85 protein-coding genes and 1 pseudogene (1 of these 86 running past the window's edge) are annotated in these 115,343 nt (G+C 61.2%); 52 read left to right on the forward strand and 34 right to left on the reverse strand.

What is annotated here, in order from left to right; translation table 11 throughout:
* A partial coding sequence (locus tag B9N88_RS23365) for a ribonucleotide-diphosphate reductase subunit beta (RefSeq protein WP_143491256.1) occupies positions 1-751 on the forward strand: 751 nt, incomplete at its 5' end.
* A 45-nt stretch (positions 752-796) separates the two neighbouring features.
* Here the strand turns inward: B9N88_RS23365 and B9N88_RS23370 are convergent.
* Positions 797-1,096 carry a putative quinol monooxygenase gene (locus B9N88_RS23370; protein ID WP_027606364.1) on the reverse strand — a complete coding sequence of 100 codons (300 nt, stop codon included), beginning with the start codon at positions 1,094-1,096 and terminating at the stop codon, positions 797-799.
* Between the two features lie 194 nt (positions 1,097-1,290).
* Between B9N88_RS23370 and B9N88_RS23375 the strand changes: the two genes are divergently transcribed.
* Positions 1,291-1,779, forward strand: a complete 489-nt coding sequence (locus B9N88_RS23375; protein ID WP_027606365.1) for a DUF1289 domain-containing protein — start codon at positions 1,291-1,293, stop codon at positions 1,777-1,779.
* A gap of 24 nt (positions 1,780-1,803) precedes the next feature.
* Here the strand turns inward: B9N88_RS23375 and mdeB are convergent, their stop codons facing one another.
* Positions 1,804-4,482, reverse strand: a complete 2,679-nt coding sequence (gene mdeB, locus B9N88_RS23380; protein WP_027606366.1) for an alpha-ketoglutarate dehydrogenase — start codon at positions 4,480-4,482, stop codon at positions 1,804-1,806.
* A 191-nt stretch (positions 4,483-4,673) separates the two neighbouring features.
* Here mdeB and B9N88_RS23385 point away from each other — a divergent pair, with 191 nt between their 5' ends.
* The 3 genes from B9N88_RS23385 (at position 4,674) to B9N88_RS23395 (ending at position 7,362) form a co-directional block, all read left to right on the forward strand.
* The gene (locus B9N88_RS23385) at positions 4,674-5,600 is read left to right on the forward strand and encodes a class I SAM-dependent methyltransferase (protein ID WP_027606367.1); all 927 of its coding nucleotides are present in this window, start codon (positions 4,674-4,676) and stop codon (positions 5,598-5,600) included.
* Between the two features lie 148 nt (positions 5,601-5,748).
* Positions 5,749-6,465 carry a phosphatidylcholine synthase gene (pcsA, locus tag B9N88_RS23390; RefSeq protein ID WP_027606368.1) on the forward strand — a complete coding sequence of 239 codons (717 nt, stop codon included), beginning with the start codon at positions 5,749-5,751 and terminating at the stop codon, positions 6,463-6,465.
* A gap of 117 nt (positions 6,466-6,582) precedes the next feature.
* The gene (locus B9N88_RS23395) at positions 6,583-7,362 is read left to right on the forward strand and encodes a TSUP family transporter (protein ID WP_027606369.1); all 780 of its coding nucleotides are present in this window, start codon (positions 6,583-6,585) and stop codon (positions 7,360-7,362) included.
* Here the strand turns inward: B9N88_RS23395 and nudC are convergent.
* Together nudC and B9N88_RS23405 are read right to left on the reverse strand one after the other, a co-directional pair.
* Positions 7,330-8,163: an NAD(+) diphosphatase gene (gene nudC / locus B9N88_RS23400; protein WP_027606370.1), complete on the reverse strand. Its 834-nt coding sequence runs from the start codon at positions 8,161-8,163 to the stop codon at positions 7,330-7,332. The two genes, B9N88_RS23395 and nudC, sit on opposite strands and share 33 nt — an antisense overlap.
* Positions 8,164-8,168: 5 nt before the next feature.
* Positions 8,169-8,981 carry a crotonase/enoyl-CoA hydratase family protein gene (locus B9N88_RS23405; protein WP_027606371.1) on the reverse strand — a complete coding sequence of 271 codons (813 nt, stop codon included), beginning with the start codon at positions 8,979-8,981 and terminating at the stop codon, positions 8,169-8,171.
* A 185-nt stretch (positions 8,982-9,166) separates the two neighbouring features.
* On the opposite strand from B9N88_RS23405, the gene B9N88_RS23410 reads away from it, so the two are divergent.
* From B9N88_RS23410 to B9N88_RS23420, 3 genes are all read left to right on the forward strand, one after another.
* The gene (locus B9N88_RS23410) at positions 9,167-9,721 is read left to right on the forward strand and encodes a UPF0149 family protein (protein ID WP_027606372.1); all 555 of its coding nucleotides are present in this window, start codon (positions 9,167-9,169) and stop codon (positions 9,719-9,721) included.
* A 90-nt stretch (positions 9,722-9,811) separates the two neighbouring features.
* On the forward strand, positions 9,812-11,068 hold the full coding sequence (locus B9N88_RS23415) for a 3-phosphoshikimate 1-carboxyvinyltransferase (RefSeq protein WP_027606373.1): 1,257 nt from the start codon (positions 9,812-9,814) through the stop codon (positions 11,066-11,068).
* A gap of 32 nt (positions 11,069-11,100) precedes the next feature.
* Positions 11,101-11,490, forward strand: coding sequence for a hypothetical protein (locus tag B9N88_RS23420; protein WP_027606374.1), 390 nt, complete (start codon positions 11,101-11,103; stop codon positions 11,488-11,490).
* 1 nt (position 11,491) lies between these two features.
* Here the strand turns inward: B9N88_RS23420 and B9N88_RS23425 are convergent, their stop codons facing one another.
* Complete coding sequence (locus B9N88_RS23425) at positions 11,492-12,091, reverse strand: NAD(P)H-dependent oxidoreductase (RefSeq protein ID WP_027606375.1); 600 nt, start codon at positions 12,089-12,091, stop codon at positions 11,492-11,494.
* A gap of 72 nt (positions 12,092-12,163) precedes the next feature.
* Between B9N88_RS23425 and B9N88_RS23430 the strand changes: the two genes are divergently transcribed.
* Complete coding sequence (locus B9N88_RS23430; protein WP_027606376.1) at positions 12,164-12,757, forward strand: TetR/AcrR family transcriptional regulator; 594 nt, start codon at positions 12,164-12,166, stop codon at positions 12,755-12,757.
* A 241-nt stretch (positions 12,758-12,998) separates the two neighbouring features.
* Here the strand turns inward: B9N88_RS23430 and B9N88_RS23435 are convergent, their stop codons facing one another.
* Together B9N88_RS23435 and B9N88_RS23440 are read right to left on the reverse strand one after the other, a co-directional pair.
* Positions 12,999-13,664: a GNAT family N-acetyltransferase gene (locus tag B9N88_RS23435; protein WP_027606377.1), complete on the reverse strand. Its 666-nt coding sequence runs from the start codon at positions 13,662-13,664 to the stop codon at positions 12,999-13,001.
* A 56-nt stretch (positions 13,665-13,720) separates the two neighbouring features.
* Entirely contained in the window at positions 13,721-14,605 is an 885-nt protein-coding gene (locus tag B9N88_RS23440) for a LysR family transcriptional regulator (protein WP_027606378.1), read from the reverse strand.
* Positions 14,606-14,718: 113 nt separating this feature from the next.
* On the opposite strand from B9N88_RS23440, the gene B9N88_RS23445 reads away from it, so the two are divergent.
* The 3 genes from B9N88_RS23445 to B9N88_RS23455 all read left to right on the forward strand — a co-directional run bounded on the left by B9N88_RS23445 (position 14,719) and on the right by B9N88_RS23455 (position 19,218).
* Positions 14,719-15,927 (forward strand): MFS transporter, encoded by a 1,209-nt coding sequence (locus B9N88_RS23445; RefSeq protein ID WP_027606379.1) that lies wholly within the window; start codon positions 14,719-14,721, stop codon positions 15,925-15,927.
* An 81-nt stretch (positions 15,928-16,008) separates the two neighbouring features.
* Positions 16,009-16,860 carry a CAP domain-containing protein gene (locus tag B9N88_RS23450; protein WP_027606380.1) on the forward strand — a complete coding sequence of 284 codons (852 nt, stop codon included), beginning with the start codon at positions 16,009-16,011 and terminating at the stop codon, positions 16,858-16,860.
* A 171-nt stretch (positions 16,861-17,031) separates the two neighbouring features.
* Positions 17,032-19,218 (forward strand): hybrid sensor histidine kinase/response regulator, encoded by a 2,187-nt coding sequence (locus B9N88_RS23455; protein WP_027606381.1) that lies wholly within the window; start codon positions 17,032-17,034, stop codon positions 19,216-19,218.
* An 8-nt stretch (positions 19,219-19,226) separates the two neighbouring features.
* On the opposite strand, the gene B9N88_RS23460 is transcribed toward B9N88_RS23455, so the two are convergent.
* The 4 genes from B9N88_RS23460 to B9N88_RS23475 all read right to left on the reverse strand — a co-directional run bounded on the left by B9N88_RS23460 (position 19,227) and on the right by B9N88_RS23475 (position 28,111).
* On the reverse strand, positions 19,227-20,393 hold the full coding sequence (locus B9N88_RS23460; RefSeq protein ID WP_027606382.1) for a GGDEF domain-containing protein: 1,167 nt from the start codon (positions 20,391-20,393) through the stop codon (positions 19,227-19,229).
* A 51-nt stretch (positions 20,394-20,444) separates the two neighbouring features.
* Complete coding sequence (gene glgB / locus B9N88_RS23465) at positions 20,445-22,682, reverse strand: 1,4-alpha-glucan branching protein GlgB (protein WP_027606383.1); 2,238 nt, start codon at positions 22,680-22,682, stop codon at positions 20,445-20,447.
* Positions 22,679-26,026 (reverse strand): maltose alpha-D-glucosyltransferase, encoded by a 3,348-nt coding sequence (gene treS, locus B9N88_RS23470; protein WP_027606384.1) that lies wholly within the window; start codon positions 26,024-26,026, stop codon positions 22,679-22,681. Before treS ends, glgB begins: the two co-directional genes overlap by 4 nt.
* Before the next feature lie 96 nt (positions 26,027-26,122).
* Entirely contained in the window at positions 26,123-28,111 is a 1,989-nt protein-coding gene (locus B9N88_RS23475) for an alpha-1,4-glucan--maltose-1-phosphate maltosyltransferase (protein ID WP_027606385.1), read from the reverse strand.
* Between the two features lie 204 nt (positions 28,112-28,315).
* Between B9N88_RS23475 and B9N88_RS32690 the strand changes: the two genes are divergently transcribed.
* Together B9N88_RS32690 and B9N88_RS32430 are read left to right on the forward strand one after the other, a co-directional pair.
* Positions 28,316-28,474 carry a hypothetical protein gene (locus B9N88_RS32690; RefSeq protein ID WP_166655319.1) on the forward strand — a complete coding sequence of 53 codons (159 nt, stop codon included), beginning with the start codon at positions 28,316-28,318 and terminating at the stop codon, positions 28,472-28,474.
* A gap of 209 nt (positions 28,475-28,683) precedes the next feature.
* Positions 28,684-29,376, forward strand: coding sequence for a hypothetical protein (locus tag B9N88_RS32430; protein WP_133822140.1), 693 nt, complete (start codon positions 28,684-28,686; stop codon positions 29,374-29,376).
* On the opposite strand, the gene B9N88_RS23485 is transcribed toward B9N88_RS32430, so the two are convergent.
* Positions 29,377-29,874, reverse strand: coding sequence for an MgtC/SapB family protein (locus tag B9N88_RS23485; protein ID WP_027606387.1), 498 nt, complete (start codon positions 29,872-29,874; stop codon positions 29,377-29,379).
* 118 nt (positions 29,875-29,992) lie between these two features.
* On the opposite strand from B9N88_RS23485, the gene B9N88_RS23490 reads away from it, so the two are divergent.
* The 3 genes from B9N88_RS23490 to mapR all read left to right on the forward strand — a co-directional run bounded on the left by B9N88_RS23490 (position 29,993) and on the right by mapR (position 33,311).
* On the forward strand, positions 29,993-30,232 hold the full coding sequence (locus B9N88_RS23490) for a DUF3203 family protein (RefSeq protein WP_027606388.1): 240 nt from the start codon (positions 29,993-29,995) through the stop codon (positions 30,230-30,232).
* A gap of 183 nt (positions 30,233-30,415) precedes the next feature.
* Positions 30,416-31,825 carry a cytochrome c oxidase accessory protein CcoG gene (ccoG, locus tag B9N88_RS23495; RefSeq protein ID WP_027606389.1) on the forward strand — a complete coding sequence of 470 codons (1,410 nt, stop codon included), beginning with the start codon at positions 30,416-30,418 and terminating at the stop codon, positions 31,823-31,825.
* Positions 31,826-31,901: 76 nt separating this feature from the next.
* Complete coding sequence (gene mapR, locus B9N88_RS23500) at positions 31,902-33,311, forward strand: GntR family transcriptional regulator MpaR (RefSeq protein ID WP_027606390.1); 1,410 nt, start codon at positions 31,902-31,904, stop codon at positions 33,309-33,311.
* 121 nt (positions 33,312-33,432) lie between these two features.
* Here the strand turns inward: mapR and B9N88_RS23505 are convergent, their stop codons facing one another.
* The 7 genes from B9N88_RS23505 to tpx all read right to left on the reverse strand — a co-directional run bounded on the left by B9N88_RS23505 (position 33,433) and on the right by tpx (position 46,211).
* Positions 33,433-34,179 (reverse strand): SDR family oxidoreductase, encoded by a 747-nt coding sequence (locus B9N88_RS23505; protein WP_027606391.1) that lies wholly within the window; start codon positions 34,177-34,179, stop codon positions 33,433-33,435.
* Between the two features lie 54 nt (positions 34,180-34,233).
* A complete protein-coding gene (locus tag B9N88_RS23510; protein ID WP_027606392.1) occupies positions 34,234-36,330 on the reverse strand; it encodes a putative bifunctional diguanylate cyclase/phosphodiesterase in 2,097 nt (698 codons plus the stop codon).
* 181 nt (positions 36,331-36,511) lie between these two features.
* Entirely contained in the window at positions 36,512-37,981 is a 1,470-nt protein-coding gene (locus tag B9N88_RS23515) for an efflux transporter outer membrane subunit (protein ID WP_027606393.1), read from the reverse strand.
* A complete protein-coding gene (locus tag B9N88_RS23520) occupies positions 37,978-41,085 on the reverse strand; it encodes an efflux RND transporter permease subunit (RefSeq protein ID WP_027606394.1) in 3,108 nt (1,035 codons plus the stop codon). The genes B9N88_RS23515 and B9N88_RS23520 overlap by 4 nt, the downstream gene beginning before the upstream one ends.
* Positions 41,082-44,183 carry an MdtB/MuxB family multidrug efflux RND transporter permease subunit gene (locus B9N88_RS23525; protein ID WP_027606395.1) on the reverse strand — a complete coding sequence of 1,034 codons (3,102 nt, stop codon included), beginning with the start codon at positions 44,181-44,183 and terminating at the stop codon, positions 41,082-41,084. Before B9N88_RS23525 ends, B9N88_RS23520 begins: the two co-directional genes overlap by 4 nt.
* On the reverse strand, positions 44,180-45,478 hold the full coding sequence (locus B9N88_RS23530; RefSeq protein ID WP_027606396.1) for an MdtA/MuxA family multidrug efflux RND transporter periplasmic adaptor subunit: 1,299 nt from the start codon (positions 45,476-45,478) through the stop codon (positions 44,180-44,182). The genes B9N88_RS23525 and B9N88_RS23530 overlap by 4 nt, the downstream gene beginning before the upstream one ends.
* Before the next feature lie 232 nt (positions 45,479-45,710).
* Complete coding sequence (gene tpx, locus B9N88_RS23535) at positions 45,711-46,211, reverse strand: thiol peroxidase (RefSeq protein ID WP_027606397.1); 501 nt, start codon at positions 46,209-46,211, stop codon at positions 45,711-45,713.
* A 159-nt stretch (positions 46,212-46,370) separates the two neighbouring features.
* Between tpx and B9N88_RS23540 the strand changes: the two genes are divergently transcribed.
* The 13 genes from B9N88_RS23540 (at position 46,371) to B9N88_RS23600 (ending at position 71,342) form a co-directional block, all read left to right on the forward strand.
* On the forward strand, positions 46,371-47,660 hold the full coding sequence (locus tag B9N88_RS23540) for a glycosyltransferase (protein WP_027606398.1): 1,290 nt from the start codon (positions 46,371-46,373) through the stop codon (positions 47,658-47,660).
* Between the two features lie 72 nt (positions 47,661-47,732).
* Complete coding sequence (locus B9N88_RS23545) at positions 47,733-48,638, forward strand: AraC family transcriptional regulator (protein ID WP_027606399.1); 906 nt, start codon at positions 47,733-47,735, stop codon at positions 48,636-48,638.
* Positions 48,639-48,791: 153 nt separating this feature from the next.
* Positions 48,792-55,349, forward strand: a complete 6,558-nt coding sequence (locus B9N88_RS23550) for a hypothetical protein (protein ID WP_139202119.1) — start codon at positions 48,792-48,794, stop codon at positions 55,347-55,349.
* 207 nt (positions 55,350-55,556) lie between these two features.
* Positions 55,557-61,310: a hypothetical protein gene (locus B9N88_RS23555; RefSeq protein ID WP_051429368.1), complete on the forward strand. Its 5,754-nt coding sequence runs from the start codon at positions 55,557-55,559 to the stop codon at positions 61,308-61,310.
* A gap of 575 nt (positions 61,311-61,885) precedes the next feature.
* Positions 61,886-62,365, forward strand: a complete 480-nt coding sequence (locus tag B9N88_RS23560; protein WP_027606400.1) for a hypothetical protein — start codon at positions 61,886-61,888, stop codon at positions 62,363-62,365.
* A gap of 287 nt (positions 62,366-62,652) precedes the next feature.
* Entirely contained in the window at positions 62,653-63,963 is a 1,311-nt protein-coding gene (locus B9N88_RS23565) for an ABC transporter substrate-binding protein (protein ID WP_027606401.1), read from the forward strand.
* A 155-nt stretch (positions 63,964-64,118) separates the two neighbouring features.
* Positions 64,119-65,009: a carbohydrate ABC transporter permease gene (locus B9N88_RS23570; RefSeq protein ID WP_051429369.1), complete on the forward strand. Its 891-nt coding sequence runs from the start codon at positions 64,119-64,121 to the stop codon at positions 65,007-65,009.
* 10 nt (positions 65,010-65,019) lie between these two features.
* Positions 65,020-65,850 (forward strand): carbohydrate ABC transporter permease, encoded by an 831-nt coding sequence (locus tag B9N88_RS23575; RefSeq protein ID WP_027606403.1) that lies wholly within the window; start codon positions 65,020-65,022, stop codon positions 65,848-65,850.
* Between the two features lie 23 nt (positions 65,851-65,873).
* Positions 65,874-66,977 carry an ABC transporter ATP-binding protein gene (locus tag B9N88_RS23580; protein WP_027606404.1) on the forward strand — a complete coding sequence of 368 codons (1,104 nt, stop codon included), beginning with the start codon at positions 65,874-65,876 and terminating at the stop codon, positions 66,975-66,977.
* An 18-nt stretch (positions 66,978-66,995) separates the two neighbouring features.
* A complete protein-coding gene (locus B9N88_RS23585) occupies positions 66,996-68,477 on the forward strand; it encodes a mannitol dehydrogenase family protein (RefSeq protein WP_027606405.1) in 1,482 nt (493 codons plus the stop codon).
* 78 nt (positions 68,478-68,555) lie between these two features.
* Positions 68,556-70,037 carry a xylulokinase gene (gene xylB / locus B9N88_RS23590; RefSeq protein WP_027606406.1) on the forward strand — a complete coding sequence of 494 codons (1,482 nt, stop codon included), beginning with the start codon at positions 68,556-68,558 and terminating at the stop codon, positions 70,035-70,037.
* 12 nt (positions 70,038-70,049) lie between these two features.
* On the forward strand, positions 70,050-70,988 hold the full coding sequence (locus B9N88_RS23595) for a carbohydrate kinase family protein (RefSeq protein ID WP_027606407.1): 939 nt from the start codon (positions 70,050-70,052) through the stop codon (positions 70,986-70,988).
* Positions 70,989-71,072: 84 nt separating this feature from the next.
* Entirely contained in the window at positions 71,073-71,342 is a 270-nt protein-coding gene (locus B9N88_RS23600) for a DUF2790 domain-containing protein (RefSeq protein ID WP_027606408.1), read from the forward strand.
* Between the two features lie 61 nt (positions 71,343-71,403).
* Here B9N88_RS23600 and B9N88_RS23605 read toward each other — a convergent pair whose 3' ends face one another.
* Entirely contained in the window at positions 71,404-71,673 is a 270-nt protein-coding gene (locus B9N88_RS23605; RefSeq protein ID WP_027606409.1) for a DUF1652 domain-containing protein, read from the reverse strand.
* A gap of 233 nt (positions 71,674-71,906) precedes the next feature.
* Positions 71,907-72,929: a threonine ammonia-lyase, biosynthetic gene (gene ilvA / locus B9N88_RS23610; protein ID WP_081744442.1), complete on the reverse strand. Its 1,023-nt coding sequence runs from the start codon at positions 72,927-72,929 to the stop codon at positions 71,907-71,909.
* A 248-nt stretch (positions 72,930-73,177) separates the two neighbouring features.
* Here ilvA and B9N88_RS23615 point away from each other — a divergent pair, with 248 nt between their 5' ends.
* Together B9N88_RS23615 and map are read left to right on the forward strand one after the other, a co-directional pair.
* On the forward strand, positions 73,178-73,378 hold the full coding sequence (locus B9N88_RS23615; RefSeq protein ID WP_027606410.1) for a ParD-like family protein: 201 nt from the start codon (positions 73,178-73,180) through the stop codon (positions 73,376-73,378).
* Positions 73,378-74,133: a type I methionyl aminopeptidase gene (gene map, locus B9N88_RS23620; RefSeq protein WP_027606411.1), complete on the forward strand. Its 756-nt coding sequence runs from the start codon at positions 73,378-73,380 to the stop codon at positions 74,131-74,133. The genes B9N88_RS23615 and map overlap by 1 nt, the downstream gene beginning before the upstream one ends.
* 32 nt (positions 74,134-74,165) lie before the next feature.
* Here the strand turns inward: map and B9N88_RS23625 are convergent, their stop codons facing one another.
* The gene (locus tag B9N88_RS23625; protein ID WP_027606412.1) at positions 74,166-75,752 is read right to left on the reverse strand and encodes a RimK family protein; all 1,587 of its coding nucleotides are present in this window, start codon (positions 75,750-75,752) and stop codon (positions 74,166-74,168) included.
* Positions 75,753-75,846: 94 nt separating this feature from the next.
* On the opposite strand from B9N88_RS23625, the pseudogene B9N88_RS23630 reads away from it, so the two are divergent.
* A pseudogene (locus B9N88_RS23630) lies at positions 75,847-76,296 on the forward strand (GNAT family N-acetyltransferase); the annotation flags it as partial.
* Here the strand turns inward: B9N88_RS23630 and sfnG are convergent.
* Positions 76,292-77,377 carry a dimethylsulfone monooxygenase SfnG gene (sfnG, locus tag B9N88_RS23635; protein ID WP_027606414.1) on the reverse strand — a complete coding sequence of 362 codons (1,086 nt, stop codon included), beginning with the start codon at positions 77,375-77,377 and terminating at the stop codon, positions 76,292-76,294. The pseudogene B9N88_RS23630 and the gene sfnG overlap by 5 nt on opposite strands.
* A 268-nt stretch (positions 77,378-77,645) precedes the next feature.
* Between sfnG and B9N88_RS23640 the strand changes: the two genes are divergently transcribed.
* Positions 77,646-78,884: an acyl-CoA dehydrogenase family protein gene (locus B9N88_RS23640; protein ID WP_027606415.1), complete on the forward strand. Its 1,239-nt coding sequence runs from the start codon at positions 77,646-77,648 to the stop codon at positions 78,882-78,884.
* 307 nt (positions 78,885-79,191) lie between these two features.
* Here B9N88_RS23640 and B9N88_RS23645 read toward each other — a convergent pair whose 3' ends face one another.
* The 4 genes from B9N88_RS23645 to B9N88_RS23660 form a co-directional block, all read right to left on the reverse strand.
* Positions 79,192-79,977, reverse strand: coding sequence for a sulfite exporter TauE/SafE family protein (locus tag B9N88_RS23645; RefSeq protein ID WP_027606416.1), 786 nt, complete (start codon positions 79,975-79,977; stop codon positions 79,192-79,194).
* Between the two features lie 91 nt (positions 79,978-80,068).
* Entirely contained in the window at positions 80,069-80,839 is a 771-nt protein-coding gene (locus B9N88_RS23650; protein WP_027606417.1) for a class I SAM-dependent methyltransferase, read from the reverse strand.
* 58 nt (positions 80,840-80,897) lie between these two features.
* On the reverse strand, positions 80,898-82,202 hold the full coding sequence (locus tag B9N88_RS23655) for an ATP-binding protein (protein WP_027606418.1): 1,305 nt from the start codon (positions 82,200-82,202) through the stop codon (positions 80,898-80,900).
* Positions 82,203-82,205: 3 nt separating this feature from the next.
* Entirely contained in the window at positions 82,206-82,907 is a 702-nt protein-coding gene (locus B9N88_RS23660) for a response regulator (protein ID WP_027606419.1), read from the reverse strand.
* Between the two features lie 171 nt (positions 82,908-83,078).
* Between B9N88_RS23660 and B9N88_RS23665 the strand changes: the two genes are divergently transcribed.
* From B9N88_RS23665 to B9N88_RS23695, 7 genes are all read left to right on the forward strand, one after another.
* Positions 83,079-84,236 (forward strand): efflux RND transporter periplasmic adaptor subunit, encoded by a 1,158-nt coding sequence (locus B9N88_RS23665; RefSeq protein ID WP_027606420.1) that lies wholly within the window; start codon positions 83,079-83,081, stop codon positions 84,234-84,236.
* Positions 84,237-84,248: 12 nt separating this feature from the next.
* Positions 84,249-87,338, forward strand: coding sequence for an efflux RND transporter permease subunit (locus tag B9N88_RS23670; protein WP_027606421.1), 3,090 nt, complete (start codon positions 84,249-84,251; stop codon positions 87,336-87,338).
* Positions 87,339-87,430: 92 nt separating this feature from the next.
* Positions 87,431-88,072, forward strand: a complete 642-nt coding sequence (locus tag B9N88_RS23675) for a DUF1345 domain-containing protein (protein ID WP_027606422.1) — start codon at positions 87,431-87,433, stop codon at positions 88,070-88,072.
* Between the two features lie 72 nt (positions 88,073-88,144).
* Entirely contained in the window at positions 88,145-89,014 is an 870-nt protein-coding gene (locus tag B9N88_RS23680; RefSeq protein WP_027606423.1) for an AraC family transcriptional regulator, read from the forward strand.
* A 22-nt stretch (positions 89,015-89,036) separates the two neighbouring features.
* Positions 89,037-89,642 (forward strand): LysE family translocator, encoded by a 606-nt coding sequence (locus tag B9N88_RS23685; RefSeq protein WP_027606424.1) that lies wholly within the window; start codon positions 89,037-89,039, stop codon positions 89,640-89,642.
* A 129-nt stretch (positions 89,643-89,771) separates the two neighbouring features.
* Positions 89,772-90,572, forward strand: a complete 801-nt coding sequence (locus B9N88_RS23690; RefSeq protein ID WP_085205426.1) for a hypothetical protein — start codon at positions 89,772-89,774, stop codon at positions 90,570-90,572.
* A 110-nt stretch (positions 90,573-90,682) separates the two neighbouring features.
* Positions 90,683-91,123, forward strand: a complete 441-nt coding sequence (locus tag B9N88_RS23695; protein WP_027606426.1) for a hypothetical protein — start codon at positions 90,683-90,685, stop codon at positions 91,121-91,123.
* A 62-nt stretch (positions 91,124-91,185) separates the two neighbouring features.
* Here B9N88_RS23695 and B9N88_RS23700 read toward each other — a convergent pair whose 3' ends face one another.
* From B9N88_RS23700 to B9N88_RS23710, 3 genes are all read right to left on the reverse strand, one after another.
* The gene (locus B9N88_RS23700; protein ID WP_043293609.1) at positions 91,186-93,441 is read right to left on the reverse strand and encodes an autotransporter outer membrane beta-barrel domain-containing protein; all 2,256 of its coding nucleotides are present in this window, start codon (positions 93,439-93,441) and stop codon (positions 91,186-91,188) included.
* A 249-nt stretch (positions 93,442-93,690) separates the two neighbouring features.
* Complete coding sequence (locus B9N88_RS23705) at positions 93,691-95,682, reverse strand: hypothetical protein (protein WP_027606428.1); 1,992 nt, start codon at positions 95,680-95,682, stop codon at positions 93,691-93,693.
* Positions 95,683-95,832: 150 nt separating this feature from the next.
* The gene (locus tag B9N88_RS23710; RefSeq protein ID WP_143491266.1) at positions 95,833-97,797 is read right to left on the reverse strand and encodes a hypothetical protein; all 1,965 of its coding nucleotides are present in this window, start codon (positions 97,795-97,797) and stop codon (positions 95,833-95,835) included.
* 238 nt (positions 97,798-98,035) lie between these two features.
* Here B9N88_RS23710 and B9N88_RS23715 point away from each other — a divergent pair, with 238 nt between their 5' ends.
* The 5 genes from B9N88_RS23715 to B9N88_RS23735 are packed head-to-tail and all read left to right on the forward strand — an operon-like array spanning position 98,036 to position 103,150.
* Positions 98,036-99,055, forward strand: coding sequence for a LacI family DNA-binding transcriptional regulator (locus B9N88_RS23715; protein ID WP_043293610.1), 1,020 nt, complete (start codon positions 98,036-98,038; stop codon positions 99,053-99,055).
* A gap of 60 nt (positions 99,056-99,115) precedes the next feature.
* Positions 99,116-99,898, forward strand: a complete 783-nt coding sequence (locus B9N88_RS23720) for a sugar phosphate isomerase/epimerase family protein (RefSeq protein ID WP_027606430.1) — start codon at positions 99,116-99,118, stop codon at positions 99,896-99,898.
* Positions 99,891-100,832: a sugar kinase gene (locus tag B9N88_RS23725; RefSeq protein WP_027606431.1), complete on the forward strand. Its 942-nt coding sequence runs from the start codon at positions 99,891-99,893 to the stop codon at positions 100,830-100,832. Before B9N88_RS23720 ends, B9N88_RS23725 begins: the two co-directional genes overlap by 8 nt.
* A 45-nt stretch (positions 100,833-100,877) precedes the next feature.
* Positions 100,878-102,176, forward strand: coding sequence for an MFS transporter (locus B9N88_RS23730; RefSeq protein WP_027606432.1), 1,299 nt, complete (start codon positions 100,878-100,880; stop codon positions 102,174-102,176).
* Positions 102,173-103,150: an NAD(P)-dependent oxidoreductase gene (locus B9N88_RS23735; RefSeq protein ID WP_027606433.1), complete on the forward strand. Its 978-nt coding sequence runs from the start codon at positions 102,173-102,175 to the stop codon at positions 103,148-103,150. The genes B9N88_RS23730 and B9N88_RS23735 overlap by 4 nt, the downstream gene beginning before the upstream one ends.
* A 75-nt stretch (positions 103,151-103,225) precedes the next feature.
* Here B9N88_RS23735 and B9N88_RS23740 read toward each other — a convergent pair whose 3' ends face one another.
* Entirely contained in the window at positions 103,226-104,851 is a 1,626-nt protein-coding gene (locus B9N88_RS23740; protein WP_027606434.1) for a methyl-accepting chemotaxis protein, read from the reverse strand.
* A gap of 233 nt (positions 104,852-105,084) precedes the next feature.
* Between B9N88_RS23740 and B9N88_RS23745 the strand changes: the two genes are divergently transcribed.
* The 3 genes from B9N88_RS23745 to B9N88_RS23755 are packed head-to-tail and all read left to right on the forward strand — an operon-like array spanning position 105,085 to position 107,546.
* The gene (locus tag B9N88_RS23745; protein WP_027606435.1) at positions 105,085-106,512 is read left to right on the forward strand and encodes a nucleobase:cation symporter-2 family protein; all 1,428 of its coding nucleotides are present in this window, start codon (positions 105,085-105,087) and stop codon (positions 106,510-106,512) included.
* 13 nt (positions 106,513-106,525) lie between these two features.
* Positions 106,526-106,987, forward strand: coding sequence for an LEA/WHy family protein (locus tag B9N88_RS23750; protein ID WP_027606436.1), 462 nt, complete (start codon positions 106,526-106,528; stop codon positions 106,985-106,987).
* 7 nt (positions 106,988-106,994) lie between these two features.
* Entirely contained in the window at positions 106,995-107,546 is a 552-nt protein-coding gene (locus tag B9N88_RS23755; RefSeq protein ID WP_027606437.1) for a GNAT family N-acetyltransferase, read from the forward strand.
* 27 nt (positions 107,547-107,573) lie between these two features.
* Here the strand turns inward: B9N88_RS23755 and B9N88_RS23760 are convergent, their stop codons facing one another.
* Positions 107,574-108,500 carry a carbon-nitrogen hydrolase family protein gene (locus B9N88_RS23760; RefSeq protein WP_027606438.1) on the reverse strand — a complete coding sequence of 309 codons (927 nt, stop codon included), beginning with the start codon at positions 108,498-108,500 and terminating at the stop codon, positions 107,574-107,576.
* Positions 108,501-108,591: 91 nt separating this feature from the next.
* Here B9N88_RS23760 and B9N88_RS23765 point away from each other — a divergent pair, with 91 nt between their 5' ends.
* Complete coding sequence (locus tag B9N88_RS23765) at positions 108,592-109,512, forward strand: LysR family transcriptional regulator (protein ID WP_027606439.1); 921 nt, start codon at positions 108,592-108,594, stop codon at positions 109,510-109,512.
* Here the strand turns inward: B9N88_RS23765 and B9N88_RS23770 are convergent.
* The gene (locus B9N88_RS23770) at positions 109,484-109,738 is read right to left on the reverse strand and encodes a hypothetical protein (RefSeq protein WP_003190904.1); all 255 of its coding nucleotides are present in this window, start codon (positions 109,736-109,738) and stop codon (positions 109,484-109,486) included. The two genes, B9N88_RS23765 and B9N88_RS23770, sit on opposite strands and share 29 nt — an antisense overlap.
* A 165-nt stretch (positions 109,739-109,903) precedes the next feature.
* Between B9N88_RS23770 and B9N88_RS23775 the strand changes: the two genes are divergently transcribed.
* Positions 109,904-110,224: an ElaB/YgaM/YqjD family protein gene (locus tag B9N88_RS23775; RefSeq protein WP_027606440.1), complete on the forward strand. Its 321-nt coding sequence runs from the start codon at positions 109,904-109,906 to the stop codon at positions 110,222-110,224.
* Positions 110,225-110,264: 40 nt separating this feature from the next.
* Here B9N88_RS23775 and B9N88_RS23780 read toward each other — a convergent pair whose 3' ends face one another.
* Positions 110,265-111,299, reverse strand: a complete 1,035-nt coding sequence (locus B9N88_RS23780) for an Ldh family oxidoreductase (RefSeq protein WP_027606441.1) — start codon at positions 111,297-111,299, stop codon at positions 110,265-110,267.
* A 180-nt stretch (positions 111,300-111,479) separates the two neighbouring features.
* On the opposite strand from B9N88_RS23780, the gene B9N88_RS23785 reads away from it, so the two are divergent.
* Positions 111,480-115,343 carry the 5' portion of a dermonecrotic toxin domain-containing protein gene (locus B9N88_RS23785; protein ID WP_027606442.1) on the forward strand. Its footprint extends 1,242 nt past the window's final position, so the window shows 3,864 of its 5,106 coding nt (coding positions 1-3,864); the start codon lies at positions 111,480-111,482; its stop codon lies beyond the right edge, outside the window.

Below are 115,343 nucleotides of genomic sequence, written 5' to 3' on the forward strand. Positions count from 1 at the left end.
CGTGTACCGCCTGATCACCAACCCGGAGTGCCGCCAGTACATCCTGCGCCAGGCCTTCGAAGAAGCGATCCACACCCACGCCTACCAGTACTGCATCGAATCGTTGGCCATGGATGAAGGCGAGATCTTCAACATGTACCACGAGATTCCATCGGTCGCCAAAAAAGCAGCCTGGGGCCTGAAATACACCCGCTCGATCTCCGATCCGAAGTTCGAAACCGGCACCGTCGACACCGACAAGGAACTGCTGCGCAACCTGGTCGCCTACTACTGCGTGCTGGAAGGCATCTTCTTCTACTGCGGCTTCACCCAGATCCTGTCCATGGGCCGCCGCAACAAAATGACCGGCGTGGCCGAGCAGTTCCAGTACATCCTGCGCGATGAGTCGATGCACCTGAACTTCGGTATCGATGTGATCAACCAGATCAAGATCGAAAACCCGCACTTGTGGGATGCCGAGATGAAGGAAGAAGCGACCCAGATGATTTTGCAGGGGACGCAGCTGGAGATCGAATACGCGCGGGATACCATGCCGCGCGGTGTGCTGGGCATGAACGCGGCGATGATGGAGGATTACCTCAAGTTCATCGCTAACCGTCGCCTGTCGCAGATCGGCTTGAAGGAAGAGTATCCGGGGACGACCAACCCGTTCCCATGGATGAGCGAGATCATGGACTTGAAGAAAGAGAAGAATTTCTTTGAGACTCGGGTTATTGAGTATCAGACCGGCGGCGCATTGAGCTGGGATTAACCCCGCAGCCCCATGGACCGTAGCATCACGGTCCATGGGCGGGGTTCAGTCCGAGACCTGCTCCAGAAAGATCAACTGCAAAGGCTCATCGAGCCAGTCATCCGCCGCTGCGGCGAAGCGCTGGAAGTATGGCGTCGCAAAATGCGCATCGAGTGCCGCCTGGTCCTTGAACGCCTCACGCATGTAGAACGTACCGGGTTCGTCCCGCTGCTCGAACAACACATAGTCAAGGTTGCCTGGTTCGGCGCGCGTCGGCTCGATCAGGTTCAACAAGCCTGTTTTAAGGGCCTGTTGCTTGCCGGGTTTGGCCTTGAGGACGGCGAGGGAAACCAGGGGTTTGTGCATGGCAGTGACTCTTTCATGGGGTGGGCTGGTACATCCGGCAAGGACAGCAACCATCAGGGCGCTTAGCCAATAACCAGAAGCGTTGATCGGGGTTTTCATGCTGGGTGCTCTCAGTGGACTGGGGTCATCGTTGTCCACCTGGCAATAAAGAAACACCGACAAAACCCGCTTACACTTTCTTCAAAGGCTTGAAAATGCCTCACACCATCAAGACCCCCTGCGTCGGCCTGTGCTCCACCGTTTACGGCGACCTGGTCTGCCGGGGCTGCAAGCGTTATCACCATGAAGTGATCCAGTGGAATGGCTACAACGCCGAGGAAAAGCAGGCGGTATGGCTGCGCCTTGAGCAATTGCTGGTGCAGGTGATGGCCAGCAAGCTGGAAGTGTTCGACCCCCAGCGCCTGCGCCAACAACTGGAAGACCGCAAGATTCGCTTTATGCCGCACCAGTCGCCGTATTGCTGGGCGTACCAGCTGATTGCCCGGGGCGCGCGGGTGATTTCCAGGCTGGACGCCTATGGCTTGGCGTTGTTGCCGGAGTTTCGCGAACGCAGCCTGGCGGATTTGCGCGATGCCATTGACCGGGAGTTTTTCCTGCTGTCCGAGGCGCATTACGAGCGGTATATCGCCCCGGGGTTTATACGCGAAGTGTTCGGTCAGCCTCTCATCGCCAGCAGCATGTGACCGTCGTAGCAGCTGCCGAGGGAATCAGCAGGTCCAGGAAGCTGCGCGATCCACCTGCAAGCCATACCGCTCAATCGCCTGCTGGCACACGTGCCGCTCAAGACTGCCCTGCTCCACCAACGCGGTAAGCGCCGCCAGCACGATGTGATGCCGATCCACCTCAAAGAAATCCCGCAGCGCCGCCCGTGTATCACTGCGACCAAACCCGTCGGTGCCGAGCACGGTGTAGCTCGAGTCCAGATAGGACGCAATCATCTGCGGTACTGCGCGTACGTAGTCGGACACGGCAACCACTGGCGCACCTGCCGGCAAGCAGTCATTCAGGTGACTGACGCGCTTGCCGGCCTGCGGATGCAAGCGGTTCCAGCGTTCCACTTCCCGCGCCTCCCGTGCCAGTTCGCTGAAACTGGTCACGCTGTACACCTCGCTCGCCACGTGCCAATCCTCAGCCAGTAACCGCGCGGCGGCCTGGGCTTCACGCAGCAAGGTGCCCGAACCGAGCAGGCGTACCCGGGCGTCAGCGGCGCCTTCCAGGCGATACAGGCCCTTGATGACCGCCGCCTCCACGCCTGCGGGCAGGCTTGGCTGCGGGTAGTTTTCGTTCATCAGGGTCACGTAGTAGAACTCGTCCACATCCTGTTCCAGCATCTGGCGCATGCCGTGGTCGAGGATCACCGCAAATTCCCCGGCAAACGCCGGATCGTAGGCGCGGCAGTTGGGCACGGTGGCGGCGGTGAGATGGCTGCTGCCGTCCTGGTGCTGCAAGCCCTCACCGCCGAGTGTGGTGCGCCCGGCCGTGGCACCGAGCAGGAAGCCACGGGCGCGCTGGTCGGCGGCGGCCCAGATCAGGTCGCCGACGCGCTGGAAGCCGAACATCGAGTAATAGATGTAGAACGGCAGCATGCGCAGGCCATGCACCGAATAGCTGGTGGCCGCCGCGACCCAGGAACTGATGGCACTGGCCTCGCTGATGCCTTCTTCAAGAATCTGCCCGTCGGTGGCTTCGCGGTAGCTGAGGATCGAACCAATGTCTTCCGGCTCATAGCGCTGGCCGACGCTGGAATAGATGCCGATCTGCTTGAACAGGTTGGCCATGCCGAAAGTACGCGCCTCATCCGCCACGATGGGCACGATGCGCGGCCCGAGCGCCTTGTCCTTGAGCAGGTTGGTCAGCATGCGCACGAAGGCCATGGTGGTGGACATTTCCTTGCCGTCGGCCGCCGTGGCGAAACCGGCGTAACCGCTCACGGGCGGGACGTTCACCGGTGCTGCGGCCTGGCTACGGCTGGGCACGTAGCCGCCCAGGGCCGTGCGCCGCTGATGCAGGTAGCGCAATTCGAGGCTGTCATCCGCAGGCTTGAAGAAGCTCAGCGACTCGGCCTGTTCATCGCTCAGCGGCAACTGGAAGCGGTTGCGGAACGCGAGCAGCGCCTCGCGATCGAGCTTCTTCTGCTGGTGAGTGGTCATCTTGCCCTGCCCGGCCTCGCCCATGCCGAAACCCTTTTTGGTCTGGGCCAGGATCACCGTGGGCTTGCCCTTGACCCGGCGCGCTGCGTGATAGGCGGCATGGATCTTGACCATGTCGTGGCCGCCACGCTTGAGCCGGTCGATCTGCTCATCGCTCATGCCCTCGACCAGGCTGGCCAGCGCCGCGCTCTGGCCGAAGAAGTGTTCGCGGTTGTAGGCCCCGTCCTTGGCGGCGAAGGTCTGGAATTGGCCGTCCACGGTGCTCGACAACGTGTTGACCAGGGAGCCGTCGGCGTCCTTGGCGAGCAAGGGGTCCCAGTCCGAACCCCAGACCAACTTGATCACGTTCCAGCCCGCCCCCGCGAACAATGCCTCCAGCTCGTCGATGATCCGCCCGTTGCCACGCACCGGGCCGTCGAGGCGTTGCAGGTTGCAGTTGACCACCCAGGTCAGGTTGTCGAGGCCTTCGCGCGCGGCCAGGGTCAGGGCCGACATGCTTTCCGGCTCGTCCATCTCGCCGTCGCCGAAGACACCCCACACATGGCGCTCGGCGGTGTCCTGCAAGCCGCGATGCTGCAGATAGCGCATGAAGCGCGCCTGGAAAATCGAACTGATGGGGCCAATGCCCATGGAACCGGTGGGGAACTGCCAGAAGTCCGGCATCAACCACGGGTGCGGGTAGCTGCACAGCCCACGCGCCCCGGCCTTGGCGCCACCGAGTTCCTGGCGATAGTGGGCCAGGTCGTCCGCGCTCAAGCGCCCTTCAAGGAAGGCGCGCGCATAAATGCCGGGGGCCGAATGCGGCTGGTAGAACACCAGGTCGCCGCCAAAGTCGTGATTGCGGGCGCGGAAAAAGTGATTGAAACCCACCTCGAACAAATCCGCCGCACTGGCGTAACTGGCAATGTGGCCACCGAGCTCGCCATAGGCCTGGTTGGCCCGCACCACCATGGCCAGGGCGTTCCAGCGTACCAGCGAGGCCAGGCGCTCTTCGGTGGCCAGGTCGCCGGGAAACGCCGGTTGCTGCTCGACGCTGATGCTATTGATGTAGGGCGTGCCGTGGCGGGGTTTCCAGTCGATGTGCGCAGCGCTGGCGTCGCGGGCCAGCAGGTCGAGGATCTGCCGAGCGCGCTCAGGGCCGGCATTGGCTACCAGCGACGCCAGCGCGTCACGCCATTCGTCGAGCTCTGGTTGATCCAGGGCTGTGTGATTCACTGCACTCGCGAAACCGTTCATGGGCACCTCCGGGCTTTTTTTCCAGTTTATGTCGGTGCCTGAGGATTTTTTGCCTGTTATCAGGCGCAGCTTGCAGAATTTTGAGCATGAATCACTGCCTATGGGCTTTTTCCCAGCACGTTGTGCTCAAACAACCCGAAACCTCACCAGTGTGTTTAAAATGCCGCCCGCTCAATGAACGACGCTCAACGATGAACCCAGACGCACTCGCTACCCTGCACGCCCACCTGCTCACCGCCCTGGCCAACCCGCCGGCTGAAACCCGGCGCCTGTTCCATGGCCGTGGCCGCTGCTGGCCGGGCCTGGAGCAATTGACCGTGGACTGGCTGCAAGGCGTGGTGCTGGTCGCGCTGTTCAAAGAGCCCGAAGCGCTCCACCTGGAGGGTTTGAAACAGCTGTTGATCGACTTCGACTGGGCCCCAACCGGCGCCCACAGCGTGGTGCTGCAACACCGCTACCTGCCGCTAAGCACCACGGAATGGCTGGTGGGCGCAGCCATCGACGAGCTGACCATCACCGAAGGCGGCCTGCGTTACCTGATCGACCTGGGCAAAAAGCAGAACAGCGGGCTGTTCCTCGACATGCGCTACGGCCGCAACTGGGTGCGCGAACAGGCCAAGGGCCAGCGGGTGCTCAACCTGTTTGCCTACACCTGCGGCTTCTCGGTCGCGGCCATCGAGGGCGGCGCCAGCCACGTGGTGAACCTGGACATGGCCCGTGGCGCCCTGAGCCGCGGCCGCGATAACCACCGCCTGAACGGTCATGACCTGAGCAAGGTCACCTTCCTCGGCCACGACCTGTTCAAATCCTGGGCCAAGGTCACCCACAGCGGCCCCTACGACCTGGTGATCATCGACCCGCCGTCCTTCCAGAAAGGCAGCTTCCTGCTGACCAAGGACTACCAGCGTGTACTGCGTCGCCTGCCGGATTTACTCACGGCCCAGGGCACTGTCCTGGCGTGCATGAACGACCCGGCCTTCGGCGAAGACTTCCTGATCGACGGCGTCACCCGCGAAGCACCGGGCCTGCGCTTTATTGAACGGCTGGAAAACCCGCCGGAATTTCCGGATATCGACACGCAAAGTGGCCTCAAGGCACTGGTGTTTCGCCAAGGCTGATGCCGAAACGTCCTACGCTTGCTACGCTATGTGATGCGCCGGGCGGTGAACCTTATGACCCCCTTCCCGGTCGATACCTGCATTCCCCGGCCAGACTCGACAGCGTCACGTTGTCGGCTGCCCCGTTTCACCTTTTGGAGAACCGCCCGTGATATCGACCCTGCATGTAGCCAGAATCAAAGCCTGGGGCGCCCACGGCTTTACCGCCACCGGTGTGGTATTGGCCTTCCTGGCCACCCTGGCGCTGCTGGAAAACTCCCCCAAGGCCTGCCTGCTCTGGCTGGGCCTGGCCCTGGTAGTAGACGGCGTCGATGGTTCCCTGGCGCGACGGGTGAATGTCAGCACGGTATTGCCCAGCTTTGACGGCTCGGTACTGGACCTGGTGATCGATTACCTCACCTATGTGTTTATTCCGGCCCTGTTTATCTACCGCTATATCGACCTGCCGGACTTTACCCACCTGTTCACGGTGTCGGTGATCCTGGTTTCATCGCTGTTCTGCTTCTGCAACGTGAACATGAAGAGCAAGGACAACTACTTCGTCGGCTTCCCCGCCGCCTGGAACGTGGTGGCCTTGTGCGTATACATCATCCAGCCGGACGCCTGGGTCACCTTGCTGACCGTGATCGGCCTGGCCCTGCTGACCGTGACGCCGATGAAGTTCCTGCACCCGTTCCGGGTCAAGCGCTTCATGCCGATCAATATCGCAGTGACCACCATCTGGTTGCTCTGCAGCTTCTTGATGGTGGTGGATTATCCCAACACCAACCCGTGGACGTTTGGGTTGTGGTCGGTGATGTCCGCGTATTTCCTCGGAATCTGCGTGTGGCGCACGGCGCTGGAGTGGATGGGAACCCACAAATAGCCAGATGAACACCGTTCAACTGTGGGAGAGGGCTTGCTCCCACAGTTGGTTCTGCGCACATCAGGCAGGTAAGATGGCGCCCCTTCGCACAGCGCCCTGCCAACCATAAGCCCTCCCATGCCTTTCGAACTCAGCGTAGACCTCACCACCCTCGCCATTCTCGCCGTCGTGGCCTTTATCGCCGGCTTTATCGACGCCATCGCCGGCGGCGGCGGCCTGCTTACCACCCCGGCGCTGCTCACCGCCGGGATGCCGCCCCACCTGGTACTGGGCACCAACAAGCTCAGCTCCACCTTCGGTTCGGCCACGGCCAGTTTCACCTTCTACCGTCGCAAGCTGTTCCACCCGCGCCAGTGGGTGCATGCGATCGTCGGCACCTTGATCGGTGCGCTGGCCGGTGCGGTGGTTGCCCACTACCTGCCCGCCGAAACCCTCAACAAAATGCTGCCGGTGATCGTATTCGCTTGCGGTGTGTATTTGCTGTTTGGTGGCACGCCCAAGGCGCCACTGGACGCCGACGCACCGATCAAGAAGAAATGGCAAGGCGCCCAGGGTTTCGGCCTGGGCTTCTACGACGGCGTGGCGGGCCCCGGCACCGGTGCGTTCTGGACCGTGAGCACCCTGCTGTTGCACCCCATCGACCTGGTGAAGGCCAGCGGCGTGGCGCGCAGCATGAACTTCGTCAGCAACGCGGCGGCGCTGTCGGTGTTTATCTTCAACGGCTCGGTGGATTGGATTGTCGGCCTGGCGATGGGCGTGTCGGTGATGTGTGGCGCATTTTTTGGCGCGCGCAGCGCGATCAGCGGCGGCGCCAAATTCATTCGCCCGGTGTTTATCACCGTGGTTCTCGGCCTGACCGTGCGCCTAGCCTGGCAGCACTGGTTCAGCGTGGCCTAGGCGACGGGCCAGGTAGAGGTCGATCAGGTAACGCGCAATCGAGCGTGACGCCGGCAGCGGCGGCAGGTCGTGGATGCTGAACCACTGCGCGTCCTCGATCTCGTCGGCCTGGGGCACGATGTCGCCACCGGCGTACTCGGCATGGAAGCCCAGCATCATCGAATGGGGGAACGGCCAGCACTGGCTGCCCATGTACTGGATGTTCCTGACCTCCACCTGCACTTCTTCGCGCACCTCGCGGATCAGGCAGTCCTCGGCCGACTCACCCGGCTCGGCAAAGCCCGCCAAGGTGCTGTAGACCCCGGTGACAAAACGCGGCGAGCGCGCCAGCAGGATCTCGTCGCCACGGGTCACCAGCACGATCATGCTCGGCGAAATCCGTGGGTAGCTGCGCAGGTCGCAGGCCTGGCAATACATCGCCCGTTCCCGTGGCACCTGGACCATGGCCTGGCCGCAACTGCCGCAGAACCGATGCTCCCGCGCCCAGGTGCCGATCTGCGCGGCGTAGCCCAGCACTTTGTAGAGGGTGTGATCACCTTGCAGCATGAAGCCGCGCAGGCCCTGCCAGCCGCAACCCGGCACTTCGCCCGCCGAATCGAGTTCCAGCAGGTACACCGGCTCACCGTCGAGGTGGCCGATGCCGTGTTCGGCAAACACCGATAGCTCCTGGCGCTTGAGCCATTCCCGAGGGAACAGCGGGCCGTTGGCATCATGCAAAAAGCCCTCGCGGCTGCGGGCGACGGCCCAGCCGCCGGGGGCGTCGTTGTCCAGCAGCGTTGTGGTAATCCAGCCTGGGGTCATGTCAGTCAATCCACGAATTCGGGTTTCTGCTTGCTCATATGGGCCGCGATGGCCACGCGCAGGTCGTTGGATTGCAACATAGCCGAGTTCCAGGTGGCAACGTATTCCAGACCGTCATTGACCGTATGGTCACGCATGTAGCTGATCATGGCCTTGGTGCCGGTGACCGCAATCGGCGACTTGGCCGCGATTTCATGGGCGATCTCGAACACCCCGGCCAACAGGCTTTCCTGGTCGGCATACACGCGATTGACCAGGCCGATGCTGCGCGCCTCCTCGGCACCGAACGGGCGGCCGGTGTAGGCCAGCTCACGCAGCATGCCGTCGCCGATGATGCGTGGCAGGCGTTGCAGGGTGCCGACGTCGGCGGCCATGCCGATGTCGATTTCCTTGATCGAGAATTGCGCGTCTTCAGCCGCGTAGCGCATGTCGCAGGCGCTGATCAGGTCGATGGCGCCACCGATGCAGTAACCCTGGATCGCCGCCAGTACCGGCTTGCGGCAGTTATCGACGGCATTGAACGAGGCTTGCAGCTCGAGGATCTTGCGCCGCAGCAGGCGCGCATTGCGGCCCACATCCTTGCCGAAGTCGTTGGCCACCGAGGCGAGCATCATCAGGTCGATGCCGGAGGAAAAATGCTTGCCGGCACCGCTGAGCACCACGGCGCGTACGGCGTCGGTGTCTTCGATCCATTGGAAGATGTCGATGATCTCGGTCCAGAACGCGGCGTTCATCGCGTTGATCTTTTCCGGGCGGTTGATCTGCACATGGGCTACGTTGCCGCTGAGTTCGACGACGAAAGCTTGGTATTCGGACATGGCAGTGATCCCTGGCTGGCGAGTGATAAGGCCTGAACTATAACAAGGGTACGTGACGGCGCATCGGCCAAAAGCGGGACTGGCAACGGCGATGGAAAAGACGCTGGATAAAAGCCCCGGCACACGCCATCCTTCGCGCTTTGAGCCGCCCCATCAGCGGCGTTCGACGTTTAAAGGATATGCCCATGCACACCCAACCCCTCGCCCCCGCCGATTTCGAATTCATCGAAGAAACCCTGTTGAAATACGGCGACGACCATTCGGTGCTGAACCTGGCCGAACTCGACGGCTACTTCACCGCGCTGGTGTCCAGCCCGGCACAGGTGGACATCGCCGAGTGGTTCCCGGCGATCTGGGGCGGGCAGAACCCGGAGTGGGAAAGCGCCGAAGAGGCCCAGCAGTTCCTTGACCTGTGCGTGCGTCATATCAACACCCTGGCCGCACAACTGGCGACTGACGCCAAGGCCTTTAAGGCACGCTTCGATGAAACCGAACACCAGGACCAAGTCGTGACCCTCGCCGAAGAATGGTGCTTTGGTTATATCCGTGGCGCCGCTATCGGCAATTGGCCTGAGTTGCCCGCGGAGCAGGTAGCGAACCTGGAGAAAATCTCCTGGTGCGCCGAGCAGGACAACTTCGAGTTGCCCGCCGACCTGGATGTGAAGCTGCATCAGCAACGGGTCAGCGCTATCGAACCGGCCGCACGGGCACTGCACGATTACTGGTTGAGCAAGCGCTAGACCTCGACAAGCACCGCACCTTTGGCCGATTATTCGGGTCCGCCCGTCGGCCACTCCGTACCACCTTGCCTTGATCAGGAGCCTTGCACCTTGAGTTCGCAGAAAACCGTGACCGTTACACCGCCCAACTTCCCCCTGAATGGCAAGGTCGCGCCCCCCGGCTCCAAATCCATTACCAACCGTGCCTTGCTGCTGGCGGCCCTGGCCAAAGGCACCAGCCGCCTGAGCGGCGCCCTGAAGAGCGATGACACCCGGCATATGTCGGTGGCCCTGCGCCAGATGGGCGTGACCATCGACGAGCCGGACGACACCACCTTCGTGGTCACCGGCACCGGCAAGCTGCAATTGCCGGCGCAGCCGTTGTTCCTCGGCAATGCCGGCACCGCCATGCGCTTCCTGACGGCCGCCGTGGCTACCGTGCAAGGCACCGTGGTACTGGACGGCGACGAGTATATGCAGAAACGTCCGATCGGCCCGCTGCTGGCCACCCTCGGCCGGAACGGTATCCAGGTCGACAGCCCGACCGGTTGCCCACCGGTGACGGTGCACGGCGTGGGCACGGTCCAGGCCAGGCGCTTCGAGATCGACGGCGGCTTGTCCAGCCAGTATGTCTCCGCCCTGTTGATGCTCGCCGCCTGCGGCGAAGCGCCGATTGAAGTGGCACTGACCGGCAAGGACATCGGTGCCCGTGGCTACGTGGACCTGACCCTGGACTGCATGCGGGCCTTCGGCGCCCAGGTCGAGGTGGTCGACGACACCACCTGGCGCGTGGCCCCCACCGGCTACACCGCCCATGATTACCTGATCGAACCCGACGCGTCCGCCGCCACCTACTTGTGGGCTGCCGAAGTGTTGACCGGTGGCCGCATCGACATCGGCGTGGCCGCCCACGCCTTCACCCAACCGGACGCCAAGGCCCAGGCGGTGATCGCGCAGTTCCCGAATATGCAGGCCACCGTGGTGGGTTCGCAGATGCAGGACGCGATCCCGACCCTGGCGGTACTGGCCGCCTTCAACAACACCCCGGTGCGCTTCACGGAGCTGGCCAACCTGCGGGTCAAGGAATGCGATCGCGTACAGGCCCTGCATGACGGCCTCAATGCGATCCGTGCGGGCCTCGCCAGCATTGAAGGCGATGACCTGCTGGTCGCGGCCGACCCGGCGTTGGCCGGCACGTCGTGCAACGCCCTGATCGACACCCATGCCGACCACCGCATCGCCATGTGCTTTGCCCTGGCGGGGTTGAAAATCGCGGGGATCCGCATCCAGGACCCGGACTGCGTGGCCAAGACCTATCCTGGGTACTGGAAGGCCCTGGGCAGCCTTGGGGTCGCGTTGAGCGACTGACTCAACGGCGTCGGAATGGGGAGGTAAGGATCATGACCATTCGCCAACCCTGCCCACCCGGCGCCTGTGTCTGCGACCGTGAACAGCTGCTGGAGGCCCCCGGCGCCGACCTGCGTATCCTCAGCCTGACCCGCCAGGAAGAAAAACGCCTGGTCGAGCGCCTGGAAAACCTGCAAAGCCTGCAAGACCTGGAGCGCATGCAACAGCGGATGCACGAGTTATTGGGCATCCGCGTGCATATCGCGCTGGGGCACACCGAGGTCAAGAGCATGCGCGGCATCCAGATCGTCATCGACGAGCTGCCAGGCATGTGCCGCAAGACCCGGCAAGCGATCCCGGCGGCGATTCGCCGGGGCCTGGAGAAAAACCCGGAAATTGCCTACCGCCTGTTGGACGCCCACGACCTGTTTCGCGAAGGTTGAATCAACCGGCGACCGTCTCGGCCTCGAACAGCCTCTGCCCGATCGCTTTCGCCGTCTTCAGATGCGCCGGGGCCGCGCCGCCTTCCGAATCCAGCAACAGCTCGGACGTCACCACCTTCGCCCCGCAGTAATCGAAGATGCCGTAGTCGATTTGGGTGCGCATCGCCTTGGCGTAGCCATGACGGTCAAACGCGCTGTCATCCGCGCCGCCGAGGGCCAGCAAGTGCACCTGCAAATGCCGCAGTTTTTTCACCACCGGGGTATCCGGGCCGTAGTCGATCGCCCAGCCGTTGACGAACACACGGTCGACCCAGCCCTTGAGCAGGCCCGGCAGCGACCACCAGTAGATCGGGAACGCCAGCACCAAGGCATCGGCGCGCTCGATGCGCGCCTGTTCCGCCAGCACGTCGGCCGGGGGCGTGGCCTGGGTGCGGTGTACCCGGTGATCGGCGGCGGTGTAGCGCGGGTCGAAGCCTTCGGCGGCGAGGTCGGCGATTTCGAAGGTGTGGCCCTCAGCAGTCAGCCCGGCAGCCACCTGCGCGGCCACGGCGTGGGTGAGGGATTGTGGGTCGTGATGGGCAACGACGATGAGTGCGTGCATGACTTTGACTCCGTTTGGGTTTAAGCTACTTTTGGTAAGTTAACGCCAACAAGTTACTTTTGGTATATAAGCATGTCAAGCCCTGAATCCCCTGCCCCACGTCGTCGCCTGTCCCGTGAAGATCGCCTGCGTCAGTTATTGGAGGTGGCCTGGCAGCTGGTGCGCGAGGAAGGCACCGAAGCCCTGACCCTGGGCCGCCTGGCGGAACTGGCCGGCGTCACCAAACCGGTGGTCTACGACCATTTCGTCACCCGTGCCGGGCTGCTCGCCGCGCTGTATGAAGACTTCGACGCGCGTCAGACCCAGGTGTTTGCCGAAGCCCTCGACGCCAGCCGCGCGACCTTGGAAGAACGCGCCGGGGTGATCGCCTCGTGCTATGTCGATTGCGTGTTATTGCAGGGCCGGGAAATTCCGGGGGTGATTGCCGCACTGAGCAGCTCGCCGGAGCTGGAAGCGCTCAAGCGTAAGTACGAGGCGATTTTTCTCGACAAATGCCGTGCCGCATTGGAACCCTTTGGCCACGTATCACAGGCAGGATTAAGGGCGATGCTGGGCGCTGCGGAAGCGTTGTCCTACGCTGCGGCCAGTGGCGAGATCAGCCGTGAAGAGGCGCAAGATGAGTTGCTGGCGACCATCCTGGCAATGGTCAACCGCCCACGGCGTTGAAGACTGAAGAAGCTTCTGTGGTAAACGAACTTTGCTGTGGTGAGCAGACTTGTTGTGGTGAACAGGCTTGTTGTGGTGAGCGGGCTTGCCCCGCGCTGGGCTGCGAAGCGGCCCCAGAAACAGCCCCGGATCTGCCTGGCACACTGCAGCGCTCTTATCGGGGCCGCTTCGCAGCCCAGCGCGGGGCAAGCCCGCTCACCACAGAAGCCCGCTCACTACAAAAAAAGCCAACCAGGCCAGGCTAACGCCCTGCCACAAACAGCTGGACCTTGCGGGCCAGTTGATCGAGGTGCCGATCACGCTGTTTCTCGGCGTCCACCATCGCCCGCTTGCCATGTTTTTGCAGCAGGTAGGTATGGATCTGGCGTACCTCCAGCGAACTGTAGATCGCCGCCACATCCAACACGCCCATCAAGCCATCGGTGCCGTAGTCCCGGGTATTCATCAACACCTGGGTGCCCCGCGCACCCCGCACTTCAAACCCCATGGCCTCGAAGGCCGCTACCTTCTCCACGGCACAGGCCAACTCCGCATGGGGATAGCGCGCCAGCACGTCCGCCATCATCCCGCGCGCCACCCCCTGACGCCGGAAACCGGCCTGTACCGCCATAAAGGCAATGCCACAGGCTTCAGGATCGTCTTTCACCGGCAGGTACAGGCAAAAGCCAATCACCTGCTCCTCGAGCATCGCCACGATCAACTCAACGGCAATCCCCTTCGACCCGCCCACTGCCTCCAGGTACAGGTGCACCTCAAAGCCGATGGCGTATTGGTAGATGTTGTAGAGCAGGTTGCTCGGCGGCAGTGCGACGCTGCTGATGTCGGTGAGGTTGTCCACCACCATCTGCAGGATCTGGGCATTGATGGGCTCGGGGCACGGTGTGGTATAGCGGGTAAGGCTGAACATGCAGATTCCTGGGGTTTCGCGTCAAGGCAGCGGCGATTGTACCTGTTGCAGGCCGTTCAGTGCCCGCACACCTCACGCACGCACCCGCGCAACCAGCGGTGGGCCAGGTCGGCATCCAGCCGCGGATGCCAGAGCATCGCCACGGTGAACGGTGCCAGCGTCAACGGCAACGCAAAGCTGTAAAGGCCTTCGCGCTGATGGGCAGTGTAGCGTTCGGGCACGCTGGCAATCAGGTCGGTGTCGCGGGCCAGGGCGATGGCCGTGGCGAACCCGGCGACGATGGTGCCGATCTGCCGCGTCAAGCCCAGGGCTTCAAGCCCATCGTCGATCTGGCCGCGCTCCTGCCCGCGCCGCGAGACATAGACGTGCCGCCCCAGGGCAAACCGCTCGGCACTGATGTCGCCCTGGCTCAGGGGATGGCCGCTGCGCACCACGCCAATCAAACGGTCGCGAAACAGCGCCTGGGTCAGCACTTCGGGGCTGGCGTCGGGGTCGACCACACCGGTCTCCAGGTCGACGCTGCCTTCGCGCAGCAACCTGCTGTCCTTGTCGGTCTTGCTGACGAAACGCAGGCGTACACCAGGCGCCTCCCGTGCGATGCGCGCCAGCAACGCGGGACCGAAGTTTTCGACGAACTCTTCACTGGTGCGCAAGGTGAACGTGCGCTCCACCTGGGCCAGGTCCAGGGCGTGTGCCGGGCGCAGCACTGCGTGGGCGTCCTGCACCAGGCGGCTGACCTGCTCACGCAATGCCTGCGCCCGCGGCGTCGGCACCAGCCCGCGCCCGGCGCGGACCAACAGCGGATCGCCGGTGGTCTCACGCAAGCGCGCCAGCGCCCGGCTCATGGCCGAGGGGCTCAACTGCAAGCGCTTGGCCGCTCGGGCGACACTGCCTTCGGCCAGCAAGACATCCAGGGTGATCAGCAGATTAAAGTCGGGCATGGGCGCTCCTTAGCAGGCGTTTGACGCAGGTATTAACTGCAAACCCTGCGTCTTCCGCCATGTTAGGCGAGGTCGTAGATTTTTGACAGTTGCGTCCACCCAAGGAATCTTCCATGCATACGTCTTCACGGGGCGGCCTTGCCAGCCTGTCGCTGTCCATGTTGCTCGCCGCCCTCGGCACCAGCATCGCCAATGTCGGCCTGCCCAGCCTGGTACAGGCATTCGATGCGTCATTTCATGCCGTGCAGTGGGTGGTGCTCGCCTACCTGATGGCGATCACGGCGGTGATTGTCATGGCCGGCCGAATGGGCGATCGCCTGGGCCGTCGCCGGCTGTTGCTCGCCGGGCTGCTGCTGTTTGCGCTGGGCAGTGGGCTGTGTGCAGGCGCGCCCTCGCTGGGCTGGCTGATTGCCGCACGCCTCCTGCAGGGCTTGGGCGCGGCGAGCATGATGGCCATGGCGCTGGGGATGGTCGGCGACACGGTGCCCAAGGAACGCACCGGCCGGGTGATGGGCCTGCTGGGCACAATGTCAGCCGTCGGTACCGCCATGGGCCCCGCCGCTGGCGGGTTATTGCTCAGTGTGTGGGGCTGGCGCGCGCTGTTTCTGGTGGGCATGCCCTTGGGGTTACTCACGGCCAGCCTCGCGTGGCGCTACTTGCCGGTTGATCGACGCCAAGCAGGCTCACCTTCCAGCGTCTGGTCACCGTTGAAGGAAGCATCATTGCGCACGAGTCTCGCGATGAGTGCGTTAGTAGCGGCGGTGATCATGGCAACCTTTGTGGTCGGCCCTTTCTACCTGTCCAAGGGGCTGGGGCTGGACCCGCAATGGATGGGCCTGGCCATGGCCGTCGGGCCCTGTGTCGCGGCGCTCAGCGGTGTACCGGCGGGGCGCCTCACCGACCGCCACGGCTGGCGCCTTATGACTTTCGCCGGGTTGGGCATCCTGGTTTGCGGCGCATTACTATTGTCGTTGGCCTCGGGATTGATCGCCTACCTTGGGGGGCTGGTGATTCTGACGACGGGCTATAGCCTGTTCCAGGCCGCCAACAATACTGCGGTGATGTGCGATGTAGACGGTGCGCGCCGAGGTACGGTCGCAGGCTTGCTCAACCTGTCACGCAATATCGGGCTGATCTTCGGTACCTCGGCCCTGGGGGCGGTGTTCGCCTGGGCGACCCCGGATGTCACCCGCGCCACCGCGCAATCCGTGACCAGTGGCCTGCATGCGACTTTCACCGTCGCCGTGGGCTTGATCCTGCTGGCCACCGCGATGACAGCGGGCCGCATCCGCGCCGTGAATGCCCCACAGAATGCCCGTTGAGGCAAAAAAACAAAAAAGGCGTTGCGCCAGACGGGGTTACATCGCGCATCATGGGCACTTTCAAGCTCAAGGGTAACGTCCATGCGCGTTCTGTCATTGATGATGGGTCTTACGACGCTGGCCGCCAGTACGGTGTTCTGCGCCAGCGCGATGGCGAATGAAGAAAGTCAGTTGGTGCAACAGATCAACGAGTACCGCAGCCAGGTGCAGCGCTGCGGCGACCAGGGTTCCCAGGAACTGCCACCGTTGGCCAACGATACACGGCTGGTGCTGCCGGCCAATAACGTCGGCGACCTGCAGCAGGCCCTGGCCCGGGCCGCGTACCCGATGGTCAATGTGCAGGCCATCAGCCTGTCCGGGCCCAAGGACGCCCAGGCAGCCATGAAAGCCGTGCGCGAGAGTTTCTGCCGGGTGGTGCTGGACCCGCAATTCGTCGACATCGGCGTGAGCAACAGCGGCCAGGACTGGCGCATCGTGCTGGCCCGCCCGTTGCTGTCCAGCGGCCTGGGCGATTGGCAAACCGAAGGCCGCAAGCTGCTCGACCTGATCAATGCCGCCCGTACACAACCGCGCCAGTGCGGCACCCAGGCGTTTACCGCGACCACGCCATTGTCGTGGAACGAGGCGTTGGCCGGGGCCGCCAACAGCCACACGCGCAACATGGCCAACGGCAATTTCTTCGACCACCTGGACCACGACGGCCGCACGCCTGGCGACCGCGCGGAACTGGCCGGGTATATCGCGAAAAACATCGGCGAAAACATCGCCGCCGGCCTGGACACCCCGCGCAAGGTGGTCGACGGCTGGCTCGCCAGCCCGGGTCATTGCGCCAACCTGATGAACCCGCAGTTTCGCGAATTGGGCGCAGCCTATGCCATGGACCCGAAGAGTGACGCGGGCATCTACTGGACCGCTTTATTCGGCACGCAATAAGGGTTGGGCAATCGCCCACCCCCCGGCCCTTCGCTCTTTCAAACGAATACAGCATCAAAATGCCATCTAGCGGATAATCGTGCTGAACTGGCAGCGACCAGACAGGTCTGTAGCTTTACGCCACATCCTTGCGGGCGCGTTGAAGATTCCGGAATACAAGGTGTTCTCCCAATGATGAATTGGCTGCAAAGCAGCAGCGACATGGCTGAGCAAGTCCGTCAGCATGATTGGGCCAGTACGCCCCTAGGACCGCTGGAACAGTGGCCGGACGTGTTAAAGACCACCGTGGCGCTGTGCTTCGCCTCCAGCTTTCCCCAGGCGATTGTCTGGGGTCCGCAGCTGATCACGCTCTACAACGATGCGTTTATCCCGATCCTGGGTAGCAAGCCCTACGCGTTGGGGCGCCCGTTCAACGAAGTGTGGGCCGAGGTGTGGGATGACGTCAGCCACATCGCCAACGCCGCCTTCGAGGGCCACGCCACCTATATCGAAAACTTCCCCCTGGTGATTGAACGCGGCCCGAGGCGGGAGCAGGCGTACTTCACCTTCTGCTACAGCCCGATCCGCGATCCCCAAGGCAAGGTGGTCGGCATGCTCGACACCGTCACCGAGACCACCGCCACGGTGTTCCTGGCACGCCGCCTGGCGGTGCTGGACGCCATCGGCAACGCGGTGGTCAACGCCGTCGATGCCGAAGCCATCATGACCAGCACCACCCGGTTGCTGGCCGAGCACCTGCAGGTGAGCAATTGCGCCTACGCCGACATGGACGCCGATGAAGACGGCTTTACCATTCGAGACAATTGGACCGCGCCCGGCTCGCCCAGCATCATTGGCCGCTACAGCCTGGCGGCGTTCGGCGAGATGGCCGTCAAATGCCTGCGCGCCGGCGACCCCCTGGTGATCCACGACAATCTGCGCGAGTTGCCGCCCGCAGAGTCCGCCACCTTCCAGGCCCTGGGGGTGACGGCGACGATCTGCATGCCGCTGATCAAGAACGGTCGCCTGACCGCCCTGATGGCCGTCCATGACAAAAGCCCACGCCCCTGGTCACCCTACGACCTGGCCCTGTTGCGGGAAGTCACCGAGCGCTCCTGGGCGCATATCGAGCGCGTGCGTGCCGATGCCGATGTGCGCAAGGGCCTGGCGGCCTATGCCGAACTGAACACCACTCTCGAACAGCGCGTCGAAGAACGCACCCTGGCGCTGGCCAAGGCCGAAGCCGCGCTGCGCCAGTCGCAGAAACTCGAAGCCATCGGCCAACTCACCGGCGGCGTGGCCCATGACTTCAACAACCTGCTGACGATCATCCGCTCATCGGTGGACTTCCTGCGTCAGCCAGACCTGTCGGAGCAGCGTCGCCAGCGCTATATGGGCGCAGTGGCGGATACCGTAGAGCGGGCCAGCAAGTTGACCAGCCAATTGCTCGCCTTTGCCCGCCGCCAACCGCTGAACCCGGAAGTCTTCGACGTGGCCCAGCGCGTTCAGAACATCGGCGAGATGCTGGAGAGCGTCACAGGCGCGCGCATTCATGTACGTGTCGAGATGCCTTCGCAGCCGTGTTTTGCGCGGATCGATGCCAGCCAGTTTGAAACCGCACTGATCAACATCGCCCTCAATGCACGGGACGCAATGGAGGGCCAGGGCACCCTGACCCTGAAAGTCCTCGGGGCACAGCCGTTGCCCCATATTCGCGGCGACGCCGGGTCGGGTAAGGCGTATGTCGCCATTTCGCTCGCCGATACCGGCCCCGGCATTCCCGAAGACACCGTCGAACGCATTTTCGAGCCGTTCTTCACCACCAAGGCGGTGGGTAAAGGCACCGGCCTGGGCCTGTCGCAGGTCTTCGGCTTCGCCAAGCAGTCGGGGGGCAATATCGATGTGACCAGCACGCCCGGCCAAGGCAGCGTATTCACCTTGTATCTGCCCCAGGTCGAAGCCGAAGCAGCACTGCCACTCCCCTGCGAGGAAGCGCCGGCTTCGTCCCACGACACATCACAGTGCCGGGTGCTGATTGTGGAGGACAATCTGGAGATCGGGCGGTTTGCCAGCCAGATTCTTCAAGACCTGGGCTACCAGGCCACCTGGGTGACCGATGCCGAACAGGCCCTGACCCTTGCCGGGCACGATGGGAGGGCCTTCGATGTGATCTTCTCCGACGTGGTCATGCCCGGTATCACCGGGGTCGCCATGGCCAAGCTGTTGCGCCAGCGTCGAGCGGACCTGCCGGTGATACTGACCTCGGGCTACAGCGAAGAGCTGGCAGACAATGGCTATGACGGCTTCGAGTTCCTGCCCAAGCCTTACTCTGCCGAGCAGGTTTCGCGGGTATTGATCAAGGCCATGCACAAGGACTGAGCCGCGCCCTACTCCGCCACGGCCACCTGGTTGCGGCCCAATGCCTTGGCCCGGTACAGCGCTTTGTCGGCGCTGTTCATCAGGCCGTGCAGGTCCTCGTCCACGGCATGGGTGAACGCCACCCCAAGGCTGGCTGACAGCCCCTTGACCGGCTCGGCGGCCAAACCGGCGATAGCCTTGATCAGGTCCTCGGCAATAGTGCGCGCGGTGTCCAACGACGTATTGGGCAACAACACGGCAAACTCTTCGCCGCCCAAGCGACCATACACATCGGCCTTGCGGAACGACGCACTGATCACCCCGCCAATCTGGCGCAAGACCTGATCGCCGGCCTGGTGCCCATAGGTGTCGTTGATTTGCTTGAAGTGGTCCATGTCCATCATCAGCACGCACAGCGGCTGCTGGTTATGACGGCATTGCGCATACAGCAATTGCGCATGTTCGAAAAACGCCCGGCGGTTCATCAGGCCGGTCAGCTCATCGGTCTGTGCGGCACGGGTCGAGATGTTATGGGCCCGTTCCATTTGCCGGGTCAGGCGAAAGGCTTTCTCCAGTGCATCGGACAATTTGCGCGTGGCACTGGCCACAAACGTGGAAAACACCAGGACCGCGATGCCGATGCCCACTTGCATCGATGTGGGCTGGAACAACAGCCACAGGGTGCACGGCAGCAACACCAGGCCGATGGACACCAGGGTCATATAGCGATAGGCCGAATAACACGACACCGCACTGACCGACATCCCCACGGTGAACAGCATCACCAGCGCCTGGGACAACCGATCATCGGGGGGCATCAGCGCGAGTGCCCCAGCCCCCCAAATGCCCGCGGACAGTACCAGCGTGACCCAGTAGCGGCGCTCCCAGCGGTCCGGGGTGCGTTCGCTGTTGGGGCAGCGGAACCAGTCCAGGAACATCTTGACCCGCAGCAGCGACGACGCGCCCAACACCACCAGCCACACCAGCATCAACGTGTGATCGAAGCGCTCCCAGCACAGCCAGCAGAGCATGGCGGCTGCCATGTAGCTGCCGAAAATGGCTGCAAATGACTGGCGAAACAACTGGTGCAAACGGTCGGTTCGCACCTGTGCCTCTATAAAGCAATCCTGGTCCCGCCCATGCCCAAGGCCATTCATGAAATTCGCCTGATTCGACTGCCATGACAAAGGCGCCATTGTGGCACCCTGCCACCAGCGTGGACAACTGAATCCAGCAGGGTAGAGCCTTTAACTCCCGTCAGGCCGCAAAATCAGCACCCCCAACGGCGGCAGGTTCAACGACAGTGACACCGGTTGCCCATGGCGTGGCTCATCCTCGGTGAACACGCCACCGCCATTGCCGTAATTGGAACCCGCGTAGGTATCGGCGTCACTGTTGATCACCTCGCTCCAACGCCCACCAAACGGTACGCCCACCTTGTAGGCCTCACGGGGCACCGGGGTGAAATTGGCCACCACCAGCACCGGCTTGCCGTCCTTGCTCCAGCGCAGCCAGGCGTAGACGCTGTTGATCGCGTCGTCGCCGATCAGCCACTGGAAACCCTGAGGCGCATCATCCTGCTCGTGCAGGGCCGGCTCTTCGCGATACAGGCGATTCAAGTCACCCACCAGCTTTTGCACGCCTTTGTGCTCGGCGTACTGCAGCAAGTACCAGTCCAGTTGCTGGTCGTGGTTCCACTCGCGCCACTGGCCGAATTCGCAGCCCATGAACAGCAGCTTCTTGCCCGGATGCATCCACATGAACGCCAGGTAGGCGCGCAGGTTGGCAAACTTCTGCCAACGGTCGCCGGGCATCTTGTCGATCAGAGAGTGCTTGCCGTGCACCACTTCATCGTGGGAAATCGGCAGGATGAAGAGCTCGGACCACGCATACACCAGGCCGAAGCTCAACTCGTTATGGTGATGGGCGCGATAGACCGGATCCTGCTGGATGTAATGCAAAGAATCGTGCATCCAGCCCATGTTCCACTTGTAGTTGAAGCCCAGGCCGCCCTGTTGGGTGGGCTGGCTGACGCCGGGCCAGGCGGTGGACTCTTCGGCGATCACCAGGGCGCCGGGCGCTTCCAGTGCAACCACGTCGTTCAAATGGCGCAGGAAGTCGATGGCTTCCAGGTTCTCGCGCCCGCCATGGCGGTTGGGCACCCATTCGCCGGCCTTGCGCGAATAGTCGCGGTACAGCATCGACGCCACCGCATCCACCCGCAGCCCGTCAATGTGGAAGTGTTTGAGCCAATGCAGCGCCGAGGCCAGCATGAAGCCGTGGACCTCAGTGCGGCCCAGGTTGTAGATCAGCGTGTCCCAGTCCTGGTGGAAGCCTTCCAGCGGGTTGGCGTATTCATACAACGCAGTGCCGTCGAATTGCGCCAGGCCATGGGTGTCGGTAGGGAAATGCGCCGGCACCCAGTCGAGGATCACGCCGATATCGGCCTGATGGAGCGCGTTGATAAAATAGGCGAAGTCCTCCGGCGAGCCAAAACGCGCCGTCGGTGCGAACTGTGAAAGCGCCTGGTAACCCCACGAACCGCCGAACGGGTGTTCCATGATCGGCATCAATTCAACGTGGGTGAAGCCCAGTTGCTGCACATACGGCACCAACCGCTCGGCCAGCTCGCGCCAGGTGTATTGGCGCGCCACTTCGCCGGCCTCGTCCAGCTCGCACTGCCAGGAGCCCACGTGCAGCTCGTAGATCGACAGCGGCGCCGTGGCCTTCTGGCGCTCGACCCGCGCTTGCATCCACTCGTGGTCCTGCCAGTCCACCTGCAACGGCGCGGCGACTTTCGAGGCGGTATCGGGTGGCAACTGGGTCGCCAGCGCCATCGGGTCGGCCTTGAGCGGCAGAATCCCGTGGGCACCGAGGATTTCGTACTTGTAGGCGGCGCCAGGTTGCAGGCGTGGAATGAAGATCTCCCACACGCCCGACGGATGCCGCAGGCGCATCGGGTGGCGGCGGCCGTCCCAGATATTGAAGTCTCCTACCACCGAAACCCGCCGCGCATTCGGTGCCCACACGGCAAAACGCACGCCGTCTACGCCATCGACGTTGGTCACCTGGGCCCCCAGGCAACTGCTGAGGTCACGGTGGTTGCCTTCGGCGAACAGGTACAGGTCCATCTCCCCCAGCAACAGTTGCTGGAAGCTGTAAGGGTCTTCGGTGATCTGCTCGCCACCGGCCCACTGGATTTTCAGCAAGTACGCCTGGCGGGTGTTGAACTGCCCGACGAACAGGCCCGGCACCTGGGTCGCATCCAGGCTGCCGATCTGTTCACCGCCATCGCGGCTCAGCACCTGGACACTCAAGGCTTCCGGCAGGAACGCGCGGATAAATTGGCCGCCCTGCTCGTCATCGTGTGGCCCGAGAATGGAAAACGGGTCGTGGTGCTCGGCGCGCACCAGCGCTTCGACGTCCTTGGACGCCGGCATGGCTGTCAACTTCGGTTGCAGCGGTTCTTTACTCGTAAAGCTCATGACGTCTCCCCACCGCGTGCAGTGTTCGATTTAGATGTAATCCCGCTCAACAACCCGTGCAAGCCCTGCAGGGGCACCGGCAACCAGGTCGGGCGGTTTTCCGCTTCGTACGCTACCTCATACGCGGCCTTCTCCAGGCTGAACAACGTCAGCGCGGCGTCCTGGCCCTTGGCATCCTGCCAGTCATGCGCCAGTGTAGACGCAGCGGCCTGATAAGCCTGGATAAATGCCTGGCGGGCCTCTTTCAGGTAGCGATCGGTCACGCGCCTGCGCGCCTGGTCCGCTGCGGGCGAGTGATCCACCCCTTGTACGTTCAAGGCCATGGCCGCCGCGTAGTCAAAGGAGCGCAACACGCCGCTCACATCTTTATACGGGCTGTGCTTGCCGCGCCGTTCATGCAGCGGCCGCGCCGGTTCGCCTTCAAAGTCGATCAGGTAGGCATCGCCCTTCACCACCAGCACCTGGCCCAGGTGCAAGTCACCGTGGACGCGAATGCGCAGCCCGCCCAAGGTGGCTTTCGCCAGCGCCTGGACATGCGCGCCGATGGCTTTTTTCTGCGCCAGCAATTCACTGACCAGCGCCTGATCGGCAGGGTTCAATTGGCTTTGATGCAGCTTGAGCAATTGCAATGCACGGTCGATCTGCGCACCAACGTCCTTGGCCCAGGCTTGGGTATCCTTGGCGCTGGTCGGTTCGGGCTTGAAGTCCTTATTGGTCGTTTTGGCCCCCAGCACCCCGTGCATTTCACCCAGGCGCTGGCCGAGCAGCCCGGCGAAGTCCGCCAGCTCGCCCAGTGCGTTGTAATGCTGTTCCTGTTCGGAGATGGCCTCGGCCAGTTCATCGCGAATGGCACGTTCCAGGTTGTTCTGGGTCCAGCTCCATGCGTCACCCTGGTTGCTCAAGTAGCCCTGAGCGATCATCAGCAGGTTGTCCTGGCCGGCGCCATCATGGCGAATCACCGAGCCCATCAGCGGCGAGATATTCGGATAACCCGCCTGCGTCAGGTAGGCGCTCATTTCCAGCTCGGGGTGCACCCCGGCGCTGACTTTGCGGATCAGCTTGAGCACCAGGCTCTCGCCCACCACCACCGAGCTGTTGGACTGCTCGGCAGACAAGTAACGCACCGGCGACTCGTCCGTCAGTTGCAGCGTGTCCAAGTGTGGCGTGGCTTCAAAACGCAGGTCGCCGTCGCTGCCGTTCAACACGGTACCGGCCTGCAGACCTTGGATCACCGCGCGGATAAAGTGCTCCAGGCTGAAGGCGTCCGTCACCAGGCCGACCTGACGCACTCGCCGGACGCGGGCCAGGGCCAACTGTTGCGGCAAGGCGCTGGTGAACTGGTCTTCGCCAAGAAAACCGAACGGCAGCTGATACCGACTGACCTGGCCACCGGCGGTCACTTCCAGCTCGCTGAGCAAGACCGGGTGCTGCGGGTCGCCAAAGCGCACACCGTAGGCGATGCGTACGCTGTCGATGGCGGTGTCCTTGCCGGCAAACCAACGGCGCTTGGGCAGCCAGGCGGGCAGCGAGGTCTGTTCGAGGGTGGTGCGGCACGGTTCGTCGAGCAGCTCTTCCATGCGTTTTTTCAGCACCAGGGTGGTGAAGTCCGGCATGCTTTGCGCCGGCTCCACGTGCCAGCTGGGCATCTGGTTTTCCGCCGCCAGCACGAACCAATAGAAGCCATACGGCGCCAGGGTCAGCAGGAAATTCAGTTGGCCGATGGGCGGGAACGCATTGCCGCCGAGCATCTCCACCGGAACCATGCCGGCAAAAGCCGACAGGTCCAGCTCGGCCGCCTGGGCGCTGCGCGAGACGTTGGCCACACACAGGATGATCTCGGTGCGCCCGTCTTCGCCGGTGAATTCGCGGGTATACGCCAGGATGCGGCGATTGCTTGGGGAGAGCATCTTCAGGCTGCCACGCCCAAACGCCTTGGACTGCTTGCGCACCGCCAGCATGCGGCGGGTCCAGTTCAACAGTGAGTGCGGGTCCTGGGCCTGGGTTTCGACGTTGACCGACAGGTAGCCATATTGCGGATCCATGATCGGTGGCAGCACCAGGCTGGCCGGGTCGGCGCGGGAGAAACCGCCGTTGCGGTCGATGGACCATTGCATCGGCGTGCGCACGCCATCGCGGTCGCCGAGGTAGATATTGTCGCCCATGCCGATTTCGTCGCCGTAATACAGGGTCGGGGTGCCGGGCATCGACAGCAGCAGGCTGTTGAGCAACTCCACACGGCGGCGGTCGCGCTCCATCAGGGGCGCCAGGCGCCGGCGAATGCCCAGGTTGATGCGTGCGCGACGGTCAGCGGCGTAGTAGTTCCACAGGTAGTCGCGCTCTTTATCGGTGACCATTTCCAGGGTCAGCTCATCGTGGTTGCGCAGGAAGATCGCCCATTGGCAATTGGCGGGGATCTCCGGGGTCTGGCGCAGGATATCGGTGATCGGGAAGCGATCCTCCTGGGCCAGCGCCATGTACATGCGCGGCATCAGCGGGAAGTGGAACGCCATGTGGCATTCATCGCCGTCATCGCCCTTGCGGTCGCCGAAATACAGCTGCGTGTCTTCCGGCCACTGGTTGGCCTCGGCGAGCAGCATGCGGTCGGGGTAATGGGCGTCGATCTCGGCGCGGATCTGCTTGAGGACGTCGTGGGTTTCCGGCAGGTTTTCGTTGTTGGTGCCATCGCGCTCGATCAGGTAGGGGATGGCGTCCAGGCGCAGGCCGTCGATGCCCATGTCCAGCCAGTAGCGCATCACCGACAGCACGGCTTTCATCACCTGCGGGTTGTCGAAATTGAGGTCCGGCTGGTGGGAATAGAAGCGGTGCCAGAAGTACTGGCCGGCGACCGGGTCCCAGGTCCAGTTGGACTTTTCGGTGTCGAGGAAAATGATGCGGGTGCCGTCGTATTTCTGATCGTCATCGGACCACACGTAGAAGTCCCGCGCCGCCGAGCCCGGCTTGGCCTTGCGTGCCCTCTGGAACCACGGGTGCTGATCGGAGGTGTGGTTGATCACCAGCTCAGTGATGACCCGCAACCCGCGCTTGTGGGCTTCGGCGATAAAGCGCCGGGCATCGGCCATGGTTCCGTAGTCGCTGTGCACGCCCCGGTATTCGGCAATGTCATAGCCGTCATCGCGGCGTGGCGAGGGGTAGAACGGCAGCAGCCAGATGGTGTTGACACCCAGGTCGGCGATGTAGTCGAGCTTGGCGATCAGGCCGGGAAAGTCACCGATGCCGTCGTTGTTGGAGTCGAAATAGGATTTGACGTGAACCTGGTAGATCACCGCGTCCTTGTACCAGAGCGGGTCTTTGATGAAGGTGGCAGCCTTGGGTTTCTTCGCCATTGGAAACTCCTGAAATACTCGAAAAATCGTGCAGACTGAACCTGGTCAATGTGGTAGGGGGCTTGCCCCCCTCCCACATGTTGCTCCTCACCAGGCTCAAGAGGTGCTGATGCGCCAGATCCCGAACGGCATCTGCGGCTCCAGCCGCGTCCACTGGGTCTTGCCATACCAGGTCCAGCGATGGCCGTTCATCAGGTCTTCACCCTGGGTGTGCGCATCGTCCGGCAGGCCCAATTCCCACAACGGCAACTCGAAGTGGGCCTCCTGGGCATTGAACGGATCGAGGTTGACCGCTACGAGAATGAAGTTGCTGCCATCCTCGCTGCGCTTGCCGAAGTACAGGATATTGTCGTTCCAGGCGTTGTAGAGCTTCAGCCCCAGGTGGGTCTGCAAGGCCGGGTTTTGGCGGCGGATGCGGTTGAGCTGGGCGATCTCGGCGATGATATTGCCGGGTGCGGTGAAGTCCCGAGGACGAATCTCGTATTTCTCCGAGTCCAGGTATTCCTCTTTGCCCGGCACCGGAGCCGCTTCACACAGCTCAAACCCCGAATACATGCCCCACAGGCCCGACCCCATGGTGGCCAGCGCGGCGCGGATCAAGAAACCTGGGCGCCCGGATTCATGCAGGAAGCCTGGGTTGATATCCGGCGTGTTGACGAAGAAGTTCGGCCGGTAGCATTCGCGCCACGGCGACTCGTTCAATTGCGCCAGGTATTCGGCCAGTTCGGCCTTGGTATTGCGCCAAGTGAAGTAGGTATAGCTCTGGGAGTAACCGACCTTGCCCAGACGCGCCATCATCGCCGGGGTGGTGAAGGCTTCGGCGAGGAAGATCACCTCGGGATACTTTGCCCGTACATCGGCGATCAGCCACTGCCAAAAGGGCAGCGGCTTGGTGTGGGGATTGTCGACGCGAAAGGTCTTCACGCCCTCTTCCACCCAGCCCACCACGATGTCACGCAGCTCGGTCCACAGGCCCGGGATCGCATCCGCGGCATAGAAGTCGACGTTGACGATGTCCTGGTACTTCTTCGGCGGGTTCTCGGCATATTTGATCGTGCCGTCCGGGCGCCAGTTGAACCAGCCCGGGTGCTCTTTGAGCCACGGGTGGTCCTGGGAGCACTGGATGGCGAAATCCAGGGCGATCTCCAGGCCATGCTCGGCGGCGGCCTTGACCAGGCGCCGGAAGTCATCACGGCTGCCCAACTGCGGGTGGATGGCCTCGTGGCCGCCCTCCTCGCTGCCGATGGCATAGGGGCTGCCCGGATCGTCGGGGCCTGCGGTCAGGGAATTGTTCTTGCCTTTGCGGTGGCTGCGCCCGATCGGGTGGATCGGCGGGAAGTACAGCACGTCGAACCCCATGTCATGGATCATCGACAAGCGCGAGTGCACGTCGTTGAAGGTACCGTGGCGGGCCGGATCGTCGGTGATCGAACGGGGAAACAGCTCGTACCAACTGGCAAACTGCGCCGCCTCGCGCTCCACATCAATCGGGTAGACGGTGCTGATGCTCAAGTAGGCGCGGTGGTCGGCCTGGGTCATCAGGTGTGCACTGTCTTCGTGCAAAAACAGCGCGACCTGCTCGGTTTCCAGCAAACCGGAGAGTTCGTGGTGCAACAGCATCAGGCGGTCGCGTAGTTCGTTGTCGCTGCGCTCCGCGGCCTGCAGCACCAGGCTGCGGCCTTCCTGCAACTCCAGGCTGACCGGCACGCCGGCTTCATGTTTTTTGCGCAGTTCATAGCAGAAGCTGGCGAAGGTATCGATCCAGGCCTCGATGCAGTATTCGTGAGGGCCCTGGACGGTGACGGTAAACGCCCCTTCCCAGCCATTGTTGCCCACGTCGTTCATGACCACGCTGTGCCAGCTTTCGTCATGCAGCGGGCGCCAACGGATCAATACGGCCAGCTTGTCGTGGCCATCGGCGAATACCTTGCTGGTGACGTTGACCCGCTGGCCCACCACGGCCTTCACGGCAAATTCGCCGCCGTCGATCACGGGTGAAGTGCTTTCAATCGCGATCCTGGGCAGCAACAGCGCCTGGGACAGCGGCAATATGGAGTCTTCTGGAGCCAGTGTTTCAGCAGTCATCGAGCATCTTCCCCTTACGCCCTGTGGACGCTCTTTGCTTGATCCGAATTCCGATACGGCAGCGCTCTCCCTGAGCAGGGCCGCTATAGGTCCGAGCCTGGGCCAAGGTTAAAAGTTCAGCTGGATGTTCCGCCATTGGGCGGGGAATCAATTGGCCCCGGTGGATGTCCACCGCTAGAGCAAAGCACAAAGGAGGCCACACCGATGAATATCCCGATCCCGGCTGAAACCCCGGACCCGAATATCGACAACCCGACCCTGCCGCCTACAGAACCGCAACCCATTCCCGAGAAGGAACCGCCGGAAAATGAACCGCCCCCCGTGGAAGAACCGCCGACGACCATGCCACCGGTAATTGTCTGAAAGACTCGATGAGGCTTGAGGTTCGCTCGACAAAAAAAGCTGTCCCCCCGCGAGCGGACCACAAACAAAACAGAAGCTTCCTGCACAATCTGGAAACTACGGCTGAAAGAACGTTACTCCATTGGTTTTTATACTCACCTCGCGTAAACGCTTCGTCCGATATCCAGGGACGTAGCGTTACGACAATTCATCTGATCGCGAGGATACTTATGTCAATCATCTCCCCCCAGCACACTTCGCCTCTTTCTCAACTTCCTCAACCAGACCGCGCCCCACAAGCGTCGTCTTACCCGGCAAGTGCATCCACCCCCCTGGCACCCTCACTGGACGCAACACAGGCGCACAGCAGCCTGAACGACGTTAACGCCTTACTGACCCCCACCAACCTCAATCGGATCATGCGCAACCCCCACTCTAAGGAATCCCGTGAAATTATTGATCTGACCCGTTCGACATTGAGCCCAGCCAATCTCCGCTCAATGTTGCAGGGCGCTAACGCTCAAGCTAACGCACAAGTCCTTGAAACCATCGGGCATAAACTCGGAAAAGACCAACTTGCCCCAAGCCTGAGCTCGGCCAAGAACGCGGTAACAAAGCACCAGATAAATCTATTGGAACTGCAGGCCCTGAATAATTTGACAAGATTAATTGACGCCGATGGAAGCGATGGTGTGCTGAACACCCTCCTCGCAAACGACATCGCCCTGGACAACCTCCAGCAAAAGTTTTCCAACATTGACTCAACAGCCAAGTCCTTCTCTGATCTCGGCGGCTTGTTGACGAAGAATAACCTCGACGCCCTACGTTCGCCCTCAGGCATTGGTCACGCCTCCCGGGGACCTGACACCGCCAATCCCAACGCGGGTAATTCGTCCACTCAAGTAGCGAAGATTTCCTTTTAATCAGGGCTCCTTTTCCAATGATTTGACAATCCTGGGCATCACGCTGAACACCGCCAATGCCAACAGCGTACTCAACACCGCCGTCGACTCGCGGCCCATTCCCGCCGCCACCCCAATGGCGGCGGTCATCCATAACCCGGCAGCGGTGGTCAGGCCTTTGACGTGCTGGCCCTCTTCGTCTTCCTTGCCCTTGAGGATCGTCCCTGCGCCGAGGAAACCAATCCCCGCGATCACCCCCTGGACCACACGACTCATGGCATCCGCCTGATTGCCGGACATCTGCGGTACCAGCACAAACAATGCGGCGCCCATTGCCACCAGCATATGGGTGCGCACACCGGCAGCCTTGCCCTTGTGCTCGCGCTCAAACCCGAGGATGCCGCCCAACAGCGCTGCGATCAGCAGGCGAACAGTGATTTGAGTGAGCTGTTTCGCGTCGCCAAGGTCGGCGAATTCGGCCTGCAGGGTTTGCCACACTTCGTGCCACCAGGCGTCCATGGATGCTGTCCTTTATTTATGGATAAAGGATGGACAGCGGCGACCGCCAGTCAGTTGCCTTGAACCCACACACCTTGCTGCCCCCTAACCTTCATACCCCATGAAAAAGGAGACCGGCATGCCCCTGCGTATCGAAAACCAACTGTGCTACTTCATGCTCGATGACAATGGCCAGGAACAGAGCGTGCCGGCGACCCGCGTCCATATCGTTACCGACACCGACAAATCCATGTCGTACGTGGAACTGGCGGCCGAGCGGATCTATATCACCGAGGCCGAGGCCGACGCCCTGACGGTGGCAGGTGCCCATGATGGGCGCCAACATGTAAAGGCTGAAGAACCTGGTTCGCTGATTTAATTGATCTGTATCAGCACGCGTCAGTTTTGCCTGCACTCACGCGCCATGGGGTGCAGCACATTGACGCAGGCCCCTGGCCAGAGCCCATCTGATCCGCTTTTTATCGCCATACCTGAGTCTGTTACGCAAACAGACCGGCGCGCATAGTTCATCGGCCTGATGGAGGCTGATGAGCGAACGACCATGAGCGAACGAATCCCAACCGTGGAAACCTTTGAGCCGATGCACCCAAAGAAGGTGAAGGCCAAATCCAGCGATAACCTGATCCATACCCGCAGTTTCACCGGCCTGTTCCGCACCTTGCGCGTGGTTGGCGCGGGCTTTCTGTTCCTGGCGTTTTTCGGCACGGTGTGGCTGAACTGGGGTGGGCGGCAAGCCGTGCTGTGGGACTTGGCCGAAAGCAAATTCCATATTTTCGGCGCCACCTTCTGGCCCCAGGATTTCATCCTGTTATCGGCGTTGCTGATCATCTGTGCCTTCGGCCTGTTTGCGATTACGGTGTTCGCCGGCCGCGTGTGGTGTGGCTACACCTGTCCGCAAAGCTCGTTTACCTGGCTGTTCATGTGGTGCGAAAAGGTCACCGAGGGCGAGCGCAACCAGCGTATCAAGCTGCAAGCGGCGCCCTGGAGCCTGAACAAACTAGCGCGACGCTCGGCCAAACACACGTTGTGGCTGGGCATCAGCGTGCTCACCGGGCTGACCTTTGTCGGCTACTTCACGCCGATCCGCCCCCTGGCCGCCGAACTGCTGACCTGGCAAATGGGCGGCGTGAGTCTGTTCTGGGTGCTGTTTTTTACCACCGCCACCTACATCAACGCCGGCTGGCTGCGTGAAGCGGTGTGCATGCACATGTGTCCGTATGCGCGGTTCCAGAGCGTGATGTTCGATAAAGACACCCTGACCATTTCCTACGATAGCGCCCGTGGCGAGCATCGCGGCCCGCGTAAACGCGAGGTCACGCCGGCCGCTGTCGGCCTGGGCGACTGTATTGACTGCCAGCTGTGCGTGCAGGTCTGCCCCACCGGCATCGACATCCGCGACGGCCTGCAAATGGAATGCATCGGCTGTGCGGCGTGCATCGACGCCTGCGATTCGATCATGGACAAGATGGGCTATGCGCGGGGCTTGGTGAGCTACACCTCCGAGCATCAACTGCAAGGCGGCAAGACCCACCTGCTCAGGCCGCGCCTGATCGGCTACAGTGCGGTGCTGCTGGTGATGATTGCGGCGTTGGTGGTGGCACTGCTGGAGCGGCCGATGGTATCGCTGGACGTGACCAAGGACCGTGGCATGTTCCGCGAGAACGCCCAGGGCCAGATCGAAAACATCTACAGCCTCAAGGTCATCAACAAGACACAGCAGCGCCAGGAATATCGGGTGGAGCTGCTGGATGCGCAGGGTTTCCAACTGCAAGGCAAGACCGAGATCAGCCTGGCACCGGGGGAAATCGTCGATGTGCCGGTGTCGGTGGCGTTGCTGGCCGACAAGCCGGCGAGCAGCTCGCAGACAGTGCGCTTCAAGGTTTCGGATGTGGACGAGCCGTGGATCTACAGCGCCGCCGACAGTCGCTTTGTGGCACCACTGAACCGCTGAGACCTCGCTGTCGAAAATGATGCAGATCAAATGTGAGAGGGGCTGCACTCATATTACCTATTTGTTTAAGGCCAACATGAAACGCTACGAAAAATTCGCCGACGACATCGCAGAACTGATCCGCTCCGGCGTCCTCGGCCCCGGCCAGCGTGTGCCGTCGGTGCGCTATGCCAGCCAGACCTATGGCGTCAGCCCGTCCACGGTGTTCCAGGCCTACTACCTGTTGGAGCGTCGCGGGCTGATCCGGGCACGGCCGCGCTCCGGCTATTTCGTCAACACCCATGCACCCAGCCCGTTCTCCGAACCGGTGGTGAGCGAGCAGGTGCATGAGTCCACCGAAGTCGATGTCAGCGAACTGGTGTTCTCGGTACTCGATTCGATCAAAGACCCCAACACCGTGCCCTTCGGCTCGGCCTTCCCCAGCCCCATGCTGTTCCCGCTGCCGCGCCTGGCCCGCTCCCTGGCCAGCGCCAGCCGCGAGATGGACCCGCGCCTGGTGGTCACCGACATGTCGCCGGGCAACCCGCAACTGCGTCGGCAGATTGCCCTGCGCTATATGGTCGGCGGCCTGATGCTGCCCATGGAGGAGCTGCTGATCACCAACGGCGCCCTGGAAGCGTTGAACCTGTGCCTGCAGGCGGTCACCGAACCGGGCGACCTGGTGGCGATCGAGGCCCCGGCGTTCTACGCCTGCCTGCAAGTGCTGGAACGCCTGAAGCTCAAGGCGGTGGAAATCCCCGTGCACCCGCGCGACGGCATCGACCTGGGTGCCCTGGCGCAAACCCTGGAGCGCTACCCGATCAAGGCCTGCTGGACCATGACCAGCTTCCAGAACCCCATGGGCGCGACATTGCCGGAAGCAAAGAAGCAGGCGCTGGTCGAGTTATTGCGCAGCCATCAGGTGCCGTTGATCGAGGACGACGTGTACGCCGAGTTGTACTACGGGCAGCAGGCACCCAAGCCGGCCAAGGCCTTCGACACCGAAGGCCTGGTGATGCACTGCGGCTCCTTCGCCAAGAGCCTGGCGCCGGGCTATCGCGTCGGCTGGGTGGCGGCCGGGCGCTACGCCCAGAAGGTCGAGCGCTTGAAGCTGATGACCTCGCTGTGCCCCTCGATGCCGGCGCAAGCGGCGATTGCCGACTACCTGCAACACGGCGGCTATGACCGGCATTTACGCAAACTGCGTTATGCCCTGGAAGAACAGCAAAGCGCCATGCTGGCGGCGATCGCCCGCTACTTCCCGGCGCAGACACGGGTGAGCCAGCCGGCCGGCGGGTATTTCCTGTGGTTGGAATTGCCGGAGCAGACCGATTCGTTGAAGTTGTTCCAGATGGCCCTGGCGCAAGGCATCAGCATTGCGCCGGGGCCGATCTTTTCGGCGACCCAGCGCTTTCGCAACTGTATTCGCCTGAACTACGGCAGCCCGTGGACCGAGGCCTCGGAGAAGGCGATGGAGACGTTGGGGCGGATTGTGCGGTCGTTTTGAGTGATGGCGTTGCGCTTTCTGACGCCATCGGGGGCAAGCCCACTCCCACATTTTGGGCTGTGAATACGCTCAGTGTGGGAGGGGGCTTACCCCCGATGGCGCCGGTGCAGGCACTGCATCACTAGCGACCGCCACCCAAATCCAGAAAAGTCCCCGTGGCATACGAAGCCTTGTCCGACAGCAGCCAGATAATCGCTTCCGCCACTTCATCCGGCCGCCCGCCACGGGCCATGGGAATACCGGATTCGAGCTTGCTGACCCGGTCCGGGTCGCCGCTCAGGGCATGGAAGTCGGTGAAGATGTAGCCGGGGCGCACCGCATTGACGCGGATGCCCTCGCCCGCCACTTCTTTGGACAGGCCCAGGGTGAAGGTGTCGAGTGCGCCCTTGGATGCGGCGTAGTCGACGTATTCACCCGGCGAACCCAGGCGTGCGGCCACCGACGACACGTTGACGATACTGCCTCCCTGCCCGCCATGCTTGGGCGACATCCGCAGCACCGCGTGCTTGGCACACAGGATCGGACCGAGCACATTGGTCTTGAGAATGTTCAGGATGCGGAACTCGGACATCTCATCCACCCGCGACTTGTGACCCACGGTGCCGGCATTGTTCACCAACGCGGTGACCCGGCCCAGTTCGGCGTCCACACGATGAAACAGCGCAATCACTTCATCTTCGATACTGACATCCGCGCGCACCGCAATCGCCTGGGCACCGAGGCCGCGAACCTGCTCGAGCACGCTGTGGGCGGCTTTTTCATCGGAGTGATAGTTGATGCAGAGGCGATAGCCCTCGCGGGCAGCCAGCAATGCCGTCTCGGCGCCGATACCACGGCTGCCCCCGGTGATGATGAGGACTTTGTCCATGCGTGCGGTCTCCTGATCCAACCTGGTGTTTAGGGTTGGATCCGATACTAACCGTCACGCACGGCTTTTGTCAGGCGCCGCTGCGTCTTCACCGCGCTGGATATGGTCCATGAAACCGTCCGCCGGCAACGGGTGGCCGAGCAGGTAGCCTTGCAGGGAGTTGCACCCCAACCGTGTGAGAAAACTCTGCTGCACATCGGTTTCCACACCTTCGGCGACGATTCGCAGCCCCAGCGCCTGGCCCAAGGCAACAATGGCAGACACGATGGCGGCGTCGTCGCTGTCATGCTCCAGGTCACGCACAAAACCACGGTCGATCTTCAACTCGTTGGCCGGCAGGCGCTTGAGGTACATCAGGCTGGAGTAGCCCGTGCCGAAATCGTCGATGGACAGGTCCACGCCCATGTCCGACAGCTGCTGCAACACCGTCATGCTCGCATCGGCATCGCTCATCGCGGTGGTTTCGGTGATTTCCAGGGTCAGGCTGTTGGCCGGCAACCGGTGCCGCGCCAGGGCGCCGGCCACGCTGTTGACCAGCCCGGCGTGGCAAAACTGCAACGCCGACAAGTTCACCGCAATGCGCCAGTGCTCATAACCCTGGGCGTACCACAGGCTCATTTGGCGACAGGCTTCATTGAGCACCCATTCGCCGATGGGGATGATCAGGCCGGTTTTTTCCGCCAGTTCGATAAAGGTCGCCGGCAACAACAAGCCTTGTTGCGGATGCTCCCAGCGCACCAGCGCTTCGGCGCCCACCGGGATCCCACTGATCGCATCAAACTTGGGCTGGTAATACAGCCGGAACTGCTCGTGCTCAAGGGCATTGCGCAGGTCTTGCAGCAGCTGCAATTGCTTGCGCGCATTGGTGTTCATCGACACATCAAAGAAGCTGTAGCCGTTCTTGCCCATGCCCTTGGCATGGTACATGGCGGCGTCGGCGTTCATCAGCAGTTCCTGGGGGGTGTTGCCATTGCCCGGGAACATGGCGATGCCGACGCTGGCGGAAATCTTCAGCTCATGCTCGGCCACCTGGAACGCGCGGTTGATCAGCACCACCTGGCGTTCGGCAAGGCCGAGGGCATCGTCGGGCTGGGTCAACTGCACCAGCAATACAAACTCATCGCCGCCGATGCGCGCCAGGGTGTCGTGACTGCGCAGGTCTTCGCGCAGGCGCAGGCCGACTTCGCGCAACAACTGGTCGCCCATGTGATGGCCAAAAGCATCGTTGACCGGCTTGAAGCCATCCAGGTCGATGAACATCAGGGCAAAGCAACCGCCCTGCTCCTTTACCGCCTCGATGGCCTGTTGAATACGATCGGCCAGCAAGGTGCGATTGGGCAGGCCGGTGAGCATATCGTGCAGGGCCAGGTGGGTCAGTTCCTGGTTGGCTTGGGTCAGTGAGTCGGCGAGCACCGCAGTGCGGGCTTCCAGGCGCGCGTCGAGCAACGACGTCAGCAACGCGATGGCCAGTACCGCCAGGGTCGTCACCAACACCAGGTTATCCAGGCCCTTGCCACTCAAACCGTCCAGCACGGCGGCGCAGTAGCTTTCATCGGCAAAGCGTGCGGCCGCCATGCCGGTGTAATGCATGCCGACGATTGCAAAGCCCATCACCACCGCCGCACCACCACGGGCCAGGCGTACGTAAGGCGTGTTGCGGCGCAGGTTGAACGCAATCAACAGCGCGGCGCCGGACGCCACCACCGCGATCAGCAACGATAGGCCAAATAGCGTGGGGTCATAGTCGATGCCCGGCGTCATGCGCATCGCGGCCATGCCGGTGTAGTGCATGGTGGCAATACCGCTGCCCATGACCAGCGCGCCAAACGCCAGTTGCCAGGCAGGCAAACGCGCTTGGCTGACCAGCCATAATGCAAAGCCGCAGGACAATACCGCGATCAACAACGACAGCGCGGTGATACCGATATCAAAGCCCAAGGCAAACGGCAGGCGCAACGCCAGCAAGCCGATAAAGTGCATGGACCAGACGCCTACCCCCATCGCCATGGCCCCGCCGGCTATCCATAAATACACAGCGCGCCCCTTGGCGGTCGCGATGCGGCCGGTAAGGTCCAGGGCGGTGTAGGAAGCGAGGATCGCGACAAACAGCGAGATCGCGACCAGCGAAGGGGAATAGCTACCGATAAGCATGGGACTTCTCGTGGGCAACGGACCCGAAACGCCCGTGCCAAGTGGCAAAGCGGGCGATTGTAGCGAGAATAATTCTTGGACAGTTGATTAATTATCAGAGGGCCATTAGTGGCAATTTGACGCCAATCTACTGACTGAAATTACCCGCACACTGCGTTCCCACGCACATGGTAACGATCGATCAATCCTTCTCGGCAATCGGCGTCTGCCCATCCCAGCCACCGCCCAGCGCGGCGATCAATTGCACGCTGGCCACCAGGCGGCTCTGCAACAGGGTCAACACGGTGCGCTCGTTGCTCAGCGCCGTGGCCTGGACAGTCACCACATCCAGATAGGCAATCAGCCCGGCCTTGTACTGGTTCTGGGTCAAGCGCAGCGATTCTCGGGCGGCCTCGAGGGCTTCGTTGCTGACCACCGCCTCGTCTTCCAGCAGCTTGAGCTGGACCATGTAGTTTTCCACTTCACGGAAGCCGTCGAGCACGGTCTGGCGGTACTTGGCCACGGTTTCGTCGTAGGACGCCACGGTGCGGTCGACTTCCGCCGAGCGCTGGCCGCCGTCGAACAGGGTCATGGCCAGTTTCGGCCCGACCGACCAGAAGCGGTTCGGCAGGCTGATCCAGTCGGCATAGGTGCTGCTGGAATAGCCGCCGGCCAGGCTCAGCGTCAGGTCCGGGTAATAGGCGGCCTTGGCTACGCCGATATTGGCGTTGGCGGCGATCACCGAGCGTTCGGCCGAGGCGATGTCCGGGCGCCGTTCAAGCAATTGCGACGGCAGGCTGACCGGAATCTGCGGCAGGGCCGGGATGTCCTTGCTCACCGCCAGGTTGAAGTTGGCCGGTGCCTCGCCGATCAACACGGCGATGGCGTTTTCCAGTTGGGCGCGTTGCCAGATCAGGTCGATCAGGCTGGCCTGGGTGGTCTTGAGCTGGGTTTGCGCCTGGGCCACCGCGTCCTTGCCGGAGACACCGGCGCGGTACTGGTTTTCGGTCATTTGCAGGGAGCGCTGGTAGGTGTCCAGCGTGGCTTGCAGCAGGCGGGTCTGCTCGTCCATGACCCGCAGTTGCAGGTAGCTTTGCACCAGTTCCGATTGTTGGCTCAGGCGCATCGCGGCCAAGTCTGCCGAGCTGGCTTCGGCGCTGGCCTCGTTGGCCTCCAGGCCACGGCGCAATTTGCCCCAGATATCGGCTTCCCAGCTCACGCCGAGCTGCGCGTTGAGGGTGTCACGGATCCCGCTGCTGGAACTGCTGAGGCTGGCGCTGCTGCTGCCGGTGCCCTGGCTGGCGCGGGTTTTACCCGCGCTCAGGTCGACGCTGGGGTAAAACGCCCCGCGTGAGCTGCGCACCAGGGCCTGGGCCTGGCGAAAACGCGCTTCGGCCTGGGCCACGGTCTGGTTGGAATTATTCAGGCGCAGCACCAGGTCGTTGAGTTGGCGATCGCCGTACAGCTCCCACCAGGCGCCACGGGCCAGGGAATCACTCGGCGCGGCCTGGCGCCAGCCCTGGGCCTCCTTGAACTGCGCGGGTTCAGTGACTTCCGGGCGATGGTAATCGGGGCCGACGGCGCAAGCGCTGAGCAGTGCGCCGCAAAGCACCAGGCTCGCAACACGGGAACCCCGGGTCATGGCCAATTTGGCGAAGGTTGAATCGGTCATAGCGCAGTGTCCAGGGCAGCATCGGTACGCACACCGCGCCAGGCGTTGAAGCGGTGGCGCGCGCGGTCGAGATAGAGGTAAACCACCGGGGTGGTGTAGAGGGTCAGGACCTGGCTGAAAATCAGGCCGCCAATGATGGTCAGGCCCAGGGGATGGCGCATTTCCGCGCCATCGCCGGTGCCCAGCAGCAACGGCAAGGCGCCGAGGATGGCCGCCAGGGTGGTCATCAGGATCGGCCGCAGACGCAACAGGCAGGCGCTGCGAATCGATTCCAGCGGGCCCAGGCCATCGTTGCGTTCCAGCTGCAACGCCAGGTCGATCATCAGGATCGCGTTCTTCTTCACCACCCCGATCAACAGGAACAGGCCGAGCAGGGAAATCAGGCTGAACTCCCCTCCCGTCAGGTAGATGGCAAGCATCGCGCCGACGCCGGCCGACGGCAGGGTCGAGAGGATCGTCAGCGGATGAATGTAGCTCTCATACAGAATGCCGAGCACCAGGTACACCGCCACCAGCGCGCCGAGGATCATGAACGGCTGGCCCTTCTGCGTGGCCGCAAAGGCATCGGCGGTGCCGGCCATCTTGGCGATCACATCTTCCGGCAGGCCGACCTTGGCAATCGCCCGCTCGATGGCCGCCGTGCCCTGCTCCACCGTGACCCCGGGGGCCATGTCGAAGGCGATGTTTTCCGAGGCGAACTGGCCTTCGTGGCTGACGCGGTCGTCCGCCAGGCTGTTCTCGTAATGGGCAATGGTCGACAACGGCACCCGCGCGCCGCTGGAGGTGATCACCTGCATCTGGTTGAGGGTGATCGGGTCCTGGGCATATTTGGGGTTGACCTCCATCACCACCTGGTACTGGTTGAGGCTGTCGTAGATGGTGGAAATCTGCCGCTGGCTGTAGGCGTTGTTGAGCACCGCAGTGACCATGTCCATGTCGATGCCCAGGCGCTTGGCCTGGTCACGGTCGACAATCAGCGTGACCTGGGCCGCGCCCCGGCCTTCGCGGGCGTCGATGGCGGTCAGCTCCGGCAGCTCACGCAGCGCCGCGACCACTTTCGGGTACCACAGGCGCAGCGCGGCCAGGTCGCCGCTTTGCAGGATGTAGGAATACTGCGCGCTGGTCTGGTCACGGCTGCCGCCGAATTGCAGGTCCTGGTCGGCCATCAGGAACAGGCGCCCGCCCGGCACCAGCGGCACATCCTTGCGCAGGCGCTCGATCACCGCCTGGGCGGACACCTTGCGTTCGCTGATGGGCTTGAGGCGGACCAGCATCACCGCGTTGTTGGTACCGTTGTTGCCGCCGATAAAGCCGGCCACGCTGAGCACCGCCGGGTCGTTGAGCACCGCCTTGCGGAAGATTTCCATCTTCGGTTGCATGACGCTGAACGACAGGCCGTCGTCCCCGCGCACAAAGCCGATCAATTGGCCGGTGTCCTGTTGCGGCATAAAGGTTTTCGGGACCACCACGTACAGCGCCACGTTCACGCCAATGGTCAGCAGCAGGCTGAGCAAGGTCAGGCGGCGATGGCGCAGCACCCAGTCCAGGCTGGTGGCGTAGCCGGCCACCATGCGGTCGTTGATCTTCTGGCTCCAGCGCTGCAGGCCGGTCATCTGCCCTTTCACGTGGGGCTTGAGCCAACGGGCGCAGAGCATCGGCGTCAACGTCAGCGACACGATCAGCGACACGATGATCGCCGCCGACAAGGTGATGGAAAACTCGCGGAACAGGTTGGTGACGATCCCGCCCATGAACAGGATCGAGAGGAACACCGCCACCAGCGATACGTTCATCGACAGCAAGGTAAAACCGACTTCCTCGGCGCCCAGGTAAGCGGCCTTCATCGGCGGCACGCCCGCGTCGATATGCCGGGAAATGTTCTCCAGCACCACGATGGCATCGTCCACCACCAGGCCGGTGGCCAGGATCAGCGCCATCAGCGAGAAGTTGTTCAGTGAGAACCCGTACAGGTACATGATCGCGAACGTGCCCACCAGCGACACCGGCACCGCCAGGGTTGGAATCAGCGAGGCGCGGAAGTTGCCGAGGAACAGGTACACCACCAGGATCACCAGCCCCACCGCAATCAGCAGGGTCATCTCGGCTTCATGCAGGGTCGCGGTGATCACCGGCGAGCGGTCCATGGCCAGGCTGAGCTTGACGCTGGACGGCAGCACCGCCTGCAACGCCGGCAGTTGCGCCTTGATCTGCCTGACGGTCTCGATGATGTTGGCGCCGGACTGGCGGTTGATCACCAGCAGCACCGCCGAATCATTGTTGAAGAAGCCACTGTTGTAGCGGTCTTCCACGCCGTCGCTGATCTTCGCCACATCCTTGAGTCGCAGGGCGGCGCCGTCCTGGTAGCGAATCAGCAGCGGCTCGTAGTCCTTGGCCTTTTCCAGCTGGTCGTTGGCCTGGATCTGCCAGTTGCGCTCACTGTCTTCCAGGGAGCCCTTGGGCCGACGCTGGTTGGCAGCGGCGATGGTGTTGCGCACGTCGTCCAGGGCCACGCCGTACTGGTCGAGGGCCTTGGGCTCCAGCTCGATGCGCACCGCCGGCAGGGAGCTGCCGCCGATCTGCACCTCGCCCACGCCCGGCACCTGGGACAGGCTTTGGGAGAGGATGGTCGAGGCCAGGTCGTACAACTGGCCCTTCTGCAACACGTCCGAGGTCAGCGACAGCACCATGATCGGTGCCTGGGACGGGTTGATCTTCTTGTAGGTGGGCATGCTGCGCATGCCGCTGGGCAGCAGGTTGCGCGAGGCGTTGATCGCCGCCTGCACTTCCCGCGCGGCACCGTTGATATCACGGTCGGAGTCGAACGCCAGGATCACCCGGGTGGAGCCCTGGCTCGACGAGCTGCTCATGGTGGTGATGCCGGCAATCGCGCCGAAGGAACGCTCCAGCGGCGTGGCCACCGTGGAGGCCATCACCTCGGGGCTGGCGCCGGGCAGGCTGGCCGAGACCACGATCACCGGGAAATCGATCTGTGGCAGCGGCGACACCGGCAGCAGGTTGAAGCTGACCCCGCCCAGCAACATGATCGCCAGGCTCAGCAGCAGGGTCGCTACCGGCCGGCGAATGAAAGGTCCGGACAGGTTCATGACTCAACCGGCTCCAGGCTTTGCGGCTCTTTGCGCCAGCGGCGGCCGAGGCGATCGAAATACAGGTAGATCACCGGCGTGGTGAACAGCGTCAACACCTGGCTCACCAGCAGGCCGCCGACCATCACCAGGCCCAGGGGCTGGCGCAGTTCGGCACCGGAGCCGGTGGCGAGCATCAACGGCACTGCACCGAACAGGGCGGCCAGGGTAGTCATCAGGATCGGCCGGAAGCGCAGCAGCGCCGCCTGGTAGATCGCGGTCTGCGGGTCCAGGCCCTGGTTGCGTTCGGCGTCGAGGGCGAAGTCGATCATCATGATCGCGTTCTTCTTGACGATACCGATCAGCAGGATGATGCCGATGATCGCGATCATGCCCAGGTCGTTGCCACTGAGCAGCAAGGCCAGCAAGGCCCCCACCGCGGCCGAGGGCAAGGTCGAGAGAATGGTGATCGGGTGGATATAGCTCTCGTAGAGCACACCCAGCACGATGTACATGGTGACCACCGCCGCCAGGATCAGCAGCAAGGTGCTCGACAGCGACGCTTCGAACGCCTGGGCCGCGCCCTGGAACTGGGTCTGCACGCCCACCGGCATGCCAATGTCCTTCTGCGCCTGGTTGATCAGCTCCACGCCTTTGCCCAGGGCAACGCCGGGGGCCAGGTTGAACGACATCATCACCGCCGGGAACTGGCCGATGTGCGCAATCGCCAACTGCGCCTGGCGCTGTTCCACATGGGCCAGGCTGGACAGGCGCACCTGGCCGCCGTCGGTGGTCTTCACATGGATCTGGTTCAGCGCCGCCGGGCCCAGGGTTTCCCCCGACTGGGCCTGCAAGACCACGCGGTACTGGCTGGCCTGGGTGTAGATGGTGGAAATCTGCCGCTGGCCGAACGCGTCATACAGTGCGTCGGTGATGGTCGACACACTGACGCCCAGGCGCGAGGCCGCATCGCGGTCGATCACCAGGTACACCTGCAGGCCCTTGTCCTGCAGGTCGCTGGCGACGTCGGTGAGTTCCGGCATCTGGCTCAGTGCGTGCACCAGCTTGCCGCTCCACAGGGCCAGCAGGTCGGCGTCCGGCGAGGACATGCTGAATTGATACTGGGTGCGGCTCACACGGTCTTCGATGGTCAGGTCCTGCACCGGCTGCATGAACAGGCGGATGCCCACCAGCTTGTCGATTAGCGGTTGCAGGCGCGTGATCACCTGGGCCGCGCTCAAGTCGCGCTGGCCGTGGGGCTTGAGGTTGATCAGCAAGCGGCCGCTGTTGAGGGTGGCGTTATCGCCATCCACGCCGATATAGGACGACAGGCTTTGCACCGCCGGGTCGGTGAGGATGATCTGCGCCAGTTCCTGCTGGCGCTGGCTCATGGCGGCGAATGAAATCGACTGCGGCGCTTCGGAAATACCCTGGATCACCCCGGTGTCCTGCACCGGGAAAAAGCCCTTGGGCACCACCAGGTACAGCACCACCGTAAGGCCCAGGGTCGCGATGGCCACCAACAGGGTCAACGGCTGGTGCCTGAGCACCCATTGCAACTTGCGCCCGTAGGCTTCGATCAGCCAATCGATCCAGGCGCCGCTGGCCTTGTAGAAACGGCTCTGCTCTTCTTCCTTGGGTTCGCGCTTGAGCAAACGCGCGCACATCATCGGCGTGAGCGTCAGGGACACCACCAGGGAAATCAGGATCGCCACCGCCAGGGTGATGGCAAATTCGCGGAACAGCCGTCCCACCACGTCAGCCATGAACAGCAGCGGGATCAATACGGCGATCAGTGACAGGGTCAGGGAAATCAGGGTGAAGCCGATTTGCCTGGCGCCCTTGAGCGCAGCAGCCAGCGGCGTCTCGCCTTCCTCGATATAGCGGGAAATGTTCTCCAGCATCACGATGGCATCGTCCACCACGAAACCGGTGGCAATGGTCAGGGCCATCAGCGTCAGGTTATTGATGGAGAACCCGGCCAGGTACATCACCCCGAAGGTGCCCACCAGCGACAGCGGCACGGCAATCGACGGAATGATCGTGGCGCTGACCCGCCGCAGGAACAGGAACGTCACCATCACCACCAGGGCGATGGCGATCAGCAATTCGTGCTGCACATCGGTGACCGAGGCGCGGATGGTCTGGGTGCGATCGGTCAGCACCGTCACGTCGAGGCCGGCCGGCAGGTTGTCGGTGATGCTCGGCAGCAGCGCCTTGATGCGGTCGACCACCTCGATCACGTTGGCGCCCGGCTGGCGCTGGATATTGAGGAGTACGGCCTGGTTTTCATTGGCCCAGGCGGCAAGGCGTTCGTTTTCGGCGCCGTCGACGATCTGCGCCACATCCTTGAGGCGCAAAGGCGCGCCATTGTTGTAGGCCAGGATCAGCTCGGCGTATTGCTGGGGCGACACCAACTGGTCGTTGGCATCGAGCATCGACACCCGCGTGGGGCCGTCGAAGTTACCCTTGGGCTGGTTGACGTTGGACGCGGCGATCAGGGTGCGCACATCGGAGAGGTTCAAGCCGTTGGCCGCCAGGGCTTCGGGGTTGACCTTGATGCGCACGGCCTGGCGCTGGCCACCGGCGATGCTGACCATGCCGACGCCGCTGATCTGGGCGATTTTCTGCGCCATGCGTGTGTCGACCAGGTCATTGAGCTTGGGCAGCTGCATGGTCTTGGAGGTGATGGCCAGGGTCAGCACCGGGGTATCCGCGGGGTTGACCTTGTTGTACACCGGCGGCGCCGGCAAATCCTTGGGCAGCAGGTTGGTGGCGGCGTTGATCGCGGCCTGCACCTGTTGCTCGGCGACATCCATATTGATGTCGAGGTTGAAACGCAGGGTCAGCACCGAGGCGCCGCCGGAACTGGTGGACGCCATCTGGGTCAGGCCGGGCATCTGCCCGAACTGGCGCTCAAGGGGCGCGGTGACCGCGCTGGTCATCACATCGGGGCTGGCACCGGGGTACAGGGTCATCACCCGGATGGTCGGGTAATCCACCTGGGGCAGCGCCGAGACCGGCAACAAGCGGTAGGAAATAATGCCGGCCAAAACAATCGCCAGCATGCTCAGCGTGGTGGCGACCGGGCGAAGGATAAACAGCCGCGACAGGTTCATGAACCGACCTTTTGCGCCTTGCCGGCGGTGGTGCCGGTCTCCCCTTTAGCCGCCGGCTTGCCTTGCAGGTGTTCGGTGGGCGTCGTCGGCACTTCGCTGCTGTCGTTGACCACTTCGATCTCGCTGCCGTCCTTGAGGCGGTCGGTGCCTTCCAGCACCACACGGTCGCCGGCGACCAGGCCTTCCTTGATCACAGTGTTGTCGCCATCGGTGTCACCCACCACCAGCGGCTGGACCTTGACCTTCTTGTCGCCATCGAGCTTGTAGACAAAGGTACCGGTGTTGCCGAACTGAATCGCGGCGGACGGCGCCAGCACCACGTTGTGCAAGGTATCGGCGAGCAAATGCACGTTGACGAACTGGTTGGGGAACAGCGCCTGGTCCTTGTTATCGAAACGCGCCTTGAATTTCAGGGTGCCGGTGGTGACGTCGATCTGGTTGTCCAGGCTTTGCAGCACACCAGTGGCCTGGCGCTTGACGTCGCCACGGTCCCAGGCTTCCACGGGCAGCTTGTTGCCGGCGTGATAACGGGCGAGCACGGTTTCCAGGGTGTTTTCCGGCAGGGTGAAGGCCACGCTGATCGGTTGGGTCTGGGTGATCACCGCAAGGAAGGTGGTGTCGTTGGCCGCCACCAGGTTGCCCACATCGACCTGGCGCAAGCCGACGCGACCACTGATAGGCGCGCGGATCTTGGTGAACTCGAGGTTGAGCTTGGCGTCGTCCACCGCGCCCTGGTTGGTCTTGACCGTGCCCTGGTATTGCAGGACCAGCGCTTCGGCGGTGTCCAGGGTCTGCTTGGCGATACTGTCCTGGGCGTAGAGGTCGCGATAACGCTGCACGTCGACCTGGGCGTTTTTCAACTGGGCCTGGTTCTGCATCAGCGTGCCCTGGGCCTGGAGCAAGGCATTCTGGTAGCTGCGCGGGTCGATCTCGGCCAGCAGGTCGCCGGCCTTGACCATCTGCCCTTCTTCAAAGGCGATCTTGACCAGCTCGCCACCCACCCGGCTGCGCACATTGATGGTATTGAGCGCGGTGACCGTGCCCAAGGCCTTGTAGTACACCGGGAACTCCCCCAGCACCGCCGGCGCTACACGCACCGGCACCGGGCCGGTGGACCCGCCGAACCCCGGGCGCGCCATGCCGGTTTTACCGGTATGCCCGGCCGGTGCGTCTTTGTGGGCGGCGCCGCCTGGCCAGAATTTCCAGCACAGGCCGGCGATAACCAGCAGCACGAGCAGGCCGAACAGCCAGCGGCGGGAGTTGCGGGGGGAGGATTGCATGGAGTGATCAACCATTGGGCGCGAGAGCTTCTTCTTCGGGAGGCTGAAAGATAAGCACTGGAGCGCGTTAAGAAAAGCGCCTTTACCGGCTATTTACCTTGGGCTTACAACTTTTAACTTCTGCGGCTTAGTCTGCGGGCTATTTCGCTAAACGTCTGAGCCACAAATGAAAACGGCCTGGACTAGGCCAGGCCGCAATCATGTCTTACGGGTGTTACTGCAAAACGACAGTAACGCGCCGAAACAGTTACTTCAAAACAGCCAGGGCCGCTTCGTAGTTCGGCTCCTGGCCGATTTCCGAAACCAGTTCGCTGTGCAGCACGGTGTTGTTTTCGTCCAGCACCACGACCGCACGGGCGGTCAGGCCTTTGAGCGGGCCATCGGCAATCGCTACGCCGTAATCGACGGCAAAACCAGGGTCACGGAAGTCCGACAGGTTCTTCACGTTTTCCAGGCCTTCGGCGCCGCAGAAACGCGCCTGGGCGAATGGCAGGTCGGTGGAGATACACAGTACGACGGCGTTGTTCAGTTCGTTGGCCTGGGCGTTGAACTTGCGTACCGACGTGGCGCAGGTCGGGGTGTCGACGCTTGGGAAGATATTCAGCACTTTGCGCTTGCCGGCAAAGGTAGCCAGGGTTGCATCCGACAGATCGCCGGCGGTCAGGGTGAAGTCTGCTGCTTCAGAGCCGACTTTCGGCAATTCGCCTTCAACCTGGACAGGGTTACCGCGAAGAGTGACTTGAGCCATGAACAGAATCCTTATGCTGGGTTTTGGTTAAACGAATTCGAGAGGCGGAAGTTAACCACAAAGTACCGTGGCTACCTACCGCCAGACACAAATTGTCATGCCACGCGGTTGTGGTTTAATTGCGCGCTTTGCGCCTGCCCTCCAAGGAAACCGTTGTTAATGAATCAGCCCGCCACCAAAGTCCTGGTCATTGGTTATGTCTGGCCGGAGCCCCGTTCCTCGGCCGCGGGCGGGCATATGATACAGATCCTCGAAACTTTTCTTACGCAAGGTTGGGATATTACCTTCAGCAGCCCGGCAGCACTGGGCGAGCACAAGGCCGACCTGCTGGCGCTGGGCATCGCCGAATGCGCGATTGAGCTCAATAACAGCAGTTTCGACGATTTTATCCGCGAACTGGCCCCGGATATCGTGCTGTTCGACCGTTTCATGATGGAAGAACAGTTTGGCTGGCGCGTGGAGAAGTGTTGCCCCGACGCCCTGCGCGTGCTGGAGACCTCCGACCTGCAAAGCCTGCGCGACGCCCGTCAGCAGCGCCTCAAGGCGCACCTCAAGGCCCACCCGGGCAGCGACGACTTCAGCGCGCTGTTCGCCCCGGCCCTGGAGGAGGCGTTCCAACTGATGGCCGACACCGACCTGGCCAAGCGCGAAATCGCCGCGATTTACCGCTGCGACATCAGCCTGATGATCTCCGACGTGGAAATCCGCCTGCTCACCGAACAGTTCAAGCTGCCCGCCGCCCTGCTCCACTGGTGCCCGCTGATGATGACGCCGCCAACCGAGGCCTTCGTACCGTTCGAAGAGCGTGCACACTTCCTCAGCATCGGTAACTTCCGCCATGCGCCGAACTGGGACGCCGTACTGTGGATGAAGAACAGCGTCTGGCCATTGATTCGCCAGCAATTGCCCGGTGCCCAGCTGCATATCTACGGCGCCTACACCCCGCCCAAGGCCACCGCCCTGCACAACCCGGCGCAGGGCTTTCATGTGATGAACTGGGCCGAAGATGCCCTGCAAGTGATGAGCGCCGCGCGCATCTGCCTGGCGCCCCTGCGCTTTGGCGCGGGTATCAAGGGCAAGCTGGCCGATGCGATGCTCTGCGGCACCCCCAATATCACCACCCCCATCGGCGCCGAGGCCATGGGCGACGAGCGGCCATGGCCCGGCGCCATCGAGCAATGCGCCGAAGCCCTGGCGGCGGCGGCCGTGGCGCTTTATCAGGATCGCGAACGCTGGACCCAGGCCCAGCAGGATGGGCGCCAACTGATTGCCGGCCGTTATGACCGCACTGTCCACGGGCCTGCACTGGTGGAGTGCCTGCAACACTGCCGCAGCCACCTCGCCGCCCATCGCCGCAGCAACTTCACCGGCAGCATGCTGCGCCACCATGCCCATAAAAGTACGCAGTACATGTCCCAGTGGATCGAGGCGAAAAACCGTAGCCTGTGAACCGCGGCGCTGGCGAGGTCGTGCGCGAGGGGGCATTATCCCCAGCAGCAACCACAATAAAGCGACGGCAGCATGACCCGAGCAACGCGTATCACTGACCCTTCCTACGAGCTGATGGACGATCACAACGGCCTGTCCATCATCTATCGCCAGCATGGTTTCCCCTGCCCGCTGGTGCGCTGGCATTTCCACAAGGAATACGAACTGCACCTGATCGTCGCCAGTTCCGGCAAGGTGTTTATCGGCGACTATATCGGCAACTTCTATCCGGAAAGCCTGTTCCTCACAGGGCCCAACCTGCCCCACAACTGGATCAGCCAGGTGGAGGAAGACGAAGTGGTGCCCAAGCGCGACATGCTGGTGAACTTCACCGATGAGCTGTTCGAGCAGGGCAGCCATATTTTCGCCGAGCTCAAGACCTTGACACCCATGCTGGAGCGCGCGCAGTCCGGCATCGAGTTTCGCTGCAAGAAAACCATCGCCCAGGCCATGACCCTGATGCAGCGTATCGAAGATGCCCGGGGCATGGCGCGCCTGGGGCACTTCTTTATCCTGCTGGAAGTGTTGAGCAGCTGTGAGGACTACCAGTTGCTGTCCGGCGTGACCACGCCGCAACTGGCGGATGAACACAGTATCGACCGCACCAACCGCGCGGTGGACTACATTTTCGCCCACTACGCGCGCGAGTTGCCCCTGGAGGAAGTGGCGGAGCACCTGGGGATGAAGCCGACGTACTTTTCCCGGGTGTTCAAGCAGGCGACCGGGCGCACGTTTATCGAGTTTGTAAATCGGCTGCGCATCAGCAAGTCCTGCGAGCTGCTGGCCGATGGCGACAAGGCCGTGACGGATGTGTGTTTCGAGTCGGGTTTCAACAACATTTCCAACTTCAACCGGCGCTTTCAGCAGCTCAAGGGCATGACCCCCTCTCACTACCGCCGTTTGGCAGTTCAGCGTCTGACGGAACAAAACCTGGCCTGACCCAGCACCTAACTAAACAGGTACTTACAAAGCGTGTCGGCAATTCCCACCCCAAACAGGAACGTGGAACAAGCCCCAGGCCACTTAGCGAAGTGCCTCTCTCGTTTAACCAGCAAGAGGGGAACTCAATCTACGCAGGCATAGGGTAGTTCCATGATCAATGTTCGGCCGTCGCACACGCCAGGTTTCTTCATTCCAAAGGAACTGAATCTGCCCACAAAACCTGCCGGGTCAGTGACACCCCAAGTCATCGAGCTGTTTCTTAAACGCTTGAACGGCGCTCAACCCATGCGGGCGAGCGCCCAAGCGAGTGATATACCGTTGCCAGACCGCACGCGCATCGAGCAGTTGCTCAGGTTTGCGGTCACCAAAGAACAGTCCAGCCTGGACGAACAAATCAGCCAGTTGATCAAGAACACACGTGAACCGCTGACGGATGTAGCGCTGCACAACGAGGTGGGACAGCGACTCAACCAGTCCAGCGCAATCAATCCGCAAAAAACCTATGCCCAGCTTATTCAGGAAATACTGGATGGCGCCTCGCCCAGTGCACCAAACACTTACCCTGCCCCGCCGCGCCTGAGCCGAAAGCGCCGTGATATTTCATCAACCTCCGCCCCACGCATTGCACCCGTTCGCCAGTTCGCCGAAGCCTTGGTTGAAAACGGTGACCGACAATTGGCCATAGGCGTCGCCAATAGCTTGATGCGCCAACGGCTTGCCGTCGAGAAAGGTCACTCCGGCGATGCCGAGGACAAGGTGACCATCCCGGCCGACTCCACCTTCGGCCACGCCTGGACGGAACTGGCTGACGCGCTGCACTCGGAACCGTTCAAATCGTTTGCCGAGGCCAGGAAGCTCGATCTCTCCCAACTGACCATGACTCCCGAAGGCCGCCTGATCGAAACAGGCAAGGAGCCGCCTGCCGACTTCTCCCTGGGTAACGACGCCCGCTGGGCAGCCGCGTCAGGGGCGGTATTGGCCGCAGTCAAAAGGATCGCCGGGGACACCTCGCTGGCCGTTGATTTCCATGGGCGCAATCAAGCGTCGGCCTTCAACGTCGCCGCTTTCTACGGCTTGCAACTGGGCCAAATCGAAAGCGACCACACCTTGCTTGCCATCGGACAACTGCTGAGCGAGGGCAACTTCCACGCGTTCAACACTACCGATCCGAACTACGCCACGGTTTACGCGCCGGTCAAACAGCGACAGCGAGAAGCCGGCCAACGGATCATGGATTTGCCGCCGGATCAATTGAAACTGCGCCTCGAGCAGTTCAAACCCTCAAGCGTGGAGCAAAAGGTCCAGGAAGCCGATCGAGCCCTGGCACAACAGTGCAGCCAGGCCATGCTGAAACTCACACCTCAATTGCGAATCGAAGGCGACGATTTCCCACCGGTGCTCAAAGAGGTTCCGAAGTATTCGACGTTCAACCAGGTGCGCAAAAACCTCCTGGATGCGTTGACCGGCAGTGCCTTTACCACCTTTGCCCAAGAAAACAACGTTGAGGCCCGCAGCGTTCGTATCCACCCCGTCACCGGTGAGCTGACAGGCAAGGTGAATGGCAAGGACACCCTCTTTAAGCCGAACGATCTTTCGGGCTGGGGTGGCGTCTGGGCAGAAATAGCCGATGCAATCCGGCAGATGGCGGCTGGAGCGGAACGCCCCGTTCGATACCCCTCCCCACCCTCCGCATCACTGTATGAGGTCATGTGGTTTTACAAGGAAGAGATACCTCGTCAACAAAACGGCCTACCCGCCCTGGTCTCGCTTCTCGACCGAAGTATCGAGATGACCGGTAACAACGGTTTCAAGGCATTCACAGCCCCCCACGCGGACAGCACCTGGTATACGGCTGTACGTGAGCGCCAATACGCCATCACCCAACAGCTTGCCGACACGCCCACTACCGGCTCTGAACTTGAAACCCTGGCGGCCGCTGTGGAGTCGGGGCTCAGCGCGACGGTGGAGAGCGCACCCTCCCCGCAAGACGCCCTGGCCAGCGCCGAAAGCGCACTGGCCACCGCCACGTATCGCGCAATGCACGGGCTGAAAAACAATCCCGCCCAAGCCTCGACGAGGATGATCGGACCGATCCCTGCTGACAGCCTGCTCGGCCAATGGTGCAGCTACCTGGACAAAGCCATCAAGGCGCGTGGTTTCACCGAGTGGGCCGAGAAACACAAGGTTGATTTGACCTCCCTGCGCTTTGACCCCGATGGCGAGGCGCTGATCGGCAAAATCGACGGCGTTGACCGGCGCTTTGCCGTCGCCGACTTTGCGAAAAACCACCCCGAGCATTTCGACGTGCTGGCGCCGGTGCTCAGCGCCGCCAGGGTATTTGCGACGCCTGGAAGGCCGATCACACTGTCTCAAGCCAGCAGCAACACCGTGCCGCTGGACTGGGTAGGCCGCTTTTATGGCATCACTACGCAGCCCGGCAGCCAGGCATTCGACACCAGCATGACGCAGCTGGACAGTATGAAGATGTTCCCAAGGAGCCCCGACCACCCGGAACAAATGGTGAATTGGCTGAACCAGCAAAAAACCGCATTGGGTGACAGCAACGATCGGTATGCACTGATCAATCAGCTCAAGCAGGGCAACCTCTCTAACGACGACACCACGCGCTTCATTGTCGACCCGGATTCGTCCCATCGGCCTAAAGGCGAGACGACCGTGCAGAAATTCCTGGCGGATCAGGGCTGGTTTGGAGCCACGTCGGCAGCGCAGGTCGATAACCTGTTACTGGCACTGCAGACACCTACGCCGCAAGCTCCTACATTGGGCAACAACTGGGGTTTTCTGGCCACGGACCTTCCGCTGAGCACGGCCCAACGCGAAGCCGTGAGTAGGTTCGTGAAACAATCCATCGTCCCCCATCCCAACCTCTTCAGCTACCTGAGTGCCCAACCCCTTCAGCTCAGCAGCAGCCCTGCACAAGCGCTGGACCAACTGCTGTCCAGCGACAGCGCCCTGGAACTGGCCACGAATCTGCAAACCGAGATGAAGGGTGCAGTCACTTCGACCAGTCTCAAGCAGTGGCTACTGACCGCGTGGGTACTGGAGCTTGATCCAGCGGCCGGCACGCAGCGCAATCATGTGGCGGGTTATGACTTCATGCAGGCGCAAAACTGGGGCAGGCCTGCGCATGAAATACGCCAAGGCCTTGCACTCCACCTTGATCATCCCGGCGCCGGCAACGTGCCAACCCCGCAGGCAATGATTGCGGCGCATTTGCTGATGTCGGGCGCCGCACCGCAGTTTCTGGTCAAGGATCTGCCCCCGTCCCTTGTTCAGGGCACACCCCAATGGGCGATGTTTCATACGGCTGTAAACCGGATCGAACAAATAGCGCCCGGCGCCACGCGGCATATGAATTTCAAGCAAGTGATGGACTACCACAAGGTCAAGCCTCTCTCCGCCCATGAACAGCTGCAATTGCTCAGGGCGCAAATGAACCCTCTGATTGATTGGGGGATCATCAATGGCGTTATCGGCAGGAATGCCAATGACGAGTACACGCCAGAGCTGCTGCAAGCGTGTATCAAGGCACTGGGTGAACAAACCACTGCTGTGGCAGAGGCCAAACGCTATATCAAGGATAACCCTGTGCCCACCCGACGCGCCCTGGCACTTGAGTACCTCGAGCAGAAATTTGGCAAGGGAATCCCCTATGAACAACGCAGCCTCTGGAGAGAGAGCGATCAGTTGTACGGCACCCTGGCGAGCGTGGTCGAAGCCTATGAAGCCGAACAATTGGGGGATACCTACAAGCCAACAAACCTGATCGATAGTTTGACAAGTGGCTCGACCACTCCTGCCTGGGAAGCCAGGGATGCGCGTATCCCTATCCAGGCAATGCATGATCAGGCGAACCAATTGCCCGACGTCAATACACAGTACGACGCAGCGATCGAAAGCGATTTCGTCCCTCGTCGCGCGCACTCGATCGTGATTATCAAGGACCTGCTGTCCAGGCTCCCGGCCGAGGTCCGCAACCATCTGGCCAACGGCAGGATTGAGTACTACAGCGTTCGGGAATCAGACACCAGTGCGTGGCAACACCTCAGCGCCAAAACCGGTAAAAAAGGCAGCCACGGCCTACTGCTTCGTGCGACCGGACACAACGGCAACATCACTGACGTAGCCGTCTTCCCCGATGCCGGCACGGTAAAAACAATATCGAATCTGCCGAACCCCATGCCCCTGGGCGGTACGAACAAGAATTTCGGCAAGATTTATGACGGCGCCGATGAAGGCCCCCATGAATTGCCATTGGACTTCGCCGCCTTCAATTCGGCGGCGGCGCCACGAGACGGAAAGACCTCCAAGGTCATTGTCGACCGCATCACACCGAGCACGCTGGTGAATGGGGAGCTGGTAAATGACGGTCGGGCCACATTCCGCGACACCCGCTCAAACGCGGCGCCCGCGTTCTTTAATGAGCAACTCGGGAAAATCGCCACTATCTGCGTCGATTCGCACTTCCTGCGCAAAGACGAGTACAAGGCGATCAACCACGGTTATAACGCCCTGGAAACCAAAGGCCCCACGTTTCTTCAACGGCTCAGTTCCCTGGCGCGCATGGTCCCTGGCGTCAGCAGCGTCGAAGACCTTTACCAAGGCAACTATGCCGAGGCCGGCCAGGACCTCTTAGTTGATGCGCTGAGCATTGTCGTCCCTGGTGCATTAGGAAAGGTTTGGTCAGTCGCCGCGGAGGCTTTCGAAGGTGCAGCCGTCAAATTTGGAGAAACTGTCGTTGAATCTGCAGCCGAAAAAGGCGTCGCCTCAATGGCGGTCAAAGACGTGACGGCCGTCAGCACCGTGAAGTCGTTCGGCTCAGTCAGTCGTATGCAGGGCAGCCCTCTTGTGGACCAAGCAGCCGGCGAATGGGGCGCGGCGGCCGACAGGGCCGACGGTGCACTTATTCAATCCGGCAGCGCTCAGCAGATCAGGCTCACCGCGGTGCGGCAAGATGGCGAATGGTACGCCTACGACGCCAAGACCATGACAGCTTACGGGCCAGCCCTGGAAGGGTTCGTCTCTGATACGTCTTCAGTCGTGAGACAAGAGACCTTTTCGGACGGTACTCAAGCACTGGTCACGGAAAAACCACTGGCCGCCGATGCCTATACCCTGCCCCGCAGCCATGGCTTTGATCTGGTCAATGAGGGCAAGGTCTACCGTTACGACACCCGCACCCCTGGCGTGCTGAGCGATCTGGAATCAGCCGATCACTTTAAGCCCCTGGAGGGCTTTGAAGCGATCTGTCCAGCCCCTCCGGTTGCACAGGGCAAGGTCAGGCGCGGGGCCAGTGATACGTGCTTTTCCAAGGAAATAGAGATCGTTGCCGAAACATCGCGTCGGGAACTTCAAGCCCTTGAACACCAGCGCCTGTTCCCCTCGACGCCAGGTTTGTTGAGGCGTGATCAATTTGTCATTTTCGAGCGCCGTCGATACAAAATGGTCGATGGCGATATGGGCCCCCAACTGGTCCCGATGCCTCAGAACAAACCCATCGTCTACAAATCGCAGATCAGCGGCAGCCTGAAACACGATCCCAATTTTGGTTTTTCCGGCGCACACGCCAGTGATTCGTTTGCGAAGGAAACCCGTGTGGTCACGCTCAACAAAATCAGCGATGACTGCAATGACAAGCGTGAACTTCGAGGCGTGATTGTGGAGAGGGGAGCAAGTAAAACCAAATACCTGGTGATAGAGGCTGATACCGCAGAGTTTTACTACACCAAGCTGAATGACACCTCCACCGGCGAACTGACGTTCAATAAATGCACGCCCCACGACTTTTCTCTGGTCGAGGGTTACCGCAACGCATTCAGTACACGGCAAGGTGTCACTGAGATGCCGTTTGATGCCAACTTCATTGCGTTGCCCAAACTGGATTCCGCCTTTAAAGAGCTGGAGCGTTCCGGTTTCCAGAAAGAAGACATCGATCAATTAAAAGCGTCGTGTAAAGGCCTTACTCACGAACAACAGCGTGAAGTGATCTACCAATTGCAGCGGACCAGGGCGATAGGCAAACCGGATATAGCGTTGCGGCCGAATCAAGTTACCAAGGTCGACCCACCCGACAATTTCGCCGATTGGACACAAGGACAAAAAAACGAGTTCTATGCAGTACAGGCAAAAAACAGCGTGGATCGCATCATGAAGGCAACCGGGCTGGGGCCCGGCAATATGGTCCGCTCAAAAGCGGACATGGCACGCGCAGAGGCGGCAAACATGACCAATGAATGGTTACGCAGAACCGTGCCGGAACATGCCTTGAACCGCCCGAACCTGATCTTGAAAGCCGGCGCCGGCAACTGCGGAGAAATGGCCCTGCTGTCCAAGGACATCATTGAAAAAAACGGTGGCAGCGCTTACGAATGGCACGCTTCGGATGCACATGCGTTCACCTTCGTCGGAGGCCCCTCCACGCTCCCCCAAGCCACAGTAGACTTCTCGGAACCTGCTTGGGCGGATGCCTGGATTGTCGATGCATGGGCAGATATCGTCTGCCCAGCCAGCCAGTACACACAGAAGTTGAGCGAAGTCATGAAGCGCTTGAGCCGCGAAAACGTGAAGATTTTGGAGGGAGGCAAATCCATTGACCCGCTGGACCCAACATGGCTGGAGAAGCTTATCGTAAAACCGAAGACCCCCTATTCTCATGGGTATATCGGCGGGTTGGCCGCGCAGGGATAGGGACCCCTCGTACGCCTGGCGTTTGGCAGCGCAGCGTTTCACGCAACAAAACCTGCGCTGACCAATCCAGGCAAAGACTTACAATCACTCAACGTTCTCACAGCCCTGAACAGGAACGCCCATCAGTCCCTTGGCCACGTATTGAAGTACCTCTCTGTATCTGTCGAGAGGCCATTCTTATAAATACGTCGGTAAAAGGACAGTCCCATGATCAGCTTTAATCCGCCACACACTGTCAGCACCACGATTCCAAGCGAGCTGAATCGGCCCACGCCCCCCATAGGCTCAGTAACCTCTAAAGTCATCGAGTTTTTTCATAAACGCCTCAAGGATATTCAAACGTTCCCCGCGTCCGCTCAATCGAGTGATGGACTGGCGCCGGCCGGTAAACGTATCGAGCAATTGCTCAGGTTCGCCGTGACAAAGGAACAACCCAGCGTAGCCGAGCGCATCAGCCAGTTGGTTAAAAGCAGTCATGAGCCACTGACGGACACAGCGCTGCGCAATCAGGTGGAGCAACACCTGAACCAGCCAAGCGCCCTCGACTCGCAAAAAACTTACGCTCAACTGATCCAGGAAATACTTGACGGCTCAACACCTGACACGCCCCGCACTCGCCCTGTGCCGTCGCGGTTACGCCGAGATCTGCATACACCTGAACCGGCCTCCCCAACACGCACTGCGGCGCTGCGCCAATTCACCAATGCCCTGGTCGACAGTGGTGACCGGCAGTTGGCCATAGGTGTGGCCAATAGCTTGATGCGCCAACGGCTTGCCGTCGAGAAAGGTCACTCCAGCGATGCCGAGGACAAGGTGACCATCCCGGCCGACTCAACCTTCGGCCAAGCCTGGGCCGAACTGGCCGATGCGCTGCACTCGGAACCGTTCAAATCGTTTGCCGAAGCCAGGAAGATCGATGTTTCTGGATTGACGATCAACTCCAGGGGACAACTGACCGAAATGCGCGACAACGTCCCGGTCAACCTCTACCTGCATCGGGACGCGGACTGGAAAGCTGCGGCGGCCAAAGTGGTAGGCGCAGTCAGAAAAGTCCTCGCGGGGAAACAAGGCGCTGTCATTTTCCACGATAGGGAACACGCATCGGCTTACAACATAGCCTCGTTTTACGGCACGCAACTGGGCAGAATTCAAACCGACGACATCCTGCTCAGCATCAGACAATTGCAGCGCGAGGGCACCTTCAGCGCCTTCAGCAACACCGACCCGCACTTCGCGGCCGTTTACGCACCGGTCAAACAGCGACAGCGAGAAGCCAGCCAACGGATCATGGATTTGCCGCCGGATCAGTTGAAACTGCGACTTGAGCAGTTCACACCTTTGACTGCGGAGCAAAAGGTCCAGGAAGCCGATCAAACCCTGGCGCAGCAGTGCAGCCAGGCCCTGATGAGGTTCGTACCTCAAGCCCGAATCGAAGGCGACAAATTCCCGCCAGTGCTCACAAATATCCCGGAATATTCGACCTTCAACCAGGTGCGCAAAAACCTCCTGGGTGCGCTGACCGGCAGTGCCTTTACCACCTTTGTACAAGAGCACAACGTTGAGCCCCGCAGCGTGCGTATCCACCCCGTCACCGGTGACCTGACAGGCAAGGTGAATGGCAAGGACACCCTCTTTAAGCCGAACGATCTTTCGGGCTGGGGTGTCGTCTGGGAAGAAATAAAAGATGCAGTCCAGCAGATGGACGCTGGACAGGAGCGTCTTGTTCAATACCCGACTCCGCCCTCTGCATCGCTGTATGATGTCCTGCGCTTTTACAACGAAGAGATCCCGCGTCAACAAAACGGCCAACAAGCCGACTGGCGGCAACGCGAGCTGATCTCGCTTCTCGATAAAAGTATCGAGATGTCCCGTAACAACGGTTTCAAGGCACTCACTGCCCCCCGCGCGGACAGCACTTCGTCTACGGCTGTAGGTGAGCTTCAGTACGCAATCACTCAACAGCTTACCAAAACACCCATTACCGGCTCTGAACTTGAAACCCTGGCGGCCGCTGCGGAGTCGGGTCTCGGCGCGACGGTGGAGCGCGCACCGTCCCCGCAAGACGCCCTGGCCAGCGCCGAGAGCGCACTGGCCACCGCCACGTATCGCGCAATGCGCGGGCTGAAAAACAATCCCGCCCAAGCCTCGACGAGGATGGTCGGACCGATCCCGACTGACAGCTTGTTCGGCCAATGGCTCGGTTACCTGCACAAAGCCATCAAGGCGCGTGGTTTTACCGACTGGGCGCAGAAATACAACGTTGATTTGACCTCTCTGCGCTTTGCCTCCGATGGCGAAGCGCTGATCGGTAAAATCAACGGCGTTGACCGGCGCTTCAGCGCCGCCGACTTTGCGAAAAACTACCCCGAGCATTTCGACGTACTGGCCCCGGTACTCCACGCCGCCAAGGTATTTACGACGCCTATGATGCAGATCACGCTGTCTCAAGCCGGCAGCAACGCCGTGCCGCTGGGCTGGATAGGCCGTTTTTATGGCATCGATACGGCCCCCCGCAGCCCGGCATTCGAACGCAGCATGACGCATCTGGGCAGCACGAAGAAGTTCCCAAGGAAACCCGACCACCCGGAACGAATAGTGAATGGGCTGAACCAGCAAAAAACCGCATTGGGTAACAGCAACGATCGGTATGCGCTGATCAATCAGCTCAAGCAGGGCAACATCGATAACGACGACACCACGCGCTTCATTGTCGACCCGGATTCGTCCCATCAGCCTAAAGGCGTGACAACCGTGCAGAAATTTCTCGCGGATCGGGGTTGGTACGAGGCGAAATCGGCCGAACAGATCGGTAACCTGTTACAGGCTCTGCAGACTCCCCTGCCGCAAGCGCCGACACTGGGTAATAACTGGGGGTTTCTGGCCACGGCCCTCCCGCTGAACAAGGCCCAACGCGAGGCCGTGAGTACCTTCGTAAAACAATCCATCGGCACCCATCCCAACCTCCTGAGCTACCTGAATGCCCAAGTGCCCAAGCTCAGCAACAGCCCTGCCCAAGCGCTGGACCAACTGCTGTCCAGCGACAGCGCCCTGGAACTGGCCACGAATCTGCAAACCGAGATGAAGGGTGCAGTCACTTCGACCAGTCTCAAGCAGTGGCTACTGACCGCGTTGGTACTGGAGCTTGATCCCGAGGCCGACACCTCACGCAATAGCCTCGCAGGCTTTGATCTGATGCATACGGATATGTGGGGGTTGGGCACGGACAAGATTCGTGAGCGGTTCAACAACCACTTGACCAAAAATGGAAAGATCCCGGCAAACCTTGCGCCCGTCGCCGCGCACCTGTTGATGACGGGGGGGGCGCCCCATCTGCTGGTTAAAGATGTGCCACCGGCCTTGACACTGGGCTCGACCGAATGGGTCAGCTTTATGACCGCCGTCAATCGGATCGAACTGAATGCTCCTGGTGCCGCCTCGGGTATGACCTTCGGGCAAGTCATGGACCTTCATCGGATCAGCCCCATTTCCGAACGTGAATCCCAACTGCACTCTGTCGCCCAGATGAACCCGGTGTTGGATTGGGCCATCGTGAATGGCCATATCGTGAGAAATGACAAGGACGAATACACCCTTGAACAGCTCGCCAGCAGCCAGGAGAAGCTCAAAAAACAAAATGATGATATCTCCAGGGCCAGGCACTACTTGAGTAATTTCGACCCACCAAGCAGAAGGGAAATGGCCCTGTTAGAGCTGAGGGAAAAATGGGGTGCCGATATCCCCTATAAGCGTCCGTACCTCACTGAAATGGCTGGCCCGTTAGGAATGTTTTCCAATACTCGGGCAAGTATTGTCGAGGTCTATGAATCCGGCCGCCTGAATGAAGGCTGGCGCTGGGAGTCAGAGAGGGGGCCCGACTTCGATGCCCTTCGCGCACGCGCCACGCTGGTTGATATCAACAAGGAATTCAATCGGGAATTTGAAAAAGACTTCGCCCTACGCAGGACCCACACCATTTCCCTGTTCAAAAACATGTTCAGCCAGCTCCCGCTGGCGGACCGAGACATCGTCAACAATGGCTCCGCGACAATCCTGCAAGTGAAAGGCACCGGTAGTGGCATCCTGATGCAGTTCACCCATAAGGAGCAGTCCAGAACGTTCGCGATCTATCCAGCCTATGGAAAAATAGTGCCGGTCCCCAATATCGAACAGAGAGCACCTTACGGCCAAACCACCGAAGAAACCGTCGATACAGCCGCGTTTCAAACCAACGCCGAACCAAAACCGAACATCAAATCCGAGGTCCTCATAACACGCCTTGATCAAGGCAGCCTCGTCGACCCGGATCACTTTGCACACGGCAGGCGACCCTTATATGCGGAGAACGACAAAACTGACCTTTCCAGCTATGACGGAACGAGAATACAGCACCTCTCCGAGGTGCTGGTTGACAGCGTGTACTTGAACAAGGCGGCTGTACTCGCTACACAACGTGGGCTGAACAACGCTGTTGAAAACGGTTTGGAGCTCAGTGACTACTTCCAAAAAGGTTTGCGCTTCTTCCCGGGAGGCTCGAGCCTCGTGGACATCTACAACGGTGAATATGCGGACGCGGTAAAAGACCTGGGCGTTGATATCGCGATCTACGTATTTACCGAGGGCGTCGGCAAACTCTGGAATGTGGCCAAATCCGGCGCGGCCTGGGCGGCGGCCAAGGCCTCGGCGAAATTCGTCGAAAGGTTTGGGATCGAGGAAACAGAAAGCATTGTGCTCCAAGACCTGACTGCCACCGGCACCGAGGAGGCGTTCAGCTCCGTGAGCAGAATGCAGGGCGGCCAATATACAAGGCCAACTGGAGAGGCGTTTGTGCCGACTGCGGACATGGCTGATGGCACGGTGAGAAGTGGCGATAACTCTGCACTTGTCAAGCTCACGGCCATGTTCCAGGACGGCGAGTGGTATGCCTATAACCCCAAGACAATGGCGGCTGATGGGCCTGCGCTAAAAGGATTCGTGCCCGAAAGTAACCAACGCAACGTCAATGGCCTGTTTGACTTTTTTTCCAATGCCGAACCCGATCCGGATATGCCCGCCAGATTCGAGATGAACGTCGTGAACTCGCAGCTAAGAGATGAGCAAGCCTTTAAAACCGGCTACAACAGCTTGAAACCGGAAACTATACCGGGCTACAGCAGCGACATGGGCAAAGACCGAATCAAACAACTGATCGCAGACACCCAGCTAAGCGCCGAACAAGTGGGAAGCCTGGTTCGGCAACGGGAAAAACTCATCATTGCCGATTCCCGCATCAACATGGAGACGTTCAATCGAGAAGTAGAGGGTGCGGGCGGAACCAGTCGTGGAATGTCCCAAGCCTTTTATCTTGCCCTGACACAACCAGGCTCAGACGGTGAATGTGCTGCCCTGTCCAATACGATGGCGCTCGCGCTCTCGGAGGGCACCGAAAACACGGTGATCGATAACGTGAATATGGCCATGGCCAACCCGAAGTCCGCTGGCGGTTCCAAATTCATCTCAGAGCTGTCAGCGTTGCAAGCTAACGTAGACAGACAAAGCACCTTTCAAACCGGGACCTCAGGCGTCCTCACGCCCTACAAGGATATTGGCACAACACTGGGTAACGCCGAGACTTCGAAGACCTTGCTGATCGCCACGAAAGATCATGCCATGCTCGCGGGGGTTAGGATCGACCCCGTCGACGCCAGCAAAAAGAACTGGTTTTATTACGATCCCAACTATGGGTTGGCGACATTCAATTCAGAAACATCAATGAAAGCCGGGCTGGAAAAAACACTGAACAGTGGCGAAGTCGGCAAAGGACTCAACCATTTTGGCAACTTATTCACGGGACCAAAATATAACGTCGGTGCCTTTGATATCAATGCAATGGCACAGCGCAGATTTGATATTGCCCGGGTTAGAGATCTGACCCGACCAATCAGCCTTGACACAACGCAAGCCGTCACCCAACAAACTGTATAGCCGAATCAGGATGGAGACCCAATGGAAACGGTCAGGCCACTTGATGAAGAAATCCAGAGAGTCATCGATACCTGTCTAGGCCTGAAATAGGTTTGCACCTGTTTCATCCTAGACATTCACAAAAGTCATGAACCCATGGGAGCTCGACAATATGCAAATAATGATGGGAACCGGTCCTATAATTCCGACAGATAGTGCCTGGATAAATGGGTTTACCGCACTCCCCAAGCCCCGCCTATAGGATAGGCAACTGAGGCTCCGGGCAAAAACGACTGCGACTGAAGGCAGCGCTTTTGCCCGAACCTCCGTGAACAGACGCCCTCACCCGTGCAAAAGCAGCAGTCCACGTGTAGCCAAGGACTTGTCACATCTCATCTGAAGACCGTCATCATTGCCCTGCCCCTGGCGCAACAAATCGCGGACGCCAACAGCATTGCACGCCTGGGGCACTTTACCGTTAACCCCGTCGGTCGGAACTGGTAGTTCTCACAGTATCGCCATCGGACGCCCCCTCCTTAAATGAGCGTGCACATCATTCCTGAATGACCGCGTTCACTTAATTCGAGGATCGAGAAATGAGCCCAACAACACGTCAACCCCGTAAAAAAAAATCCATCATCCACCATCGTGTCGTATTTGCTGACGAGGGCGAGAAACATGGATGGACAGGCGGCGGCAATATCATTCTTGACGATGTAAGTGGCAGAACAGTCTGGCTTGTCCAGAAGGCAAGCAGGATTTTCAGCGAAATCCTTCCTCCTCGCAGTCAGCTGACCGTGCTTATTTATTGTCGTGTGCGCTTAACGGGCAGTTACTTGAAGGTAACGCATGCGGGGGGCTCATATACTTCCCCCAACATTATGAGCCACTCCGAAATGAGCACTTATTGGGTAAGAAACGCCACAACCAATGGGGAAGGAAAGTTCTGGATAGACTTCGAAACCAGCAACGGCCAAGCCCTGCGAATCCATCAGGTGGAAGTCATGGGACCCGCCACCCACAAGGATACCGATAAGCCGCCGGTGATGAAGCTGCTGAAAGACGCGGCCCCCTGAAGAAAGATGAACGCCATGCAAAGGGTGCCAACACCATCACTTCATGGCGTCGTTCAACACCTGCCTGAGCAGCGCACCTGCAGATTTCCCTGGGCCTGAATATCGCGAGGGTCAAAAAGCAGCCCTCACCCGAGTGCAAAAAAGTATCAGTCCAAGTGCTCCCAAGGATTTGTCACAACCCCATTTGAAGGCTGTAATCAACGCACACTCTTCCTGACTCCCCGTAGGAAGACACAACAACAATAACTGTCCTTCCGTAGCCCCTGGGCGCGGAAATGGAGTGCGCGATGAAGTTCACAGCAAAAGCTCTGCTTGCCTGTACCTGTATGACCCTCAGCGCCGTCAGCCTTGGCGCGCAAACCCTGACCATTGCCACCGTCAACAACAGCGACATGATCCGCATGCAGAAGCTCTCGAAAACCTTCGAGGCCGAGCATCCGGAAATCAAGCTGAACTGGGTGGTGCTGGAAGAAAACGTGCTGCGCCAACGCCTGACCACTGACATCGCCACCCAGGGCGGGCAGTTCGATGTATTGACCATCGGCATGTACGAAGCCGCACTCTGGGGCGCCAAGGGTTGGCTGGAGCCGATGAAGGACCTGCCGGCGTCCTACGACCTCGACGACGTATTCCCTTCCGTGCGTGACGGTTTGTCCGTCAAGGGTTCGCTGTACGCCCTGCCGTTCTATGCGGAAAGCTCGATCACCTATTACCGCACCGACCTGTTCAAGGACGCCGGGCTGAGCATGCCCGAACATCCGACCTGGAGCCAGATCGGCGAATTCGCGGCCAAACTCACCGACAAGAGCAAAGAGCAATACGGCCTGTGCCTGCGCGGCAAAGCCGGCTGGGGCGAGAACATGGCGCTGATCACCACCCTGGCCAACGGCTACGGTGCGCGCTGGTTCGATGAAAAGTGGCAGCCTGAATTCAACGGCCCCGAGTGGAAGGACGCGCTGAACTTCTACGTCGACAACATGAAGAAATCCGGCCCGCCGGGTGCTTCCAGCAACGGTTTCAACGAAAACCTGGCGCTGTTCAACAGCGGCAAGTGCGCGATCTGGGTCGATGCCAGCGTCGCCGGCTCGTTCGTCACCGACAAGACCCAAAGCAAAGTGGCCGACCATGTGGGCTTCACCTTTGCCCCCCACGAAAAAACCGACAAGGGCACGTCGTGGCTGTATTCCTGGAGCCTGGCGATCCCGACCAGCTCCAAGGCCAAGGACGCCGCCAAGGTATTCACCAGTTGGGCCACCTCCAAGGAATACGGTGCCTTGGTCGCCAAGACCGACGGCGTTGCCAACGTGCCGCCAGGTACGCGCAAGTCGACCTACAGCGACGAATACATGAAGGCTGCACCGTTCGCCAAGGTGACCCTGGAATCGCTGAAAGTCGCCGACCCGACCAAACCGACCCTCAAGCCGGTGCCGTATATCGGTATCCAGCTGGTGACCATTCCCGAGTTCCAGGCGATTGGGACCCAGGTCGGCAAGTTCTTCTCCGGCGCGCTGACCGGTCAGCAAACGGTCGATGCTGCACTGACCGCCGCGCAGACCACCACCGAGCGGGAAATGAAGCGGGCCGGTTACCCCAAGTAACCTGAGCGTCACCACCGTCAAATGTGGGAGGGGGCTTGCCCCCGATGGCAGTGGATCAGCCAACTGATTCATCGACTGACACTCCGCCATCGGGGGCAAGCCCCCTCCCACACTGACCGCACTCCGATCCTTGCTCCGCACTGGCCTTGATTATCATGAATACATCCGCCAAAAACCGCCTGGCCAACCCCGGCTGGTTCCTCGTCACGCCCTCGGTCGCCCTGCTGCTGCTGTGGATGATCGTGCCGCTGGGCATGACCCTGTACTTTTCGCTGATCCGCTACAACCTGCTCTACCCCGGCGAGAACCAATTCGTGGGGCTGGAGAATTTCACCTACTTCATCACCGACTCGGGTTTCCTGCCCGGCGCCACCAATACGTTGTTGCTGGTGGGCAGCGTGCTGTTGATCAGCGTGGTGTTCGGCGTGTTGATCAGTGCGCTGCTGGAGGCCAGTGAGTTCCTCGGGCGTGGCATCGTCCGGGTGTTGTTGATTTCGCCGTTCTTCATCATGCCCACCGTCGGTGCGCTGATCTGGAAGAACCTGATTTTCCACCCGGTGTCGGGGATTCTCGCCGCCGTGTGGAAGTTCTTCGGCGCCGAGCCGGTGGACTGGCTGGCGCACTATCCGCTGCTGTCGATCATCATCATTGTGTCGTGGCAATGGCTGCCGTTCGCCATCCTGCTGCTGATGACCGCCATGCAGTCCCTCGACCAGGAACAAAAGGAAGCTGCGCGCCTGGACGGTGCCGGCGCCATCGCGATTTTCTGGCACCTGACCCTGCCCCACCTGGCCCGCCCGATTGCCGTGGTGGTGATGATCGAGACCATCTTCCTGCTCTCGGTATTCGCCGAAATCTTCACCACCACCAACGGTGGCCCCGGCTACGCCTCGACCAACCTCGCCTACCTGATCTACAACCAGGCATTGGTGCAGTTCGACGTGGGCATGGCCTCGGCCGGCGGCTTGATCGCCGTGGTCATCGCCAATATCGCGGCGATCATCCTGGTGCGGATGATCGGCAAAAACCTGACTGACAAGCCTTGAGGGCCGCGCCATGACGCTTCAACAATCCCGCCGCCTGCAAAGCCTGTTGCTCGGCACCCTGGCCTGGGCCATCGCGATCCTGATCTTCTTCCCGATCTTCTGGATGGTGCTGACCAGCTTCAAGACCGAAATCGACGCGTTCGCCACGCCGCCGCAGTTCATCTTCACGCCGACCCTGGAGAACTACCTGCACATCAACGAGCGCAGCAACTACTTCAGCTATGCCTGGAACTCGGTGCTGATTTCATTCAGCGCCACCGCCCTGTGCCTGCTGATTTCGGTGCCGGCCGCCTACTCCATGGCGTTCTACGAAACCAAACGCACCAAGAGCACGCTGCTGTGGATGCTCTCCACCAAGATGCTGCCGCCCGTGGGCGTGCTGATGCCGATCTACCTGCTGGCCAAGAGCTTTGGCCTGCTGGACACGCGCATTGCGCTGATCATCATCTACACCCTGATCAACCTGCCGATCGTGGTCTGGATGGTTTACACCTACTTCAAGGACATCCCCAAGGACATCCTCGAAGCCGCGCGCCTGGACGGCGCCACCCTGTGGCAGGAAATGGTCCGGGTGCTGCTGCCGATCGCCAAGGGCGGCCTGGCCTCCACGGTGTTGCTGTCGCTGATCCTGTGCTGGAACGAGGCCTTCTGGTCGCTGAACCTGACCTCGTCCAACGCCGCGCCCTTGACCGCACTGATCGCCTCCTACTCCAGCCCCGAAGGCTTGTTCTGGGCCAAATTGTCTGCCGTCTCGACCCTGGCCTGTGCGCCGATCCTGATCTTTGGCTGGATCAGCCAGAAACAGCTGGTGCGCGGTTTGTCCTTCGGCGCAGTTAAATAATAATTTCTAGCGGAGGGCCCATCATGGCCAACCTCAAAATCAAGAATCTGCAAAAAGGCTTCGAAGGTTTCTCGATCATCAAGGGCATCGACCTGGAAGTGAACGACAAGGAATTCGTAGTCTTCGTCGGCCCCTCGGGCTGCGGTAAATCCACCCTGCTGCGCCTGATCGCCGGCCTCGAAGAGGTGAGCGAAGGCACCATCGAACTGGATGGCCGCGACATCACCGAAGTGCCCCCAGCCAAACGCGACCTGGCGATGGTGTTCCAGACCTACGCGCTGTACCCGCACATGAGCGTGCGCAAGAACATGTCGTTTGCCCTGGACCTGGCTGGTGTCGACAAGCAGCTGGTGGAGAGCAAGGTCAACGAAGCCGCACGCATTCTCGAGTTGGGCCCGCTGCTGGAACGCAAGCCCAAGCAACTCTCCGGTGGCCAGCGCCAGCGCGTGGCGATCGGCCGCGCCATCGTGCGCAACCCGAAGATTTTCCTGTTCGACGAACCGCTGTCCAACCTCGACGCCGCCCTGCGCGTACAGATGCGCCTGGAACTGGCGCGCCTGCACAAAGAGCTGCAAGCGACCATGATCTACGTGACCCATGACCAGGTCGAAGCGATGACCCTGGCCGACAAGGTGGTCGTGTTGAACAGCGGGCGTATCGAGCAGGTCGGCTCGCCGCTGGAGCTCTACCACCAGCCGGCCAACCTGTTTGTGGCGGGTTTTCTCGGCACGCCGAAAATGGGCTTCCTCAAGGGCAAGGTCACCCGCGTCGACAGCCAGGGCTGTGAGGTGCAGCTGGACGCCGGCACCCTGATCAGCCTGCCGCTGAGCGGCGCCAGCCTGAGCGTGGGCAGTGCGGTGACCCTGGGCATTCGTCCGGAGCACCTGGAAATCGCGTCGCCTGGGCAAACCGCCCTGACCGTCACCGCCGACGTCGGCGAGCGCCTGGGCAGCGACACCTTCTGCCACGTCATCACCTCGAACGGCGAGCCGCTGACCATGCGGATTCGCGGCGACATGGCCAGCCAGTATGGCGAAACGCTGCACCTGCACCTGGACCCGGCGCACTGCCATCTGTTCGACACCGACGGTGTTGCCGTGGCCCGTCCACTGCGCGCCGCCGCCTGATTTCGCGAGTATTGACCGATGAAACTGAATAAGCAGAACCTCACCCAGCTGGCGCCGGAAGTCAAACTGCCGGCCTATGCCATTGCGAGTACCTCCCAAGGTATCGCCCATATCGGCGTCGGCGGCTTCCACCGCGCGCACCAGGCGTATTACACAGATGCGCTGATGAATACCGGCGAGGGCCTGGACTGGAGCATCTGCGGCGTCGGCCTGCGCAGCGAGGACCGCAAGGCCCGCGACGACCTGGCCGGCCAGGACTACCTGTTCACCCTGTACGAACTGGGCGACACCGACGACACCGAAGTGCGCGTGATCGGCTCGATCAGCGACATGCTGCTGGCCGAAGACGGCACCCAGGCATTGATCGACAAACTGGCCAGCCCCGCCATTCGCATCGTCTCGCTGACCATCACCGAAGGCGGCTACTGCATCGACGACAGCAACGGCGAATTCATGGCCCACCTGCCGCAGATCCAGCACGACCTGGCTCATCCGTCGTCGCCAAAAACCGTGTTCGGTTTTATCTGCGCGGCATTGACCCAGCGCCGCGCGGCCGGCATCCCGGCGTTTACCGTGATGTCCTGCGATAACCTGCCCCACAATGGCGCTGTCACGCGCAAGGCACTGCTGGCGTTCGCCGCCCTGCACGATGCCGAGCTGCATGACTGGATCAAGGCCCATGTGAGCTTCCCGAACGCCATGGTCGACCGCATCACGCCGATGACCAGCACCGCCCACCGCCTGCAACTGCACGATGAACACGGCATCGACGACGCCTGGCCAGTGGTTTGCGAACCCTTTGTGCAGTGGGTGCTGGAAGACAAATTCGTCAACGGCCGCCCGGCGTGGGAAAAGGTCGGCGTGCAGTTCACCGACGATGTGACGCCCTATGAAGAGATGAAGATCGGCTTGCTCAACGGCAGCCACCTGGCCCTGACCTACCTGGGGTTTCTCAAGGGTTATCGGTTTGTGCACGAGACCATGAACGACCCGCTGTTCGTGGCCTACATGCGCGCCTACATGGACCTCGACGTCACGCCAAACCTGGCGCCGGTACCGGGCATCGACCTGACCGACTACAAGCAGACCCTGGTGGACCGCTTCTCCAACCAGGCGATTGCCGACCAGTTGGAACGGGTGTGTTCGGACGGCTCGTCGAAGTTTCCCAAGTTCACCGTGCCGACCATCAACCGCCTGATAGCCGATGGGCGCGAGACCGAGCGTGCGGCGCTGGTGGTCGCGGCGTGGGCCTTGTATTTGAAGGGTGTGGATGAGAATGGCGTGAGCTACACGATCCCAGATCCGCGCGCCGAGTTCTGCCAGGGGCTGGTGAGTGACGATGCACTGATCAGCCAGCGGTTGCTGGGGGTGGAAGAGATTTTTGGCACGGCTATTCCCAACTCGCCTGGGTTTGTGGCAGCGTTCGAGCGGTGCTATGGGAGCCTGCGTGACAAAGGCGTAACCGCTACCCTGAAGCACCTCCTGAAGAAACCGATTTAAGTGTGGGAGGGGCCAAGCCCCCTCCCACACTGGACCGGGTTGCCAATCCAAAAAAATAACACTGCTGAGCACACCCTCATGACCCAGCAAAACCTGTTCCTCGGCATCGACTGCGGCACCCAAGGCACCAAGGCCATCGTCCTCGACGCGTCCAGCGGCAAGGTACTGGGCCTGGGCGCCGCCGCGCACACCCTGATCAGCGGCGCCAATGGCCGTCGCGAGCAGCACACCCAGGAATGGCTGGACGCCTTTACCGAAGCCACCCACCGCGCCTTGCAACAGGCCGGCGTGGACGGCCAGGACATCCTCGGCATCGGTGTATCCGGCCAGCAGCACGGCCTGGTGTTGCTGGATGACAGCGGCCAGGTGCTGCGCCCGGCCAAGCTGTGGTGCGACACCGAAACCGCGCCGGAGAACGAGCGCCTGCTGGCCTACCTGGGCGGCGAGAGTGGCTCGCTGGAGCGCCTGGGCGTGGCGATTGCGCCGGGCTACACCGTGTCGAAACTGCTGTGGACCCGCGAGCAGCACCCGGATGTGTTCGCGCGCATCGCCCATGTGCTGCTGCCCCACGACTACCTCAACTACTGGCTCACCGGCCGCGCGGTCGCGGAATATGGCGATGCCTCGGGCACCGGTTACTTCAACGTGCGCACCCGCACCTGGGATATGGCGCTGCTCAAGCACATCGACCCCAGCGGCCGCCTTGAAGCTGCGCTGCCGACATTGATCGAAGCCGATCAAAGCGTAGGCACGATCCTGCCGGCCATCGCCGAACGCCTGGGTATCAACCCCAATGCCAGGGTGTCCAGTGGCGGCGGCGACAACATGATGGGTGCCATCGGCACGGGCAATATCGCCCCCGGCGTGATCACCATGAGCCTGGGCTCATCCGGCACCGTGTATGCCTTCGCCGACCAGCCCAATGTCAGCCCCCAGGCGTCGGTCGCCACCTTCTGCTCGTCCAGCGGCGGCTGGCTGCCGTTGATCTGCACCATGAACCTGACCAACGCTACCGGGGTGATCCGCGAGTTGTTCGAGCTGGACCTCAACGCTTTCAACGCACTGGTCGAGCAAGCCCCGATTGGCGCCGATGGCGTCAGCATGCTGCCGTTCCTCAACGGCGAACGCGTACCCGCCCTGCCCCACGCCACCGGCAGCCTGCATGGGCTGACCATGACCAACCTGACCCGTGCCAACCTGTGCCGCGCGGTGGTCGAAGGCACCACCTTCGGCCTGCGCTACGGCCTCGACCTGCTACGTCACACCGGCCTGCAAAGCCAGAGCATCCGCCTGATCGGCGGCGGCTCGAAAAGCCCGGTGTGGCGGCAGATGGTCGCCGATATCATGAACACCGAAGTGATCTGCACCGAACAAAGCGAAGCCGCCGCCCTGGGCGCGGCGATCCAGGCGGCGTGGAGCCAGTCCGGCGAGTCCCTGGCCAGCCTGTGCGACAAATGCGTGAGCGTCGACCCGGCCAGCCGTACCCTGCCGGTGGCGGCCAATGTCAGCGCCTACCAACTGGCTTACGAACGCTATCAACAGCACGTGGCAACCCTTTAAGAGCGAACGACTATGTATCTGGTGTGTGGTGAAGCGCTGTTTGATTTTTTCAGCGAGGAAGATGCCAGTGGGCAGGCCTCCAAGGTCACTTACAAGGCGATTGCCGGTGGTTCACCGTTCAACGTCGCGGTGGGTTTGCGCCGCCTGGGCATCGAGGCCGGGTTGTTCGGCGGCCTGTCCAACGACTTCCTCGGGCGCCGGCTGTTGCACGTGCTCAGGGATGAAGGCGTCAGCGAGCAGTTCCTGGTGGAGTTTGCCGCGCCGACCACCTTGTCGATGGTCGCCGTGGGCGCCGACGGTTCACCGCAGTACAACTTCCGGGGTGAAGGCTGCGCCGACCGACTGCTGGAAGTCGCGCATTTGCCGGTCCTCGGCGATGAGGTGCGCGGTCTGCATGTCGGCTCGTTCTCCCTGGTGGTGCAACCGATCGGCGACACCCTGCTGAACCTGGTCAAGCGCGAAAGCGGCAAGCGCCTGATCAGCCTCGACCCCAACGTGCGCCTCAATCCGCAGCCGGATATCCAGCTGTGGCGCGACCGCGTCGCCGAGCTGGCCCGGCATGCCGACCTGATCAAGGTCAGCGATGAAGACCTGCACCTGCTCTACCCCGGCCAGTCGCCGGAAAGCGTGCTGCAAGGCTGGCTGCAACACCGTTGCCAACTGGTGTTTCTCACCCGTGGCGGCGATGGCGCCAGTGTGTTCAGCCGTCAGCATGGCACCTGGTCGCAACCGGCACAGCGCGTGGTGATGGCGGATACCGTGGGTGCCGGGGATACCTTCCAGGCCGCGTTGATTGCCTGGCTGACCGAGCACCAGTTGGACTCGGTGCAAGGCCTGCAACAACTGACCCGCGCGCAGATCGACGCCATGCTCGGCTTCGCCATCCGCGCTGCGGCACTGACGTGCGGCAAGACCGGGCCGGACTTGCCGTATCGCCAGCAGCTTGGATGAAGGTTTTGTCAGCCAGGGCAAAATTAATCGATGGTTAATCCCGCAAGTCGAGAGTGAAATTCCACTCACTTGCGGAGCACCACCATGAAACTGCACACCTTAATGCTCGGCGGCGCCCTGGCGCTGGCGGCAGTGTCGGGCCTGGCCCAGGCTGACGATCAAACCCAGGCGGTCAACCCCGTGCCTTATCATTACGGCATGCCGATGAACATTGCCAAGGTCCTGGCCATGAACGAAACCCCAACCGGCGACTGCAAAGTCATTGATGCGGATATCAAGTTCCTGGACAAGGCGGGCAAAGTGGAAGACGTGAGCTACCGGAAAATGTCCGAAGCCTGCGATTTCCAGAATTGATGGGCAAACATACACAGCATTGGGCCTGGCATTTACCAGGCCCACCGTTCATGACCAACGATCAGTAGTAACCGCGCCCTCCAGCCCGCTGCTGGACAGGTGCATGGCTGTGCTTGAGGTCTTCACGCAACCCGGTAATGAGGTTGCAAATAGCTCGACTGCTGTCGAGTTTGTCAGCATTGATACCTTTGACCTCCAAATCCACCCGGTCACGGTCGCGGTCGTCATAGACCTTGATCGTCAGCGAAGCATCTTCGGCTTTGGTGCATTCGCACCGTTTAGGCAGGAAACTTCCTTCAATAATGCTGCGAAGTTCTAATTCCGAAAGCATGGCCAACCTCTCCTTTTTTGAGACTTGCCAATCGATTGTTATAAGTCTGCAGGCGCGTGCCTGCCACGTCTCGCCAGCCCTGGAAGACGCTTACCTTTACCAGCCTACTCGGCAAATTCCGTTTTTGTTGTAACTTTTCTTCATAAGCAATGTAGGAATTTATATAGCTTAGATCACCTCAGTTAAATCATCGTCGAACCGCTTCGATTAATCGTTTAACCCCACGCTTCGAATTAAACTGCAGCTTGTGCCGCCACTCTTTCAGCAACATATCGCAAACTATCAAAGTTGATATTTGCACCTGAATTAACCGCGACCAAGGTCTGCCCACTTACCCCACGACTGGCCACGTACTTGCGAACCCCCGCCACCGCCAGCGCACCGGAAGGTTCGGTGATGGAACGCGTATCGTCATAGATCAACTTCATCGCGCTGCACAGTTCGTCATTGCTGACGGTGATCACTTCGTCGACCCAATCGCGGCAGATCTCAAAGCCATAGGCGCCGATCTGGGCGACTGCGGTGCCATCGGCGAACCTGTCGACACTTGGCAACACCACCCGTTCCCCGGCCTGCAGTGCGGCGAGCAGGCAACTGGAGCCTTCGGGCTCGACCCCGATGATGCGCACTTCGGGCCGCAGGTATTTGACGTAGGCCGCAATGCCGGCTATCAGGCCGCCGCCGCCCACGGGCACGAAGATCGCGTCCAACGGGCCTTGTTGCTGGCGCAGGATTTCCATGGCCACCGTGCCCTGGCCGGCGATCACTTCCGGGTCATCGAAGGGCGAAACGAAGGTGCAGCCGGACATCTCGGCCAGTTGCAGCGCATGGGCCAGGGCAAACGGGAAGCTCTCGCCGTGCAGCACCGCTTCGGCGCCCCGGGAGCGCACGCCCAGCACCTTCAATTCCGGCGTGCTGCACGGCATCACGATCCGCGCCTGGAGCCCCAGCGTCTTCGCCGCCAGTGCCACGCCTTGCGCATGGTTACCCGCCGACGCCGTCACCACACCGCGCGCTTTCTGCGCGCCGGTAAGCTGCACCAGCTTGTTGTAGGCGCCGCGAATCTTGAAGGAAAAGGTCGGTTGCAGGTCTTCGCGCTTGAGCAGCACCTGGTTGCCGAGCATTGCCGAGAGTGCCGGCGCGGCTTGCAGGGGCGTACGCACCGCGAGGTCATAGACCGGCGCGGCGAGGATCTTTTTCACATAGTGTTCAAGCAATGCCGTATCAGCGGTAGGCGGTGCGGGGCACGTGCTCATGGGTGTCTCCTGGTTTTTAAAGGCCCTGGAGACGGAACAAACAAAACCCGCCTCTAAGGCGGGTTGGGGTGCAGCCGTGTGCTATCCCGCCAAATGAGGAATGGCGGTAATAATGCTTGGCTGGCTGCGGAAGGCTGGATAGGTCATGCCTGGAAATTAACCGGCCATCCGGATCAAGTCAACATCATGTTTACTGACGACATATGAAACATATACGATTCGTATATCCAACCACTACAGTGAACCTCATGGGCATCGTCAAGATCAGCGACCAACTGCACGAACAACTCCGGCTGGCCAGTGCGGCCATGGACCGCTCCATCAACGCCCAGGCCGAGTTCTGGATCAAGGTCGGCCTGCTCGCCGAACTCAATCCCAGCCTGCCCTACCACGAGCTGATCAACAAACTGTTGCTGGACAAGCCCGACCTGATCCGGGGGCGCAGCTGATGATCAAGACCGCCGCCCAACTGGCTGTGATGCGCGAGTCCGGACGCCTGCTGGCCCAAGTGTTCGACATGCTCGACGGTTTTGTCGCCGCCGGCCGTTCCACCCTGGAACTGGACAGCGCCGTCGAAGCCTTTATCCGCAACGAATTGAAAGCCCGCCCCGCCAGCCTCGGGCAATACGACTACCCCTTCTCCATCAACACCTCGATCAACGAGGTGGTGTGCCATGGCATGCCCAGCGCCAAGGAAATCCTCAAGGACGGCGACATCGTCAACATCGACATCACCCTGGAAAAAGGCGGCTTTATCGCCGATTCCAGCAAGATGTACATGATCGGCACCGTCGCGCCCAAGGCGCGGCGCCTGGTGGACATGACTTTCGAGGCCATGTGGGCCGGGATCCGCCAGGTCAAGCCCGGCGCGCGCCTGGGGGATATCGGCCATGCGATCCAGCGCCATGCACAGGCCAATGGCTACAGCGTGGTGCGTGAATACTGCGGACATGGCATCGGCAAGCAGATGCATGAAGAGCCGCAGATCCTGCACTTCGGCCGCCCTGGCACCGGGCTGGAACTGCGTGAAGGCATGGTGTTCACCATCGAACCGATGCTCAACCAGGGCGGCGCCAAGGTGCGCAGCCTGAAAGACGGCTGGACGGTGGTGACCAAGGACAACAGCCTGTCGGCGCAGTGGGAGCATACGGTGGCGGTGACTGCGGATGGCTTTGAAGTGCTGACCCTGCAAACCCGCCCTTGATTCACCCACCGCCGTAGATACCGCCTTGAACCTCACCAGACCTGGCCCTGGCGTTTCAACTCCAGGCGCCGCACGAACTCTTCCAGCACCAGGCTGTACAGGTCGTCCTGCAGGTAGGCATCTTCGATGCCGGCATCGAGGTTGGGGTTGTCGTTGACCTCGATCACCACCACCTTGTCGCCGGACTGCTTGAGGTCCACACCGTAGAGGCCGTCGCCGATCAGGTTGGCGGTCTTCACCGCCAGTTCCACCACCGCCCGGGGCGCTTCATGGACAGCCAGGGTGCGGCATTCGCCGTTGATGGCCTGGCCGATGGCCTTGTGGTTATAGATCTGCCAATGGCCCTTGGACATGAAGTACTGGCAGGCAAAGATCGGCTTGCGGTTGAGTACGCCGATGCGCCAGTCATACTCGGTGTAGAAGAATTCCTGGGCCAGCAGCAGCACCGAATGCTCGAACAACTCGGCGGTGGCCTTGAGCAAGGCTGCCTGGCTTTCGACCTTGATCACGCCACGGGAGAAACACCCGTCGGGAATCTTCAACACCAGCGGAAACCCGAGGCGCTCGCCGACCCGTTCGAAGTCCTGCGGTCGTTCCTTGTAGAGAATCTCGGTGGCAGGCATACCTAACTGATGGCTGTTGAGCAGGTCGGTAAGGTAGACCTTGTTGGTACAACGCAGGATCGACGCCGGGTCGTCCATCACCACCAGGCCTTCACTTTCGGCTTTTTTGGCAAAGCGGTAGGTATGGTTGTCGACACTGGTGGTCTCGCGGATCAGCAAGGCGTCGTATTCGGCCAGGCGCGCGTAGTCCTTGCGCTCGATCAGCTCCACATCGATGCCCAGGCCCTTGCCCACGCGGATGAAATTCTCCAAGGCACGGGCGTTGGACGGCGGCAATTGCTCCTGGGGATCATGGAGGATCGCCAGGTCATAACGGGCCAGGCGCCGTGAACGGGGCTGGCGCCAGATCCTGCGGCTGAAGTTATCGAGGGCGTGGGCGAATTGATCTTCCTGGTCGTCGCGTAACTTGTGCAATACGCCGGACTTGACCCCTACGATATGCCAACCGTTATGTTTTCTGAACTCAACTAACAAGATCGGACATGGGAATGTTTCAAACAACTGGCGGGCCAATTCCTGCAACGGCTCTATAGTGGTCCTGCCGAAGTAAAGTGTCAGGGTAAACCCTTCGGTATTACTGTAGAGGTGATGACTCAAGGCTTTATCAAGGGTTTTATCCAAGTCGTCCAGCGCCAGGCCGTACAGCGACTTCCTGGTCAGCTCACTGATGGTGCGCACCGAAGGAATCACCTTGTGTCCGCGCGCTTCGGCCAGCAACGAGCAGTAGTAGCCGTGCCCCAGGTACTTGTAGCTGCGGCACAGGTTGATCACCTGCACCCGCTTGCCTGATTCGTTCTGACGGGTTTGCTCCAGGTACTCCTGGGCGGTGACGATGTCTTCGCTGGGAAAGTAGGAGGCCCAATCTTCCTTGCGTTCAACAATGATCACCACTTGACTGTTACTTCGAGGCGGCGCCGAAAAAAAGCCCTTCGATGTTATTGTCGCCGCGACGATTTGCTCGGATACTTCACGCCAATGACCTTGTACCGCCGACATAATATTTGATCCGCTTTAGAGAACTCGACCTTTTCTATTAAGCACGATCTTTTAGGGAAGTCCCGTTTCGTTACGCAACTTTTACGGCGGTTATATGGCTCTTTTCTCTCGCGTTGCATTACCCGGTGATATACCGGCATTAGTCGCATTGGAACACCAGTGTTTCAGCAGCGACCGACTCTCATCGCGCAGTTTTCACTGGATGATCAGCCGCGCCCACGGCCAGTTGCGGGTGGCGGAACAGGATGGGCAGTTGCTCGGTTATGCATTGGTGCTGTTCCGTCGTGGCAGCCGGTTGGCGCGCCTGTACTCCATTGCCATTGCCGCCCGCGCGCGCGGCCTCGGGCTGGGCAGGCAACTGCTCAGCCATGTCGAGGCCTGCGCGGTGGCGCACGGTTGCACCCACCTGCGCCTGGAGGTACGCACCGATAACCCCGGCGCCCTGGCGCTGTATGAGCGCAATGGCTACCGGCGCTTCGCCGTGGTCAACGACTACTACGCAGACCACACCCCGGCCCTGCGCCTGGAAAAAACCCTGGTCAGGCCACCTGCTTGATCCCGGCCTTGGCTTCCAGCTCGCGCACCAGCGGCAATACACGTTTGCCGAAGTACTCCACTTCTTCCTGGAAGTGCAGGAAGCCCGCCAGCACCAGGTCCACGCCCACTGCCTTGAGTGCGACGATGCGCTCGGCAATCTGCTGCGGGGTGCCGATCAGGTTGGTCTTGAAGCCATCGTTGTACTGCACCAGGTCTTCAAAGCTCGACTTGGCCCAGTTGCCCTCGCCTTCGGGTGATGCCTTGCCGGCCTGCCTGGCCGCGTCGCCAAAGGCGTTCACGGCGTCCGGGTCGGCCTTGTCGATGATCTCTGCGAGCACGGCGCGGGCTTCTTCCTCGGTGTCGCGGGCGATGATGAACGCATTCACGCCGACCTTGACCGAATGGTTGTTGGCGGCGGCCTTGGCGCGAATGTCATCGACCTGGGCCTTGATGCCTTCCGGGGTGTTGCCGTTGGTGAAGTACCAGTCCGACACGCGGGCCGCCATGTCTCGCGCGGCCCGCGAGCTGCCGCCCTGGAACACTTCCGGCTGGCCCAGGGGCTTGGGCTTGAGGGTGTAATTGTTGAAACGGTAGAAGTCGCCCTTGAAGGTAAAGTCGTCCTGGGTCCAGATGCCTTTGAGGGCGCGGATGAATTCTTCGGAACGGCGATAGCGCTCGTCGTGCTCCAGCCAGTGTTCGCCGATGGCCTGGAACTCGCCCTTGAACCAGCCACTGACGATGTTCACCGCAATGCGGCCATTGGTGAGCTGGTCGATGGTCGCCAGTTGCTTGGCCGCCAGCGCCGGTTGCCATGGGCCGGGCAGGATCGCGGCGATAACCTTGAGCCTGGTGGTAGCGGCCAGCAAGGCATGGCTGAACGCCACGGACTCATGCTGGTTCTCGGCGCCGTAGCCGGCGGTGAAGCGGATCTGGGTCAGGCCGTATTCGAAGCCGGCTTCCTCGGCCAATTGCGCCAGTTTGCGGTTGTAGTCGATGCCCCAGTGGGTACGTTGTTCGATCTTGCTGACCACCAGCCCACCGCTGACGTTGGGCACCCAATAGGCAAATTTCACGGCTTGCTGACTCATCGAACGGTACCTCGCACTAAGGAATGTACTGAGGGGTTGAGCAGCAAGCGTGCCAGACGCGGGCAAACGCCCGCGCCACAAGGGTTGCGACACGAATTCGGGGCTGGGAAGCTTGGAATGCCAATGTCAGGGATTGCAGCGCTTTGTCGGTTTGCTGTTGCTGGAGCAACAGTAAACAGCGTGCATCCCCCCGTAAACATTGGGCCTGGCACCCGGCACGGAGTGTGCAATCACTCCCGGCACCGATCACTGCCCCGGAGCCTTGCTCATGACCGAACACCACGTTATCAACCCGTTGTCTGTCGGCGTCGACTACCCCACGCTGGCGGCGCGCTTTCGTCCGATTTTCCAGCGCATCGCCGCTGGCGCGGTGGAGCGCGAACAAACCCGCGCCCTGCCCCATGAACCGATCCAGTGGCTCAAGGAAGCCGGCTTCGGCGCGGTGCGGGTGCCGGTGGAATATGGCGGTGGCGGTGCTTCGCTGCCGCAACTGTTCGAACTGCTGATCGAACTGGCCGAGGCCGACTCCAATGTGCCCCAGGCCCTGCGCGGGCATTTCGCCTTTGCCGAAGACCGCCTGAATGCGCCGCCCAGTGCCGGCCGCGACCTGTGGTTCAAGCGCTTTGTCGACGGCGACATCGTCGGCTGCGCCTGGACCGAAATCGGCACCGTGGCCATCGGCGAGGTTGTCACCAAGGTCAGCCCGGACGGCGATCGGTGGAAACTCAACGGTGAAAAGTTCTACAGCACCGGCAGTATTTTCTCCGACTGGATCGACGTGTACGCCCAGCGCAGCGACACCGGCGGCGATGTGATCGCCGCCACCCGCGCACGCCAACCCGGCGTGGAACACAGCGATGACTGGGACGGCTTTGGCCAGCGCACCACCGGCAGCGGCACCTCGCGCTTTACCGATGCGGTGGTGGAGGCGGAAAACGTCATCGACTTTGCGACCCGCTTTAAATACCAGACCGCGTTCTACCAACTTGTCCTGCTGGCCAGCCTCGCCGGTATCGGCCGTGCCGCGTTGCGCGATGTGGCCCACCAGGTGCGCAGCCGCAAGCGCATCTACAGCCACGGCAATGCCCAGCACGTCAGCCAGGATGCCCAGATCCAGCAGGTGGTCGGCGAAGTCGCCGCCCTGGTCTACGCCGCCGAAGCCAGCGCGCTGAAAGCCGCCGTACCGGCGCAGCGGGCGTACCTGGCGCGGTTCGGTGGGGATGAAGTCGCCGAGCGCGAAGCCAACGTCGCGGCCGAAATCGAGTCAGCCACCGCGCAAGTGGTGGTGTCGGAGCTGATCCAGCGCGCCACCAGTGAGTTGTTCAACGCACTGGGGGCGTCGGATGTGCGCCAGGGCAAGTCCCTCGACCGCCATTGGCGCAATGCGCGGACCGTGTCGTCGCACAACCCGGTGATCTACAAGGCGCGGATCGTGGGGGACTGGGTGATCAATCGCACCGAGCCGCCGTTTGTGTGGCAGATCGGCAATGGCCCGGCGAAAGCCTGAGGCTGAGCGGGGTCAAAACTGTGGGAGGGGGCTATGCCGATCAGTTAAGAGATAGAACGGGCAAACAGTAACCTGTGGTGAGCGGGCTTGCCGAATCGTCGCACCGCCCGCGTTGGGCTGCGCAGCAGCCCCAAAACACAGCCCCGGACCTGTCTGGCACACTGCAGCGCTCTTATTGGGGCTGCTGCGCAGCCCAACGCGGGGCAAGCCCGCTCACCACAGTTACAGTGTTCCTTCTTAACTGACTGGCATTAGGGCTTGCCCCCTCCCACATTTGGCCCCTGTGTATTTGAATCCTGTGTACGCCTCAAAAGGCCAATTTGTAGCCGATGGTCATCAACATGATCGCCAGGCACGGGCGCAATACGCCGTCCGGGACCTTGCCGGTCATGTGGCTGCCGAAGTAAATGCCCGGCAGCGACCCCATCAGCAGAAAGCCCAGCAGGTGCCAGTCCATATTGCCCATGCCGGCATGGCCCAGGCCCGCCACCAGGGTCAGGGGCACGGCGTGGGCGATCTCGGTGCCGACCAGGCGGCGCGTGGCCAGGAACGGATAGAGGATAAACAGCGCGACGGTGCCGAGGGCGCCGGCGCCGATGGAGGTGAGGGCAACCATGGTCCCCAGCACCGCACCGGTCACCACGGTCAGGGCATTCAGGTTGCGCGGGTTCATATGGTAGTGATCGCCGGCGTGGCGCTGGGCGAACGCCAGCAGGCGTTGCTTGAACAGGATCGCCAGGGCGGTCAGCAGCAGCACCACGCCGAGGGCCTGCTTGATCACTGCGTTCATGGCGCTGGGGTCGGTGTGCAGGCTGGCGAGGAACCACAGGGTCAGCAACACCGCAGGCACGCTGCCCAGGGTCAGCCAGCCGGTGATGGTCCAGTCGATGTTCTTGTTCTTGCTGTGGACCAGCACGCCACCGGATTTGGTGATGGCCGCGTACAGCAGGTCAGTGCCCACGGCCGTGGCCGGGTTGATGCCGAACCACAACAGGATCGGGGTCATCAAGGACCCCCCGCCGACACCGGTCATGCCGACGATAAAACCAACGATCAGGCCCGCAATTACAAAACCAAAGTTACCCACTTCCATCAACGCTACCCGCGGCCTTATAAATTTCTGGCCGCAGGATAGCGATTTTTCTTATAACGACTTATATCAATATGATCTGACTTTATGCCTTTTATGGCAGTCGACGACAGACATACGCCTGGGTCTGATAAGGAAACGCCACCGTGTCGCGGTCCTTCAGGGCCGGATGGCTGGCGATCAAGCCACGCAACTGCTCGCTCACAAGGGCTTTTTCAGCCTCGGGCAACGCAGCAATAAAGCTCACGGAGAGGAAGCGATCCATGATCACTTCCTGGGGGCTGCCGACGTGGCTATAGGGGAAACAGGTCATTTCGGGGTCGGAAAAGTACTTGCCGTCGAAGGCTTCGCGCCAGCGTCCGGAGTGAAAACGCGGGGTGTCACCCTCGTAGGGCGTAATGATCGCAGTGATCGCCGCTACCCAGTCCACCGACTCATCGCGCACATTCCACACCAGCCCGAGGCGCCCTTCGGGCTTGAGCACGCGGTGGATTTCCGCCAGCGCGGCCTGGGTGGAGAACCAGTGAAAGGCTTGCGCGCAGACCACCGCGTCGGCGCTGGCGGTTTCCAGGGGGATGGCTTCGGCGGTGCCGTTGACCAGGCGCACGTCCGGCAACAGCCGGGTCAACTGCGCACCCATGGCCTGCACCGGTTCGACGGCGATCAACGTCGGTGCCAGGGTGCTGAGCAGGCGCGTGAACTTGCCGGTGCCGGCGCCCAGGTCGATCACCCGTGAGTGCCCATCGACGCCGAGTACATCCGTGAGCCAGCCCGTGAGTTGCCTGGGATAATTCGGCCGGCCCTGGGCGTAGGTGGCGGCCTGGGTAGAGAAACCTCGTTGAGCAGACGTGTGGACACCAGTCATTGCCAATCTCTCCTCGGGTAAAGCGGGGGCACAGTGTGCGCCTTCCCCGGGAGATTTTCTAATCGGCAGCCGTGGGCAACCACACCCGGAACCGTGCGCCGCCCAACGGCGAGGCCAGTGCGGTCAGGGTGCCGCCTTGGGCCTCGAGGGCTCGCCGGCTGATGGCCAGGCCCAGGCCAAAGCCACCGGTGGCGCGGTCGCGGCTGCGGTCGAGACGGTAAAAAGGCTCGAAGATACGCTCGCGCTGGTCCAGCGGAATGCCGATGCCATCGTCATCCACCCAGATTTCACAGCCTTTGGCGCAGACCTTGACGCCCACCTGAATGCGCTTGTCGCAGTAACGCGTGGCATTGCGCAGCAGGTTCTGCAGGGCACGGGCGGTGAGGCGCGGGTCGAGGCTGAAGCGTTCCACAGCGCAGTCGAGTGCTACATCGATGACGATCTCGGGATTTTCCAGTTCGTCATCGACACTGCCGAGCACGCTGTCGATAAACTCATCGAGCACCACCTCCACACGCTCGGGCAATTGCGCCGGGTTTTGCAGGCGGCTGTAGGACAACAACTCCAGCACCAATTCATCCAGCTCGCGAATATGCGCAACCAGGCCATGCAAGCGCTGGCGACTGGCCTCCGGCAAGTCTTCCGACAGCGCCAGGGCCAGGCCGAAATCCAGGCGCGTAAGGGGCGTGCGCAGTTCGTGGGAGACCGCGTTGAGCAGGTCGCGCTGTTGGTTGAGCAGGTGTTCGATGTCGTCGGCCATGGTATCGAACACCGCTGCCAGGCTGCCGATATTGGAGCTGGCCGGGATGTGTGTGCGCTCGGCCAGGTTGCCTTTGCCCAGTTGCGTGGCGGTGCTTTTCAGGCGTTCGAGATCGCGCCAGTGCGGACGCAGCCAGAACAGCAGGCAGGCCAGCAACGCCGCACCGATCAGCACGTTCATCGACCAGTACAACAGGTTCATGTCCAGCGGGTCTGGCGGAATGGTCAGCTTGACCACGAACTGCTCGTTGAGCGGCGAGCTGATGTCCTCCATCCAGCCGAACTCCCCCAGGTGAATCACGGGGTTGCCCTGCTCCAGCAGTTTGGCTTCCTGCGTGGTGTAGCTGGCGTCCTGGCGCAACAGCAATTGCACTTTGAGGGGGGCGAAGTCACGTCCCAGTTGCTCGGTCACCTGGGACCAGCGCTCCACCGGCGCGCGCAGGTACTGCTTGACGATCAGCTTCTGCATGCCTCGGGACTGCTCGACGTTGTAGTCCAGGTAACGGTGCTCGAACAGTTGGATCACCAGCTTGGGAATCAGGAAGATCGCCGCGCTGTAGGTAATGATGGTGATCAGGTAAAGGCGTAGCAGTACACGAAACATCGGTCAGCATTCCCACTCGGAACGGCTGAACAGGTAGCCTTTGCCCCATACGGTCTTGATCTTGCGCGCTTCACCGGCGTGGTCGTCGAACTTGCGGCGCAGCTTGGAAATGGCCACGTCCACCGAACGGTCGGTGCCGTTGAACTCGATACCGCGCAGGCGTTGCAGGATCTGGTCGCGGCTGAGCACCTCGCCCGCGTGCCGGGCCAGTACCACCAGCAGGTTGTATTCGCCGCTGGACAACTCCACCGCCTGCTCGCGCCAGGTCACGGTGCGCTCCGACAGGTCGATGCACAGGTTGCCCATCAGGATCTGGTCGTTGGCCACCTGGGGCTCGGACAGGCTGCTGCGCCGCAGCAAGGTGCGCACCCGCGCCAGCAGCACACGCGGCTCGCAGGGTTTGGTCACGTAGTCGTCGGCGCCCATTTCCAGGCCCAGCACCTGGTCGTGGCTGTCGTCGCGGGCGGTGAGCATCAGGATCGGCAGGCCCGCCGAGTCGGCGCGCAGCAGGCGGCACACTTGCAGGCCGTCGAGGCCGGGCAGCATCAGGTCGAGGATCACCAGGTCCGGCGGGTCGAGGCGCGCGCGCTCGCGGACGTGGTCGCCACGGCTGAGCACACTGACGTGGTAGCCATTGCGTTCCAGGTAGCTGGCAATCAGCTCGGAGAGTGCGGCGTCGTCTTCCACCAGGAGGATGTTGGGCATGGTGTTTCCAAATAATGCGGTTTGTTGGTGTGTTGCAGGATTGTGCAAGGATATACGCCCTCGGCGCCCCGCGCGCCGCACCTTACATTTCTTCACAGACGACCTACACAGCTTCACAGCACCACGGCGCAGGTGCCCTTAGGATGCGCCAGTCAATATTGGGATAAGAGCATGTCGAAGAATCTGTTTGCGCCATTCTGCCTGTTGGCCCTGACGCTGGCCCTGAGTGCCTGTGACCAATCGGCCGACGAAGCGCCGCCAATGCCCCTGGCCAAAGTGCGCATCGAAACCCTTGAGGCCAAGCCCCTCTCCATCACCAGCGAATTGAGCGGACGCATCGCCGCGCCACGCATCGCCGAAGTGCGCGCACGGGTGGCCGGGGTGGTGATGCAACGGGTGTTCAAGGAAGGCCATGACGTCAAACAGGGCGACGTGTTGTTTCGCATCGATCCGGCACCGTTCAAGGCTGACCTGGACAGCGCCCAGGCCAACCTGAGCAAGGCCGAGGCCAATGCGTTCCAGGCGCGCCTGCAGGAGCAGCGCTACAGCCAACTGGTGGAAGGCAATGCCATCAGCGGCCAGGACTACGACAACGCCCGCGCCAACCTGCGCCAGACCAACGCCGAAGTCGCCGCCAACAAGGCCGCCGTCGAGCGCGCCAGGTTGAACCTGGGCTACGCCACCGTGACCGCGCCGATTTCCGGGCGCATCGGCCGCGCCCTGGTGACCGAAGGGGCACTGGTGGGCCAGAACGAAGCCACGCCCCTGGCGATCATCCAGCAACTGGACCCGATCCACGCCGACCTCACCCAGTCCACCCGCGAGCTCAACGACCTGCGCCGCGCCTTCCGCGCCGGCAGCTTGAAGCAGGTAGGCCAGGACCAGGCCAAGGCCACGTTGATCCAGGACGATGGCAGCCTCTACCCGCTGCCGGGCAAGTTGCTGTTCGCCGAGATCAGCGTCGACCCGGGCACCGGGCAGATCATCCTGCGCAGCGAGTTCCCCAACCCGGACCTCGACCTGTTGCCCGGCAGCTTCGTACGGGTCCGCCTGGAGCAGGCCGTCGACAAACAGGGCATCAGCGTGCCGCAACGCGCCATCACCCGCGACAGCGCCGGCATCCCCATGGTGCTGCTGCTCGACGCCGAGCAGACCGTCAGCCAGCAGCCGGTGGAACTGGGTGCGGTGATCGCTGACCGCTGGGTGGTCAGCCATGGCCTCAAGCCCGGCGACCGTATCGTCGTCGAAGGCCTGCAGCACGCGCGCCCCGGTGAAAAAGTCGAGGTCGATGACAGCCCCACACCCGTTGCCCAGGCTTCCGGCCAATAAGGATCTTTGACAATGCCGCAGTTCTTTATTGACCGCCCGATCTTCGCCTGGGTGGTCGCCCTGTTTATCCTGCTGGCCGGCTTGCTGGCCATCCCGCAGTTGCCGGTGGCCCAGTACCCCAACGTCGCGCCGCCGAAGGTGGAAATCTACGCGGTGTACCCGGGCGCCTCGGCCCAGACCCTGGATGAAAGCGTGGTCAGCCTGATCGAGCAGGAGCTCAACGGCGCCGATCACCTGCTGTATTTCGAATCCCAGAGCAGCCTCGGCTCGGCAACGATTACTGCCACGTTCCAGCCCGGCACCAACCCGGAAATGGCCCAGGTCGATGTGCAAAACCGCCTCAAGGCGGTGGAGCCGCGCCTGCCCCAGGCCGTGACCCAGCAGGGTTTGCAGGTGGAGAAAGTCTCCGCCGGTTTCCTGCTGCTGGTGACCCTCACCTCCAACGACGGCAAGCTCGACGATGTGGCGCTCAGCGATTACCTGGCGCGCAACGTGATGAACGAGCTCAAGCGCCTGGACGGGGTCGGCAAGGCCCAGCTGTACGGTGCCGAACGCGCCATGCGCATCTGGATCGACCCGCAGAAACTGATCGGCTTCAACCTCACGCCGGCCGACGTGAATGCCGCGATCAGCGCACAGAACGCCCAGGTCTCGGCCGGCAGCATCGGTGACTTGCCGGGTACCAGGACCCAGGAAATCACCGCCGCGATCCTGGTCAAGGGCCAGCTGTCCACGCCGGCGGAATTCGCCGATATCGTGCTCAAGGCCAACCCGGACGGCTCCACCGTGCGCATCGGCGATGTGGCGCGGGTAGAAGTGGGCAGTCAGGAATACCAGTTTTCCACGCGCCTGAACGGCAAGCCGTCCACCGCCGTCAGCGTGCAACTGGCGCCCGGGGCCAATGCGCTGAACACCGCGACCCTGGTGCGGGCGAAGATGGACGAGCTGTCGCGCTATTTCCCGGCCAATGTGGAGTACAAGATCCCGTACGACACCTCGCCGTTCGTCAAGGTCTCGATCACCAAGGTGGTCTACACCCTGCTCGAAGCCATGGCCCTGGTGTTCGCGGTGATGTTCCTGTTCCTGCAGAACGTGCGCTACACCCTGATCCCGACGCTGGTGGTGCCGATCGCGCTGATGGGCACCTTCGCCACCATGCTGTTGCTGGGCTTCTCGATCAACGTGCTGACCATGTTCGGCATGGTGCTGGCCATCGGCATCCTGGTGGATGACGCCATCGTGGTGGTGGAGAACGTCGAGCGGATCATGGCCACCGAGGGCCTGTCGCCCAAGGAGGCGACGAAAAAAGCCATGGGCCAGATCACCGGCGCCATCGTCGGCATTACCCTGGTGCTGGTCGCGGTGTTCCTGCCGATGGCGTTCATGGCCGGCTCGGTGGGGGTGATCTACCAGCAGTTCTCGCTGTCGATGGCCACCTCGATCCTGTTCTCGGCCTTCCTCGCCCTGACCTTGACCCCAGCCCTGTGCGCCACGCTGCTCAAGCCGATTGCCAAGGGCGAGCACCATGCCAAGGGCGGGTTCTTCGGCTGGTTCAACAAGCGCTTCGAGCAACTCACCGACCGTTACGAAGGCTGGGTCGCCTATGCCCTCAAGCGCAGCGGCCGTTACCTGCTGATCTACCTGGTGCTGCTGGTGGGCCTGGGGCTGATGTTCAGCCGCCTGCCCTCCTCGTTCCTGCCGGTGGAAGACCAGGGCTACACCATCACCGACATCCAGCTGCCGCCCGGCGCGAGCAAGAACCGCACGGTGCAGGTGGCCGAACAGATCGAAGCGCATAACGCCGGGGAGCCAGGGGTGGGTGACACCACCATGATCATGGGCTTCAGCTTCTCCGGCTCCGGGCAAAACGCCGCGCTGGCGTTTACTACGCTCAAGGACTGGTCGGAACGCGGCAGCGATGACTCCGCCGCCTCGATTGCCGACCGCGCCAACATGGCCTTCAGCGAACTCAAGGACGCGATTGCCTATGCAATCCTGCCGCCCCCGGTGGACGGCCTGGGCACCTCCAGCGGTTTCGAGTTCCGCTTGCAGGACCGCGGCGGTGTAGGCCATGCAGCCTTGATGGCGGCGCGTACCGAATTGCTCGACGCCGCCGGAAAAAGCCCGATCCTGGCCAACGTGCGCGAAAGCGCCCTGGCCGAGGCGCCGCAAGTGCAGCTGGAAGTCGACCGCAAGCAGGCCAACGCGCTGGGCGTCTCGTTTGCGGATGTGGGCAATGTGCTGTCTTCGGCCATCGGTTCAGCCTATGTCAACGACTTCCCTAACCAGGGCCGCATGCAGCGCGTGGTGGTACAGGCCGAAGGCGACCAGCGCAGCCAGGTGGCGGATTTGATGAAGATCCACGTGCGCAACAAGGATGGAAAGATGGTACCGCTGTCGGCGTTTGTCGAAGCCAAATGGACCCAGGGCCCGGCGCAACTGACGCGCTATAACGGCTACCCTGCCATCGCCATTTCCGGCGAGGCCGCACCCGGCCACAGCACCGGCGAGGCGATGGAGGAAATCCAGCGCCTGGTCAGCCAATTGCCGGCAGGCCTGGGCCAGGAGTGGACCGGGTTGTCGTTGCAGGAACGTTTGTCCGGCTCCCAGGCCCCAATCCTGTTGGGCCTGTCGCTGCTGATCGTGTTCCTGTGCCTGGCGGCGCTGTATGAAAGCTGGTCGATCCCGACGTCGGTGTTGCTGGTGGTGCCGCTGGGCGTGCTCGGCGCAGTGCTGGCGGTGACTTTGCGGGGCATGCCCAACGATGTGTTTTTCAAGGTCGGCCTGATCACTATCATCGGCTTGTCGGCGAAGAACGCGATCCTGATCATCGAGTTCGCCAAGGACCTGTATGACCAGGGCGAAGACCTGATCGACGCCACCCTGAAAGCCGCACGACTCCGGTTGCGCCCGATCATCATGACCTCGCTGGCGTTTATCCTCGGCGTGGTGCCCTTGGCGATTGCCACCGGTGCCAGTTCGGCGAGCCAGCAGGCGATTGGTACCGGGGTCATCGGCGGGATGATCACCGCGACCCTGGCGGTGGTGTTTGTGCCGGTGTTCTTTGTGGTGGTCATGAAGCTGGTGCGCAAAAAGCGCTAAGGCTTTTGGGGGGGACACTGTAACGGTGGCAAGCCCGCTTGCCACAACAAAAATGCGCTAAGGTGCTCACAGGTAACCATCTGTGAGCTGCCATGCCCTTTCTAGCCCGTACCCACCCTCGCCTCTCCACCGCCGCTGTGCTCGGCCTTGCCGTCGGCATCCTGGCGCCGGCCGACACCCTCGCCAGCAAAATCCTCATCGGCTGGAACGCCGGGGTCTGGACCTACCTGGTGCTGATGCTGTGGCTGACCAGCCGTGCCAAGGCCGACGATGTGAAGCGTATCGCCGAAATCGAGGACGAAAACGCCGGGCTGGTGCTGTTCACCGTGTGCATCGCCGCCATCGCGAGCCTGGCCACCATCACCTTCGAACTGGTGGGCAGCAAAGACCTGGCCACGTCCGAGCGCCTGCTGCACTACGGGTTTACCGGGCTGACGGTGATCGGTTCATGGCTGTTGATCGGGGTGATTTTCAGCGTGCATTACGCCCGCCTGTATTACACCTGGAATGGCAAGGAGCCGGCGTTGCGGTTTGCCGAAGGGCTGTTGACGCCGAACTACTGGGACTTCCTGTATTTCTCCTTCACCATCGGCGTGGCGGTGCAAACCTCTGACGTCGGCGTCGCCACCCGCGGCATGCGCAAGGTGGTGCTGGGGCAGTCGCTGATCGGCTTTTTGTTCAATACGGCGATCCTGGGGTTCTCGATCAACATCGCCGCCGGGCTGTTCGGCTAGGCTGCACAAACCTTCTAGACGCTCAGGTGTCGGTGGGCGCTAATACCCTTACACATTCCGTCCCGGTGTTTCATGGCTGCGCATAATTGGATCGATCTGTCCCAGGACGCCGACACCGGCATCGAGACCCTGCGCGCGCATTTCGAGGGCCACGCCTACGACCCCCACTGGCATGACAGCTATCTGGTCGGCGTCACCGAACAAGGCGTGCAGCAGTTCAACTGCCGCCGCACCCGGCACAACAGCGTGCCCGGCCAGGTGTTCCTGGTGGAGCCCGGTGAATTGCATGACGGTGACGCGCCCACGCCGGACGGCTTTACCTACCACATGCTGTACCTCGACCCGCAGTGGCTGGCGCGGGAAGTGAGTGCGGTGTTCGAAGAAGCGCCGCTCAACAGCCAACTGGGTTTCGCCACGACCTTGACCAGCGATCCACGCCTGGCCATCGCCACCAGCCAGGCGTTCCAGACGCTGCACAGCGGTGAATTGCGCATCGTGCGCCAGCGTGTCATGGACCAATTGCTGGAGCGCCTCACCGGTCACCTGGCGTGGCGCGCGCGCTACCGTGACGATCCACGCTTGCCACTGGTCGCCCATAAGGCCCGCGAATACCTGCATGCCCACTTGCATCAAGACGTCGGCATGGACGAACTGGCCGTAGCCTGTGGCGTCGACCGCTTCCGCCTGACCCGCGCGTTCAAGAGCGCCTTCGGCCTGCCGCCGCATGCCTACCTCGTACAACTGCGCTTGGCCCGTGCCCGGCATTTGTTGGCCAAGGGCGAGCAACCGGCGGATATGGCGATTGCCCTGGGCTTTGCCGATCAAAGTCACCTGGGCCGCTGGTTCGTGCGCGCCTACGGCTTGACACCGGCCGCGTACCGCAAGCGCTGCTCAAATCTTCCAGACAGTAACGCACAGGCTTGTGAGGATGGACGCCACTGAACGATTCACTGGAGTCCCCAGCATGTCCTCCCCGTTACTGCCCTTCCTGTTATTTGCCTTCGTTGCCTCCATCACCCCCGGCCCCACCAACATCCTGGTGCTGAGCAACAGCGCGCGTTATGGGCTCAAGGCTGCACTGCCTATCGTATTGGGTGCCTGTCTGGGGGCTGCGGGAATTGTGTTGCTGGTGGGCTCGGGCGTGGGCCAGTCGCTGGCGCAATTGCCCAGGGTGCAGGCCGCGATGCAATGGGTGGGCGTGGCCTGGCTCAGCTATCTGGCATGGCAGATCTTCCGCGCGCCGGCCGAAGCCATCGACCCGAACACCCCGCAAAAACGCCTGGGCCTGGCCGGCGCCGCCAGCCTGCAATTGGTCAACCCCAAGACCTGGATGATGGCGCTGGCGGTGGTCAGTGTGTTTGCCGACAACGGTGAGGCGCGCCAGAGCCATGTGCTGTACCTGTCGTTGGCGTTTTTTATGATTTCGTTGCCGTGCCTGGGGGCGTGGGCGTTGCTGGGGGTGGGGTCGAGCCGGGTGTTTCGCTCGACCAAGGCCATGCAGCGTTTTAACCAAGGTATGGCGTTGCTGTTGTTCGGCTCCGCCTGGCTGAGCGTTTTAGCGGGAGCATAGAAAAGGCGACGAATGGCGAGCAAACCTGTGAATTCTGACAGTTGTGGGCAAGGCGTTAATGGCGCTGAATAAAGCCACTTGTCAAAAAGCACGGGCCATGACGGGTATCAAAGCCTGCGGGAGCACGCCATGTCACCACTTGTTCCGTTAAATAAGAATCTGATCCTGAATGGAAACTTTATCGACCATGGAACCCATTGGACAGCCACCGCGACACTTCCCGGCAGGGTTGATTTTTCCCAGCACAGTTGCATCGTCAGAACTCAAGGAATGGCTGAGCAAACGGTACCTGTGGTTGAGGCAACGGTCTATACCCTCAGCCTGTTTACGCTGATTACTTACAGAGGTACCGGCTCGATAACGGTGGTTTTTCAGCCTTCGGGGGTCAATGAATCGATATCGATGTCCGGCAACCAAGGCTGGTTGCGTCAGTCATTAACGTTCACGCCTCCCACAGGCACTGTCAGCGCAACCGTGCAATTGACAGGAACGTCGGGGGACGTCTGGTTCGATAACGTCAGGCTAGTGGAGGAAGAAGGGACGATCATACCGATTGAGTTGATCGGTAACGGGGACTTCTCACGCAACGGCGATGAATGGACTTCGTCACCGCCACCCAATTCCGCGACCTTCCACGATCAACGGTGTCAGTTGAATCTGGGCGCTTATATCGAGCAGGACATCAGGGTCGTTCCCGAGCAGGCGCTGGTCTTCTCTATCGATGCACAAACACCAACCGGCGGCCATGGGGTTGTAATGTTTCATATAACCCCCGATCACGTACCTGAGTTCGAGTTACGCGGAGAGGGAGGCTGGGATTCATACACCTACTTATTCACCGTCCCCGCTGGCATTCATGACATCACGCTGCAAATACAGGGCATTACTTTTCTGATCGTCGACAATATTTCATTAAAGGCAATGGAATGAAAGCGCGTGCAAAGGAAGCAAACGTAAACCGTCGCATTTAACAGGCTTGTCCCAAGTGGGCAATGATGCCTTCACAGGACATTTATTGACGAGAGCGGGAGACTATAACCATGAGTACTGCAACTGCATCTGCGGTAAGTGAAAACAGCCGGTCCACTAACCAAGTTTACTTTCAGGGAACGATCGCGACTCAGGCTTTCAAGGACGATTTCCCCAAACATGAACTCAAATCCGATTATTGGTGGGTTGAGGCCACTCAGCGGGATTTAGGCATTGGCAACCGCCGGCGAATCGTTGTTTTCCAATATCTGGCGGATCCGGCGACATTGCCCTCCGGCCGGTACACCCTCAAGCCCGACGAACCCGACGAGCGTTTTTCAATTATTTATATGGAGCTCAATGACGCGCCACCTCCCGCTTATACAGCCTCGCGCGGCACGATTGAGTTTATCCATAACCAGCAAACCAACCATGTCAGTGGCGCCTTGGACGTCTACTACGTTGACGTCAATATGAAGGATCAACGTATGCAAATCCTGTTCAATGTTTGACCCGCCAAAAAACGCCCCGGAAACCGGGGCGTTTTTTATCACTTGATCCAGGGCATTGTTGATTACCAGCTGTAACGCACGCCCACGTTGGCGCCCCAAGGCTGATCAATCCGCTTGCCTTTCGCATGTTCGAAGTCGGCATGCAACTGCAGGTTCTGGGACAAGGACACCGAAACCCCCGCACCGAACTCTGCACGGCTGCCCGAGAGATCGTTATTGAAAGCCTGGTTATTCACCGACACCTTGTTGTTCTTGGCAAATTCATGAGCGACCGCACCGCGCAAGTAAGGCTGTACAACGCTACCGCTATCGAGCACAAAATCACGGCCGACAGTCACCCCCAATTTACCCAGGACCGAGTGGGTGTGATCGCCCTTGGCCTGCATCCCGTTATCCAGTTGGTAGCTCTTGCCCTTGGTAGTCACCACCGACGCTTGGGCAAACGGTTCAACGAAGAACGCATCATCCAACCGAATATTACGCCCGACCTCTGCCGAAACACCCAAGGCATTAGTGGAGTAGTTACCCTTGGCCTGTGCGCCATCGCTCAACCCCACCTTGGAGTCATTGCGCAGGTGGTTCACCTTGGCCACACCGTCAAAGTAGTAGCCACTGTCTTCATCCATCCAAGTGGCATAGGCACCGACGTAGTAACTTTTGATAGTGCCCGACGTTCCACGGCCAACATCCAGATCTGATTCACTATGACCGGCCATGACCCCCAATAGCCATGGGCTGTCCATCATCGGCATATCCGCACCGAGGGAAAAACCGCGTTGCGATTGGGTGTAGCCATTTCCGGCACCACCTTTGGCCTCGAACTTGTTGCCATAACTGCGGACCCATCCGCCGGACTCAGCACCACTGTGGCGCAGTTCACCCATACGGGTACGCAGAGAAGACAGCTCGCCATACCACACGGTAGGCGCGGCATTGAACAGCGCCAGCACCGAGCGGGTGCCAGGGCTGATGACCCGCGACGACGGGTCGAGGAACCAGTCATTGCCGTCTTGCTTGAGCCCATAAGACCACGCCCCCACATCGACCGATCCGCCTATCAGCGAAAACTGCGCATCACCGCCACCGGTATGAACAATACGCACCTCATTGGCACTGACCGGCTCGACGCCGCTGCTGGATAGCAGCAATTGATGGTTGCCGCTGGCGGAACCCGTGATGTTGAGGAAGTCGGTCAAGCCCCGGGCAAAATCAGTGCCCATCACAAACGTGCCGTTACCTGACAGGCTGGTCAGGTCCAACTGGTAAAAGGCGTCACTCGCACCAAACCTGATCATCCCGCCCGACAGATTCAAGGCGCCGACCTGGCTGTTGCCGGTCATGTCCCACAGCGACTGGCTACCGATACTCAACGACGAAACATTTTCCAGGCGACCGGTCAACGCAGCCCGGTTCTGCAAGTCAAGGTGTGTGGTACTGCCCGACTCAACGATCACGTTGCCCAGTAGTTGGCTGTTATCAACCCGTACAGTGGCCGAAGACCCATCCTTGACCTCAAGGAGGTTGCCGTTGCCACCGGACAGTGTCGAGCCATTCAGCACCTCAATCGATGCGTTGGCCCCTCTGCCCAGCAGGCCTTCTACCACAATCGCTGCACCGGTTTCGCCAGTCACGTGGGTATTGTCCAGTACCAAGCTATTGGCAAGCACACTACGGGGTTCATTCGTCAGGACTACGCCGTTAAGGCCGCCTGTGATTACACTTTGACGAGCATGGGCCTCTGCGCCCTGCAACTTCAAACCGAAACTGCCAGCGTCTGTACCCTGCACGATGCTGCGGTCCAGGTTCAGCACGCTGTGGCCTCCAACCGCTGCGCCGCCGGTTGCCCCGGAAACCACGCTGCCATTGACAGTCGCGTTGGAACCCACGGTGGAGCCTGAGAAACGACTGAGCACCAACCCATCGTAGTCGGCACTGGAAATCACGCTGCCGTTGATCAACGCATTACTGCTGTACAACGTGATACCCGCATTGAAATCCCCCTGCGCCACAACACGACTGGTATCCACGTTGACGTTCGAGCCCGCCTGTGCAACGACGGTGCCGAGGACGGTACTCGAGTCGCTCAGGTTCAGGTTGGAGCGGGCGGCATAGACGCTCTCGGTTCGCCCCTCTATCACGTTGAGCGTGGCATTTTCCAACGTATAGCTGTCGAGCACGTCGTGAAAGTCAATGGTCTCGGTTCGATTTTCGATCAGCCTTGCCTGAGCGTGCGGAGCGAGAGCTAACAGTGATGCAATCGACGCAACCTTAACGACGAAGGCTAAAGGATTTAACTTAAAAATAGACTGGGTATTCATGATCACTCACTCGTTCAACAGGCGTTCCATAACAGAAAAGTTCGGCCTGTTTCGAATGCAGTGAAAACTGGCCAGTTAAGGCCCGCAAAATTACCGGTGAGCACTAACGACGGATGTAGGAATTATCCGAACCACCCTAAGGAAAATCGCGTATCAATGGCGGGAATGGGGTAACGCAACTACGCAAGGAAGCTCATGACAGGTGAAAACCAAAGGGCGCCGAAGCGCCCTTTGAACAACGTGTATTGACTATTCATCCTCCCCGAGAACCGGCAGCTCCTCGCAGTACAGCGGCGGCGTAGACCGGTTTGCGAACAGCGTCGTTGTAAAGCCCTTCTCAGATGGCTCCTCAACGCCATTAACCATCGCAAAGTATTGAATGCTGACTGAGTTGCGCCCAGCAGGCCTGATGACGGTGGTGTAAGGCTGAATCGTCAGGAAGAAACCATTTGAAACCATATCCGGTGTCAACGGTAGCGAGTTGAACGATACAGGATCCCCCAATGGCGTAGTGCTGGCCCTGTCGCTGTATACCTGCCATTCCACGCGGACGACAGCGTCCTCCTGGAAGTAGGTGGTATTGCCCGGCACTCTGACACGTGCGGAAAAGTTAAACGGATCCAGATCCGTACAAGCCATATCCGTGCCAGCCTTGACGAAGGTCGGCTGCTCCATGACGACTATGTTGGCGTCGACCTCGACATTCTGGGGACGAGATCGCTGGAGGTTGTCATTGACTTCCCAACTCAAGGTATAGAACACCGGGACCGTGCCATTGCCAACCTCCTTGATGATTGGCCAAGGCACGTTGAGGGTAACGGTGTCTCCACCGGTTTCGCCATCCAGCTCGATTGAATCGAAGGGGTACGCAAAACTGCCCCAATAACCAGTAAGGGTGATACCGGGTACAGGCGGGGGAACCTCCCACAGCACAATCTCGACGGTCGCGTCGTTACCGAAATCTTCCGGCAGCAAATGGTTTTCCTGATCGGGATCGCTACCGTACACGTTCACCAGGTTGAGCCGAGAGTTTTCCGGGTCTGGCGTCGGGTCGGGGCCGGGGCCTGAAAGATCCACTTCAATGGTTAGCGTGGGCGCGGGATATTCGTTGCCATTGCGATCAACCAGGTAATCGATATCCGTGTCCACTTCCCCGGGGCCGGTACCATACACGTCGAAGATGATATCGGTATCAACCGGCAGCCTTAGAGGAAACGGCGTGTAATCCCTGACATTGAAGCGCCCCACGCTCTCGCCGCCCCAGGTGAGGTCAATGACATCCAGCTCCTCTCGCACATTGGCGTACTGAGGAATCTCCACCGTCACGCCATCGGGCTCGTGAGCATCCGCCAGATCAATCAGGCCATCGGCCGGCAACAGCGCCAACGGCACCCTCGCCTGCAAAGGATCAGGAACCCCCACCAGGTTCAGCCGGACGGGACAGGGAACAGATTCCCTGCTTTTGTTACGGGCCAGGTCTTTCAGGATATAAAACAAATAGTATGTGCCAGCTTCCAGCACTTCGATCCGGTCCCATGGAATAACAAACTCAAGGCTATCTTCCACCGGCACCGTGTCGATCTCTGTAGCAAGAAGCGATGAGGAATACTTCGAGAAATAGACCGTGATTGTGTCACCGTCTGCTCGACCATAGTCCTCGTAATTCGGGTAGGTACATACCAATCCCTCATCATGTTCCTCTACATAGAGTTCGTCGATTTCCGGCCCTAGGTCGGCCGGTAATAACGGAGCAAACGGATGGATATCGTGTTCTTCATCGTCGTCGACATTGAATTTGTAGGGTGCCGTCAGATCCACCTCCAATGGCGCGATTCCTGACAGGGTAGGGAGCTTGTCTTCATACAAGATATAGGCAATTTCGTATTTCCCCTGACTCAGGCGGGAGCTCGGAATATTCCTGACAATAATGTCGCCCGCATTGATTGCACCGGCTCCCGAATAGCGAAGCGTATACAGAGACGGTGCCCAATTTGTCACACCTTTATCGCGCATCACCAATTCCAGCCGGGCTTCTGCAGGAGGCACCTCAAGCGATGGGGCTACAAACGTAACAGGTAAGTCTTTTCTTGAGGCCGCTGCGAGGATCAGCCCCTGATCATTTAGCGAGCTGAACTCCGGCGCCTCAAACTCAAAAATACCGCCGCCATACTTGGAAACATACTCTCGATTGAGCTTTCGAGAGGCAAGTGCAGCCTGTTGTTTCTTACTAAAGATAGTCATCTACGTTCTCCATAAGCGAATTATTAACGCCGGTTACCACTTCAATGTCACAGGCGAAACGAGAAATCGCTCGCCTTGAACCGAATAGTTGGCCCCGCCTCTAAAACACTTGAGACCACTATCGAAGCTCAATTTTATTATTGGACTCAGTCACTCGTTAACAGGCGAGTCCTGTTCCCCGTCTTCGTCGGGACCGCAATAACGTCCACTGGAGTAGCGTTGGTCAATCTTGACTTGCCGCTCCCGTGCCCTGCCTATGATTCTGGTGCCACGGAGCACTTCGTAAGACACCAGTGCCGAACTCCCCACGCTTGCCGGATTGTCTGACCGTATGGGCTTTATCTTTTCTTCATAGTTATCTTGCTTAAATATATAACCCTTCTTCGCTTCTTCCGCCGAAAGGAAATGCAGCAAAGAGTCTTCAGTCCCGTCAATGGGCCCGGTAAAAAAACCCTCATAACCCTGCCAACTCAAGAGCACCGCATCGCCTTCTCTGAGCTGTGTATTTCCCGGAATTCCCAGGGGGATATGGTCCCACATGGGAGGAACAGTCTGACAATTTATCCAGGCGTCTGCAGTTGCACTGGGAAATTTCACTTGCGTAAGACTCAATATAGGAACCACGGCCACTGTCACGTTGGTGAAGTTGGCCAATTGTTCATTAACGCCGTTAGAGGTCGTGTAATAAACAGGCATTCTGTCGTTATTGCCTGCTCCCGTGATGACATTCCAGGGAATATCACTGAACTCGACAATGCTGCCTTCCGCATCGCCCTTACTTACATCCACCGTGTAGTGTGCAACCGGTACAGCGGTACTGGGAAAGTTGCCCCAATACAGCGTCAACTTTTCCCCATCCTGAGGCCGGTGGTACAACGGAACACTGGCGTAAATGCGCTGATCCTGATCACGTATATCGATAAGGTTCTCGGTCATGGAACCTTCACCCCAGACCATCACGGCAGGAAGGTCGAGATTCAGCAGTTGCGGTGCATCGCCGTGGTCTTGCCCCGCCACCGTGAAGTTCCATCTGATCACCGTCGGTGGGCTGGGAGGGGTGGGGAGCGTTCCACCGGTGCGAGTAATGGTGTACGTAGCAACGCCGGAAGCTTGCCCCAGCCCCTGGGCAATCAACGTTTCCCAAGGGATGCTGACATCAAGAGGCAGCTGGGTGACCGGCTGTGGCGATAACGGCGTAGCGCCCCACGTAACCGTGACATGGTCCCCCTCCTGCCAATTGTCGTACAGCACCTTCCCCACAACGCCAAGGCGTGCATCCTGGCGATCAATCAAGCCGTTCACCATCGCCGGAACAACCAGTGCCTGGAGGTCGGAGGGCGAGGGATCCAGATCAACAATAACCGGTGTCTGGATTGATCGCGGCCCTGGGTTACCGGAGCGGTCCCGCAACACAATATGCATGTATTGAAGGCCGTTTCGATAAAGCCGAAACAGATCTCCTGGTACGGGGAAAACCAACGGCTCAGTTTCAGAAACAAAGTCAAAAAAACCATCAGGCGTATCCCGCTCCGGTGGTGGTGTTTCATCCGAAAGGTAATACTCGACCCGGTCCCATGCGCGACGGCCAGTGTAAAAAGGTATCCGCATGTTCACAGTCGGGTTCTCAGCCAGATAATCCTCATCGATGATACTGACGGGAAATTCAGGCACCTGGGGGGCGATATTGTTGTTGGGTGGGGTACGGTCCAGCACTAACACGCGCGTTGGCGAAGAGGTGGGCAAAGTGCCCTGCTCAAGCACCTCATAGCTCAGCAGCACGGTGCCGTCGTTCTCCAGATACCTCCGGTCAACGGGAATACGCAGTGGAAAAATCGCCGGATCAATCGGGCCATTGAACCGCCGGCGCAGGAGCGGCTCTCCCTCACTTCCACTACGGCGCCAATGAACGACCAGGACGTCGAAACTCCCCTCCGGCGCGGACTCTGGCCAAAGCTCCTCGATGACCACCTCAATATCCGAGTCAAGGTACTCGCGCGGGATATACCCCTCGATAATCGGGGGCACGGCATCATCAAGGATGGGCACCTTGATCTCGGAAAAAGACAAAATATTGCTTCTGGAGACACGTCTGCGACGAGGGTTGGAAGTGTTCATATAACTGTCCTGCCGACGATACAACGGAAGATGCCCTTGGCAAGGATTAAGCGCCCAAATACCACGCTTGGGTACTGTCAAAACTAACAGGTAGGCATCGCCGCTCGTCGGTTTCAACAGCTACGTCGGCGCCGCATTGGCTTGACGGATCTTCTGATTTGGTGTTTTCTGAAACCGGTTTCAAGCATCCTTGTCGATGTTTAATGACCTCCAACACCAATAAGAAAGGCCCGCGACCGTGACCCCTTTTTCCGCCGCCCAACGCACCCGTGTCACCATGCTCGACGTCGCCCAACGCGCCGGCGTGTCCAAAGCCAGCGTGTCCCGCTTTATCGGCGAGGACCGCGCCCTGCTCTCCGATGCCATCGCCCTGCGTATCGAACACGCCATCGAACAACTCGGCTACCGCCCCAACCAGATGGCCCGCGGGTTGAAACGTGGCCGCACGCGCCTGATCGGCATGCTGGTGGCCGATATCCGCAACCCCTATTCCATTGCCGTGATGCACGGCGTCGAAACCGCCTGCCGCCGGCACGGCTACAGCCTGGTGGTGTGCAACACCGACCGCGATGACGAACAGGAGCGCCAACACCTGGCGGCGCTGCGCTCCTACAACATCGAAGGGCTGATCGTGAACACCCTCGGCCATCACCTCGACCAATTGCTGGAACTGCAACGGGAAATGCCCCTGGTGCTGGTGGACCGCAAGGTCGAGCCGCTGCACAGCGACCTGGTGGGGCTGGATAACCCGGCGGCGGTGCGCATGGCGGTGGAACACCTGGAACAGCAGGGTTACCGCGATGTATTGCTGGTGAGCGAAGCCTGCGATGGCACCAGTTCACGGCAGGAACGCCTGGACAGCTTCAAGGGCGAAATCGCCCGGCACCCGGCGCTGACCGGCGCGGTGCTGGCGCTCGATGACGGGCTGGAACCACGCCTGCAAGCCTTTCTCGCCAAACCCGGCCCCAAGGCGGTGTTCTGTGCCAACGGCGTCGCCACACTGGCCTGCACCCGTGCGCTCAAGGCGCTGGACTGCAACCTGTTCGACGATATCGGGTTGATCGCCCTGGACGACCTCGACTGGTACCCGTTGGTGGGCAACGGCATCACCGCCCTCGCCCAACCCACCGAAGCCATTGGCGCCAGTGCGTTCGACTGCCTGCTCAAGCGCTTGCGCGGTGACACCGAACCGACCCGCACCCTGGACTTTTTGCCCCAGTTGATCATTCGAGGTTCGACCCAGCGTCCTTACACGTAGCAGAGTCGATTCAACCTTTATAACGTGAAAAAATGAAACCGGTTTCAGAGGTAAACAACAATGCACAAATACCCCGTCTCCATCAGCCTTTCCAGCTACGGCGCCGACCTGGTCCGCCAGCAAGGCCAATTGAGTTTTGTCGAACTGCTGGCCGCCGCCGGTGCCCGGCGCATCGAGTGGCGCGAAGAACTGCTGACCAGCGAGCAACCTGCACAACTGGCCCAGGCTGCCGCCGAGCAAGGCCTGGAGTGTGTGTTCTCATCGCCCCTGGAATTGTGGATCGCCGGCCGCGCCCAGCCGAATGCCGATCTCAACGCAACCCTGGACCGCGCCCAGGCCTTTGGTGCGCGCTGGCTGAAAGTCTCCCTCGGCTACTTCACCGATACCAACGACCTGGAAAGCCTGCACGCCCTGCTCGCCCGCCATCCGGTCAAACTCTTGGTGGAAAACGACCAGACCCTGCACGGCGGGCGCATCGAGCCGATGCAGCGCTTCTTCACTGAAGTCGAACGCCTGGGCCTGCCGGTAAAGATGACCTTCGATATCGGCAACTGGCAATGGCAGGACCAATCCGCCCTGACCGCCGCGCGCCTGCTCGGCCGGCACGTCGACTACCTGCACTGCAAGGCCGTGGCCCGTCGCGCGGACGGCAAGCTGGTGGCACTGCCGCCCGGCGCCACCGACCTGCATCTGTGGGAACAACTGCTCACCCACATGACTCAAGGCATTACACGGGCGGTGGAATTCCCGTTGCAGGGCGATGACCTGGTCGACGTCACCGCGCAACAGGTGGCCGCCCTCGCCCTCCTTGGCCAACCCCGTGGGGAGAATGCCCATGTCTGAGATCGATATCCTCTCGTTTGGCGAAACCATGGCGATGTTTGTCGCCGAGCAGACCGGCGACCTGGCCCAGGTGGCGCAGTTTCACAAACGCATTGCCGGCGCCGACAGCAATGTTGCCATCGGCCTGTCGCGCCTGGGCTTCAACGTCGCCTGGCTGAGCCGGGTGGGCAATGATTCCCTTGGGCGCTTTGTGGTCGACACGCTGAAAAAAGAAGGCCTGGATTGCCGGCATGTGGCGGTCGACCCGTTGCACCCCACCGGCTTTCAGCTCAAGTCCCGCGAAGAAGCCGGCGATGACCCGCAGGTGGAGTACTTCCGCAAGGGCTCGGCCGCCAGCCATTTGTCCACTGCGGCCATCAGCCCGGTGCTGTTGCAGGCCCGCCATCTGCATGCCACCGGCATTCCGCCGGCCTTGTCCGAGGCCACCCGCGAGCTGTCCCGCGAGTTGATGACCCAGATGCGCAAAGCCGGGCGCAGCGTGTCGTTCGACCCGAACCTGCGCCCCTCGCTGTGGGCCAGCCAGGAACAGATGATCCGCGAAATCAACGCCCTCGCCGGCCTCGCCGACTGGGTCCTGCCGGGCCTGGGCGAAGGCCGTCTGCTCACCGGTTTCGACGACCCGGCGGATATTGCCGCGTTCTACCTCGACCAGGGCGCCGAAGCCGTGGCGATCAAGCTCGGCCCGGACGGCGCCTACTTCCGCACCCAGCTGGACCAGGGCTTTGTCGCCGCCGTGCGCGTGGACAAGGTGGTGGACACCGTCGGCGCCGGCGATGGCTTTGCCGTGGGCATGATCAGCGCCCTGCTGGAAAACCTCAGCTTCCCCGAGGCGGTACAACGCGGCAACTGGATCGGCAGCCGCGCCGTGCAAAGCCGCGGCGATATGGAAGGCTTGCCCACCCGCTCCGAATTACCCACCCGATCCGTCGCTTGACCCACACCCTGTTGCCACAACTACAACAAGCTCAGGAGCAACCTTATGGACACCGTGAAACTCGCCACCCGCCGTTGGTGGTACATCATGCCCATCGTCTTTATCACCTACAGCCTGGCCTACCTGGACCGCGCCAACTACGGTTTTGCCGCCGCCTCCGGGATGGCCGAGGACCTGATGATCACCCCCGGCATGTCGTCGTTGCTGGGTGCACTGTTTTTCCTTGGCTACTTCTTCTTCCAGGTGCCGGGCGCCATCTATGCGCAAAAGCGCAGCGTCAAGAAGCTGATTTTCGTCAGCCTGATCCTCTGGGGCGGGTTGGCCACCCTGACCGGCGTGGTGTCCAACGCCTACATGCTGATCGTCATTCGCTTCATGCTCGGCGTGGTCGAGGCCGCCGTGATGCCGGCCATGCTGGTGTACCTGTGCCACTGGTTCACCCGTGCCGAGCGCTCGCGGGCCAATACCTTCCTGATCCTCGGCAACCCGGTGACCATGCTGTGGATGTCGGTGGTGTCCGGCTACCTGGTGCAGCATTTCAGCTGGCGCTGGATGTTTATCATCGAAGGCCTGCCGGCGGTGCTGTGGGCATTTATCTGGTGGAAGCTGGCGGATGAAAAACCCGCAGACGCCAAGTGGCTGAGCGAGCAGCACAAAAAAGACCTGGAAAGCGCGTTGGCCGCCGAGCAGGTCGGTATCAAGGCGGTGAAGAATTACGCCGAAGCGTTCCGTTCGCCCAAGGTGATCATCCTGGCGCTGCAGTTTTTCTGCTGGAGCATCGGCGTGTACGGCTTCGTCTTGTGGCTGCCGTCGATCCTCAAGAAAGGCCTGCAGATGGACATGGTCGAAGCCGGCTGGCTCTCGGCCCTGCCCTATCTCGCCGCCGTGATCGCTATGCTGGCGGTGTCGTGGGGCTCGGACAAACTGCAAAAGCGCAAGCGCTTCGTGTGGCCGCCGCTGCTGATTGCCTCCATCGCGTTCTACGCTTCCTACGCTCTGGGCGCCGAACATTTCTGGTGGTCCTACACCCTGCTGGTCATTGCCGGAGCCTGCATGTATGCGCCGTACGGGCCGTTTTTTGCCATTGTCCCGGAAATCCTCCCCGCCAACGTCGCCGGTGGCGCCATGGCGCTGATCAACAGCATGGGCGCCCTCGGCTCGTTCGGCGGCTCCTACCTGGTGGGTTACCTCAATAGCAGCACCGGCTCGCCCGGCGCCTCGTACCTGCTGATGAGCGGCGCGCTGATGCTGTCGGTGGTGCTGACGATTTTCCTCAAGCCCGGCGCCAGTGACCGTGAACGCGCGCCCATCTCGACCCTCGAATTGAAGGTGAAAACCCCATGAAAAAGTCTGTGGTTCTGTACAAGAAGCTCTCCGCACCGTTGATGGCGCGCCTGCATGAACAGTGCGACGTCACCCTGATAGACGCACTGGACGAGACCGGCCTGGCCAAGCTGCGCGATGCACTGCCTACCGCCCATGGCCTGCTGGGTGCCAGCCTGCGCCTGGATGCCGGCTTGCTCGACCTCGCGCCGCAACTGGAAGCCGTGGCCAGCGTGTCCGTGGGGGTCGACAACTACGATATCGACTACCTGACCCGGCGCGGCATCCTGCTCAGCAACACCCCGGACGTGCTCACCGAAACCACCGCCGACACCGGCTTCGCGCTGATCCTGGCCACCGCCCGGCGTGTGGTGGAGCTGGCCGACATGGTGCGCGCCGGCCAGTGGAACAAGAATATCGGCCCGTCACACTTCGGCAGCGACGTGCATGGCAAGACCCTGGGCATCATCGGCATGGGCCGCATCGGCGAAGCCTTGGCCCAGCGCGGGCATTTCGGTTTTGGCATGCCGGTGCTCTACCACAGCCATTCGCCCAAGCCGGCGGTGGAACAGCGCTTTGGCGCGCAGTACCGCAGCCTCGACGACTTGCTGCAACAGGCCGATTTTGTCTGCCTGACCCTGCCGCTGACCGCCGAAACCGAGAAGCTGATTGGCGCCGAGCAATTTGCGCGGATGGGCCCGCAGACGATCTTTATCAATATCTCGCGGGGCAAGGTGGTGGACGAGGCGGCGTTGGTGGACGCCTTGCAGCAACGTACGATTCGGGCGGCGGGGTTGGATGTGTTCGAGAAAGAACCGCTCAGCCACGACTCGCCGTTGCTGCGTTTGAACAACGTGGTGGCGACGCCGCATATCGGCTCGGCGACCCATGAGACGCGGGAGGCGATGGCCAAGTGTGCGGTGGATAATCTGTTGCAGGCGCTGGCGGGTGAAAAACCCAAGAATCTGGTGAACCCAGGGGCCTGGAAGCAATAGCTTCTGACACCACACAGAACACATGTGGGAGGGGGCTTGCCCCCTCCCACATTTGATTGCATTGCAAAAAGTGGGTCAGATAACGAACCTCGCCACCATCCCATTCAAGTCCACCGCCAGGCGCGACAGCTCATGGCTGGCGGCACTGGTCTGGTTGGCGCCCGCCGCCGACTGGGTCGCCAGGTCGCGGATGTTCACCAGGTTGCGGTCCACTTCGCGGGAGACCTGGGCCTGTTCTTCCGACGCGCTGGCGATCACCAGGTTGCGTTCGTTGATCAGGCTGATGGACTGGGTGATCTGCTCCAGGGCCACGCCGGCGGCGCGGGCCATTTCCAGGGTGTCCTGGGTGCGCTGGTTGCTCTGCTGCATCGACTGCACCGCTTCACCGGTGCCGTTCTGGATGCCGGCGACCATCTTCTCGATTTCCTGGGTCGACTGTGCCGTGCGATGGGCCAAGGCCCGCACCTCATCCGCTACCACCGCAAAGCCGCGGCCGGCTTCACCGGCGCGGGCCGCTTCGATGGCGGCGTTGAGCGCCAGCAGGTTGGTCTGCTCGGCAATCGCGCGGATCACGTCCAGCACCTTGCCGATGTCACGGCCCTGGGTGGCCAGGCCTTCGATCATCGCGGCAGTGTTTTGGACGTCCTGGGTCATGGTCTGGATCGCGCCGACGGTTTCCATCACCCGGTCGCGACCCGACCGCGCGGCCTGGTTGGACTGGTTGGAGGCCTCGGAGGTGGACACCGCATTGCGCGCCACTTCTTCCACCGCCGCGGTCATCTCGTTGACCGCCGTGGCGGCCTGGTCGATTTCATTGTTCTGTTGCTGCAGGCCCCGGGACGCTTCCTCGGTCACGGCGCTCAACTCTGTCGCCGCCGAGGCCAGCTGCGTGGCCGAACCGGCAATGTGCTGGATGGTCTGGCGCAGGTTGGTTTGCATGGTCGACAGGGCGTTGATCAGGCGCGCGGGTTCATCGTTGCCATTATCTTCAACGACGCTGGTCAGGTTGCCACCGGCGATGGTTTCAGCCACCTGAACGGCTTTGCGCAACGGCGTGACAATGCTGCGGGTCAGCAGCCAGGCCAGCAGCACCGTCAGCAGTGCAGCGCTGACCGAAACCACGATAATCCCGGTGATGGCACTGGTGTAACTGTGCCCTGCCGCGTCGCTGGCTTGCTTGGCGTTGGCGGCATTGATCGCAATCAGCTTGTTCAACTGCTCGCCCATCTGATCGGTGCCTTCCTTGATCCGGGTATTGATCAGGGTGCGCATCTGCTCGACGTCGCCTTGCTTGGACAGCGCCAGCATGTCCGCCTGGGCCTTGAAGTAGTTATCCAGGGTGCTGACAAACGTCTTGTACAACGCCGCTTCCTCAGTACCGGCGGGTAATGCCGCGTAGCCGGCCTGGGCCGTCTTGACCTTGTCGACCAGCACGCCGATGCGGGTTTCGGCTTCCTGCAGGCCGGCTGGCTCGCGGTTGACCAGCACTCGAAATGACAGGATACGCATGCGCAGGACGTTCTCCGTCATCTGGGCCAGGTACGTCACGCTGGGCAGCTGGTTGCTGCTCATGTCCACCGAGGCCTGGCGGATCAACGTCATGCGGTTGGCCGCGAACCCGCCCAACACCACCACTAACAGGGCGATGAAGGCGAAACCGAGGGAAGCGCGAGGGGCGATATTCAGGTGACGGAGCGACATAAGGGCGATCTCGAAATAGAGTGGCGGCGCGCGTCCATGCCACGAAACGATCAGCCAGCGTCAACGCACTGCCTGACACCGGCCATCACTGTTGTTTTTGATAGATGGGCCTATAAGCAGTATCGGCAGGAATCGGGGTTTTATGCAGGGTCTTTATAAATATTTTTTTACACTTCTGACGCCGGGCCGTTTCTGGCATCCTGCGCCTCCATTTTCTGACCCGAGCCCTCATTTTGTCTGACGCTCAAGCCCCCCGCCCCCGCTATAAATCCGACCTGATCTACGGCCTCGAGGACCGCCCGCATTTCAGTGCGGCGATATTTGCCGCGTTGCAGCACGTGCTGGCCAGTTTCGTCGGCATCATCACCCCCACCCTGATCGTCGGTGGCGTGCTCGGGCTGGAAAGCGAAGTGCCCTACCTGGTGAGCATGGCGCTGTTTGTCTCGGGGCTCGGCACCTTTGTGCAGGCGCGCACGTTCGGCCCTATCGGTTCGGGGCTGCTGTGCCTGCAAGGCACCAGTTTCTCGTTTATCAGCGTGATTCTCAGCGCGGGGTTCATGGTCAAGGCCCGGGGCGGCGGCACCGATGAGATCCTCTCGACGATCTTTGGCATCTGCTTTTTCGCGGCGTTTATCGAAGTGGTGCTCAGCCAGTTCATCGGCAAGTTGCGCAAACTGATCACCCCGGTGGTGACCGGCACCATCATTACCCTGATGGGCCTGTCGCTGATCAAGGTGGCCGTTACCGACATGGCCGGCGGCTTTGGCGCCAGCGACCTGGGCGCGGCGAGCAACATGGGCCTGGCGGCCCTGGTGCTGCTGACCATCGTGGTGCTCAACCGCTTCAATAACCCGTTCCTGCGCCTGGGTTCGATCGTGATCGGCCTGGCCCTGGGCTTTGTGGTGGCCTGGTACCTGGGCCGCGTCGATATGGCGGCATTGCCCCAGGTGCCGCTGATCAGCGTGCCGGTGCCGTTCAAGTACGGTTTTTCGTTCGACTGGGTGGCGTTTATCCCGGTGGCGGTGATCTTCCTGATTTCGCCCCTGGAAGCGGCCGGTGACTTGACGGCCAACTCGATGATTTCCCAACAGCCGGTCAAGGGCCCGCTGTACATCAAGCGCATCAAGTCGGGCCTGTTGGCCGACGGCCTCAACTCGGCGATGGCGGCGACCTTCAACAGCCTGCCGATGGTGACGTTCGCCCAGAACAACGGCGTGATCCAGTTGACCGGCGTGGCCAGCCGCTACGTGGCGTACTTCATTGCCGGCCTGCTGGTGCTGCTGGGGCTGTTCCCGATGATCGGCGCGGTGCTGCAACTGATGCCCAAGCCGGTGCTGGGCGGCGCGACCCTGATCATGTTCGGCACTGTCGCCGTGGCCGGCATCAAGATCCTCGCCGAAGCCGGGCTGCACCGCCGCAATGTGCTGATCGTGGCGATCTCCCTGGGCATGGGCCTGGGCGTGGCCGCCGTGCCGGAAGTGTTGCGCGACCTGCCCAAGGCGCTGCACAACATCTTCGAATCGCCGATCACCGTGGGCGCGTTCTGTGCAATCCTGCTGAACATTTTCCTGCCGGAAGCGTTCATAGAGCTGGAAGAAGATGAATTTGATCCGGAGTCCTCTACCCTCAAAGTGATGCAGGACCCGGACGTCACGAAATAGGAGCACCCTTTGCATGCGCAAGCTCATGGTTCTATCGCTGCTACTGCTGAGCCTGAGCGCCTGTGCGCTGTTCCCCAACCGCGACCCGGTGAATATCAATGTGGTGGGCATCGAGCCGCTGCAAAGCCAGGACCTGGAAGTGCGCTTCGCCGTGAAACTGCGGGTGCAGAACCCCAATGAAACGGCGATCGACTACAACGGCGTGGCCCTGGATCTGGAGGTCAATGGCCGGCCGCTGGCGTCGGGGGTGAGTGATCAGCGCGGCAGCATCCCGCGTTTTTCCGAGACCGTGCTGATGGTGCCGGTGAGCGTTTCGGCGTTTTCCGTGCTGCGCCAGACCTTGGGCCTGAGCCAGACCCAGAGCCTCAACAACCTGCCCTACGTGCTGCGGGGCAAATTGGAGGGAGGCCTGTTCGGCACGATGCGCTTTGTGGACCGTGGCACGCTGGATTTGCCCAATACCGCGACTTGGTAATGACCCCATGCAACCGACACTCTTCACCGAACGCCTGATCCTGCGCCCGCTGACCCTGGACGATGCCGAAGGGATCCAGCAGCAATTCGCGCATTGGGACGTGGTGCGTTACCTCAACGCCCTGGTGCCGTGGCCCTACCCGGCCGACGGCGCGCGCACCTACCTGGAGCACATCGCCCTGCCCGCCATGGCTTGTGGCGAGGAATGGCATTGGTCCCTGCGCCTGAAAAGCGCGCCTGGACAGTTGATTGGTAACGTCAGCTTGATGGACGAGCAGGATAACAACCGCGGGTTCTGGCTGGGGCCGCAATGGCAGGGGCAAGGGTTGATGGCCGAAGCCAGCGCGGCGGTGACCGACTACTGGTTCGGCGTGCTCAAGCGCCCTGTGCTGCGAGTGCCCAAGGCCGCGCCCAACCTGGGCTCGCGGCGGATTTCCGAGCGTACGGGTATGCGTTTGATCAGAACGGATGAAGGTGAGTTTGTGGCAGGTACTTTCCCACGGGATATCTGGGAAATGACCCGCGAGGAATGGCTGGAAAATCAATCCTCTAAACGCTGAGGGGCCCTGCCACATTTCCACCGGCTTTCAGTCGGTGATATAGCGCACACCTGGCTTGGCGCGCTCATCCACCACCAGCTCGAACACATCCGGGCGGGCGTAATGCCCCACCACGTCATAGTCGTACCGCGCTCGCACCAGGTCATCGGTGTCGATCTGCGCCGTCAGCAGCCCGGCCTCCCCCACCAGTGGCCCGGCGAGGATGTCGCCCATCGGGCCGACAATCACGCTGCCGCCGGCGATCAACGGGCGTTCCGCAGGCCAGTTGGCGACCTCGATGCCCAATGCCTGGGGCGAGGCCTGCACCTGGCACGCACTGACCACAAAGCAGCGCCCTTCATGCGCCACATGGCGCATGCTCACCTGCCACATCTCGCGCTCATCCACCGTCGGCGCGCACCATACCTCGACGCCCTTGGCGTACATCGCGGTGCGCAGCAGCGGCATCATGTTTTCCCAGCACACCGCACCGCCGATACGCCCTGCCGCCGCGTCGATCACCGGCAAGGTCGAGCCGTCGCCCTTGCCCCAGATCAGCCGCTCGGTGCCGGTGGGCATCAGTTTGCGGTGCTTGGCCACCAGGCCGCCCGTGGGTTCGACATACAGCACGGTGCAATACAAACTGCTGCCACTGCGCTCGATCACCCCCAGCACCAGGCTGGCGCCGGTACGTGCCGACAGGCCGGCCAGGGCCTCGGTCTCGGCGCCCGGCACATCGATGGCGTTGGCAAAGTAGCGGGCAAAGGCTTCGCGGCCTTCGGGCAGGCGATAGCCCAATTGGGTGCCAAACCCTTCACCCTTGGGATAGCCGCCGAGCAGCGCTTCGGGCATCACCACCAATTGCGCGCCGCTGCGCAGGATCTCGTCTTCATAGGCGAGGATTTGCGCCAGGGTGTCGGCCTTGCCGCCTGGCAGGGAACCGATTTGCAGGGCCGCCACAGTAGAAACGGGCATCACGATCACTCCAGATAAGGGGGGTTGCCCATTCTCTCGCCAGGCTCGATCATGAATAAAGCCCACCTCAGTGCTGAATGATATGAGCCAGATGAATATCGCCCAGGTCGACCTGAACCTGCTGAAAACCTTCGAAGCCCTGCACGATGAGTCCAGCGCCAGCCGCGCGGCGTTGCGCCTGGGTGTCACGCAGTCGGCCATCAGTGCAGGCCTGCGACGTCTGCGCGACGTCTATGGCGACCAATTGTTTGTGCGCACCGGCCGTGGCCTGGCGCCGACGCTGCGGGCCAACCAATTGAAACCGGTGATCAGCGAGGCGCTGGCGCGCTGTCGGCAAAGCCTGGCGATGGTCAATCCGGACAACCCGAATTATCAAGGCCGGTCGGTGGTGGTGGGCCTGTCGGATGACTTCGAGATCGCCTATGGCCGCCGGCTGATGGATGCCATCGCACAGCGCCTGCCACAGTTGCGGGTAATCTTCCGCCAGACCCACAGCCAGATCGTTGCCGGTGCCCTGCTCGACCGCAGCCTGGACCTGGCGATTACCGCAGGCGGCTTTGCGCAAAGCCGGTTGAGTCGGCAGGTACTGGGAGAGGGGGATTATCGCTGCGTCGTGGACCCACGCAGCCTGGCGCCGGGCCAGGAAAGTCTCAGCCTGGATGAATTTGTCACCCGCGAGCATGTGCTGGTGTCGTCAGGCGGGTTCATCGGCATCACCGACGAAGGGCTGGCAGCGCAGGGCCTGAGCCGCCAGGTGTGCGCCTCGACCAGTCATTTTGCCGCACTGCCGTTTCTGCTCAAGGGCAGCCAGGCGGTGGCGACCATTCCCGGGCATGCGGCGCAGGCCATCGCCGAGATGACCGGCCTGCGGGTCCTGCCCTGCCCGCTGGCGCTGCCGCGCTACCCGGTGGAACTGGGTTGGCGCACCCAGGCCCAGCTTGATCCGATGTTGCTTAAAGTACGCGAAGCGATTGCCGCCGGCTTTACTTCGCCGCCGCCATCAACTTGTTGACTTCGCTGCGCACCATGTTGGAAAACTCCGGCGGCGACATGCCGTCGAGTTCGGCGCGGACCCATTCGGCCCACTTGCCCTTGCGCTTGGCGCGCTCACCGAACAACCGCGCGGCTTCGCCCTTGGCTTTGCCCAGGTTGGTTTGCCACAGGTCGTAGAGGCGGGACTTTTCATCTTCCAGCTCGGCGCGTTCGGCGAGGGTCTTGTTGGCGAGATTGAAGCTCATGTTGAAATTCCTGCTGCACAAATAGACGACATCTTACACTGTAGGTCGATTTTTCCGGATTCGGATTTCGTTCGCCAGTGCCGACCCGGCAAAAAAACTGCAACTTTTGCCACCGCCCGGCACTCCATTGTTCACTGTCACATTCACCTGCAAGGAGTCACACCCATGGCCCGCAAAACTGCCGCCCAAGCTGTTGAAGATCAAATCAAGGATCAAGCATTCAGTGAACTGACGGCCCTGATCGAAGAATCGGACAAGCTGCTTAAAAGCAGCGCTGCCTTGGTGGGCGAAGAAGGCGAAACCCTGCGCGAACAGGTCGCCATCAAACTCAAGCAGGCACTGGACTCGGTATCCAACGTGCGCGAGCGCAGCAAGCCGGTGGTCGATGCCACCGAAACCTACATCGGTGGCCATCCATGGCAGACCGTGGCGATCTCCGCGGGCTTTGGCCTGGTGATTGGCCTGCTGCTGGGTCGCCGTAACTGACCGACACATGCCCGTAGCAGCTGACGAGCCTCGTCAACTGCTACGTAGCCCAGTCCCGCAGCTGGTTCAACGCGTCCAGATCCACCACCACGCCCTCCTCCAACGACTTCGCCCGTGTGCGATGACGTCGATCCCCCGGTAAGCGCCGCAACCCCGCCGCATGCATCTGCCGCACCAGTTCCTGGCTGCGCTCGGCGAAGCTTTGCCCGGCGGTTTTGCTGGGGTCGATCACGATCAACAGTTGCCCGGTCCAGGGCGTGCGTGCGCCGGGGTGGTCGGCCCAGTTGAACTCGAAGGAAAAGTTACCGCCCGTCAAGGCCGCCGCCAGCAATTCGACCATCATCGACAACGCCGAGCCCTTGTGCCCGCCAAAGGGCAACAATGCGCCGCCTTCCAGCACAGCCTTGGGGTCGGTGGTGGGCTGGCCGAGGCTGTCGACCCCCATGCCCGGCGGCAGGCGCTCACCCTTGCGCGCGGCAATCTGCACGTCGCCGTGGGCGATGGCGCTGGTGGCCAGGTCGAACACAATCGGCAAGCCGTCGGCACGCGGCGCGGCAAAGGCAATGGGGTTGGTGCCGAACAGCGGCCGGTCGGCGCCATGGGGCACCACGCAGGTCATGCTGTTGACCACGCTCAGCGCCACCAATCCTTGCTCGGCGAAGGGTTCGACATCCGGCCACAAGGCCGCGAAGTGATGGGAATTGTGGATCGCCAGCAGTGCGATACCGGCACTGCGAGCCTTATCCACCAGCAGCGCGCGCGCCGCTTCAAGGGCCGGCTGGGCAAACCCGTTGCCGGCGTCTACCCGTACAAAGCCGGACGCCACATCAGTGACCACCGGCACCGCCTTGCCATTGACCCAGCCACTGGCCAACGTGCTGAGGTAACCGGGGATGCGGAAAATGCCGTGGCTATGGGCGCCGTCACGCTCGGCACTGGCGCAATTGCGCGCCAGGATTTCGGCCACTTCCGGCGCGGTGCCGTGTTTCACGAATACCGCACTCAGCAACCCCACCAGGTCGTTGAAACCGATGAGGGCTGTGGCGTTGTCGACTATCGGGGACTGGGCAGACATCTGTAGCTCCGATTTTATAATTGGAAGAGACAACAAGAATCCAGGCCGATGATTAAACAACGCCTGCCGTGCCTGCTGTCAACGGGCGCTTGAGATCTGCGCCAGTTATCTACCGCCCTCCACGTGATGCCAGCACCTATTTTGGAGCCTCAAACGCGCCATACCGATGGAGAGTGCAGCATGGCAAACGTCACCCCACCTTATTTCTTCGAAGAACTGTTGCGCCCGGACCGACGCAAGGAACCGACGGAACGGGAGCGTGCGCTCGGGTTCACCGTCAAGGACCTTGATTGGCTGAACACGCTGTATTACGCCACTGACGCGATACGCATGGCGCCGACGGAAACCGGCTATCCCATGCGGGTGGAAAGGCTGCTGGTGGGCCTCGCCGACCAACCTGCCATCCCATTGGCCGGCGCCTTCGTGATGAGCCCGACACCCGACGAGGCCAAGACCGTGCTCTATACGCCCTACGGCGGCCTGGAGCTGTTCGCAAGCCACACCGGGTTGTTCGATGCACTCGGCGACCGCCTGGCTCAACCGCAGCACCGCGCCGACCTGCTGAGTTTCCTGTCGATCGACGAGCGGGATGGGCTTGGGGCGGACACACGACTGACAGTCACCACCGCAGTGATCCAGGGCGCAGTGATGGAGGACCAGGAACGCGTGATCCTCGCGGCCCAGCAGAAAAATGTGCTGGCGATGCTCGCCGAGCTGCGCAAACTCCCCAGCCTGCGCGAGATGCTCGACACCTTGCTCGGCATCATGGCCCGCACCTATTTTCCAGGGGTGAACCAGAGCAACACCCGGGTGAACTTTTTCCGCCGTGCGGCCACGGCCGCGGACATGCACTGGGTCGCCTCCGAACCGCTGCGGGATGCGCTGTTGCGCTTCTATGTGCAGCAGGCCTGGCCCACGGACCAGACCCACACGTATTTCAACATCGGGCATGACACCCGGGCCTTCAGCGCCGAGCAACTGGTCCAGGAGCAACAGCGCTGGGACAGCGTGGTCGAACAAACCGCCAGCATTCTTTCGAAGTTATTGAACAGCCTGCTGCAAACCTACTGGAACGAAGACTTCAAGGATGGCCAGTCGCGCGTGCGCTTCTTCAGCCGGGTCATGGCTGACAAGTTTCGCGCCGACCTGTTGTTCAAGCACCAGGCAACGATCCTCAGCAGCGCTGAAAGCCTGCGGCTGCGCACGGTATTCCTTCCGGACCAGGCCGCGCGCAAAGCCGTTGACAGCCAGCTGAACATCGAAAAAGTGCGGGTGCATGCGCCTTTTCAGCATTACGTCGAGCTGGCCAGCACCCTGATGATCAGCACTGCCCACGCGTACCTCTACACCCAATCCCGTGGCTTGCAGGTACTCGCCGACCTCAAGGACCTCAACGACACCCTGCTGGCCATGCTCAAGACCGCGGGGCACGAAGACGAGTTGCTCAATTTCCTGTCCATGGATGAGCGCAGCGTATTCGTCGGCATGGATCAAATCCAGGTGACCGGAACACCTGTCGCCGGCGATGTGTTCCAGGAAACGGTCGCGGACATCGTCGCCAAACAGCTCGGCAACCTTGAGCATGCGCTCGGGCTTTATCGGCGCAGCGCAGGCAACGTCGACCTGGCCGCCCTGCTCGACAGCGCCCTGGACGTACGCAACATGCTCGACACTCGGTTGCTGGAGCAGGAAAGCGACGGACGCTGGTCCATCCATCCGATTAGCAGCGGCAATGGCCGCCCCTCCACCGTCCAGGCGGAAAAAGCCAGGCTGCACCTGCAACGCCTGCAGGCGGTCGAGGCGGCAATGGCACGGGAGCGCAGCCAACTCCCAACCCTGCGCACCCTGGCCGCCCATGCCCTGCAGGTGGAGTTGAGCAGACGAAACCTGGACCTGCAGCCCGAAGACGTCTACATCAATACCTACCCCACCCAGGCCCAGGAGCGCGAAGAGCGCTTGCCCCAGGCGTCTTCGAGCATGGTCGAGCACTTTATCGCCCGCCTGGCCAGGCAAGCCGATGCCCTGCCCGCGTCCTACCTGACCTGGTTCTACGGCAAGCGCAGCGCCGGTGCCGCCTACAAACTGAACAACCTGACCCTCGCGACCTTCAACGCGATCATCGACCAGGTAGTGAGCACGTTTGCCCGCAATGACCTGCGCAGCTTGCCGAATGTGCTGCTGGAGAATAACCAGGCGCACCTGAGCCAGGGCATGCTGCAAGGCCTGAACGGCGAAGCGCAACTGCGGGCGCTGAACAAGAGCCTGTCGCCCGCCGGCCTGGCGTTGCTGGACAGCACGCTCCAGGCCGACAGCATGACCCGCCTCACCCGCCATGGCTTGAACGGCTTTATCCCGGATGCGTTCGGCCTGACTGTCCGCATCGGCTCGGATCCCACGCCCCATGCCCTGGCCAATTGTTTTGTATTGACCGAACGTGGCGGCCTGGACAACGTGCATTCAGGCATGGCGCTGTTGTGGACGCCCCATGGCGGCTATGAAGCCTTTGCATCGATCAAGGCCCTGCGCGATGACCTGGAGCAACGCCTGCAGCATCCCCGGCGGCGACTGCCCCTGATGGAAAACCTGCGCGTCTCCAAGCGCGTGCCCCATCAGGCCTGTCAGCTCGGCCCACTGCAACGTATCGACGATCACCTGCTGCATGACCGGCAACAGACCTACAGCGACTTCACCCGTGACGAGATCAATCATCTGTTCTGGATGGGACTGAAGGCCGCGCGTTTGCAGACCGGCATGGACAACCTGATCCGCCGCCCGCCACCGAGCAACCTGCCCAGGGCCATCGCCATCGCGCACGCGCTGGTCCGCCAGCAGGCGCTGCCGGTAGGGCTGGGCATGGCGCCACCCCACGAGCAAATCCTCCACGCCGAACTGCTGGAGCAATACCGCATCAGCGCACCGGACGCACGTGACTACCTGCACAGCATCACGCCGATGCGCAATGAAGCCCGGCGTGTGCTTGCGGAACTGCTCAACGCGCGTTTTCCGGGGCAAGTGGTCAATCCGGATAACGTATTGATACCCGGCCGTATCGACCTGAAAGGTAACGCCCAGACCCTGACGGACTTTGCCTTGCGGCACTTGCCCGAACTCAGTGGCGACGCCATACGGCCACGTTCGCGTACCGCCACGCCGCTGCCGGCGGCATTGGACGGCAATGCCATCGTGCAACTGGTGCGCCAACTGGATTTGAAACGCCTCTACCAGGCCCGGCTCACCCCTCTTCTCAAGGGTCAGTCCGAAGAGGCCCGCGAACGGCGTCGATTGTTCTGCCGGCAATTGCCCTGGCAATTGCTGCAATACGCCCATGGGCAAACCCTCGATGAGCGGCTGTCCGCCTCGGCCTGGAGCTATATCCAGCAAGCCTTCGACATGCCCGATGCGGTGGCGCGGGCCGCCGTGCGTGGCGCGACCGCGATCGTTCGTCCGCTTGAGTTGATCGCCACCGAGGGCGCGGCGCGGGTCAAGGCGCTGGGCTGCTACCTGATCGGGCCGGCCGCCGGCGTCCGCGGCCCACTGGTCCTGTACGCGCCCTACAGTCCCAGGCATCTATTGCGCGAATACGCGGATGAAGCCGCGCTGCTCCATGAATTCACCACCCCGGGCGCACTGCAGGATTGGATAGTCGGGCAGCTGGATGCGCCCCATCAAGCGACTTACCGCAACTTGCTGGGCGAGCGTTGGAGCCAAGGATTGTCCGAGATTCGTCTTGGCGTATCGCCCATCGGCGGCAACCTGCTGAACCAGTTGTTCGATGACAATAGTGAGATGCTGCTGCGGATGCTGGCCCGCCAGTTCGAGCGATTGGGCAGCGCCCAATGGGACGCGGTCACCAGCCTGTTCAGCGAGGAAATCCCCAAGGGCCTGCAATTGCTGGCCGGCAAGCTCGCCTATCCGCTGGTGGTGTGGCGCAGCTATGAATTGTTCAAGGCCTCCGCTGAAGACCTGCAGCAACATCGCTGGCAACACGCGCTCAAGACCTTTGCCGCCGGGGTGGCCGAGCTGGCCTCTTTGCGCAGGGACATG

Origin of the sequence: Pseudomonas sp. LAMO17WK12:I1 (assembly GCF_900177315.1) — a bacterium.
GTDB classification, from domain to species: Bacteria; Pseudomonadota; Gammaproteobacteria; order Pseudomonadales; family Pseudomonadaceae; genus Aquipseudomonas; species Aquipseudomonas marginalis.

Coding starts and splice junctions, on each gene's coding strand:
- B9N88_RS23370 (WP_027606364.1), bottom strand. CDS start 1,096: ATGCACAAACCCCTGGTTTCCCTCGCCGTCCTCAAGGCCAAACCCGGC.
- B9N88_RS23375 (WP_027606365.1), top strand. CDS start 1,291: ATGCCTCACACCATCAAGACCCCCTGCGTCGGCCTGTGCTCCACCGTT.
- mdeB (WP_027606366.1), bottom strand. CDS start 4,482: ATGAACGGTTTCGCGAGTGCAGTGAATCACACAGCCCTGGATCAACCA.
- B9N88_RS23385 (WP_027606367.1), top strand. CDS start 4,674: ATGAACCCAGACGCACTCGCTACCCTGCACGCCCACCTGCTCACCGCC.
- B9N88_RS23395 (WP_027606369.1), top strand. CDS start 6,583: ATGCCTTTCGAACTCAGCGTAGACCTCACCACCCTCGCCATTCTCGCC.
- nudC (WP_027606370.1), bottom strand. CDS start 8,163: ATGACCCCAGGCTGGATTACCACAACGCTGCTGGACAACGACGCCCCC.
- B9N88_RS23405 (WP_027606371.1), bottom strand. CDS start 8,981: ATGTCCGAATACCAAGCTTTCGTCGTCGAACTCAGCGGCAACGTAGCC.
- B9N88_RS23410 (WP_027606372.1), top strand. CDS start 9,167: ATGCACACCCAACCCCTCGCCCCCGCCGATTTCGAATTCATCGAAGAA.
- B9N88_RS23420 (WP_027606374.1), top strand. CDS start 11,101: ATGACCATTCGCCAACCCTGCCCACCCGGCGCCTGTGTCTGCGACCGT.
- B9N88_RS23425 (WP_027606375.1), bottom strand. CDS start 12,091: ATGCACGCACTCATCGTCGTTGCCCATCACGACCCACAATCCCTCACC.
- B9N88_RS23430 (WP_027606376.1), top strand. CDS start 12,164: ATGTCAAGCCCTGAATCCCCTGCCCCACGTCGTCGCCTGTCCCGTGAA.
- B9N88_RS23435 (WP_027606377.1), bottom strand. CDS start 13,664: ATGTTCAGCCTTACCCGCTATACCACACCGTGCCCCGAGCCCATCAAT.
- B9N88_RS23440 (WP_027606378.1), bottom strand. CDS start 14,605: ATGCCCGACTTTAATCTGCTGATCACCCTGGATGTCTTGCTGGCCGAA.
- B9N88_RS23445 (WP_027606379.1), top strand. CDS start 14,719: ATGCATACGTCTTCACGGGGCGGCCTTGCCAGCCTGTCGCTGTCCATG.
- B9N88_RS23450 (WP_027606380.1), top strand. CDS start 16,009: ATGCGCGTTCTGTCATTGATGATGGGTCTTACGACGCTGGCCGCCAGT.
- B9N88_RS23455 (WP_027606381.1), top strand. CDS start 17,032: ATGATGAATTGGCTGCAAAGCAGCAGCGACATGGCTGAGCAAGTCCGT.
- B9N88_RS23460 (WP_027606382.1), bottom strand. CDS start 20,393: ATGGCGCCTTTGTCATGGCAGTCGAATCAGGCGAATTTCATGAATGGC.
- glgB (WP_027606383.1), bottom strand. CDS start 22,682: ATGAGCTTTACGAGTAAAGAACCGCTGCAACCGAAGTTGACAGCCATG.
- treS (WP_027606384.1), bottom strand. CDS start 26,026: ATGGCGAAGAAACCCAAGGCTGCCACCTTCATCAAAGACCCGCTCTGG.
- B9N88_RS23475 (WP_027606385.1), bottom strand. CDS start 28,111: ATGACTGCTGAAACACTGGCTCCAGAAGACTCCATATTGCCGCTGTCC.
- B9N88_RS32690 (WP_166655319.1), top strand. CDS start 28,316: ATGAATATCCCGATCCCGGCTGAAACCCCGGACCCGAATATCGACAAC.
- B9N88_RS32430 (WP_133822140.1), top strand. CDS start 28,684: ATGTCAATCATCTCCCCCCAGCACACTTCGCCTCTTTCTCAACTTCCT.
- B9N88_RS23485 (WP_027606387.1), bottom strand. CDS start 29,874: ATGGACGCCTGGTGGCACGAAGTGTGGCAAACCCTGCAGGCCGAATTC.
- B9N88_RS23490 (WP_027606388.1), top strand. CDS start 29,993: ATGCCCCTGCGTATCGAAAACCAACTGTGCTACTTCATGCTCGATGAC.
- ccoG (WP_027606389.1), top strand. CDS start 30,416: ATGAGCGAACGAATCCCAACCGTGGAAACCTTTGAGCCGATGCACCCA.
- mapR (WP_027606390.1), top strand. CDS start 31,902: ATGAAACGCTACGAAAAATTCGCCGACGACATCGCAGAACTGATCCGC.
- B9N88_RS23505 (WP_027606391.1), bottom strand. CDS start 34,179: ATGGACAAAGTCCTCATCATCACCGGGGGCAGCCGTGGTATCGGCGCC.
- B9N88_RS23510 (WP_027606392.1), bottom strand. CDS start 36,330: ATGCTTATCGGTAGCTATTCCCCTTCGCTGGTCGCGATCTCGCTGTTT.
- B9N88_RS23515 (WP_027606393.1), bottom strand. CDS start 37,981: ATGACCGATTCAACCTTCGCCAAATTGGCCATGACCCGGGGTTCCCGT.
- B9N88_RS23520 (WP_027606394.1), bottom strand. CDS start 41,085: ATGAACCTGTCCGGACCTTTCATTCGCCGGCCGGTAGCGACCCTGCTG.
- B9N88_RS23525 (WP_027606395.1), bottom strand. CDS start 44,183: ATGAACCTGTCGCGGCTGTTTATCCTTCGCCCGGTCGCCACCACGCTG.
- B9N88_RS23530 (WP_027606396.1), bottom strand. CDS start 45,478: ATGGTTGATCACTCCATGCAATCCTCCCCCCGCAACTCCCGCCGCTGG.
- tpx (WP_027606397.1), bottom strand. CDS start 46,211: ATGGCTCAAGTCACTCTTCGCGGTAACCCTGTCCAGGTTGAAGGCGAA.
- B9N88_RS23540 (WP_027606398.1), top strand. CDS start 46,371: ATGAATCAGCCCGCCACCAAAGTCCTGGTCATTGGTTATGTCTGGCCG.
- B9N88_RS23545 (WP_027606399.1), top strand. CDS start 47,733: ATGACCCGAGCAACGCGTATCACTGACCCTTCCTACGAGCTGATGGAC.
- B9N88_RS23550 (WP_139202119.1), top strand. CDS start 48,792: ATGATCAATGTTCGGCCGTCGCACACGCCAGGTTTCTTCATTCCAAAG.
- B9N88_RS23555 (WP_051429368.1), top strand. CDS start 55,557: ATGATCAGCTTTAATCCGCCACACACTGTCAGCACCACGATTCCAAGC.
- B9N88_RS23560 (WP_027606400.1), top strand. CDS start 61,886: ATGAGCCCAACAACACGTCAACCCCGTAAAAAAAAATCCATCATCCAC.
- B9N88_RS23565 (WP_027606401.1), top strand. CDS start 62,653: ATGAAGTTCACAGCAAAAGCTCTGCTTGCCTGTACCTGTATGACCCTC.
- B9N88_RS23570 (WP_051429369.1), top strand. CDS start 64,119: ATGAATACATCCGCCAAAAACCGCCTGGCCAACCCCGGCTGGTTCCTC.
- B9N88_RS23575 (WP_027606403.1), top strand. CDS start 65,020: ATGACGCTTCAACAATCCCGCCGCCTGCAAAGCCTGTTGCTCGGCACC.
- B9N88_RS23580 (WP_027606404.1), top strand. CDS start 65,874: ATGGCCAACCTCAAAATCAAGAATCTGCAAAAAGGCTTCGAAGGTTTC.
- B9N88_RS23585 (WP_027606405.1), top strand. CDS start 66,996: ATGAAACTGAATAAGCAGAACCTCACCCAGCTGGCGCCGGAAGTCAAA.
- xylB (WP_027606406.1), top strand. CDS start 68,556: ATGACCCAGCAAAACCTGTTCCTCGGCATCGACTGCGGCACCCAAGGC.
- B9N88_RS23595 (WP_027606407.1), top strand. CDS start 70,050: ATGTATCTGGTGTGTGGTGAAGCGCTGTTTGATTTTTTCAGCGAGGAA.
- B9N88_RS23600 (WP_027606408.1), top strand. CDS start 71,073: ATGAAACTGCACACCTTAATGCTCGGCGGCGCCCTGGCGCTGGCGGCA.
- B9N88_RS23605 (WP_027606409.1), bottom strand. CDS start 71,673: ATGCTTTCGGAATTAGAACTTCGCAGCATTATTGAAGGAAGTTTCCTG.
- ilvA (WP_081744442.1), bottom strand. CDS start 72,929: ATGAGCACGTGCCCCGCACCGCCTACCGCTGATACGGCATTGCTTGAA.
- B9N88_RS23615 (WP_027606410.1), top strand. CDS start 73,178: ATGGGCATCGTCAAGATCAGCGACCAACTGCACGAACAACTCCGGCTG.
- map (WP_027606411.1), top strand. CDS start 73,378: ATGATCAAGACCGCCGCCCAACTGGCTGTGATGCGCGAGTCCGGACGC.
- B9N88_RS23625 (WP_027606412.1), bottom strand. CDS start 75,752: ATGTCGGCGGTACAAGGTCATTGGCGTGAAGTATCCGAGCAAATCGTC.
- sfnG (WP_027606414.1), bottom strand. CDS start 77,377: ATGAGTCAGCAAGCCGTGAAATTTGCCTATTGGGTGCCCAACGTCAGC.
- B9N88_RS23640 (WP_027606415.1), top strand. CDS start 77,646: ATGACCGAACACCACGTTATCAACCCGTTGTCTGTCGGCGTCGACTAC.
- B9N88_RS23645 (WP_027606416.1), bottom strand. CDS start 79,977: ATGGAAGTGGGTAACTTTGGTTTTGTAATTGCGGGCCTGATCGTTGGT.
- B9N88_RS23650 (WP_027606417.1), bottom strand. CDS start 80,839: ATGACTGGTGTCCACACGTCTGCTCAACGAGGTTTCTCTACCCAGGCC.
- B9N88_RS23655 (WP_027606418.1), bottom strand. CDS start 82,202: ATGTTTCGTGTACTGCTACGCCTTTACCTGATCACCATCATTACCTAC.
- B9N88_RS23660 (WP_027606419.1), bottom strand. CDS start 82,907: ATGCCCAACATCCTCCTGGTGGAAGACGACGCCGCACTCTCCGAGCTG.
- B9N88_RS23665 (WP_027606420.1), top strand. CDS start 83,079: ATGTCGAAGAATCTGTTTGCGCCATTCTGCCTGTTGGCCCTGACGCTG.
- B9N88_RS23670 (WP_027606421.1), top strand. CDS start 84,249: ATGCCGCAGTTCTTTATTGACCGCCCGATCTTCGCCTGGGTGGTCGCC.
- B9N88_RS23675 (WP_027606422.1), top strand. CDS start 87,431: ATGCCCTTTCTAGCCCGTACCCACCCTCGCCTCTCCACCGCCGCTGTG.
- B9N88_RS23680 (WP_027606423.1), top strand. CDS start 88,145: ATGGCTGCGCATAATTGGATCGATCTGTCCCAGGACGCCGACACCGGC.
- B9N88_RS23685 (WP_027606424.1), top strand. CDS start 89,037: ATGTCCTCCCCGTTACTGCCCTTCCTGTTATTTGCCTTCGTTGCCTCC.
- B9N88_RS23690 (WP_085205426.1), top strand. CDS start 89,772: ATGTCACCACTTGTTCCGTTAAATAAGAATCTGATCCTGAATGGAAAC.
- B9N88_RS23695 (WP_027606426.1), top strand. CDS start 90,683: ATGAGTACTGCAACTGCATCTGCGGTAAGTGAAAACAGCCGGTCCACT.
- B9N88_RS23700 (WP_043293609.1), bottom strand. CDS start 93,441: ATGAATACCCAGTCTATTTTTAAGTTAAATCCTTTAGCCTTCGTCGTT.
- B9N88_RS23705 (WP_027606428.1), bottom strand. CDS start 95,682: ATGACTATCTTTAGTAAGAAACAACAGGCTGCACTTGCCTCTCGAAAG.
- B9N88_RS23710 (WP_143491266.1), bottom strand. CDS start 97,797: ATGAACACTTCCAACCCTCGTCGCAGACGTGTCTCCAGAAGCAATATT.
- B9N88_RS23720 (WP_027606430.1), top strand. CDS start 99,116: ATGCACAAATACCCCGTCTCCATCAGCCTTTCCAGCTACGGCGCCGAC.
- B9N88_RS23725 (WP_027606431.1), top strand. CDS start 99,891: ATGTCTGAGATCGATATCCTCTCGTTTGGCGAAACCATGGCGATGTTT.
- B9N88_RS23730 (WP_027606432.1), top strand. CDS start 100,878: ATGGACACCGTGAAACTCGCCACCCGCCGTTGGTGGTACATCATGCCC.
- B9N88_RS23735 (WP_027606433.1), top strand. CDS start 102,173: ATGAAAAAGTCTGTGGTTCTGTACAAGAAGCTCTCCGCACCGTTGATG.
- B9N88_RS23740 (WP_027606434.1), bottom strand. CDS start 104,851: ATGTCGCTCCGTCACCTGAATATCGCCCCTCGCGCTTCCCTCGGTTTC.
- B9N88_RS23750 (WP_027606436.1), top strand. CDS start 106,526: ATGCGCAAGCTCATGGTTCTATCGCTGCTACTGCTGAGCCTGAGCGCC.
- B9N88_RS23755 (WP_027606437.1), top strand. CDS start 106,995: ATGCAACCGACACTCTTCACCGAACGCCTGATCCTGCGCCCGCTGACC.
- B9N88_RS23760 (WP_027606438.1), bottom strand. CDS start 108,500: ATGCCCGTTTCTACTGTGGCGGCCCTGCAAATCGGTTCCCTGCCAGGC.
- B9N88_RS23765 (WP_027606439.1), top strand. CDS start 108,592: ATGAATATCGCCCAGGTCGACCTGAACCTGCTGAAAACCTTCGAAGCC.
- B9N88_RS23770 (WP_003190904.1), bottom strand. CDS start 109,738: ATGAGCTTCAATCTCGCCAACAAGACCCTCGCCGAACGCGCCGAGCTG.
- B9N88_RS23775 (WP_027606440.1), top strand. CDS start 109,904: ATGGCCCGCAAAACTGCCGCCCAAGCTGTTGAAGATCAAATCAAGGAT.
- B9N88_RS23780 (WP_027606441.1), bottom strand. CDS start 111,299: ATGTCTGCCCAGTCCCCGATAGTCGACAACGCCACAGCCCTCATCGGT.